This is a genomic window from Pseudogemmobacter sp. TB195, assembly GCF_058313095.1.
The window spans coordinates 1-113,427 of sequence record NZ_JBZEGG010000004.1 but is presented as its reverse complement, the minus strand read 5'-3'; the positions used below and the strand labels follow the sequence as shown (position 1 = coordinate 113,427).

General features: G+C 62.7%; 107 protein-coding genes, 1 tRNA gene and 3 pseudogenes (1 of these 111 only partly in view). 64 read left to right on the top strand and 47 right to left on the bottom strand.

The window, feature by feature from the left end:
* On the bottom strand, positions 1-537 hold the start of the coding sequence (locus AC4FS3_RS06290; RefSeq protein WP_491019801.1) for an ABC transporter ATP-binding protein/permease. It extends 1,137 nt beyond the left edge of the window; only the first 537 of its 1,674 coding nucleotides appear in the window; its start codon is at positions 535-537; its stop codon lies off the left edge, out of view.
* A gap of 306 nt (positions 538-843) precedes the next feature.
* Between AC4FS3_RS06290 and AC4FS3_RS06285 the strand changes: the two genes are divergently transcribed.
* Entirely contained in the window at positions 844-1,605 is a 762-nt protein-coding gene (locus AC4FS3_RS06285) for a HugZ family pyridoxamine 5'-phosphate oxidase (RefSeq protein ID WP_491019800.1), read from the top strand.
* Between the two features lie 87 nt (positions 1,606-1,692).
* On the opposite strand, the gene AC4FS3_RS06280 is transcribed toward AC4FS3_RS06285, so the two are convergent.
* Both AC4FS3_RS06280 and efp read right to left on the bottom strand, forming a co-directional pair.
* Entirely contained in the window at positions 1,693-2,490 is a 798-nt protein-coding gene (locus AC4FS3_RS06280; protein ID WP_491019799.1) for an alpha/beta hydrolase, read from the bottom strand.
* Positions 2,491-2,767: 277 nt separating this feature from the next.
* Positions 2,768-3,334, bottom strand: a complete 567-nt coding sequence (gene efp / locus AC4FS3_RS06275; protein WP_198836773.1) for an elongation factor P — start codon at positions 3,332-3,334, stop codon at positions 2,768-2,770.
* A 113-nt stretch (positions 3,335-3,447) separates the two neighbouring features.
* Between efp and epmA the strand changes: the two genes are divergently transcribed.
* The 5 genes from epmA to AC4FS3_RS06250 all read left to right on the top strand — a co-directional run bounded on the left by epmA (position 3,448) and on the right by AC4FS3_RS06250 (position 9,653).
* A complete protein-coding gene (gene epmA, locus AC4FS3_RS06270; RefSeq protein ID WP_491019798.1) occupies positions 3,448-4,506 on the top strand; it encodes an EF-P lysine aminoacylase EpmA in 1,059 nt (352 codons plus the stop codon).
* A 180-nt stretch (positions 4,507-4,686) separates the two neighbouring features.
* Complete coding sequence (obgE, locus tag AC4FS3_RS06265) at positions 4,687-5,712, top strand: GTPase ObgE (protein ID WP_198836774.1); 1,026 nt, start codon at positions 4,687-4,689, stop codon at positions 5,710-5,712.
* Positions 5,709-6,842, top strand: coding sequence for a glutamate 5-kinase (gene proB / locus AC4FS3_RS06260; RefSeq protein ID WP_491019900.1), 1,134 nt, complete (start codon positions 5,709-5,711; stop codon positions 6,840-6,842). Before obgE ends, proB begins: the two co-directional genes overlap by 4 nt.
* Before the next feature lie 101 nt (positions 6,843-6,943).
* A complete protein-coding gene (locus tag AC4FS3_RS06255) occupies positions 6,944-8,203 on the top strand; it encodes a glutamate-5-semialdehyde dehydrogenase (protein WP_491019797.1) in 1,260 nt (419 codons plus the stop codon).
* A gap of 157 nt (positions 8,204-8,360) precedes the next feature.
* Entirely contained in the window at positions 8,361-9,653 is a 1,293-nt protein-coding gene (locus AC4FS3_RS06250) for a DUF3422 family protein (RefSeq protein ID WP_283177982.1), read from the top strand.
* Positions 9,654-10,131: 478 nt separating this feature from the next.
* Here the strand turns inward: AC4FS3_RS06250 and AC4FS3_RS06245 are convergent.
* Positions 10,132-10,279 (bottom strand): annotated as a pseudogene (locus tag AC4FS3_RS06245) (IS5/IS1182 family transposase); the annotation flags it as partial.
* Between the two features lie 428 nt (positions 10,280-10,707).
* Here AC4FS3_RS06245 and AC4FS3_RS06240 point away from each other — a divergent pair.
* The 3 genes from AC4FS3_RS06240 (at position 10,708) to msrA (ending at position 13,848) form a co-directional block, all read left to right on the top strand.
* Positions 10,708-12,051 carry an NAD(P)/FAD-dependent oxidoreductase gene (locus AC4FS3_RS06240; protein WP_491019796.1) on the top strand — a complete coding sequence of 448 codons (1,344 nt, stop codon included), beginning with the start codon at positions 10,708-10,710 and terminating at the stop codon, positions 12,049-12,051.
* A gap of 97 nt (positions 12,052-12,148) precedes the next feature.
* Complete coding sequence (locus tag AC4FS3_RS06235; protein ID WP_491019795.1) at positions 12,149-13,315, top strand: M20 aminoacylase family protein; 1,167 nt, start codon at positions 12,149-12,151, stop codon at positions 13,313-13,315.
* A 26-nt stretch (positions 13,316-13,341) separates the two neighbouring features.
* Entirely contained in the window at positions 13,342-13,848 is a 507-nt protein-coding gene (gene msrA / locus AC4FS3_RS06230) for a peptide-methionine (S)-S-oxide reductase MsrA (protein ID WP_283177979.1), read from the top strand.
* A gap of 12 nt (positions 13,849-13,860) precedes the next feature.
* Here the strand turns inward: msrA and AC4FS3_RS06225 are convergent, their stop codons facing one another.
* Positions 13,861-14,628 carry an RES family NAD+ phosphorylase gene (locus tag AC4FS3_RS06225; RefSeq protein WP_283177978.1) on the bottom strand — a complete coding sequence of 256 codons (768 nt, stop codon included), beginning with the start codon at positions 14,626-14,628 and terminating at the stop codon, positions 13,861-13,863.
* Positions 14,588-14,971: an antitoxin Xre/MbcA/ParS toxin-binding domain-containing protein gene (locus AC4FS3_RS06220; RefSeq protein WP_283177977.1), complete on the bottom strand. Its 384-nt coding sequence runs from the start codon at positions 14,969-14,971 to the stop codon at positions 14,588-14,590. The genes AC4FS3_RS06225 and AC4FS3_RS06220 overlap by 41 nt, the downstream gene beginning before the upstream one ends.
* 142 nt (positions 14,972-15,113) lie before the next feature.
* On the opposite strand from AC4FS3_RS06220, the gene AC4FS3_RS06215 reads away from it, so the two are divergent.
* The 8 genes from AC4FS3_RS06215 (at position 15,114) to AC4FS3_RS06180 (ending at position 20,100) form a co-directional block, all read left to right on the top strand.
* Entirely contained in the window at positions 15,114-15,596 is a 483-nt protein-coding gene (locus AC4FS3_RS06215; RefSeq protein WP_283177976.1) for a MerR family transcriptional regulator, read from the top strand.
* 206 nt (positions 15,597-15,802) lie between these two features.
* Complete coding sequence (locus AC4FS3_RS06210; protein WP_491019794.1) at positions 15,803-16,429, top strand: RBBP9/YdeN family alpha/beta hydrolase; 627 nt, start codon at positions 15,803-15,805, stop codon at positions 16,427-16,429.
* Positions 16,426-16,614 carry a hypothetical protein gene (locus AC4FS3_RS06205; RefSeq protein ID WP_491019793.1) on the top strand — a complete coding sequence of 63 codons (189 nt, stop codon included), beginning with the start codon at positions 16,426-16,428 and terminating at the stop codon, positions 16,612-16,614. The genes AC4FS3_RS06210 and AC4FS3_RS06205 overlap by 4 nt, the downstream gene beginning before the upstream one ends.
* Positions 16,615-16,749: 135 nt before the next feature.
* Positions 16,750-16,959, top strand: a complete 210-nt coding sequence (locus AC4FS3_RS06200) for a hypothetical protein (RefSeq protein ID WP_491019792.1) — start codon at positions 16,750-16,752, stop codon at positions 16,957-16,959.
* A 354-nt stretch (positions 16,960-17,313) separates the two neighbouring features.
* Positions 17,314-18,144, top strand: coding sequence for a L,D-transpeptidase (locus AC4FS3_RS06195; RefSeq protein ID WP_491019791.1), 831 nt, complete (start codon positions 17,314-17,316; stop codon positions 18,142-18,144).
* Between the two features lie 7 nt (positions 18,145-18,151).
* Positions 18,152-18,346 carry a hypothetical protein gene (locus tag AC4FS3_RS06190; protein WP_491019790.1) on the top strand — a complete coding sequence of 65 codons (195 nt, stop codon included), beginning with the start codon at positions 18,152-18,154 and terminating at the stop codon, positions 18,344-18,346.
* Positions 18,347-18,391: 45 nt separating this feature from the next.
* Entirely contained in the window at positions 18,392-18,784 is a 393-nt protein-coding gene (locus AC4FS3_RS06185; protein WP_491019789.1) for a thioredoxin domain-containing protein, read from the top strand.
* Positions 18,785-19,026: 242 nt separating this feature from the next.
* The gene (locus AC4FS3_RS06180) at positions 19,027-20,100 is read left to right on the top strand and encodes an AbrB family transcriptional regulator (protein ID WP_491019788.1); all 1,074 of its coding nucleotides are present in this window, start codon (positions 19,027-19,029) and stop codon (positions 20,098-20,100) included.
* Positions 20,101-20,106: 6 nt separating this feature from the next.
* Here AC4FS3_RS06180 and AC4FS3_RS06175 read toward each other — a convergent pair whose 3' ends face one another.
* Entirely contained in the window at positions 20,107-21,150 is a 1,044-nt protein-coding gene (locus AC4FS3_RS06175) for a cytochrome-c peroxidase (protein ID WP_491019787.1), read from the bottom strand.
* 383 nt (positions 21,151-21,533) lie between these two features.
* Here AC4FS3_RS06175 and AC4FS3_RS06170 point away from each other — a divergent pair, with 383 nt between their 5' ends.
* The 6 genes from AC4FS3_RS06170 to AC4FS3_RS06145 all read left to right on the top strand — a co-directional run bounded on the left by AC4FS3_RS06170 (position 21,534) and on the right by AC4FS3_RS06145 (position 27,669).
* Positions 21,534-22,601, top strand: coding sequence for an ABC transporter ATP-binding protein (locus tag AC4FS3_RS06170; RefSeq protein WP_491019786.1), 1,068 nt, complete (start codon positions 21,534-21,536; stop codon positions 22,599-22,601).
* A 3-nt stretch (positions 22,602-22,604) separates the two neighbouring features.
* Positions 22,605-23,537: an ABC transporter permease gene (locus tag AC4FS3_RS06165; protein WP_491019785.1), complete on the top strand. Its 933-nt coding sequence runs from the start codon at positions 22,605-22,607 to the stop codon at positions 23,535-23,537.
* Positions 23,530-24,333, top strand: coding sequence for an ABC transporter permease (locus tag AC4FS3_RS06160; RefSeq protein WP_283177967.1), 804 nt, complete (start codon positions 23,530-23,532; stop codon positions 24,331-24,333). The genes AC4FS3_RS06165 and AC4FS3_RS06160 overlap by 8 nt, the downstream gene beginning before the upstream one ends.
* A 40-nt stretch (positions 24,334-24,373) precedes the next feature.
* The gene (locus tag AC4FS3_RS06155) at positions 24,374-25,402 is read left to right on the top strand and encodes an extracellular solute-binding protein (protein WP_491019784.1); all 1,029 of its coding nucleotides are present in this window, start codon (positions 24,374-24,376) and stop codon (positions 25,400-25,402) included.
* Positions 25,403-25,474: 72 nt separating this feature from the next.
* Positions 25,475-27,145 (top strand): amidohydrolase, encoded by a 1,671-nt coding sequence (locus AC4FS3_RS06150; RefSeq protein WP_491019783.1) that lies wholly within the window; start codon positions 25,475-25,477, stop codon positions 27,143-27,145.
* A 209-nt stretch (positions 27,146-27,354) separates the two neighbouring features.
* Entirely contained in the window at positions 27,355-27,669 is a 315-nt protein-coding gene (locus AC4FS3_RS06145; RefSeq protein ID WP_491019782.1) for an antifreeze protein, read from the top strand.
* A 24-nt stretch (positions 27,670-27,693) separates the two neighbouring features.
* On the opposite strand, the gene AC4FS3_RS06140 is transcribed toward AC4FS3_RS06145, so the two are convergent.
* The 6 genes from AC4FS3_RS06140 to miaA form a co-directional block, all read right to left on the bottom strand.
* Positions 27,694-29,787 (bottom strand): dipeptide ABC transporter ATP-binding protein, encoded by a 2,094-nt coding sequence (locus tag AC4FS3_RS06140; RefSeq protein WP_491019781.1) that lies wholly within the window; start codon positions 29,785-29,787, stop codon positions 27,694-27,696.
* A 67-nt stretch (positions 29,788-29,854) separates the two neighbouring features.
* Positions 29,855-31,018 (bottom strand): ABC transporter permease, encoded by a 1,164-nt coding sequence (locus AC4FS3_RS06135; protein WP_491019780.1) that lies wholly within the window; start codon positions 31,016-31,018, stop codon positions 29,855-29,857.
* Between the two features lie 10 nt (positions 31,019-31,028).
* On the bottom strand, positions 31,029-32,114 hold the full coding sequence (locus AC4FS3_RS06130; RefSeq protein ID WP_491019779.1) for an ABC transporter permease: 1,086 nt from the start codon (positions 32,112-32,114) through the stop codon (positions 31,029-31,031).
* Positions 32,115-32,216: 102 nt separating this feature from the next.
* Positions 32,217-33,860: an ABC transporter substrate-binding protein gene (locus AC4FS3_RS06125; RefSeq protein ID WP_491019778.1), complete on the bottom strand. Its 1,644-nt coding sequence runs from the start codon at positions 33,858-33,860 to the stop codon at positions 32,217-32,219.
* Positions 33,861-34,295: 435 nt separating this feature from the next.
* Entirely contained in the window at positions 34,296-35,093 is a 798-nt protein-coding gene (locus AC4FS3_RS06120; protein ID WP_491019777.1) for a helix-turn-helix domain-containing protein, read from the bottom strand.
* Positions 35,094-35,280: 187 nt separating this feature from the next.
* Entirely contained in the window at positions 35,281-36,147 is an 867-nt protein-coding gene (gene miaA, locus AC4FS3_RS06115) for a tRNA (adenosine(37)-N6)-dimethylallyltransferase MiaA (RefSeq protein ID WP_491019776.1), read from the bottom strand.
* Positions 36,148-36,328: 181 nt separating this feature from the next.
* Between miaA and pyrH the strand changes: the two genes are divergently transcribed.
* The 13 genes from pyrH (at position 36,329) to lpxB (ending at position 49,517) form a co-directional block, all read left to right on the top strand.
* Positions 36,329-37,087 (top strand): UMP kinase, encoded by a 759-nt coding sequence (pyrH, locus tag AC4FS3_RS06110; protein ID WP_092897685.1) that lies wholly within the window; start codon positions 36,329-36,331, stop codon positions 37,085-37,087.
* Between the two features lie 375 nt (positions 37,088-37,462).
* Positions 37,463-38,032, top strand: coding sequence for a ribosome recycling factor (gene frr / locus AC4FS3_RS06105; RefSeq protein WP_198836802.1), 570 nt, complete (start codon positions 37,463-37,465; stop codon positions 38,030-38,032).
* A 20-nt stretch (positions 38,033-38,052) separates the two neighbouring features.
* On the top strand, positions 38,053-38,895 hold the full coding sequence (gene uppS / locus AC4FS3_RS06100) for a polyprenyl diphosphate synthase (protein WP_491019775.1): 843 nt from the start codon (positions 38,053-38,055) through the stop codon (positions 38,893-38,895).
* Entirely contained in the window at positions 38,892-39,743 is an 852-nt protein-coding gene (locus AC4FS3_RS06095) for a phosphatidate cytidylyltransferase (RefSeq protein WP_491019774.1), read from the top strand. Before uppS ends, AC4FS3_RS06095 begins: the two co-directional genes overlap by 4 nt.
* A 4-nt stretch (positions 39,744-39,747) precedes the next feature.
* Positions 39,748-40,929 carry a 1-deoxy-D-xylulose-5-phosphate reductoisomerase gene (dxr, locus tag AC4FS3_RS06090; RefSeq protein ID WP_491019773.1) on the top strand — a complete coding sequence of 394 codons (1,182 nt, stop codon included), beginning with the start codon at positions 39,748-39,750 and terminating at the stop codon, positions 40,927-40,929.
* Positions 40,930-41,001: 72 nt separating this feature from the next.
* The gene (gene rseP, locus AC4FS3_RS06085) at positions 41,002-42,333 is read left to right on the top strand and encodes an RIP metalloprotease RseP (protein ID WP_491019772.1); all 1,332 of its coding nucleotides are present in this window, start codon (positions 41,002-41,004) and stop codon (positions 42,331-42,333) included.
* 113 nt (positions 42,334-42,446) lie between these two features.
* Positions 42,447-42,611 carry a hypothetical protein gene (locus AC4FS3_RS06080; RefSeq protein ID WP_283177954.1) on the top strand — a complete coding sequence of 55 codons (165 nt, stop codon included), beginning with the start codon at positions 42,447-42,449 and terminating at the stop codon, positions 42,609-42,611.
* 387 nt (positions 42,612-42,998) lie between these two features.
* Positions 42,999-45,398 (top strand): outer membrane protein assembly factor BamA, encoded by a 2,400-nt coding sequence (gene bamA / locus AC4FS3_RS06075; RefSeq protein WP_491019771.1) that lies wholly within the window; start codon positions 42,999-43,001, stop codon positions 45,396-45,398.
* Positions 45,399-45,423: 25 nt separating this feature from the next.
* On the top strand, positions 45,424-46,104 hold the full coding sequence (locus AC4FS3_RS06070; RefSeq protein ID WP_491019770.1) for an OmpH family outer membrane protein: 681 nt from the start codon (positions 45,424-45,426) through the stop codon (positions 46,102-46,104).
* Positions 46,105-46,252: 148 nt separating this feature from the next.
* Complete coding sequence (gene fabZ / locus AC4FS3_RS06065) at positions 46,253-46,726, top strand: 3-hydroxyacyl-ACP dehydratase FabZ (RefSeq protein ID WP_092901673.1); 474 nt, start codon at positions 46,253-46,255, stop codon at positions 46,724-46,726.
* A 3-nt stretch (positions 46,727-46,729) separates the two neighbouring features.
* The gene (lpxA, locus tag AC4FS3_RS06060; RefSeq protein WP_092897669.1) at positions 46,730-47,536 is read left to right on the top strand and encodes an acyl-ACP--UDP-N-acetylglucosamine O-acyltransferase; all 807 of its coding nucleotides are present in this window, start codon (positions 46,730-46,732) and stop codon (positions 47,534-47,536) included.
* Complete coding sequence (locus AC4FS3_RS06055; protein ID WP_491019769.1) at positions 47,533-48,354, top strand: LpxI family protein; 822 nt, start codon at positions 47,533-47,535, stop codon at positions 48,352-48,354. The genes lpxA and AC4FS3_RS06055 overlap by 4 nt, the downstream gene beginning before the upstream one ends.
* Complete coding sequence (lpxB, locus tag AC4FS3_RS06050; RefSeq protein WP_491019768.1) at positions 48,351-49,517, top strand: lipid-A-disaccharide synthase; 1,167 nt, start codon at positions 48,351-48,353, stop codon at positions 49,515-49,517. The genes AC4FS3_RS06055 and lpxB overlap by 4 nt, the downstream gene beginning before the upstream one ends.
* 122 nt (positions 49,518-49,639) lie before the next feature.
* On the opposite strand, the gene mnmA is transcribed toward lpxB, so the two are convergent.
* The gene (mnmA, locus tag AC4FS3_RS06045) at positions 49,640-50,779 is read right to left on the bottom strand and encodes a tRNA 2-thiouridine(34) synthase MnmA (RefSeq protein ID WP_491019767.1); all 1,140 of its coding nucleotides are present in this window, start codon (positions 50,777-50,779) and stop codon (positions 49,640-49,642) included.
* 155 nt (positions 50,780-50,934) lie between these two features.
* Between mnmA and sciP the strand changes: the two genes are divergently transcribed.
* The 5 genes from sciP (at position 50,935) to AC4FS3_RS06020 (ending at position 56,834) form a co-directional block, all read left to right on the top strand.
* On the top strand, positions 50,935-51,213 hold the full coding sequence (gene sciP, locus AC4FS3_RS06040) for a CtrA inhibitor SciP (protein WP_092897661.1): 279 nt from the start codon (positions 50,935-50,937) through the stop codon (positions 51,211-51,213).
* A gap of 111 nt (positions 51,214-51,324) precedes the next feature.
* Positions 51,325-52,038: a response regulator transcription factor CtrA gene (gene ctrA, locus AC4FS3_RS06035; RefSeq protein ID WP_283177949.1), complete on the top strand. Its 714-nt coding sequence runs from the start codon at positions 51,325-51,327 to the stop codon at positions 52,036-52,038.
* A gap of 153 nt (positions 52,039-52,191) precedes the next feature.
* Positions 52,192-54,474 carry an NAD-dependent DNA ligase LigA gene (ligA, locus tag AC4FS3_RS06030; protein WP_491019766.1) on the top strand — a complete coding sequence of 761 codons (2,283 nt, stop codon included), beginning with the start codon at positions 52,192-52,194 and terminating at the stop codon, positions 54,472-54,474.
* Entirely contained in the window at positions 54,471-56,561 is a 2,091-nt protein-coding gene (gene recG / locus AC4FS3_RS06025; protein WP_491019765.1) for an ATP-dependent DNA helicase RecG, read from the top strand. Before ligA ends, recG begins: the two co-directional genes overlap by 4 nt.
* Positions 56,562-56,711: 150 nt before the next feature.
* Positions 56,712-56,834, top strand: coding sequence for a hypothetical protein (locus AC4FS3_RS06020; protein ID WP_283177946.1), 123 nt, complete (start codon positions 56,712-56,714; stop codon positions 56,832-56,834).
* A gap of 160 nt (positions 56,835-56,994) precedes the next feature.
* Here the strand turns inward: AC4FS3_RS06020 and AC4FS3_RS06015 are convergent, their stop codons facing one another.
* A complete protein-coding gene (locus AC4FS3_RS06015) occupies positions 56,995-57,435 on the bottom strand; it encodes an iron-sulfur cluster assembly scaffold protein (protein ID WP_491019764.1) in 441 nt (146 codons plus the stop codon).
* 91 nt (positions 57,436-57,526) lie between these two features.
* Between AC4FS3_RS06015 and hisI the strand changes: the two genes are divergently transcribed.
* Positions 57,527-57,886, top strand: a complete 360-nt coding sequence (gene hisI / locus AC4FS3_RS06010; RefSeq protein ID WP_491019763.1) for a phosphoribosyl-AMP cyclohydrolase — start codon at positions 57,527-57,529, stop codon at positions 57,884-57,886.
* 29 nt (positions 57,887-57,915) lie between these two features.
* Here hisI and gluQRS read toward each other — a convergent pair whose 3' ends face one another.
* The 4 genes from gluQRS to gyrA all read right to left on the bottom strand — a co-directional run bounded on the left by gluQRS (position 57,916) and on the right by gyrA (position 63,348).
* Positions 57,916-58,749 (bottom strand): tRNA glutamyl-Q(34) synthetase GluQRS, encoded by an 834-nt coding sequence (gene gluQRS, locus AC4FS3_RS06005; protein WP_491019762.1) that lies wholly within the window; start codon positions 58,747-58,749, stop codon positions 57,916-57,918.
* On the bottom strand, positions 58,737-60,065 hold the full coding sequence (trmFO, locus tag AC4FS3_RS06000) for a methylenetetrahydrofolate--tRNA-(uracil(54)-C(5))-methyltransferase (FADH(2)-oxidizing) TrmFO (RefSeq protein ID WP_491019761.1): 1,329 nt from the start codon (positions 60,063-60,065) through the stop codon (positions 58,737-58,739). Before trmFO ends, gluQRS begins: the two co-directional genes overlap by 13 nt.
* A 40-nt stretch (positions 60,066-60,105) precedes the next feature.
* Positions 60,106-60,456: a DUF6614 family protein gene (locus AC4FS3_RS05995; protein WP_283177941.1), complete on the bottom strand. Its 351-nt coding sequence runs from the start codon at positions 60,454-60,456 to the stop codon at positions 60,106-60,108.
* A gap of 99 nt (positions 60,457-60,555) precedes the next feature.
* Positions 60,556-63,348: a DNA gyrase subunit A gene (gene gyrA / locus AC4FS3_RS05990; protein ID WP_491019760.1), complete on the bottom strand. Its 2,793-nt coding sequence runs from the start codon at positions 63,346-63,348 to the stop codon at positions 60,556-60,558.
* A 369-nt stretch (positions 63,349-63,717) separates the two neighbouring features.
* On the opposite strand from gyrA, the gene AC4FS3_RS05985 reads away from it, so the two are divergent.
* The 3 genes from AC4FS3_RS05985 to AC4FS3_RS05975 all read left to right on the top strand — a co-directional run bounded on the left by AC4FS3_RS05985 (position 63,718) and on the right by AC4FS3_RS05975 (position 65,484).
* Positions 63,718-63,963, top strand: coding sequence for an usg protein (locus AC4FS3_RS05985; protein WP_491019899.1), 246 nt, complete (start codon positions 63,718-63,720; stop codon positions 63,961-63,963).
* 45 nt (positions 63,964-64,008) lie between these two features.
* Positions 64,009-65,061 carry a lysine-2,3-aminomutase-like protein gene (locus AC4FS3_RS05980; protein WP_491019759.1) on the top strand — a complete coding sequence of 351 codons (1,053 nt, stop codon included), beginning with the start codon at positions 64,009-64,011 and terminating at the stop codon, positions 65,059-65,061.
* 225 nt (positions 65,062-65,286) lie between these two features.
* Positions 65,287-65,484 carry a hypothetical protein gene (locus tag AC4FS3_RS05975; protein WP_491019758.1) on the top strand — a complete coding sequence of 66 codons (198 nt, stop codon included), beginning with the start codon at positions 65,287-65,289 and terminating at the stop codon, positions 65,482-65,484.
* Between the two features lie 370 nt (positions 65,485-65,854).
* On the opposite strand, the gene AC4FS3_RS05970 is transcribed toward AC4FS3_RS05975, so the two are convergent.
* Both AC4FS3_RS05970 and ypfJ read right to left on the bottom strand, forming a co-directional pair.
* Complete coding sequence (locus AC4FS3_RS05970; protein WP_255532626.1) at positions 65,855-65,986, bottom strand: hypothetical protein; 132 nt, start codon at positions 65,984-65,986, stop codon at positions 65,855-65,857.
* A gap of 567 nt (positions 65,987-66,553) precedes the next feature.
* Positions 66,554-67,423, bottom strand: coding sequence for a KPN_02809 family neutral zinc metallopeptidase (gene ypfJ / locus AC4FS3_RS05965; RefSeq protein ID WP_491019757.1), 870 nt, complete (start codon positions 67,421-67,423; stop codon positions 66,554-66,556).
* Between the two features lie 226 nt (positions 67,424-67,649).
* On the opposite strand from ypfJ, the gene AC4FS3_RS05960 reads away from it, so the two are divergent.
* Positions 67,650-68,117: a disulfide bond formation protein B gene (locus tag AC4FS3_RS05960; protein WP_491019756.1), complete on the top strand. Its 468-nt coding sequence runs from the start codon at positions 67,650-67,652 to the stop codon at positions 68,115-68,117.
* 105 nt (positions 68,118-68,222) lie between these two features.
* Here AC4FS3_RS05960 and AC4FS3_RS05955 read toward each other — a convergent pair whose 3' ends face one another.
* Positions 68,223-69,422 (bottom strand): deoxyguanosinetriphosphate triphosphohydrolase, encoded by a 1,200-nt coding sequence (locus tag AC4FS3_RS05955; protein ID WP_491019898.1) that lies wholly within the window; start codon positions 69,420-69,422, stop codon positions 68,223-68,225.
* 92 nt (positions 69,423-69,514) lie between these two features.
* Between AC4FS3_RS05955 and AC4FS3_RS05950 the strand changes: the two genes are divergently transcribed.
* The 4 genes from AC4FS3_RS05950 (at position 69,515) to rarD (ending at position 72,074) form a co-directional block, all read left to right on the top strand.
* A complete protein-coding gene (locus AC4FS3_RS05950; RefSeq protein WP_491019755.1) occupies positions 69,515-69,877 on the top strand; it encodes a HesB/IscA family protein in 363 nt (120 codons plus the stop codon).
* A gap of 179 nt (positions 69,878-70,056) precedes the next feature.
* Positions 70,057-70,602, top strand: a complete 546-nt coding sequence (locus AC4FS3_RS05945; RefSeq protein ID WP_491019897.1) for a pseudouridine synthase — start codon at positions 70,057-70,059, stop codon at positions 70,600-70,602.
* 10 nt (positions 70,603-70,612) lie between these two features.
* Positions 70,613-71,047 carry a cupin domain-containing protein gene (locus AC4FS3_RS05940; protein WP_491019754.1) on the top strand — a complete coding sequence of 145 codons (435 nt, stop codon included), beginning with the start codon at positions 70,613-70,615 and terminating at the stop codon, positions 71,045-71,047.
* A gap of 94 nt (positions 71,048-71,141) precedes the next feature.
* Positions 71,142-72,074, top strand: a complete 933-nt coding sequence (gene rarD / locus AC4FS3_RS05935; RefSeq protein WP_491019753.1) for an EamA family transporter RarD — start codon at positions 71,142-71,144, stop codon at positions 72,072-72,074.
* Positions 72,075-72,151: 77 nt separating this feature from the next.
* Here the strand turns inward: rarD and AC4FS3_RS05930 are convergent, their stop codons facing one another.
* Positions 72,152-73,123 (bottom strand): DUF808 domain-containing protein, encoded by a 972-nt coding sequence (locus tag AC4FS3_RS05930; protein WP_491019752.1) that lies wholly within the window; start codon positions 73,121-73,123, stop codon positions 72,152-72,154.
* Positions 73,124-73,371: 248 nt separating this feature from the next.
* On the opposite strand from AC4FS3_RS05930, the gene gap (AC4FS3_RS05925) reads away from it, so the two are divergent.
* The 3 genes from gap (AC4FS3_RS05925) (at position 73,372) to gap (AC4FS3_RS05915) (ending at position 75,689) form a co-directional block, all read left to right on the top strand.
* On the top strand, positions 73,372-74,373 hold the full coding sequence (gene gap / locus AC4FS3_RS05925) for a type I glyceraldehyde-3-phosphate dehydrogenase (protein WP_198838739.1): 1,002 nt from the start codon (positions 73,372-73,374) through the stop codon (positions 74,371-74,373).
* Between the two features lie 38 nt (positions 74,374-74,411).
* A complete protein-coding gene (locus AC4FS3_RS05920) occupies positions 74,412-74,555 on the top strand; it encodes a hypothetical protein (RefSeq protein ID WP_092897589.1) in 144 nt (47 codons plus the stop codon).
* A 132-nt stretch (positions 74,556-74,687) separates the two neighbouring features.
* Positions 74,688-75,689, top strand: a complete 1,002-nt coding sequence (gap, locus tag AC4FS3_RS05915; RefSeq protein WP_491019751.1) for a type I glyceraldehyde-3-phosphate dehydrogenase — start codon at positions 74,688-74,690, stop codon at positions 75,687-75,689.
* A gap of 87 nt (positions 75,690-75,776) precedes the next feature.
* On the opposite strand, the gene coaD is transcribed toward gap (AC4FS3_RS05915), so the two are convergent.
* The 3 genes from coaD to AC4FS3_RS05900 all read right to left on the bottom strand — a co-directional run bounded on the left by coaD (position 75,777) and on the right by AC4FS3_RS05900 (position 77,798).
* Positions 75,777-76,268: a pantetheine-phosphate adenylyltransferase gene (gene coaD, locus AC4FS3_RS05910; protein ID WP_283177928.1), complete on the bottom strand. Its 492-nt coding sequence runs from the start codon at positions 76,266-76,268 to the stop codon at positions 75,777-75,779.
* A 114-nt stretch (positions 76,269-76,382) separates the two neighbouring features.
* Positions 76,383-76,814, bottom strand: a complete 432-nt coding sequence (locus AC4FS3_RS05905) for a CBS domain-containing protein (protein WP_283177927.1) — start codon at positions 76,812-76,814, stop codon at positions 76,383-76,385.
* Between the two features lie 60 nt (positions 76,815-76,874).
* Positions 76,875-77,798 carry a LysR family transcriptional regulator gene (locus AC4FS3_RS05900; protein ID WP_491019750.1) on the bottom strand — a complete coding sequence of 308 codons (924 nt, stop codon included), beginning with the start codon at positions 77,796-77,798 and terminating at the stop codon, positions 76,875-76,877.
* A gap of 123 nt (positions 77,799-77,921) precedes the next feature.
* On the opposite strand from AC4FS3_RS05900, the gene AC4FS3_RS05895 reads away from it, so the two are divergent.
* On the top strand, positions 77,922-79,424 hold the full coding sequence (locus AC4FS3_RS05895) for a CoA-acylating methylmalonate-semialdehyde dehydrogenase (protein WP_491019749.1): 1,503 nt from the start codon (positions 77,922-77,924) through the stop codon (positions 79,422-79,424).
* Between the two features lie 96 nt (positions 79,425-79,520).
* On the opposite strand, the gene AC4FS3_RS05890 is transcribed toward AC4FS3_RS05895, so the two are convergent.
* The 3 genes from AC4FS3_RS05890 to alaS form a co-directional block, all read right to left on the bottom strand.
* Positions 79,521-80,315 (bottom strand): class II glutamine amidotransferase, encoded by a 795-nt coding sequence (locus tag AC4FS3_RS05890; RefSeq protein WP_491019748.1) that lies wholly within the window; start codon positions 80,313-80,315, stop codon positions 79,521-79,523.
* A gap of 141 nt (positions 80,316-80,456) precedes the next feature.
* On the bottom strand, positions 80,457-80,747 hold the full coding sequence (locus tag AC4FS3_RS05885) for a DUF1330 domain-containing protein (protein WP_283177923.1): 291 nt from the start codon (positions 80,745-80,747) through the stop codon (positions 80,457-80,459).
* Positions 80,748-80,750: 3 nt separating this feature from the next.
* The gene (gene alaS / locus AC4FS3_RS05880) at positions 80,751-83,408 is read right to left on the bottom strand and encodes an alanine--tRNA ligase (RefSeq protein WP_491019747.1); all 2,658 of its coding nucleotides are present in this window, start codon (positions 83,406-83,408) and stop codon (positions 80,751-80,753) included.
* Positions 83,409-83,855: 447 nt separating this feature from the next.
* On the opposite strand from alaS, the gene AC4FS3_RS05875 reads away from it, so the two are divergent.
* From AC4FS3_RS05875 to AC4FS3_RS05865, 3 genes and pseudogenes are all read left to right on the top strand, one after another.
* A complete protein-coding gene (locus AC4FS3_RS05875; RefSeq protein ID WP_491019746.1) occupies positions 83,856-84,071 on the top strand; it encodes a hypothetical protein in 216 nt (71 codons plus the stop codon).
* 36 nt (positions 84,072-84,107) lie between these two features.
* Positions 84,108-85,147, top strand: a pseudogene (locus AC4FS3_RS05870) (IS481 family transposase); the annotation flags it as partial.
* Between the two features lie 658 nt (positions 85,148-85,805).
* Positions 85,806-86,027 carry a hypothetical protein gene (locus tag AC4FS3_RS05865; protein ID WP_491019745.1) on the top strand — a complete coding sequence of 74 codons (222 nt, stop codon included), beginning with the start codon at positions 85,806-85,808 and terminating at the stop codon, positions 86,025-86,027.
* Positions 86,028-86,984: 957 nt separating this feature from the next.
* On the opposite strand, the gene recA is transcribed toward AC4FS3_RS05865, so the two are convergent.
* Complete coding sequence (recA, locus tag AC4FS3_RS05860; RefSeq protein ID WP_198838730.1) at positions 86,985-88,055, bottom strand: recombinase RecA; 1,071 nt, start codon at positions 88,053-88,055, stop codon at positions 86,985-86,987.
* 246 nt (positions 88,056-88,301) lie between these two features.
* On the opposite strand from recA, the gene AC4FS3_RS05855 reads away from it, so the two are divergent.
* A complete protein-coding gene (locus AC4FS3_RS05855; protein WP_491019744.1) occupies positions 88,302-88,907 on the top strand; it encodes a hypothetical protein in 606 nt (201 codons plus the stop codon).
* Between the two features lie 36 nt (positions 88,908-88,943).
* On the opposite strand, the gene AC4FS3_RS05850 is transcribed toward AC4FS3_RS05855, so the two are convergent.
* From AC4FS3_RS05850 to guaB, 5 genes and pseudogenes are all read right to left on the bottom strand, one after another.
* Positions 88,944-91,292, bottom strand: a complete 2,349-nt coding sequence (locus AC4FS3_RS05850) for a hybrid sensor histidine kinase/response regulator (RefSeq protein ID WP_491019743.1) — start codon at positions 91,290-91,292, stop codon at positions 88,944-88,946.
* A gap of 135 nt (positions 91,293-91,427) precedes the next feature.
* Positions 91,428-92,609, bottom strand: coding sequence for an RsmB/NOP family class I SAM-dependent RNA methyltransferase (locus AC4FS3_RS05845; RefSeq protein ID WP_491019742.1), 1,182 nt, complete (start codon positions 92,607-92,609; stop codon positions 91,428-91,430).
* 46 nt (positions 92,610-92,655) lie between these two features.
* Positions 92,656-92,910, bottom strand: a complete 255-nt coding sequence (locus AC4FS3_RS05840) for a hypothetical protein (protein ID WP_491019741.1) — start codon at positions 92,908-92,910, stop codon at positions 92,656-92,658.
* Positions 92,911-93,469: 559 nt separating this feature from the next.
* Positions 93,470-94,415, bottom strand: a pseudogene (locus AC4FS3_RS05835) (IS3 family transposase).
* Between the two features lie 315 nt (positions 94,416-94,730).
* Positions 94,731-96,179, bottom strand: a complete 1,449-nt coding sequence (guaB, locus tag AC4FS3_RS05830) for an IMP dehydrogenase (protein WP_491019740.1) — start codon at positions 96,177-96,179, stop codon at positions 94,731-94,733.
* A 187-nt stretch (positions 96,180-96,366) separates the two neighbouring features.
* Between guaB and AC4FS3_RS05825 the strand changes: the two genes are divergently transcribed.
* The gene (locus AC4FS3_RS05825; protein ID WP_491019739.1) at positions 96,367-97,062 is read left to right on the top strand and encodes a type 1 glutamine amidotransferase; all 696 of its coding nucleotides are present in this window, start codon (positions 96,367-96,369) and stop codon (positions 97,060-97,062) included.
* A gap of 4 nt (positions 97,063-97,066) precedes the next feature.
* Here AC4FS3_RS05825 and AC4FS3_RS05820 read toward each other — a convergent pair whose 3' ends face one another.
* Positions 97,067-98,077 carry a hypothetical protein gene (locus AC4FS3_RS05820; RefSeq protein ID WP_491019738.1) on the bottom strand — a complete coding sequence of 337 codons (1,011 nt, stop codon included), beginning with the start codon at positions 98,075-98,077 and terminating at the stop codon, positions 97,067-97,069.
* 122 nt (positions 98,078-98,199) lie between these two features.
* Here AC4FS3_RS05820 and speB point away from each other — a divergent pair, with 122 nt between their 5' ends.
* Positions 98,200-99,162: an agmatinase gene (speB, locus tag AC4FS3_RS05815; protein WP_283177914.1), complete on the top strand. Its 963-nt coding sequence runs from the start codon at positions 98,200-98,202 to the stop codon at positions 99,160-99,162.
* Positions 99,163-99,261: 99 nt separating this feature from the next.
* The gene (locus AC4FS3_RS05810) at positions 99,262-100,242 is read left to right on the top strand and encodes a glucokinase (protein WP_491019737.1); all 981 of its coding nucleotides are present in this window, start codon (positions 99,262-99,264) and stop codon (positions 100,240-100,242) included.
* A gap of 149 nt (positions 100,243-100,391) precedes the next feature.
* Here AC4FS3_RS05810 and AC4FS3_RS05805 read toward each other — a convergent pair whose 3' ends face one another.
* Positions 100,392-101,051 carry an alpha/beta hydrolase gene (locus tag AC4FS3_RS05805; RefSeq protein ID WP_491019736.1) on the bottom strand — a complete coding sequence of 220 codons (660 nt, stop codon included), beginning with the start codon at positions 101,049-101,051 and terminating at the stop codon, positions 100,392-100,394.
* On the bottom strand, positions 101,048-101,683 hold the full coding sequence (locus tag AC4FS3_RS05800) for a DNA-3-methyladenine glycosylase family protein (protein ID WP_491019735.1): 636 nt from the start codon (positions 101,681-101,683) through the stop codon (positions 101,048-101,050). The genes AC4FS3_RS05805 and AC4FS3_RS05800 overlap by 4 nt, the downstream gene beginning before the upstream one ends.
* Before the next feature lie 103 nt (positions 101,684-101,786).
* On the opposite strand from AC4FS3_RS05800, the gene AC4FS3_RS05795 reads away from it, so the two are divergent.
* The gene (locus tag AC4FS3_RS05795; protein ID WP_491019734.1) at positions 101,787-103,004 is read left to right on the top strand and encodes an MFS transporter; all 1,218 of its coding nucleotides are present in this window, start codon (positions 101,787-101,789) and stop codon (positions 103,002-103,004) included.
* On the opposite strand, the gene AC4FS3_RS05790 is transcribed toward AC4FS3_RS05795, so the two are convergent.
* From AC4FS3_RS05790 to AC4FS3_RS05770, 5 genes are all read right to left on the bottom strand, one after another.
* Complete coding sequence (locus AC4FS3_RS05790) at positions 103,005-103,772, bottom strand: squalene/phytoene synthase family protein (RefSeq protein ID WP_491019733.1); 768 nt, start codon at positions 103,770-103,772, stop codon at positions 103,005-103,007.
* Positions 103,769-105,388, bottom strand: a complete 1,620-nt coding sequence (gene cimA, locus AC4FS3_RS05785) for a citramalate synthase (protein WP_491019732.1) — start codon at positions 105,386-105,388, stop codon at positions 103,769-103,771. Before cimA ends, AC4FS3_RS05790 begins: the two co-directional genes overlap by 4 nt.
* A gap of 79 nt (positions 105,389-105,467) precedes the next feature.
* Positions 105,468-106,829, bottom strand: coding sequence for a cysteine--tRNA ligase (gene cysS, locus AC4FS3_RS05780; protein WP_491019731.1), 1,362 nt, complete (start codon positions 106,827-106,829; stop codon positions 105,468-105,470).
* Positions 106,830-107,145: 316 nt separating this feature from the next.
* Positions 107,146-107,754, bottom strand: a complete 609-nt coding sequence (locus AC4FS3_RS05775) for an outer membrane protein (protein WP_283177908.1) — start codon at positions 107,752-107,754, stop codon at positions 107,146-107,148.
* A 343-nt stretch (positions 107,755-108,097) separates the two neighbouring features.
* Positions 108,098-109,918 (bottom strand): ABC-F family ATP-binding cassette domain-containing protein, encoded by a 1,821-nt coding sequence (locus tag AC4FS3_RS05770; protein ID WP_491019730.1) that lies wholly within the window; start codon positions 109,916-109,918, stop codon positions 108,098-108,100.
* Positions 109,919-110,147: 229 nt separating this feature from the next.
* Between AC4FS3_RS05770 and AC4FS3_RS05765 the strand changes: the two genes are divergently transcribed.
* Positions 110,148-112,184, top strand: coding sequence for an ASKHA domain-containing protein (locus AC4FS3_RS05765; protein ID WP_491019729.1), 2,037 nt, complete (start codon positions 110,148-110,150; stop codon positions 112,182-112,184).
* Positions 112,185-112,256: 72 nt separating this feature from the next.
* A tRNA-Gly gene (locus tag AC4FS3_RS05760) sits at positions 112,257-112,330 on the top strand.
* A gap of 157 nt (positions 112,331-112,487) precedes the next feature.
* Here the strand turns inward: AC4FS3_RS05760 and AC4FS3_RS05755 are convergent.
* The 4 genes from AC4FS3_RS05755 to AC4FS3_RS05740 form a co-directional block, all read right to left on the bottom strand.
* Positions 112,488-112,715, bottom strand: coding sequence for a glutaredoxin family protein (locus tag AC4FS3_RS05755; protein ID WP_491019728.1), 228 nt, complete (start codon positions 112,713-112,715; stop codon positions 112,488-112,490).
* A gap of 27 nt (positions 112,716-112,742) precedes the next feature.
* A complete protein-coding gene (locus AC4FS3_RS05750) occupies positions 112,743-112,916 on the bottom strand; it encodes a hypothetical protein (RefSeq protein WP_491019727.1) in 174 nt (57 codons plus the stop codon).
* A gap of 59 nt (positions 112,917-112,975) precedes the next feature.
* Complete coding sequence (locus tag AC4FS3_RS05745) at positions 112,976-113,197, bottom strand: hypothetical protein (protein ID WP_491019726.1); 222 nt, start codon at positions 113,195-113,197, stop codon at positions 112,976-112,978.
* Positions 113,185-113,427: hypothetical protein (locus tag AC4FS3_RS05740; RefSeq protein ID WP_491019725.1), on the bottom strand; the 243-nt coding region annotated here is incomplete at its 5' end. The genes AC4FS3_RS05745 and AC4FS3_RS05740, both read right to left, overlap by 13 nt.

The following is a 113,427-nucleotide window of genomic DNA, read 5'->3' as shown; positions in this document are numbered from 1 at the left end:
TCCCGCGATGCTGAAGCTGAGAGTGAAGTCTGAAAGCGTCCAGAGCAGGGTGACATAAGAGACCAGCGCCACGATATTCGAGATCAGATCGAGGGTCTCGATCAGCAGTTTCTCGGCGAAAATCCGGCAATCCTCGGCCACGCGCTGGTCAGGGTTGTCGACCGGCACTGCCGAAAACCCCGGCCTGAGATACCAATAGGCCCGGCGCCCGACCCAGAGGTCGAGGGCGCGCGCGGTCAGCCGGCTGCGCAGCCGCATCAAAAGCCGTTTGCGCAGCCATTCTCCGATAAGGAAAATCGCAACCGAAGTCATGGTGAGCGCGAAGAACACCCCGATCTGACGCATCGCCTCGGGGGCGTTCATCTGTTCGAGCGCGTCGAAAAAGGCCTTGTTCCAGGCAATGGTCCGGAGCGAGATCCAGACGCCGGCGAATTGCAGCCCCAGAACGATGGAATAGGTGAAAAGGGCAATCGATGTCCCCGGGCCGGAGAGCGCGATTTTGGTCAGCCGCCAGATGCGGCCTGCGAGCTTTCTCATATTTGTCCGCTTTATATGCGCGCCGCATGTCTCAACGTTGGCGCGGCAGGGCGTCAGCGCGAGAGGATGCGGATCTGTTGCAGGGGCCGCTCGGGGCTCGCGCTTATGTCACGGTCACGGGGCCTTCTTCTCAGGAAGGGCCCGCCCGGACCGGCTGGCGGCAAGGGACTGTCCCTGCGCTAGCAATTTGTCGCAGGGGTCGCAATATGGTCTTTCGCATGCAGGGCGGGCTGGCTATCGTCCGCCGCGCCGTAGCCCGAGTTCCAGCCAGCGGATTTGTGACCAAAGGCTATCCGGAGACCTCCCATGCCAAGCATAGACGCCGCCATCACTCCGCGTGATATCGAGATCAACCCGAGTGCAGCTGCGGAATTCGATCCGCGTGGGGCGGGCCAGGTGCTTTTGCACGAAAGCCGCAATGCCGCGCTCTCGACGCTGGATCCCGGCGGTTTTCCTTATGGTGTGGTGACCAATATCCTGCCCGATTACGATGGAAGCCCGGTGTTTTTCACCGCGCGGCTGGCGCTGCATGCAAGAAATATCGCAGCCGATGACCGGGTCTCGCTGGCGCTGGCAGGGTTTGACAGGCCGGACGCGCTGACGCAGCCGAGGATGACACTTGTGGGTCATGCAAAGCGGGTCGGGCCGGAGCGGATGGCGGCCTTGAGCGCGCGCTACGCGGCGCGGTTCCCGAAAGCAAAGCTCTATCTGCAACTCCCCGATGCGGCGCTGTTCCGGATCGAGGTTCTGGGCGTCACTGTCGGCGGCGGTCCAGGGCGCAATGCCTCGGATATCGGGTTCGACGCCTATCGCATTGATCTTGCCGGGGCAGAGGGGCTGATCGCGGCTGAGGGCGCGGTTCTGGCAGAGCTGAATGCCGCACCGGCACGACTGGGCGAGATGGCTGTTGGCGCCGGGGCGGCGGCGGGGCGCTGGAAGGCGATTGCGCTGGATCCGGCGGGGCTGGTTCTGGCCTCGGGCGAGCGGCTGTTGCGGCTCGACCTGCCGGAGCGGGTGGTGACGGCAGAGGGCTTTATGGCCGCAGCCGCGCGGATGGCCGGCGTCTGACCGGCGGGGCAGATCGAGGGTGAGGGGGGGGGCTGCTTCCTGACCCCAGGCCCCCTGACCCCGGGAGTGTTCAGATCAGCAGGAAGATCACAGCGCGAGAAGGGTATTCGTGAGCGCGGATTCCGGATCGGCGAGGGCGTCGGACACGTTCAGGTGGTGTTTGCCCGGGGCAGCGGACCAGGGGCAGGACCATTCCTCCGAGAGGATACGGGCCTGTGCGAGGAAGGCGGGGCGCTCCTCTGCGCCGACATGGATATGGGCGGAGATGCCGGGGGCGAGCCTCAGGCGCGCGGGGCTTTCGCGGGCGGCCTCATCCGCGGTGATCCGCAGCGTTTCGTTCATTTTCGTGGCCATCAGGGGGCCAAGTTCGCTGAGGGGCGAGATCGGGACGGTGCGGGCGATGGGCAAGGCAAGATCGGTGCAGGCAAGACGTGCGGCCAGGTGTCCGCCTGCGGAATGACCGGTTGCGATGATCGGGCCGGGATGGTCTTGCACGATCAGCCGGGTGAGATGGGCCATCTCCTGCACCATCTGCGTGAGGCTTGCATCGGGGGCGAGGCTGTAGGACGGCATGACGACACGCCAGCCATGCGCGAGCGGGCCGGCGGCGAGATGCGACCAGCTCTCGCGGCCAAAGGCCATCCAGTACCCGCCATGAATGAAGAGGACGCTCCCCCGGGCCGTGCCTTCCGGTTCGAAGAGATCATAGACCTGGCGTGGCCCGGTGCCATAGGGCAGATCAGGGCGCGCACGGGTGCCGAGGCTGTCCCGGAAGGCACGGGCCATTTCTGTCCAGCGGGCGGGGAAGAGCGCGGCATCTGCGATAAAGGCGCCATTGGCATAGTCACGGTCAGGATCAGGCCAGGCATAGGGCGGGCGCGTCATTCAGCTCATCCTCTCTGGGTCTCTGCCCGTAAACGGGCGAATGGCCCTTCCTGAGGTATAGACCGGCTCGCGCAGCAGGAACAGGAGATCGTCGGGTCCATGGTCCCGCTGACAAAGGGCCTTATGGCCTGACGCGTCGAGGCCGGGTCGCCCGTCCGGTCGGGGGTGCCGGCAGCCCGGCTCTGCTTCGCGGCGGGGCGGATGAGAAAAGGGGCAGGGCGTCCGGCCCTGCCCCTTTTGGCTGTGGTGTCACTGATGCTCTGGCGCAAGTCCGCGATCAGTCTTTCGCGCGTTCCACATAGGAATTGTCATCGGTATTGATGACGATGCGGGTCTCGGCGCCGATATGGGCCGGCACCATCACCCGCAGCCCCGAGGTGGTCATCGCGGGCTTATAGGAGGAGGAGGCGGTCTGGCCTTTGACGACCGGCTCGGTCTCGGCGATTTCGACGGTGATCTTTTGCGGCACTTCGATGGCGATCGGCGCGCCTTCATAGGTCTTGACGTAGCAACGCATGCCTTCGGTCAGATAGACCTTGCTGTCGCCCATGACGTCGGCGGTGACGACGACCTGGTCATAGCTTTCGGGCTGCATGAAATGGAAGCCCTCGCCATCCTCATAGAGGAAGTCGTAATCGCGTTCGTCCACGGTGGCCTTTTCGACCTGGTCGGTGGTTTTCCAGCGTTCCGAGACCTTCACCCCGTCCGAGATGCGGCGCATATCGACGGAGGTCGTGGGGGTGCCTTTGCCGGGACGATAGGTTTCGGCCGAAAGGACGGCGTAGAGTTTGCCGTCCACCTCAACCACATTGCCCTTGCGAAGCGATGACGCGATGACTTTCACGGGTGAATATCCTTTGATATGCGGATGCGCGACCGGGAAGGCTGAAGGCTCCGGCCAGCGATTGCGCTCCGGTTAGCGTATGATGTGTCAGATTTCCAGCAGGAATGGCGAAGATGAGCGGCAGAGACGGTGAAATGCGTGATCCGGGCCAGGGTCAGTGGTGGCAGCCGTCGCGCCATGCGGACCGGCGCCCGGCCTTGCTGGAGCGCAACCGCATCCAGGCGCGGATCAGGTCATGGCTGGCGGAAGAGGGGTTTACCGAGGTTGATCCGGCAGGACTGCAGGTCAGCCCGGGCAATGAGGCGCATCTGCACGCCTTCCGCACCACGGCCATCGGCAATGATGGCGGCGCGCGCGAAATGTATCTGCATACCTCGCCGGAATTTGCGATGAAGCGGCTGCTGGCGGCTGGTGAGACCCGCATTCACGCCTTTTCGCATGTCTGGCGCAATCGCGAGCGCGGGGTTTTGCACGAGCCGGAATTCACGATGCTGGAATGGTACCGGGTGGGCGAGGATTACACCCGGCTTATGGAGGATATAGCGGCCTGGCTGCGGCTTGCGCAGCCGGACGGGGTTTTGCGGTTTCGCGACCGGGTCTGTGATCCGGGCCTGCCCTTTGAGCGGCTGAGCGTCGCGGAGGCGTTTTCGCGCCATGCCGGGATTGATCTCATGGCGACGATGGATGCGGCGGGCGTCACCGATGCGCCGGCGCTGGCGGCGCAGATGGACCATGCGGGGATCCGCCATATGGCGGGCGAGACCTGGTCGGATCTTTTCAGCCGGGTGCTTTCGGAGCGGGTCGAGCCGCATCTGGGGCTGGGGCGGCTGACGGTGCTCGATCATTATCCGGCCTGCGAGGCGGCGCTGGCACGGCGCGTGCCGGGGGAGGCGCGGCTGGCTGAACGCTTCGAGGTCTATGCCTGCGGGGTGGAGCTGGCCAATGGCTTTGGCGAATTGACCGATCCGGTGGAGCAGCGCGCGCGGTTTGAGGAGGAAATGGCGATCAAGGCGCGGCTTTACGGCGAGACCTATCCGATTGATGAGGATTTTCTGGCAGCGCTGGCATTGATGCCGCCGGCGGCGGGCTGCGCGCTTGGGTTTGACCGGCTGGTGATGCTGGCCCTGGGGGCGCCGCGGATCGCGGATGTAATATGGGTTCCGGCGGGGTGATCCCGGGCTGGCCGGGTCAGGGGGCGCTGCCCCCGTCTGCCTGCGGCAGCCCCCCGGGATATTTTTGGACAGATGAAAGCGGCAGTTGGCGCGTGAAGGGGCCGCGTCGCTTGAGGTGGGGGCGCTTCTCCTGTATCGGCGGAGGGAAAGTGCCATACGCCCGTTCGGAAAGATGCCCAGATGAAATTCCTTGATCTTGCCAAAGTCTATATCCGCTCGGGCGGCGGTGGCGCGGGCTGTGTCTCGTTCCGGCGCGAGAAGTTCATCGAATTCGGCGGACCGGATGGTGGCGATGGCGGGCGTGGCGGTTCGGTCTGGGCGGTTGCGGTCGAGGGGCTGAACACGCTGATCGACTATCGCTACCAGCAGCATTTCTTTGCCAAAAATGGCCAGCATGGCATGGGCAGCCAGAAGACCGGCAAATCGGGCGATGATATTATCCTGAAAGTGCCGCTGGGGACCGAGATCCTTGATGAGGATGAGGAAACCGTGCTGGCGGATCTGACCGAGCCGGGGCAGCGCGTGCTGCTGGCCCAGGGCGGCAATGGCGGCTGGGGCAATCTGCAGTTCAAATCCTCGACCAACCGCTCGCCCAACCGGGCCAATCCGGGGATTCCCGGGGTGGAGCGGACGATCTGGCTCAGGCTGAAGCTGATCGCCGATGCGGGGCTGGTCGGGCTGCCGAATGCCGGCAAGTCGACATTCCTCGCGGCCGTGTCGAATGCGCGGCCAAAAATCGCGGATTACCCGTTCACGACTTTGGTGCCGAACCTTGGTGTGGTCGGCATTGACGGGCGTGAATTCGTGATGGCCGATATTCCGGGGCTGATCGAGGGGGCGTCTGAGGGGCGCGGCCTTGGCACGCAGTTCCTCGCCCATGTCGAGCGTTGCAAGGTGTTGCTGCATCTGGTGGACGGGACGTCTTCGACCATCACCAAAGATTACCGCACGATTGTGACGGAGCTGGAGGCCTATTCCGAAATCTTAGGCGACAAGCCCCGCATTCTGGCGCTGAACAAGACCGATGCGATGGATGCGAAGCAGATCTCGGATCGCAGGCGGGCGCTGGAAAAAGCGAGCGGCGGCCCGGTCTATGTGATTTCGGGCGCAGCACAGAAGGGGATCACCGAAGTGTTGCGGGCATTGATGGCAGAGATCCGGATGACCGGAGTCGAAGAAGAGGAAAGCGGGCCGTGGCAGCCCTGAGCGACAGAGTGAGCGTTTTGCAGGCGCCCGATATCCGGGCCGCGCGTCGTCTTGTGGTGAAGATCGGCTCGGCCTTGCTGGTCGACCGCGCAAAGGGGCTGCGCCAGGCCTGGCTTTCTGCGCTGGCGCTGGATGTGGCAGAGGCGCGGGTTCGCGGCACCCAGGTGGTGCTGGTGTCTTCGGGCTCGATCGCTTTGGGGCGGATGGTTCTGGGGCTGCCGGCCTCGGGCGAGCTGTCTTTGGAACAGGCCCAGGCGGCGGCGGCGGTCGGGCAGATCCGGCTGGCGCGCGCCTATGAAGAGGTGCTGGCGCCGCATGGCATCACCACGGCGCAGATCCTTGTAACACTGGAGGATACCGCCGACCGGCGCCGTTATCTGAATAGCCGCGCGACGATGGAGACGCTGCTGGGGCTTGGCGTTGTGCCGATCGTCAATGAAAATGACACAGTCGCGACCGATGAGATCCGCTTTGGCGACAATGACCGGCTGGCAGCGCAGATCGCGGTGACGGCGGGGGCGGATCAGCTGGTGCTTTTGTCGGATGTGGATGGATTCTATTCCGCCAATCCGAAGGAAGATCCGACGGCGGTGAGGTTCGACCTGGTGGATCACATCACGCCCGCGATCGAGGCGATGGCCGGGGATCCGATCTCCGGGCTCTCGAAGGGGGGCATGAAGACCAAGCTGATGGCGGCGAAGACGGCCGTTGCCGGGGGCTGCGCCATGGCGATCATGGAGGGCTCGCCCTTGCGGCCGCTGAAAGCGCTGGCCGAAGGGGCGAACCGGACCTGGTTCGTGGCAGAGGCCGATCCGCAGGCGGCGCGCAAACGCTGGATCAATGCGATGAAGGAAAAGGGCCGGGTCCGGGTGGATGAGGGCGCGGTAAAGGCGCTGCGTCAGGGCAAGAGCCTGCTCCCCGCCGGAGTGGTCGCAGTTGAAGGGCGGTTCGGGCGCGGCGAGCCGGTGGGGATCATCGGGCCCTCGGGCGAAGCGCTTGGCAAGGGCCTGATCCGCTATACATCTGACGAGGCACGGGCGATTGCCGGGCATCGCTCGGGCGAGATCGAAGCAATACTGGGCTATCAGGGCCGGGCGGCTTTGGTGCATCGTGATGACATGGTGATGTGAAACCGAGCGGGGATACGGGCGGGTCTGACAGCCGGGGGCCAGCCCCCGGACGCCCGGAGTATGTAATCAAGAGGAAGGCCTGAAAAGGAAGAGGTGAAGCTATGGATGGTCAGTTTCTGGATCTGATGACACAGATTGGATCGGCTGCGCGTGAGGCGGCGGCGGAACTGGCTTTTGCACCACCAGAGCAGAAGACGGCGGCTTTGTTTGCGGCGGCCGATGCGATTGACTCAAGTGTTGATCTGATCCTTGACGCCAATGCGAAGGATATGGATTTCGCTCGCGCGAAAGGGATCTCGCCCGCCATGCTGGACCGGCTGCGGCTGGACGGGGACCGTATCGCAGGGATTGCCGCTGCGCTGCGCGAGGTGGCGCGCCAGCCTGATCCGGTGGGCCGTGTGCTTGAGGAATGGGACCGGCCCAACGGGCTGCAGATCCGGCGGGTGGCGACGCCTCTGGGTGTGGTCGGCGTGATCTATGAAAGCCGGCCCAATGTCACGGCGGATGCCGGGGCCCTGTGTCTCAAGGCCGGCAATGCCGTCATTTTGCGCGGCGGCTCGGAGAGCTTCCATTCCTCGGGCGCGATCCATGGTTGTATGGTTCTGGGGCTGAAAAAGGCCGGGCTGCCGGAGGCCGCGATCCAGCTGGTTCCGGTCAGGGACCGCGATATGGTCTCGGCCATGCTCACGGCGGTGAATTACATCGACGTGATCGTGCCGCGGGGCGGCAAGGGGCTGGTGGGCCTGGTGCAGCGCGAAGCGCGGGTGCCGGTTTTCGCGCATCTGGAAGGCATTTGCCATGTCTATGCCGATGGCGCGGCGGATCTGGAAAAGGCGCGGCGGGTGGTGCTGAACGCCAAGACCAGGCGCACGGGCATCTGTGGATCTGCTGAATGCCTGCTGATTGACCGGGCGTTTTATGCGAAACACGGTGCGGTGCTGATCGAGGATCTGGTGAAGGCCGGGGTCGAGGTCAGAACCGAGGGTGACTTGCTGCAGGTCTCTGGCACGGTCGAGGCGCAACCAGATGATTTCGGGCGCGAATTCCTGGATATGATCATCGCAGCCAGACTGGTTGACGGGGTGGACGGCGCGATTGCCCATATTCGCCGCTACGGCTCCAACCACACGGAAGCGGTGCTGACCGAGGATGATGCAGTGGCGGCGCGCTTCTTCCAGCGGCTCGATTCGGCGATTTTGATGCGCAATGCCTCGACCCAGTTTGCCGATGGTGGTGAGTTCGGGATGGGCGGCGAGATCGGTATTGCCACCGGCAAGATGCATGCGCGCGGGCCGGTCGGTGCCGCACAATTGTGCAGCTTTAAATATCTTGTGACCGGCGACGGCACCATTCGCGGCTGAACGGCACGCGACGGGCGCCGAATGGGCGTCAGACTGCCGGAAGGGCCTTGTCTTTACGGCAACATATTGCCCGCATACCCCGGTATGCGGGCTTTGTGCTGGCGGTATCTGTTCCCCCGGGCGTAACCCGGCCTGATCTCAACTTATGAGCGAAGATATGCCTCCTGTGACCGACCATCCGCTCCGCTATGCCACGGTGAATGAGCTCCATGCCCGGCCATTCCCGGCGCTGGATCTGCCCTGCACCGCTGTGATGATGGCGTTCAAGGAGCCGGTGGATGCTGCAGGTCGCGACCGGACCCGCGACCGCGATCATCTGATCGATCTGATAGACCGCAATGGCGGCGCCCATCCGCAACCCGATGCCACGCATTTTTCGGGTCCGATTGGCCGGACCGAGCTGAAATGGGAAAGCCATACCGAATTCGTGACCTATTCGGCCTTTACGCCGGGTGTCTCGTCGCGCCCCTTTGATCCGGCCGAGACGGAAGTATTCCCCGAGGATTGGGTGCAGGCGGCGCCGGGCGGGCGGATTGCCTCGGTGCTGATCCGCATCGAGCATATGCCTGCGAGCATGGGTGAGCTTTTCGCCCGCTGCGAGGACTGGTTCGTGCCCGAAAGCCTCGCTTTGTCGAAAGTGGTTGACGGGGCGGCGGTGATCGCCGGAGATTTCCGCATTGATCCGGCGGGCAATATGCGTTTCGCGGTCTTCATCCGCCCCGGCACCGGGCGTCGGCGCATCGGGCGGATCGTGCAGCGCCTGTGCGAGATCGAGGTCTACCGCGCCATGTCGATGCTGGGGCTTTTGCGGGCGCGCGATCTGTCGGGCAAGCTCAACCAGCTGGACCCGCGGCTTTCGGCGCTGGTTTCGGGGCTGGATACCACAGGGGGCAAGGGGCCGGCGCCCGAGGCAGCTTTGCATGATCTGTTGTCGATTTCCTCCGAGCTTGAGCGGCTGGCGGTGCGGGTCTCGTTCCGTTTTGGCGCCACGGCGGCCTATGAGGCGATCCTGAACCAGCGCATCCAGGTCTTGCGCGAGGAACGGCTTGAAGGGCGGCAGACCTTTGGCGAGTTTATGATGCGTCGCTATGATCCGGCGATGCGGACAGTGAAATCGGCCCAGGCGCGGCTGGAAACGCTGTCGACCCGGGCAGAGCGCGCCGCAGAGCTTTTGCGCACCCGCGTCGATGTCGACCGCTCGGCGCAGAACCAGCGGCTGTTGGAAAGCATGGACCGCCGCGCGGATCTGGCGCTCCGGTTGCAACATACGGTCGAGGGGCTTTCGGTGGTGGCGATCAGCTATTACGCGGTGAGCCTTGCGTCTTACGCGCTATATCCGCTGGGGAAACTCGCGGGGCTGTCGAAAGAGATGATGACGGCGGTGCTGGTTGTGCCGGTGCTTGCGCTGGTCTGGCTGGGCCTGCGCCGGATCCGGAAGAGCTTTCACTGAAACCAGGCTGGCCCGGATAAAGGCAGCCATCCCGGGGGCGCGCCTGAAATCAGTGATGAGGTGGGGTCACGCCGTCCATTTTCCGGAACATGAACCTGGCGGAGCCAGTAACATCGCAGATCGTGTCATTCCCGGCGGTGCAGATCACCGCTTCCAATGCACAGATGTTGACCAGGTCACGTTCCGTGGATTTGGTTCGGCCGCCAGGTAAATCGATCCACAGATCGCTGGTGAAGGTCGCCCTGGTGATGGCATCAAAATCGACATAATCGGGGCCCGAGACGCAGGGGGCCGATGATGGCGGTGACCTGACGCCTGTCTGCTGGAGCGATCAGGATGACGGCATCGGCGTTATGACCGCGCCTGAACATCGAGGTTTCGCCTGAACCGAGGGTCACGGTGTCATTACCGCGCCCGGTGTCTGTGGCGCCGAGCCACGCGGTGTTGTTCCCGACCCGCTCATTGCTCTGTCTTTCTATGCGCCTCTGAACCGGGTGCCATCATAGCCCCGGTCAACAAGCGACAATTCCGCCTTCGATAAATTGCCGACGAGCGCAGCAGCTCCCGTATAGTCGCTGAGCCTTTCCAGCGATCATGAAGAGGCGGGCAGGGCGGATATCGGCATCAACGGCTTCGGAACCGCCGCACTGGACTTCCGAGCGTGCATCATCGAGAAAATACACTTTTCTCGCTCCATCGCTGCCAGCAAGTGCAGAGGGGCCCAGGTCCGTCACTGTGAGGGAGTTCTGAAAACCAGAACGCCCCCTTTCCTGGTATCGAAAATGCGGTCCTGTGGATTAGGTCCGGGGTCAGTTTCAGACGCCTTGCACAAAAACGATCAGACAGGGATGAATTCGTCTGGTGCTGCCGGAGGAATTGAAATCTTGTGCGATTCTGAGGATCGATTGCCGGACCTGCAGATCCGGAATAAAGGCGCATCGCATTTCTCGTCATTTCTGTGGCCGGCGGATAGGCGGTGCAGAACTCCGGCCCGGGCATTGCCGCAAAGGCGCCCGCCGGAACACCTGGGTCTGGACGTTTGCGGAGAAGCAGAATGAGTTTTCCCATCCACGAAAACAGCCCCCTCCGGCATCGGGGCCGGTTGCCTGTGGTCTGTGATACGGTGGTGATCGGAGGCGGTATCATCGGGGTGATGACCGCGTGGGCGCTGGCGAAAAAGGGCCAGCGGGTGGTTCTGTGTGAAAAGGGGCTGATCGCGGGCGAGCAGTCCAGCCGCAACTGGGGCTGGATCCGCCAGCAGGGGCGCGATCCGGCGGAACTGCCGATCATGATGGAAAGCCTCGCGCTGTGGCGCGAGCTTGCGGCCGGGACGGGCGGGCGGCTCGGGTTCCGGCAAACCGGTGTTCTGTATCTCGCCAATAAAGAAGGCGACATGGCGGGGTTCCGGTCATGGCTCGATTCGGTCGCGGGCTCTGGGGTGGACAGCCGGATGCTGAGCGCGCGCGAGGTGGCGGATCTGGTCCCGACGGCCAAAGCGGGCTGGACGGGCGGTCTCTGGACGGCATCAGATGCGCGGGCCGAGCCATGGGTTGCGGTGCCGGTGCTGGCAGATCTGGCGGCCGAGGCGGGGGTGGTGATCGTTGAGCATTGCGCGGTGCGCTGCCTTGATCTTTCGGCGGGCCGGGTCGCGGGCGTGGTGACCGAGGCCGGGCGCATCGCCTGTGATCAGGTCGTGGTTGCCGCTGGTGCCTGGTCGCGGCTTTTCCTTGGCGCGCATGGCGTCAGGATCCCGCAGCTTTCCGTCCGCGCGACCGTGGCGGCGACCGAACCGCTTCCGGATCTTTTCCCGGGCGCCGCGGTGGACAGCCATTTCGCCTTTCGCCGCCGCGAGGATGGCGGCTATACGCTCGCCCCCGGTGACCACCAGAATTTCTGGATCGGCCCCGATGCCTTCCGCGAATTCGGCACCTATTGGCCTTTGCTGAAGCGCACCTTCGGCCAGACCAGCCTGCAACCGATGGCGCCGAAGGGCTATCCCGATGCCTGGTCGACGCCGCGCTGGCTGAAGGGCGATGTCGAAACCCCGTTCGAGCGGATGCGGATCCTGAACCCCGCGCCTGATCGCAAGGCGCTGGAGCGGCTCCGGACCCGCTTTGCCGAAGCCTTCCCGCAGATCGGCAAGCCGCGCCTGACCGCCAGCTGGGCCGGTATGATCGAGACCATGCCCGATGTCGTCCCGGTGATTGACCGCACCGAAAAGCTGCCGGGCGTTGTGATCGCGACCGGGCTTTGCGGTCATGGTTTCGGCATCGGGCCGGGCATGGGCCGGGTGATCGCCAGCATGATCCTGGGGGAAGACATAGGTCATGACATGAGCCGCTTCCGGCTGTCGCGTTTCACCGACGGATCAAAACTGGTGCCGGGGCCGAGCCTTTAGGCCCGGGCTCCGGTTTTGAGGAACGGCTCCCGCCGCTGCGGCGGGGGCTTGCCCTTCCGCGCGCCGGAGATCAGACTCCGCGCCGAAGGAGACGCCCATGCCCGTCAAGAACCGTTTCGCCGAACTCGCCCCCGAGATCAAAGCCTGGCGCCAGGATTTCCATCGGCACCCCGAGCTGAATTATGACCTGCCGCGCACCGCCGGGCGCGTGGCGGAACTGTGCCGGGCCTTTGGCTGCGACGAGGTGACGGAAGGGGTCGGACGTTCGGGCGTGGTCGCGGTGATCCGGGGGCGCTCGGACAGCGCGGGCCGGGTGGTGGGCTTACGCGCCGATATGGATGCGCTGCCGATCCATGAGAAAACCGGCCTCGATTACGCCTCCGGCACACCCGGGATCATGCATGCCTGCGGCCATGACGGCCATACCGCCATGCTGCTCGGCGCCGCGAAATACCTCGCCGAGACGCGGAATTTCGATGGGTCGGTGGTCTGTATCTTCCAGCCGGCCGAAGAGGGCGGCGGCGGCGGTCTTGCCATGGTCAAAGACGGGCTGATGGAGCGCTGGAACATCCAGGAGGTTTACGGCCTTCATAATATGCCGGGGATCCCGGTTGGCCGTTTCGCGATCCGCCCGGGTGCGATCATGGCGGCGTCGGATGAATTCTCGCTGACCCTGACCGGGCGCGGCGGCCATGCGGCAAAACCGCAGGAGGCGATTGATACCACCGTGGTCGCATCGCATCTGGTGCTGGCACTGCAAAGCATCGTGTCCAGGAACACCGATCCGCTGCAATCGGCGGTGGTCTCGGTCGCGACGATCCACAGCGATTCGACCGCCTATAACGTGCTGGCCGAAGAGGTGGTGATGAAGGGCACCGTGCGCACCCTGGACGAGGGGGTCCGCGCGATGATCGAAGCGCGGTTGCGCCAGATCTGCGAGGGCGTGGCCGCGACCTATGGTGCGACGGTCGATGTCCATTTTCGCCGTGGCTATCCGGTGACGGTGAACCATGAGGATGGCACCGCCCATGCGGCGGCTGTGGCGCGGGCGATCTCACCCGAAGTTGATGCCGAAACCGCGCCTTTGATGGCGGCAGAAGACTTCTCCTATATGCTGCAGGAGCGCCCGGGTGCCTATATCTTCCTTGGCAATGGCAATAGCGCGCCACTGCACCAGGCCGGGTATAATTTCGACGACGAGGCCGCACCCTTCGGCGCAAGCTGGCTTGCCGGCATGGCCGAGGCGCGGATGCCGGTCGCGTGAAATACAGCGCGTGAAAGGAGACAGAGATGACTGAGGAACGTGCGGTTCTGGCCGGGGGCTGTTTTTGGGGGATGCAGCAGCTGCTCCGCCGTCTGCCGGGGGTGGTGAACACCCGTGTCGGCTATACCGGCGGCGAGGTGCCCAATGCCACCTACCGCAATCATGGCCGCCATGCCGAGGCGATCGAGGTGGTTTTCGACCCCGCCCGGATCAGCTACCGCCAGATCCTTGAGGCATTTTTCCAGATCCATGACCCGACCACCCGCGACCGTCAGGGCAATGACCTTGGCCCGAGCTACCGCTCGGCAATTTATTGGGTGACCGAGGATCAGCGCGAGGTGGCGCTTGAGACGATCAAAGATGTCGATGCCTCCGGCCTCTGGCCTGGCCCGGTGGTGACCGAGGTGGAGCGGGTTTCCGATTTCTGGGAGGCCGAGCCCGAACATCAGGATTATCTGGAGCGTCAGCCGAACGGCTATACCTGTCATTTCCCGCGCCCCGGCTGGGTCTTGCCAAAACGCGCGGCGGAGTGATCGGCGCGGCCTTTACCTGGCGCGGGGGCGGTCCCAGACCATGGCGCTCAGCCGCGGATCGGTGAAGCTTTCCCTCGGAAAATCAATCCCCTGGCGCGGATGTTCGCGCAAGGCCATCGCGCCGGTGGGGCTGAGACGGATGCGCCAGGTCTGGCGGTCCTGGATCCCGGTTGCGGCAAAGGCGCCGCAGCTGAGCACCGCCAGATTGGCGCCGCCCTTCGGGTCGCGCACCGATGTGTAGCGGATGATCTCTGCCCCGGCCTCGCGGGCCGCCTCAGCCAGGCTCTGGCAGGGCGCGTAATCGGTCGGATGGCTCCAGGCCGGGTCGGCCATCGGCGGCGCTGTCAGATCAACCGCCCGCGCGGTCGCGAGTTTGGCCGCAAATGCGGTATATTCCGCCGGTCCGTCGGGAAAGGGCGTCGCCGGGCTCTCGGCGTAAAACAGGAAACGGTAGAACACCATTTCCGCAAGCGCGGTCTGCACTTTTTCGGCGCCATACCAGACGCCCGGCGTCAGCCCGGCGCGACGAAAGCGCGACCCATGCGGGTAGGGGCGATAACGAAAGGGCGTGGCCAGCAGGTAATCAAGCCCCTGACAGGCGGCAGGCATCGGCGGTTTGGTGGTTTCCAGAATCTCTTCCAGCAGCGCCTGTTCCGCAAGGCTGTCCACCAGTTTCAGGGTCGAGACCAGGTGCTGCGCTTCGACCAGCCGCCAGCCGCGCCCCTGAAAGGGCCTGCATTCAGAGCCGAGCGCGGCGGCTGTCCAGATAGGCGCAGACATCAACAAGTCCCTGAACTGAGGTGATCTTTTCCACCGGTGCGGCGCCCAGCGCCTCGTTCGGGGCCGAAATCCAGGCCCGCGCCACCGCCTCATCGCCACCGGTAATCGCATCGAGCGAGCGGTAAAGCCGCACAAGCATCGCTGCGAGTTCAAAGGTCTTGCTGCCTTCCTCGATCCCGGCAGTGCCGCGTTTCAGCCGCGACACACCCGGTTCCGAGAGGCCGGTCACCCGGGCGAATTGCCGCGCCGAAAGACCAAGACGTTCGGCTGCACGCAGGGCGGCTTTGCCAAGCACCTGGCCAGGCGAGGGCTGATCCAGTGCGATATTGGGGAAAGAGATCATCTGAAGGCTCCTTTCAAGTGAAAATATAGGCGCATTTGGTTTCATATGAAAGGGGGTAACCGGCATGTGGTATCGAAACATCGGTCGCAGTTGAAGCAAAGAAAGACAATACCTAAAGTTTATAGAGATATTGGAGGCGCAAATGCTCACAATCGGCAAGCTCGGGGACCGCACCGGCGTCAAGGTGCCCACGATCCGCTATTACGAACAGATCGGCCTCTTGCCCGAGGCGGAACGTTCTTCCGGCAATCAGCGCCTCTACAGCCGGGTCGCCGAAGAGCGGCTGCGCTTTATCCGCCATGCGCGCGATCTGGGTTTCCCGCTCGAGGCGATCCGCGATCTGCTTTCGCTTTCCGACCAGCCGGATCAGCCCTGTGCCGCCGCAGACAGTATCGCGCGCACCCAGCTCGGGGCGGTGCGTGAGCGCATTTCGCGGCTGAAAGCGCTGGAACATGAGCTGGAGCGGATGGTCGTTCAATGCGCCCATGGCACGATCAGCGATTGCCGGGTGATCGAGGTTCTGGGCGATCACAGCCTGTGCAACCACGATCACCCCGCGGCGGCGGGAGAGACAGGGCCAGGACCGCGTGAGACGGCTGTCACCGGAAAAATAGCCGGTTTCTAAACGCCTTAGCCAGGAGGTGCGCTTGCCTGTCTAAGGTCTTGCAGGGCCGAAGCACCTGGCCGCTGCCGCTTGAGGGGCAAGGGGGAGGGCCTGCAACCGCACTGACAGAAAGGGAATCCTCTTCCTTTCCTGGAGGCATCTTTAGAATTCTTAATCACGATAAATCATGTAGTCTTTTCCTGTGACCTAGGGAAAGGACCATGGTAATGATCAACACGCTTATCGTTCCAGGCCTTGACGGGTCGGCTGCACCCCATTGGCAACATTGGTGGGCGGCCAGTGACCCTCATGCGCTGATGGTGGATCTCTCGGACCCGCATCGCCCTGTGGCGGCGGTCTGGGAGGTGGAGCTGGCCTCGATGATCCTCGCGCATCCCGACTGCGTTCTGGTTGGTCATTCCCTGGGGGCGATTTTGATCGCGCGGCTTTTGACGCAATGGCCGCATCTGCGGGTGGCGGGCGCCTTGCTGGTTGCCCCGGCCGAGACCGCTGGCGCCGACCGTATCGGCCATTTCGGCCCGATCCCGGAAGAGGTGCTTGACCTGCCGGTGATCGTCGCCGCCAGCCGCAACGACCCATGGATGGGCTTTTCGCGCGCGGCGCAACTTTCCCGCGCCTGGGGGGCAGAGCTGGTCGATCTCGGCTTCGCGGGCCATGTGAATGCCGATGCGGGCTTTGGCCCCTGGGAAGAAGGCCGCGTCCTGCGCAACCGTCTTCTGGCGGGGGCGCTGGATGACACCACCGCGCCGTCGCGATTTCGCGCAGCATATGGCTACGGGACGCCGGACGCGCAGCTGAGTAGAGCCCGGACCAGGACAGGAGGGGCGCTGTGAGCGCGCGGGACACTTCGCGCGTTACGCCAAGCCGGGGGCAGGAAAGGGCGGCGGTCCTGCTGGCAAGCCTCGCGATGGCGGCTGTGCTGGCGCTGACCGTCACGCCAAAAAATGCGCTCGGGTTCCTCTCCGCCACACCGGCCCAGGCCAATGATGGCCGGCTGGTCGAGGAGCCCGCCCGCTGAGGCAGGGCACTGGTCGCGGGGGCGCGACACACAACCGGAATGCTGCGGCGATGCGGCTGCCCGAATATCAGCCGTGATCCGGCCTCGGATACGGGCATCCGGCGAACCACGGGCATCCAGAGAACGGAGAGACAGATGATCTATAATGGCTTTGATCCGGGCGTGCTGGCGATACTGGCAGGCGAAGACACGGTCGTGCAGGGCGCAGTGGTGACAGGCGGGGCAGCACAGGAGAGTGACGAAAACGCGCAGGCGACCGCGGACCCCGGCGACGGCATTCTGATCTGTGTCGCCGCGACGGTCTTGCTGGCAGCGGCGATTCTTCTCAGTGGAATCGGGGCCTGAACAGCGATCCCGACCGCCGTGCACACCAGCGCGGGTCCGGGTATACATGATCTGGATCTGCGGCCCGACCCTAGGTTAAGCGGCTCCCGGGACCTGGATCGCGCGACGGTTCAACGCGGAATCGGCGCAAGCCATGCCAGTCTTTGGCGGTATTTCACTTTCTCGCGCAGCTGTGTGACGGCGGGGCTTGACCAGGCCCTTCGGATCATGGCGCATGGCCGGATTGGTTCCTCGTGGGCGGTGCTCCGGCATCGCGCCACGGCGGAGGTGTGCAAAGCCGGCGGCAAGCATCCCGCGATCCTGCCAGATCCGGGGCGTGTCTGCTCCTTCCCGCCGGCGGGAAAGGACAGTTTTATGAGCGTTGTGGTCAGTCGTCGTGCGGCTCTTCTGATGACCCTTTCGGGGCTGGTTTCGGCCTGTGCGCCAAAGGTGCCCGACTCCGGGTCGCAACCTGATCCTGCCGCCAATGTCCCTCCGGAAATCCTCGCGATGTATGGCGAGCTCGAGGATAACGGGTTCCATATCCCGGCCGTAAACCCGCGCTATCTGATTGCCGAAAACACCCGCACCGAGGTGGATCTTGCGATCACCGAATCCCCCGGCGCGATCATCGTCGATCCCTGGCAGCGCTATCTTTATCTGATCCGGGGCGGCAATCGCGCGCTGCGCTACCGTGTGGCGGTGGGCGATCAGGGCCGGTCCTTCGAGGGCGCGGCGGTCGCGCAATATGACCGGGTCTGGCCGAGCTGGCGGCCGACCGACAATATGATCCGCGAGCGCCCGGATATGTATGCCGCCTATGCCGACGGGTTGCCGGGCGGGCCGCAAAATCCGTTGGGCGCGCGGGCGATCTATCTCTTCCGGGGCGGGCGCGACACCTATTACCGCATCCATGGCACCAATGAGGTCGCCTCGATCGGCCATGCCACATCGGCGGGCTGTATCCGCATGTACAACCAGGATGCCATTCATCTGGCGGCGAACTATGTCAAAGGCGGCAAGGTGCTTGTCCTGAGCCCCGAACAAAGCGCCGGTGCCTTCGGATCCTTTGTGCCCGCAACCACGCCCTATAGTGGCGCCTCGTTCAACCAGCCGGCGGCAGTGCCGGAGGTTGCGGCCGCCGATCCGGCCTATGGCTACCCGACCGGCTTCCCTGAAAGCCCCTATACCAGCAGCCTGAACTGAGACAGTGATGAAAAGACGCGATCTGATCAGGGGCTCTCTCGGGAGCTCGCTTGGCGCAATGATGCTGGCTGGGGCGGCATTTCCCGTCCGGGCCGAAGAGATGCTGCCGGGTGCGGCCCCGCGCGAGCTGACGCATGACCCTGATCAGCCGGTGCTGGGCAATCCCGATGGCTCGGTGACCATCGTGGAATACTTTGATTAACAGTGCCCTTTCTGCCGCGACTCGCATCCGGCCCTGCTGGATTATGTGCGCTCTGACGGCGATATCCGTCTGGTGATGAAAGACTGGCCGATCTTTGGCGAGGCCTCCGTGCGCGGTGTGCAGCTTGGCCTCGGCTCGGTGGCACTTGGCCGCTATGCGGAGGTGAATGCCGCGCTGATGGCCGGAAAAGGACGCCGGGTCGATGCATTGCGGATGGATGCGGCGGTACGCGACGCCGGTCTGGATCCGGAGGCCGCCATCGCGAGCTTTGAGCGCGAACGCGACAAATGGGTTGCGCTGATTGACCGTACCATGGCCGAGGCTGATTTCTTCGGCCTTCCCGGCACACCGGCCTATCTGGTCGGGCTGAACCTCTTTCCACGCGTTACCGAAATCGCGGAACTGCGCGACGCCGTCGCGGCGGTCCGCCGGGGGTAAGCGCTGCGGGAGACCGGCGGGCCGGGGCAGCGCCCCGGCCAGGGTCGGCCAGACGAGGCCGTCAGGACAACACCGGCGCGACAACACCGGCGCGACAACACGGGCGAGGCAGGCCGCGCGCCCCGTTTTGTCACGACCGCTCTCGACACTGGCGGCGGGATCGGCAAAATGGGCGGGCGCCCGGCACCTGTGATGCGGCGATGCCGCCGGGCCGCAACCTGCTCTGATTTCGGACCTGATCCTTGACGTCCCTCCTGTCCTATCTGCCCGCGCTCGGTCTCGGTACTGCCGGAGGCCTGGTCGCCTGGGGGCTTGGCCTCCCGCTGCCCTGGATGCTTGGCGCGCTTTTTGCCACCATGATCGCCTCGGTCGCCGGGCTGCGGATCCAGGGGCCCAATGCCATCCGCCCTGCGGTCGTGGCGGTGATCGGCGTGCTGCTGGGCTCGCGTTTTGCCCCCGAGGTGCTGGGCCATATGGTCACCTGGATCGGGACGCTGTCGCTTTTGCTGGTCTATCTGCTGGTCGTCGGCCTGATCATTGTGCCCTGGTATCGCTATGCCGGCGGCTATGACTGGCGCACCTCTTTCTTTGCCGGGATGCCGGGGGGACTGGCCGAGATGATCGAGCTTGCCGAGGCCAAAGGCGGCAAGCCGGAGCCCGTCATTCTTGCCCACAGTCTCAGGATCGTCGTGACCATCTCGCTGATCGCGTTGTGGTTTCGGGTCATCATGGGCCATGATGTCGGTGCGGGGGCGGCAAGTGGCGCGGCTCTGCCGGAATGGCGGGAGGCGGGGCTTTTGCTGGCCGCCGCCATATTCGGGAGCCTGACCGGACGCGCCCTGAACTGGCCGGCGCCGACCTTTCTCGGGCCGATGGCGCTTTCGGCGGCGCTGCATCTGAGCGGCATATCCGAAGCCGCGCCGCCTGCGGTTCTGGTCAATGCGGCCCAGGTGATCCTCGGCACCGTGCTGGGCTGCCGTTTTCGCGGCGTGCCACTTTCGGAATTGCGCAAGGCGGGGGCGCTCAGCATCGGATCGACCGTGCTGGTCCTCGGTGTTGCCTTTGCCTTCAGCCATCTGATGCGCATCCTGACCGGCACCAGCCCGGAACAGGCCATGCTCGCGCTTGCCCCGGGCGGGCTGACCGAGATGGGGCTGATCGCGCTGGCGATCCATGCCGATGTCGCCTTTGTCGCGCTGCATCACGTGGTCAGGATCATCGCGATCATTGTCGCGGCCCCGGTGGTTTTCGCCCTGTTCGAGCGCCGTCTCGCGCCGGGGGGGGCCGGGAAGGGCGGATCCGGGGATCCGCCCTGATCTGTCTTATGGCAGGATCGCCGTCACCGGATGCGGCGTGGTTGCGGTTTCCTCCGGCAGGACCGGCAGCACCACATGGGGCATGGTGCCGGTCAGACTGTCGAGAAAGGCCACGATCTGCGTGGTCTCCTCGGGGTGCAGCGCTTCGCCAAGCTGGCTTTCGGCCATGATCTCGACCGCCACGCGCAGATCCCAGACCTTGCCGGAATGGAAATAGGGCGCGGTCAAAGCGATGTTGCGCAAAGGCGCGGCGCGGAAGACATATTCGTCATCCACCGTCGCAGTGACCGCGAAGCGTCCCTTGTCATCGGGGGGCAGGATTTCGGCGCCGGGCTTTTCGATCAGGCCGAACGGGTAATAGCCATGCCCGCCGACATTGACGCCCGAATGGCAGGACGCGCAGCCCTTCTCCATGAAAAGCTGCAAGCCGGCCAGCTGATCCGCCGTCATCGCCGCATCATCGCCATTGAGCCAGGCATCAAAGGGCGCGGGCGTGATCAGGGTCGCCTCGAAGACCTCGATCGCTTTGGCCATATTGTCAAAGCTCAGCGGTTCGGCATCGTCGGGAAAGGCCGCGTCGAACCAGGTCACATATTGCGGCATGGATCCCAGCGTGGCGATGACATTGGCGGGCGTATTGGCCATCTCGACGCCGGCCTGGACCGGCCCCTTGGCCTGGGCCGCGAGGTCATCGGCACGCCCGTCCCAGAACTGCGCCTCATTGAGCACCGCATTCAGCACCGTGGGCGCATTGCGCGGCCCTTTTTGCCAGCCATGACCGACCGAGGTTTCCATATTGTCATCCCCGCCGGTGGTCAGGTTGTGGCAGCTGTAGCAACTGAACACGCCCGAGGCCGAGAGACGCGGATCGAAAAACAGCGCTTTGCCCAGATCGAGCTTCGCCGGGGTCGAGGGGTTACCCGCGATGGCGGGAACCGTCGAAGGCAGGGCTCTGAAGGTTTCCAGCGCGAGATCGCGCAAGGTATCTGCAGAAGCCGCCGTCCCGGACAAAATCGCCGGGACGAGGAGGGAGAGGAGGATTGGTTTCATGCTTGCTCCTGAAGGTTGAGCTGGCGTTCGCGCAGGGCCAGTCTGGGGCCAGGCGCGGGCAGGGCGCCATGATCGGGATCAAAGCCGGAAGCAGCGCTGGATTAATTTAAATAAGTATATGAAAATAATATATTATTCTTCAGGCGCACGGATCCACTTTACCCGGGTTGTGGGGGCGGAGCCTTTCTGAGCGACCGCTCCCCGGAAGAGATCAGTTTCGAATTGTGCTATTGCCCGATTTTCAGACAGCTCTGGTCTTTGATCATGCGGCGGAAAGATGAAATTGCAGCAGGGGCGGCGATTTCTCTTGCTCAATCGTATTGGGTACCCGCAATATGATCAAAATATAATAAGACTGAAAACCACACCACAGGGGTGATCTTTTGGCTGTTACTGCTGCCATTATGGCGAAAGATGTGACCAAGGCGTTCGGTCAGGGCGAAACCGTGGTCAGGGCGCTGGACAATGTGTCCTGCGAAATCAGAACCGGCGAATTCTTTACGCTTCTCGGGCCATCGGGCTGTGGCAAGACCACGCTTTTGCGCCTGATCGCGGGGTTTGAGATGCCAAGCGCCGGGCAGATCCTGATCGATGGCCAGGATGTGACCGGCCAGCCCCCAAACAAGCGGGCGGTGAATACGGTCTTCCAGTCCTATGCTCTGTTCCCGCATCTGAGCGTGGCCGAAAATATCGGCTTCGGGCTGAAGATGAAGGGCATCGCAAAATCCGAGATCGACCGGACGGTCCAGGAAATGTTGGCGCTGGTCCGGCTCGAGGCGATGGCGGGGCGCAAGACCAGCCAGCTCTCGGGGGGCCAGCAGCAGCGGGTGGCGCTGGCGCGGGCACTGGCGCCGCGGCCCAAGGTTCTGCTTCTTGATGAGCCGCTTTCGGCGCTTGACCTTAAGTTGCGCAAGGAAATGCAGGTCGAGCTGAAACGGCTCCAGACCGAGACCGGCATCACCTTTGTCTTCGTCACCCATGACCAGGAAGAAGCGCTGACCATGTCGGACCGCATCGCGGTCATGTCGGCGGGCAGGATCCAGCAGCTTGGCGCCCCGCGCGAGATCTACACAAAACCCCGTAACCGCTTTGTCGCCTCCTTCATCGGCGAGACGAATTTCCTGACCGCAACCGGCGTGCCGGGCGGAGCAAAGCTTGCTTCGGGTGAGGTGATTGCGGTCGATACCGGCGGCAAGGGCGGGCAGATCACGCTTGCGGTGCGGCCCGAACATGTTGAGATCACCCCGCCGGAGGCGCAGGGCGCGATCCCGGCCGAGGTGCGGGGCTCGGTCTATTTCGGCACTGATATGAATTACCAGATCGTGCTGCCCGACGGGACCGGGATCGAGGCCTGTGTGCAATCGGGCGTCACCGGCGAGGCGCTGATCGGGCAGGGGGCGAAGGTGGGGATCCGGTTCGCGCCGGGCTCTGTTCTCATGCTGGAGGATTGAGCGATGGCCCGGACACATGGCGCGAGCGAGGCCGAGCGCCTTCAGGCCGCAAGCTCGACCCGCAATGCCTGGGCGCTTTCGGCCCCGGCGCTGATCCTTTTGTTCTGCGCGGCGGCAGGGCCCCTGCTGATCGTGCTGATCTATTCCTTCCTCACGGCTGGCCCGACCGGCGGCGTGGTATGGGACTTCTCGACCGAGGCCTGGGTTGGGGTTCTTTACACCCGCGACATCTTTGATGATGGCAATCTGGTGCTCGCCGATGCGCATCTGACGATCTTCTGGCGTTCGGTGAAAATCTCGATCCTGACCACGCTGATCACCTTTGCCCTTGGCTTCCCCACTGCCTGGTTCATCGCCACACGCCCGCTGAAAGAGCGCGCGCTCTGGCTGTTCCTGATCACCATTCCCTTCTGGACCAATCTGCTGATCCGCACCTTCGCGATCACCGAAATCATCCGCAATGAGGGGCTTCTGAACAAGATCCTGCTGGGGATCGGGGTGATTTCCGAACCGATCCGCATCATGAACACCGATACCGCCGTGCTGATCGGCATGGCCTATGTCTATCTGCCGCTGATGGTGCTGCCGCTGTTTGCGGCCATCGACCGCTTCGATATGCGGCTTCTGGAAGCGGGATATGACCTTTACGCCTCGCGGCTTCAGGTGCTGCGTCATGTGGTATTGCCGATCGTGAAGCCTGGCATCATCGCAGGCTCGATCCTTGTCTTCATCCCCTCGCTTGGCGCCTATGTCACGCCGCGCGTGCTGGGGGGCGGCAAGAATATGATGATCGGCAATTTCATCGAGCTGCAATTCGGCCAGGGCCGGAACTGGCCGCTCGGCGCGGCACTTTCCATGACGCTTTTGCTGATCGTGATGCTGGCGATGATCTTCTATGTCCGCGCCGCGACCAAAGGGGGCAAGAGCCATGGCTGATAAAAGCTTTGAAGTCTCGCGCCTGCCCGGTTTCGCCACTGTCGCCATCCTGGTCTTTATCGCGCTCTATCTGCCGATCTGCACGCTGGTCTTCTATTCCTTCAATGCCGGCACCACGCTTTCGGTCTGGCAGGGCTTTTCCTGGCGCTGGTATATCGAGGCCTGGGAGAATGATGTCGTACAGGCCGCCGCGCTGCGCTCGCTGCAGATTGCGGTTTCGGCCAGTTTCATCGCGACGGTCGTGGCGACCATGGCCGCCCTCGCAACCACCAGGCGCCGCGCGTTTCGTGGCCAGACGGCGATCTATGCCTTTATCAACCAGCCGCTGATGGTGCCCGAGATCGTGACCGCAGTGGCGCTTTTGATCGTCTTCGGGGTGATCAAGGCCTGGACCGGCTATCAGGGCCTCTGGTATCTGATCCTCGCGCATTCGGCCTTTTGTGTGCCCTTTGCCTATCTGCCGATCCGGGCAAGGCTGGAAGGGATGGATCTCTCGCTGGAATCGGCGGCGGCGGATCTTTACGCCAATCCCTGGCAGACCTTCCGCTTTGTCACGCTGCCGCTTCTGTCCCCCGGGATCGCCGCCGGCGCGATGCTTGCCTTCGTCATCAGCCTCGATGATGTAGTGATTACCGAGTTTGTGAAATCCGCAGGCCAGGATACGCTGCCGACCTATATGCTCGGCCAGCTGCGCCGGACGCTGACGCCCGAGGTCAATGCGATCTCGACCGGGCTTCTGGTGCTGACGGTGCTGCTGCTGGTCGGGTTCTCACTTATCAACCGCAAGAAAAACTGAACCGAATGGTTCTTGTCCAAAGTTTCACAGGGAGACGGATATGAAGAAATTCCTCAGCACGGTGGCCATTCTCTGCGCCACTGCCGCCATGGCCAGCACCGATGACAAAGTGCTGCAGCTTTACAACTGGGGCGATTATACCAGTGCCGAGCTGCTGCGGAAGTTCGAGGCAGAGACCGGCATCAAGGTTATCGTCACCGATTACGATTCAAACGACACCGCCCTGGCAAAGATCCGCGCCGGCGGCCATGGCTTCGACATGGTGGTGCCTTCGGCCAATTACGTGCCGATTTTCGTCGAAGAGGGGCTGGTGGCGGAGCTTGACCATTCGAAACTGCCCAATATCGGCAATATCGCCCCGGAATGGCGCGATGTGTCCTGGGATCCGGGCCGCGCCCATACCATTCCCTGGCAGTGGGGATCGACCGGGATCATGGTCAACAAATCGGTCTATAGCGGCGACATCAACACTTCGGCGATCTGGCTGGATGTGCCGGATGAGCTGAAGGGCAAGATCAATGTGACGCCGGAGATGAACGATATCGTCTATATGGCGGTGTGGTATGTCGGCGGCGAACCCTGCACCGAAGACACCGAAGTGCTGAAAAAGGCCCGTGACGCGCTGATCGCAGCCAAGCCCGACTGGATTTCGATGGATTATGGCGCCACCGAGAAGATGTCGAGCAATGACTGGGCGGCGACCGTTTACTGGAACGGGGCGGCCCTGCGCTCGCGCATCAATAACCCCGATGTGCATTTCGGTTACCCGAAAGAAGGCTATCCGCTGTTCATGGATTCGGTGGCGATCCTCTCGGATGCCAAAAACCCAGAAGGTGCGTATAAGTTCCTGAACTTCATCATGGAGCCGGAAAACGCCGCGCTGATCTCGACCCATGCCAAATATGCCAATGGCATCACCGGCTCTGAGCCGTTCATGCCCGAAGAGATGAAGGGCGCCCCGGAGATTGAGATCCCGGAAGCCTCGAAAGCCGCCGGTCACTTCCTGCAACGCTGCCCGCCCAAGGCGCAGGAATATATGACCGCGATCTGGACCGAGCTGATGAAATAAGCGGCAGCGCCGCTTTGTAAGATCCAGGGCGGCCCGCTTCGGGCCGCCTTTCTGCCGAATGGAGCCTGAGATATGCCCGCCGACCTGATTTTCATCAATGCCAAGGCCCTGACCATGGATCCCGACATGCCCCGGGCCGAGGCCGTGGCGATTGCCGCGGGGCGTATCCTCGCCGTGGGCTCCAATGCCGATATCACCGCGCTGAAGGGGGCGGCCACGAAAGTGGTGGATGCGGGCGGGCGGATGCTCCTGCCGGGCTTTGTTGAAAGCCATCTGCATCTGGGGCTTGGCGGATCCGAGCTGAGCGATCTGCAACTGACCCATGTGCATGGCATAGACCAGCTGCGCGAGGCCTTTCTGGGCTATGCGGCGGCCAATCCGGATCTGCCCTTCCTCATGGCGCAGGGCGCCGATTATGGCCTTATCGAAGGCGGCGCCAACCGCCATATCCTCGACAGTATCATCGCCGACCGCCCGATCGCGATGACCTCGCATGACCATCACACGATCTGGGCCAATACCCTTGCGCTGGAACTTTCCGGCACGCTGAACGGGCTGGCCTGTTCGCCCGGCCATGAGGTGGTGATGGGGGCGGACGGGCTGGCGACCGGAGAGCTGCTGGAATTCGAAGCCTTTGGCCGGGTCGTTGATCTTGCCGGGCGCGGGCGGCTTAATCTGGGCATCGCGACCGGTGGCGAGCCGGTCAATCCGAGCCAGGCCGAGCGCGATCTGGACAAGGATATGTTCGAGCGCGGCCAGATCCATTGCGCGCAATATGGCATCACCTCGATGGTGATGATGGATGGCAACCGCTACACGCTGGAATGCCTGCGCGAATTGCAGGAAGAAGGCCGGCTGCTGGCGCGGGTCAAGGTGCCCTTCCATTACAAACCCAGTATGGACCATTCCGAGCTGGACCGTGCCGTCGAGATGACCGAGAGCTTCAATGATGAATGGCTCAGCTCGGGCTTTGTGAAAATGTTCATGGATGGTGTGCTCGACAGTTATACCGCCTTCATGCTGAACGATTATCCGACAAAGCCCGGCCATAGATCGGTCGCGCTTTTCCCGCCGGATCAGTTCAACCCGCTGGCAGCCGAGATCGACCGCCGCGGCCTGCAGATCGCGGTTCATGCCATCGGTGACGGGGCCGTGCGGACCACGATTGATGGCTATGAAACCGCGCAGATCCAGAATGGCAAGCGCGACTCGCGTCACCGGATCGAACATATTGAACTGATCGACCGCGCCGATGTGCCGCGTGTCGGTGCGCTTGGGATTGTTGCGAGCCTGCAGCCCTCGCATCCGCCGGGCGCAATGGATTTCGGGATGGAGCCGACGCTGACCAATATCGGGCAAGCGCGCTGGCCGGATGCCTATCTGCACAAAACGCTGGCCGATCATGGCGCGCCCGTTGCCTATGCCTCGGACTGGGCGGTGACCGATGTGGCGGTCTTGCGTTCGGTCCAGGCGGCGGTGACGCGGGTGCCTTACAGCGATTCCTGCACCGATGAGCGCCTCAGCCTTGAGGAAAGCCTTTACGCCTATACGGCGGGCGGCGCCTGGGCGGCGCATACCGATCATATCACCGGTCGGCTGAAACCCGGCCTCGCGGCGGATCTGGTGCTTTTGCAGGAAGATCTGGAACAGGTCGCACCCGATCAGATCGGCAAGGTCCAGGTCGCACTGACAATCTGCGGCGGGCGGGTGACCTATGCGGCTGAAGGCCAGGCCATCGGATAAGGCCATCTGATCGCAGGGCTGATTTCAGGGTCAAAAGACGGTGACGTTACGGCACCTGAAGCAAAACTGAGACAGTCGCCGGCGGGGCTTGCCTGAATCCCGCCGGCGTTGTCATTTGTTAACTTGCCTGTGGAAATCTTTCGCCTAAGTTGCCCCTCTTCGAGAAGACAGTTCATCTCCGCCCGGCGGGCGCGTCAAAGGTCTCAGTCATGTTTCCATTCCTGCCCCCCAGCGCGGCCCAGCTCATGCGCCTTGGCCTGCGATCTTCGGTCATGATGGCCGAGGCACAGGCGGTGATCGCGATGCGAATGGCCGGGATGATGGGGATGTGGCCGGTTTCACCGGGCGAGAATGCGCGGATGGTGTCGGAAAAGATCGCAGCCCTGCAAGAAGCGCAGATCGCGGTGATGAAGGCCGCGATGAAGGGGGCCTCGCCCGCGACGATGGCCGAGGCCGCTTTGCGCCCGGTGCGCCGCCGCACAAAAGCCAATGCCGAACGGCTGGCGCGGGACGTCACCCGTTAAGCCACCCGTTAAGCCACTGGCGGATCACTGGGCCGCGATGCGGATCACCGGCTCCATCGCGGCAAATTGCGCCGGCGAAAGGTGGCATTTGATCTGATGCCCGCCGGCCAGCTGAACAACCGGCGGCATCACGCGATCACAGAGCCCGCCCCCGACCTGGGATTTCCAGCGGCAGCGCGTCTGGAACGGACAGCCCGGCGGCGGGTTCATCGCAGAGGGGATCTCGCCGTCCAGCACGATATGTTTGCGCGTCACCGTCGGATCGGCGATCGGGACTGCGGATAAAAGCGCCTCGGTATAGGGGTGATAGGGCGGGGCAAAAACCTGTTCAGTCGTGCCCATCTCGACCACATGCCCAAGATACATCACCATCACCCGGTCGCTGAGATAGCGCACGATGGAAAGATCATGGCTGATGAACAAAAGCGTCGTGCCATTCTCGCGCTGGATATCCATCAGCAGATCGGTGACCGCCGCCTGGACCGAGACATCCAGCGCCGAGACCGGCTCATCCGCGACCACCACTTTCGCGCCACCCGCGAAGGCGCGCGCAATGCCGACGCGCTGTTTTTGTCCGCCCGACAGCTGGCGCGGCATCCGTTCGGCAAAGGCGCGCGGCAGTTTCACAAGGTCAAGAAGCTCGAGCATCCGGGCCTGACGCGCGGCGTCACTGTCGCCGTAGCGGAAGACCTCCAGCGCGCGGATGATCTGGCGCCCGACCGTCATCGAGGGGTTCAGCGTGTCGAACGGGTTCTGGAACACCATCTGCAACTTTGACACCGTATCCGCGCCGCGTTTCTGGATCGGCGTGGATTGCACGTTTTCATCAAACAGCATGATCTTGCCCGAAGTTGCGGTCTCCAGCCCCATCAGAACCCTGGCGAAGGTGGATTTGCCGCAACCCGATTCCCCAACGATTGCAAGGGTCTCGCCTTTCCGGGCCTCGAAGCTCAGCGTCTCATTGGCCTTGACGACTTTGGTCAGGCCGCCGCCGAAGGCCCCCGAGGAAACCTGGTAATATTTCCTCAGATCATCCATTTTCAGAACGATCTCGCCCGGCGGCAGTTTTTCGCGGGCTTTGGCCGCCCTGGGCGGCGCGTGCCAGTCGATTTCCTGCCATTTCAGGCAACGCGTCGCGTGGCGCTCGCCGCCGGGAACCGGCGCCATCGCGATGTCGCCGGCATTGCAGCGCCCGGCTTCGAAATACACGCAGCGCGGGCCGAAATTGCAGCCCTGGGGGCGTTCATGCGGCAACGGAAAATTCCCGGGGATCGAGATCAGCGGGCGGGCGTTTTTGTCTGCGCCGGGCAACGGGATCGCCCGGAAGAGAGCCTGGGTATAGGGATGGCGCATTTCGGTGAAGACCTCGGTGACATTGCCGGTCTCGACCGCCTCGCCGGAATACATCACGCAAAGCCGGTCGCAGACATCGAGGATCAGGCCGAGATTATGCGAGATGAACAGCATCGAAGTGCCGTATTTCTCGCCCAGTTCCTTTACCAGGGCGACAATGCCGGCCTCGACGGTGACATCAAGCGCAGTGGTCGGTTCATCGAGGATCAGGAGCGCGGGTTTCGCCATCAGCGCCATGGCGATGACGATGCGCTGCTGCTGGCCGCCCGAAAGCTGATGCGGATAGGAATTCAGCATCCGGTCCGGATCGGGCAGCCTTACATCGGCAACGATCTGACGGGCAAGCGCCCAGGCTTCAGATCGCGACATGCCACGATGGATCATCGGGACTTCGGCAAGTTGTGCGCCGATCTTCATCGCGGGGTTGAGCGAGGCCATTGGCTCCTGGTAGATCATTGCGATCTCAGAGCCACGTATGCGGCGCAATTGCTCCTCGCCCATGGTGGTGAGGTCCTGGCCCTTGAAAAGGATGCGCCCGGCGGTGATTTTGCCGTTCTTCCCGAGATCGCGCATCACAGCCAGCGCGACGGTGGATTTGCCGCAACCAGATTCGCCGACGAGGCCCATGGATTCGCCCGCCATCACCTTGCAGGAGAAATCCATCACCGCCGGGATCTGTCGGAGCCGGGTGAAGAAGGTGATCGAGAGGTTTTCGATCTCGAGAATTGGCTGTGTGGGATCCCAGGTGCTCGGCTTCGCGGTCATATGGGTTTCCTTTGGCTGGTGGCCAGGGCGCTGCCCCGGACCCCGGGATATTTAAGGACAGATGAAATCAGTCTTTCAGGCTTTCTTCGCGAAGGCCGTCGGCGAGGAGGTTGAGGCCGAGGACGAGGCTCATCAGGGCAATGGCGGGGACGAGGGCGGCATGGGGGAAGATCGCGAGGAGGCGGCGGCCATCGTCGATGGTGGAGCCCCAGTCGGGGCTTTCGGGCGAGACGCCGAGGCCGAAGAAGCCGAGCGTGCCGAGGAGGATGGTGGTATAGCCGATCCTGAGGCAGAAATCGACAATCAGGGGGCCGCGCGCATTGGGCAGGATCTCCCACAGCATGATATACCAGGGGCCCTCGCCGCGGGTCTGGCCGGCGGCGACATAGTCGCGGGCTTTGATGTCCATGGTGAGACCACGGACGATGCGAAAGACACCGGGCGAGTTTACGAAAACCACAGAGACAAAGACATTGAGCATATTGGGGCTCATCGAGAAGAGGCCGGTCGGGTCTTTGTTGAAGGCAAGCCCCGCCCAGGCCCAGAGCCCGATGATCAGCGTCAGGCCGACATAGAGGTTGCGGCGCGCAGGCAGAATATGGAAGCGCGAATTGAAGAGGATGGTGAAAAAGATCACCGGGAAGAGAAAGAGCGCTGCGGCAAAGTAAATCGGGATGCCGGTCTCGATGATCTCGGGCGTGACCAGCAGGTAGAAGAGCAGGATCACCGGGAAAGCCAGCACGAGATTGGCGATGAAGGAGAGGAATGTGTCGAACTTGCCCGCAAAATAACCGGCGGGCAGGCCCAGCGTGATCCCGACCATGAAGGCAAAGACCGTGGCGGCGGGGGCGATTTTCAGCACCTCGCGCGCGCCCATCACCATGCGCGAAAACACGTCACGGGCAAGGTTGTCGCCGCCGAGCAGATACCAAGGATAGACCCCTTCGGCCGCAGTGGCCAGCGCCGTGCCGGGGAGTTTGTTTTTCATCCCCGAGAGCTGCACGAGCGGATCATGCGTGATGATCAGATCGGCAAAAAGCGCGGTGAAGATCCAGAACATCACCACGGCAAAGCCAATCATGCCCGCGGTGGAATCGAAGAGCTTGCCGTAAAGGCCAAGGCGGCGGCGGTACCGGATCGACAGGATGAATGTGGCGATCAGGGCGATCCAGACCGGGGCGAATGCCAGGGCGGATTTCAGGGCGATCTGGAGCCAGGAGAGGTCTTGCATCTGTCTCTCCTCAACTCAGCCGGATGCGGGGGTTGAGGAAGACATAACCGATGTCCGAGATCAGCTGCGTGATAAGCACCAGCACCACCGCGACAACGGAACAGCCCAGCAGAAGCGGGATGTCGTTATTCCCCGCCGCCTGCACCAGCGTCCAGCCGAAGCCTTTGTAATTGAACAGGGTTTCGACAATCACCACGCCGTTCAACAGCCAGGGGAATTGCAGCATGATCACAGTGAACGGCGCGATCAGGGCGTTTCTCAGCGCGTGTTTCATCACCACCTGGGAAAAGCTGACGCCCTTGAGGCGCGCGGTGCGGATATATTGCTGGCTCATCACCTCGGTCATCGAGGCGCGGGTCATGCGGGCGATATACCCGATGCCGTAAAGCGCGATGGTCATCACCGGCAGGGCGAAATTCCAGAAAGTTATCCTGTCCATGGCGCTGGTGGCGGTGCCCTGGAAGAGGGTCTTGCCCTCGATCCAGCCCATTTCGGCCAGCACGGGTGAGATGCCGACCGTGGCCGAGGCTAAGACCACGATGAAGATCACGCCCGAAACATATTCCGGCGTCGCCGTCGTCACGATGGCAAAGCCCGAGAGGATGCGGTCGGTCCAGGAGCCTTCGCGCATCCCCGAGAGCACGCCAAGGGTCAGCGCGGTCGGCACCATCACGATCATCACCCAGAGCATCAGCCAGGAGGTCATCGACAGCGCGCGTTTGATCACATCGGCCACCGGCTGTTTGAACACGGTGGAAAAGCCCCACTGGCCCTGGAGAAGGCCGCAGCGGGTGGGGATATCGTCAAGGGTCGCCACCGTCCCGGTGATGCAGCGGCCGGTGAAGCGGCCCTCTTCTTCGCGTGTCCAGCCCGGCACGACACCAAGCCATTGCCCATAGCGATGCAGCGTCGGGGTGCCATAGCCGTTGCGGTCGAGCCAGCTTGCGACTTCGGCATCACTCATCCGCACCGAAGCCTCGGATTTCGCGAGCTTTTCCAGGTTGGGTGGCAGATTGGTCAGCCAAAAGACAATGAAGGTCAGCGCAAGGACAGTCAGGAGCATCACGCCGGTACGGCGCAGGACAAAGGCGAACATGGCTTCTCCTCTTCCGGGTCAGGGAAGGCGGCGGCTTGTTGGCTGGGGGCCCGGGGGGCGGGGCGGAAACGGGGCAGGGCGGCGCCTGCCCCGGGAACCGCATCAGGCGGCGATCCACCATTTGTAATGATGGTGTTCAAAGGTTGCGTGGATGCCGCAATCCTTCACCTTCGGATCAGTATGACGATAGAGCGAGCGCCAGTAGGATTGCACGAGCACACCCTGCTCCTGCAGGATTTCCTCGACCCGTTTCATGACCTTGCTGCGCTCGGTCGCATCATTGATCGCCAGCGCCTTGCCGAGTTCAGCATCGAATTCCGCATTCGAGAAGGCGGATTCGTTCCAGGCCTCGCCAGAGCGATAGGCGACTGACAGAACCTGGACGCCGAGCGGACGCATATTCCACTCGGTGGCCGAGAAAGGGTATTTGGTCCAGTCATTCCAGAAGGTCGAACCCGGCAACACCGTCCGTTTTATTTTGAGACCGGCATCGCGGATCTGGGCCGCAATGGCGTCACAGGTCGCAGCCTGCCAGGCATCATCAAGCGAGATCAGCTCGAATTCGAAATCACCATAACCGGCCTCGGTGACCAGCGCCTTGCCGGCGACCGGATCGGTGACCACTGGCGGCAATTCGTAATATTCCGGGTGGATCGGGCAGACATGGTGATTTTCCGCGACGGTCCCGAGGCCGGAATAGCCCAGCTCCAGCACCACGGCATTGTCGACGCATTTGATCAGGCCGGTGCGGGTTCTGACATCCTTATATTCCTCGGCCAGCTGGTTGAACCGGACCGCCAGCGTCGCAGAAGTCACCGCCTCCGATTTATCCCAGCCCATCGCGTCGAGCACTTCGATGAATTCGCCAACCGACTGATATGTGGCATCAATTTCGCCGGATCCAGCCGCCGCAACCTCGGCTGCCGGGTCGGTGCCAAGATCGTAATATTCGATCCGGTCGAGATAGGGCCCGCCGTAAACCTCGCTGCCCCACCAGGGCTGATCCGATTTCACCAGCGAGGCACGCACACCGGTTTCGAAATTATCATATTTGAACGGGCCGGTGCCCGGCGTCTGGGTCGGATCACCATTCTCATAGCTTTTATGAACGACCATGCCGGGATAATCGGCCAAAGCCGCGATCAGGGCGATATCGGGGGCGCTCAGCACCAGTTTCACGGTTGAGCCATCGACCACGGTGACCGCACCGTCGCGCATCTTGCCGCCCTCGCTGCCGTCCCGCAGACCGACACAGCGCGCCGCCATCGAATTGCCTTCGACCGAGCCATCGCACCAGCGCGCAAAATTATGCGCGACGTCCTCGGCGGTGAAATCGTCGCCATTCGACCATTTTACGCCCTGACGCACCTTCAGCGTGTATTCGGTCGCGTCGTCATTGGCCTCCCAGCTTTCCAGCAACATGCCGCGGATCGAGCCGTCATTGTTGTATTCGACCAGATATTCCAGCCAGCCGCGCATGAAATTGGCGATCTGGCTCCAGTCAGAGGTGCGCGGGTCTTTCAGCGCTTTCAGCTCCATCGACATCCTGAGCGTGCCGCCGGGCGTCGGGGTGCCTTCGGCATAGGCCGGGGTTTCCAGCCCCAGCAGCCCCCAGGCGACCGGCGCCGCCACGCCAAGCGCGGTGGTGCGGGTCAGGAATTCGCGGCGGCTGAGCTGGCCCGCACGATGCTCTTCGGCATACATGGTTGCGGCGGGGTGCAGACGGGTATCGGTATTCCGGGTCATTCATCATCTCCCTGTCAGGCTCGGGCGCGAGGCAGAAAGCGTCGCGCAAACGAGGTCCGGGACGTGCCGTTCTCTCCCGGCTGCAGTGCCCTGCCGGCGCCTGTCCGGGCTGATACCGGAACGGCCGGAACTGTCTGGCCACGCAGGAACCGCGCCGCGAAACAGGCTGTTGGGATCTGCGGTGCGGGCCGGATTTTTTCCGCCGGCTTCATTCCCTGGTCCGTCCATTGCGCATGTTTTCCGCTTTCGCGTCAATGCTTTTGACAGACCATTCTCAGGGCTTTTGCGATATCGAGGTCATGGAATTGCGCCAGACGCATTGCAGGTTCAGCAGCTGGCGCATGGCAGCTGCCGGCCACTAGGGACGCCCGATACGGTGCGCCGGCTGACCGCGCCGGCGCCCAGTCGGCCCCCAGTCGGTCCGTGGTAGCAGGCTCAGCCGGTGCGGCGGAATGCCGTCGGCGACTTGCCGGTCATATGGTGGAAGGCGCGGGTGAAATAGGCCGGCGAGGCAAAGCCAAGGCTCGCCGCGATATGACCCACCGGGATCTTGGTCTCACTCAACAGGCGCTGCGCCTCAAAGATACGGCGGTCCTGCAACAGGACCGAAGCCGGTTTGCCGCAGGACTGTTTGCAGCAGCGCGAAAGATGGGTGGGCGTGACATTCAGCTTTGCGGCGAAATCCGAGACGCCAAGACCCGAGCGATATTCCTTTTCCAGCAGACTGGAATAGCGCGCCGCCAGCCGGCGGCTGGCATCGGGGCGGGTGGCTTCCGGCTCGGCCCGGGCGGCCTGGCGCTCCAGCCAGACCCCGAGCAGCCCCAGATAATGGCCGGTGGCCCGATCATGGGCCGGCACATCCGAACTCATCTCGCGCGTAATCGAATCAAGCAAGACGTTGATTTCCTGCTGCGCATGGACCTCGCGGATCCGCAGATGCTGCGGTGATGCGGGCAAAGGCAGCCCGCAATTGCGCCCGAAAAACACCGCCGTGCCGAAAACCGAAGGGCCGGCATCAAAGCCATGCATAACGCCCGGCGGAATGAAAACCACATTATGTGCGGTGTAGCCGCGCGTCTGCCCCTGGACCGTGATACGGCCCTGGCCTTTGGTGAACCACAAAAGGCAGGATTCAGACAGCGAGCGCATCGCTTCGATACGCCAGCGGCCGGCGGCGGCGAGACGTGGAATGGCGAGGACACGGAGGTTTGAAATCGCGGTAAAGTCTTGCATTGTCTTCTTATCTTTTCTGCCGATGGGCGAAAGGTAAGCGGCAAGTCTGCAAAAATGAAACCAAAAAAATGACATTTCAGTCAAGTTATCCACAGCCCTAACGGAAAGCTGTGGGTAAATATGTGGACGTTTTGCAAGCCGCTGGCAAGCCACGCCAGCCGCGACATTGGAAGGGGCAGGGCGCGCCTCAGGGCAGCGCCAGCGTCTGCCAGTCGCGCATCCGGCTGCGAAACCAGGTCCGCTGGCGTTTCGCATATTGATGGCTGGCGATTTTTGCCGCAGTGATCGCTTCGGCAAGGCTCGCCTCGCCACGAAGATAAGCAACAAGCTCCGGCGCCCCGATCGCTTTGGCCCAGGGGCGCGCGGCGTCCCAGTGCGGCAGCGCGGCGCGCGCCTCCTCCAGCGCCCCGTTCCCGATCATCTGATCAAAACGCCGGTCGATGCGGTGGTTCAGCCAATCAGTCCCGGGCTGCATCACAAGGGCCTCGCTACGCGCGCGCGGCAAAAGTGCCGGGCCCGTCTGCGCCTGCCAGAAGGCCAGCCCGCGCCCGGTGGCCCGCAAAACCTCCCAGGCGCGCTGCACCCGGGCGGGGTTGCGCAGGTCGATCCGCGCGGCGGTCTCGGGGTCAAGTCCCGCCAGCATCGCAGGATAGTCCACCAGCCGCAGCCGGTCCGCCTCCGCCCGCACCCCGGGCGGCACCGGAGGCACCGCAGCCAGACCTTCCGTCAGCGCCATGAAATATAGCCCGGTCCCCCCGACGATCACCACCGGGCGCGCCAGCAAAGCCGTGACCTCGCGCAGCCAGTGGCCGACCGAATATTCCGCATCGCGCCCGATATGGCCGTAAAGCAGATGCGGCGCCGCCGCCGCCTCGGCCAGAGTGGGCCGCGCCGACAGGACCCGCCAGCAGTCATAGACCTGAAGCGCATCGGCATTCACCACCGCCCGCCCGTCCCGTGCCGCCAGTTCCAGCGCGAGCGCCGATTTTCCGCTCGCCGTCGGTCCGGCGATCAGCACAGGCAGCTCTCTTGAAACTGCAGAGAGATCCGGCATCGAATTTCCTCTTGATCCAGATATTCCGGGGGAACCCCGACGTTGCCGGGATGGGGGCCGCGCCCCCTTTCGCGCTCTCTTTCGCGCCTGTGCGGATCCGCCGCAACCCCGGTTGATCCCGGCCCGCTTTTGGACCATTTTGCGCGCAACTTCAAAATCAGAACAAGACCAGGGGATTCCCATGTCCAGCGCAAGCACAAAGCCAGGGCCAGTCACGGCCTCGGCGGTGAAATATTCCCGCGTGATGCTCAAAATCTCGGGGGAGGCGCTGATGGGCGACCAGGGCTTCGGCCTCAATCCGCCCACGGTTGCGCGTATCGCCCAGGAAGTCAAAGCGGTGCAGGAGCTTGGCGTCGAGATCTGTATGGTGATCGGCGGCGGCAATATCTTCCGCGGCCTTGCCGGTTCGGCGCAGGGGATGGAACGCACCACCGCCGATTACATGGGCATGCTTGCCACAGTGATGAATGCGCTCGCGATGCAATCGGCGCTGGAACAGATCGGCGTCTTCACCCGGGTGATTTCAGCCATCCCGATGGACCAGGTCTGCGAGCCCTATATCCGCCGCCGCGCCGTCCGCCACCTCGAGAAAAAACGCGTCTGCATCTTCGCCGCTGGCACCGGAAACCCCTATTTCACCACCGACACGGCTGCGACTTTGCGGGCCAATGAAATGGGCTGCGAGGCGGTGTTCAAAGGCACCAAGGTGGATGGCGTCTATGACAAAGACCCCAAAAAACACGAGGATGCCAAACGCTACGAGACCGTCTCTTATGACGAGGCGCTGGAAAAACATCTCGGTGTGATGGATGCGACCGCCATCGCGCTTGCCCGCGACAATGACCTGCCGATCATCGTCTTCTCGCTTGATGAGCCGGGCGGATTCCGCACAATCCTCGCAGGCGAGGGCACTTATACGCTGGTGAATGCAAAGGGCTGAGATATCTCAGTCGTCGCATAAATTTATCCGGGGCGGTCCTTTTATTTCGACGTGAATGTCAGGGGCCGCCCGTTTCCTGGCCGGTTATTCAGCCGGGTCCGGGCCTTCAGACGCATTGTTTCAGCGCCACCGTGACCGACGCTCTGCATGTCGGCTGGCTGTACTGGCGCATCAGGCCGGGACAGGCCGCAGCGCATCAGGACAGAGGGCGCAGAGAAACCGCCCACGCCATAGCGGTGCAGAGGGAATTTCCGCGCAGCTCCCCGTCGCGGGCGGCATTCCATGCCACAAGCTTCTATACCCCGGGTCATCTTTGTCCTATAGGAAACCAGATTTCCCCGCATCTCTCGCGGGCCAGCCTGAGGAATATGCCAGATGTCGAACGAAGAGTTCATGCTCGACACCGATGATCTCATTCGCCGCATGGAAGGGGCGATCGCCTCTCTGCGGGTCGAATTTGCCAGCCTGCGCACCGGCCGTGCCTCCGGCGCGATGCTGGAGCCGATCATGGTGGATGCTTACGGCCAGATGACGCCGATCAACCAGCTTGGCACCGTCAACGTCCCCGAGCCGCGCATGGTCACGATCAACGTCTGGGACAAGGGCATGATCAATAAGGTGGAAAAGGCGATCCGCGAATCCGGTCTGGGCATCAATCCCCAGACCAACGGCCCGATCATCATGCTGCCGATCCCCGAGCTGAACGAGGAACGCCGCCGCGAACTGACGAAAGTCGCCGGCTCCTATGCCGAACATGCCAAGGTTGCGATCCGCAACCTGCGCCGTGACGGTATGGATCAGATCAAGAAAGCCAAAACGAAGAACTCGCTCTCGGAAGACGACCAGAAATTCTGGGAAGACGAGGTCCAGGAGCTGACCGACAAGCATATCAAGCTGATTGACCAGACGCTTGAGACCAAACAGGCGGAGATCATGCAGGTCTGATCCTTCGGGAGGAGCCGCGCATGGTCGCCGCTAAAACCCCCGATGCTGCAGGGTCCCGCATTTCGGGGTCTGGCATTTCCGGATCTGGCATTTCCGGATCTGGCACCGCCATATCTGGCCCCGATGCAGCCGCGCAGGCGCATCTGGCGCAGGCAGGTGCGGGGGCGGCGCGCCATGTTGCGATCATCATGGACGGCAATGGCCGCTGGGCGACCAATCGCGGCTGGCCGCGACTGGTCGGGCATCGCCGGGGCGCGGAACGGGTGCGTGAAATCGTTCGCGCCGCGCCGGATATGGGGCTGCGCTGGCTGACGCTTTACGCATTCTCGACGGAGAACTGGAAACGATCGACCGAGGAAGTCCTTGGTCTGATGGGGATCTTCGCGCATTTCATCCAGCGCGAGGCGGCAGCCCTTGCGCGCGAAGGCGTGCGGTTGCGCTTTATCGGCGACCGCTCGCGTCTGGCGCCAAAGCTGCAGCGCCTTATGGCGGGTATCGAGGCCAAGACCGCGCATCTCACGCGACTGAACCTGATCGTTGCGATCAATTACGGCGGTCGTGACGAGATCCTGCGCGCCGCGCGCCGGATCGCGACCGAGGCGGCCGAGGGGCGGTTCAACCCCGCCGACCTGACCGATGCCGCGTTTTCTCATGCGCTGGACACCGGCGATGTGCCCGATCCGGATCTGGTGATCCGCACCTCGGGCGAGACCCGCACCTCGAATTTTCTCGTCTGGCAGGCGGCCTATTCGGAATATGAATTCACCGAAACGCTCTGGCCCGATTTCACGCCGGACGAACTGGCCTCGATTCTTTCGCGTTTCGGCAATCGGGAGCGCCGGTTCGGCGGAGCAAAACCATGACCTCAAAATCCGCAGGTGAAAAATCGGCAAGATGGGGGGATCTGGCGCCGCGTATCCTTTCGGCCATTGTTATGCTGGCGGTCGGAGGGCTTGCGATCTGGCTTGGCGGGATCTGGTTTCTCGCGCTTGCGGTGATCTCTTCGGCGCTGATGATGTGGGAACTGGCGCGAATGACGCGCGGGCAGGGGTTTGATGCCTCGATCCTGCTCGGGGCCCTCACGGCTGTGGTTCTGGTCATGGGGATCACCCTGCCCTGGGCGCTGCCGTTTCTGCTGCTGCCCTCGCTGATCGGGGTGTTGACGCCGCGCCGCGATATTCTGGCTTTCGGCCCCTATGCGCTGGTGATCGTGGTGACGGCGATGGCGCTGATCATCCTGCGCAGCGACACGCATGGGGTGGTGGCGATTGCCTGGCTCCTGTCGGTGGTGGTTGCTTCGGATGTGCTGGGCTATTTCGCGGGGCGTATCTTCGGCGGGCCGAAATTCTGGCCGAAGATCAGCCCGAAAAAGACCTGGTCCGGCACGGTGGCGGGCTGGATCGGGGCGGCGCTGGTGGGCTTTGGCTTCTGGCACTATGCGGGCTTTGGCGCGGCTGTTCTGTGGGTCTCGCCTCTGATCGCTTTCGCGGGCCAGCTGGGCGATATCGCGGAATCGGCGATCAAGCGACGGGCAGGGGTCAAGGATGCCTCGAACCTGATCCCGGGTCATGGCGGTTTGCTGGACCGGTTCGATGCGCTGGCTTTTGCCGCGGTTCTGGCGGTGATCCTCAATCTCGGGCTGCATTTCCTGCCGACGCCCGGCGATGTTGCGATTATGGCGGACAGCCTGCCGCTTGACGTGACGGAGTAAGGTCTTGCGCAAAATATCCATCCTTGGTGCGACCGGCTCGGTCGGCACCCAGACCATTGACCTTGTGGCCCGTGCGGGCGAGGGCACATTCGCCGTCACCGCGCTGACCGGCGGGCGCAATATCGCGCTGCTGGCCGAACAGGCGCGGGCGCTCAGGCCCGATATTGTGGTGACATCCGAACCCGGGCTGCTGCGGGATCTGCGCGAGGCACTTGCCGGCAGCGGGATCGCGACCGCCGCCGGGCCGGAGGCGATCCGCGAGGCCGCCGCGCGTCCCGTCAGCCTGACGCTGAATGCGATCATCGGGGCGGCGGGGCTGGTTCCGGGCCTTACCGCGCTTGAGGCCGGTGCCACGCTGGCACTTGCGAATAAGGAAAGCCTGGTCGCGGCAGGCCCGCTTATGATGCGGCGGATGCGCGAGACCGGCGGGCATATCCTGCCGGTCGACAGCGAACATTCGGCGATTTTTCAGGCCCTTGCCGGTGAAAAGACCGACACGATTGACCGCATCATCCTGACCGCTTCGGGGGGCGCTTTGCGTGACTGGCCACTGGCGCGGCTGGAGAGCGCGACCGTGGCCGAGGCGCTGGCGCATCCCAACTGGTCGATGGGGCAGCGGATCACCATCGATTCCGCTTCGATGTTCAACAAGGCGCTTGAGGTGATCGAGGCGCGCGAGCTGTTCGGCGTCCGGCCCGATCAGATCGAGGTGATCATCCATCGCGAAAGCATCATCCATTCGATGGTCGGCTTTCAGGACGGCGCGGTTATGGCGCATCTGGGCGTGCCGGATATGCGCCACCCGATCGGCTATGCGCTGAACTGGCCCGCGCGTGCGGCGCTGCCGGTGGCGCGGCTGGACCTTGCGCGCCTTGCAAAGCTGAGCTTCGAGGCCCCCGATGAAACCCGCTTTCCGGCCCTGCGGCTGGCGCGCGAGGTGATGGAGACCCGCGGCCTTGCCGGGGCCGCCTTTAATGCCGCAAAAGAGATCGCGCTGGATCTTTTCCTCGCGGGTAAGATCGGGTTCATGGAGATGGCGCGGCTGGTCGAGGCGACTTTGACCAGGCTTTCGTCAGATTCCGGCCTTCACAAAGACGCAGGCTCTCTTGAGGATGTGCTCGCGATGGACCATCTCGCAAGGATCCGCGCGGCAGAGATCGCCGCTGCGCCCGCGCGCGCGGTCTGAAATACGCGGTCTGAAGAAAAAGCAGACAAACAGACTAAAAGCAGACGAACAGGCATAAGGAACGGCTGATTTATGGATATCCTCGGATTGCTCACGGGGGCCGCCTGGTCGGTCGTCTTCTTCATTGTTGCGCTTTCGATCATCGTGGCGATCCATGAATATGGCCATTACATAATCGGACGCTGGTCGGGGATTCATGCCGAGGTCTTCTCGCTGGGCTTCGGGCCGGTGCTGCTGTCGCGGGTGGATAAGCGCGGCACGCGCTGGCAGGTCGCAGCGATTCCCTTTGGCGGCTATGTGAAATTCCTCGGTGATGCCGATGCGGCCTCTGTCCGGTCCGAAGTGCCCACGGGGCTGAGCGCGTCTGAACGCCGCCATACGATGGCGGGTGCACCGCTCTGGGCGCGGGCTTCGACCGTGCTGGCGGGGCCGGTGGCGAATTTCATTCTGACCTTCGCGATCCTGCTGGGCACGGTGTTGTTCAACGGCATATCGCTGGACCGGCCTATCGTGGGCAGGCTGGTGCCGGTGCCCGGGGTGCAGACGCTGCAGGAGGGCGATGTCATTCTCGCGCTTGGCGGGCGGGCTACACCGGACAATAAAAGCTTTGGCGAAGCGATGCGGGCCTTGCCGCGCACAGCCGAGGTGGAATTCCGCGTCGAGCGGGACGGTCAGGAACTGACGCTGATGGCGCCGCATCCGCAGCCCGGCCTGATGGGCGGCGTCCAGGTGAAATCGGCCGCGATTGATGCTGGTCTTCAGGCCGGGGACGTGGTGGTCAGGGCAGATGGCAAGGAGATCAATGCGTTTGAGGATCTGGCGGATATCGTGCGCGGCTCGAATGGCCGCACCCTGCCGCTGACGGTCTGGCGCGACGGTCGTACCTTCGATCTGGAACTGACGCCGCGTTCGCGCGATGTGCCGCGCGCGGCGGCTGACGGCGGCGGTTTCGAGAGCCGCTGGCTGCTTGGTGCTTTTTCCGGCATGACTTTTGAACCCGCGAGCCGCCCGGCCGGCGTCTGGGAGGCGGTCACAACCGCCGCCAGCGCGATGTGGAATATGACCACAACGACCTTCTCGGGCCTGTGGCATATGATCGTCGGGCAGATTTCGACCTGCAATATGTCGGGCGTGATCGGCATGGCCGAAACCATGGGAGACGCGGCGAAAACCGGGACCATGGGCTTTTTGAGCATGCTCGCGGTGCTGTCGCTGGGGGTCGGGATCCTGAACCTGCTGCCGATTCCGGTGCTCGATGGCGGCCATCTTGTGTTTCACGCCTTTGAGGCAGTGACGGGCAAACCGCCCTCGGACGGGGCGCTGCGGGTTCTGATGACGGTGGGGCTGACACTGCTTCTGTCGCTGATGGCCTTTGCCCTGTGGAATGACGTCACCTGCGTGTGACATTGACGGCGGTGGCCGGGGCGGTTTTCCCGGCACCGCCGGATCTTGCGCGATTTGCGCCATAGTCTCGCCAGATTCACGACCTATCCCTCTGCCTAACAAGAGGTGATGCTATGCAGATGGTTGAACGCACTTTCCCGGGTCTTGTCCTGCTCGCCAGGATCAATTTCGACCGTATTTTCACCATGGGAACGATTGTCGTGGGCCTTCTTGCCGGCGCGTTTCTTGGATCCGCCATTCTGGGCTATTACGCGGCGCCCTTGCAAATTACGCCCTGAGCCGGTGCAATTGGTGAGGCCAGGCAGATTTCCGCCGCTTGCTGACTGCTCTGTGTTTTAGCGCCATCGGCGAGAAATGATCTGAACCCGGCTCTTTTGCGCCGGGTTTTCGCTTTTTCGGCGATCAGGCAGCGGGGATGGCGGCGGGAATCCCCCGGTCCGGGCGCGCATTTCTGCCGATTTCTCAGCATATCGGTGCATTCGATCTGGCTGCAGCTTCCTGGGGGTTGTGCTGCCCTTAAGTTGCCTGCCTCGTCTGCGGCGATCAGCGGGGCGACATACTATATCTGCCAGACTTATCCACAAGGACCGCAGGCTTTTGACAAGGGCCAGCTTTGTCGTTAGTCAGACACAGGGAAATTTCTACTGCGGAGCGCGTGGCAGGTCATGGTGAAAAGCTCGATCCGGAAACAGCAGCGCGCCAGTGGTATTGCCGGTGGCCGCAAACGGGTTGCCGGGGTCACGCTTGTGACTGCGGTTCTGCTCGGATCGGTGGCCTCGACGCCGGTCTGGCTGAAGCCCGCCTTCGCCCAGGTTTTCGCCTTCTCAGCGGTGAAGGTCGAAGGAAATGAGCGCGTCGATGCCTCTACCATCCTGTCTTATGCAGGGATCAGCCGGGGCCAGGAGGTTTCGGCCGGGGCGCTGAATGACGCCTATCAGCGGATCAATGGCTCGGGCCTTTTTGAGACGGTCGAGATCGTCCCGCAGGGCAATACGCTCGTGATCAGGGTGAAGGAATATCCCTTCATCAATGTGATCAGCTTTGAGGGCAATAAGCGCATCAAGGACGATGACCTCGCGAAACTGGTCAAGTCGCAGACGCGTCACGTCTTCTCGCCCTCGACGGCCGAAGCCGATGCCGCAACCCTGGCCGAGGTTTACCGCCAGCGGGGCCGTATCGCCGCGACCATCAACCCCAAGGTCATCCGTCGCGATGGCAACCGGGTCGATCTGGTGTTCGAGATCACCGAGGGCAAAGTCGTCGAGATCGAGCAGCTTTCCTTTGTCGGGAACCGCGCCTTCTCGGACCGCCGGCTGCGCCAGGTCCTGCAGACCAAACAGGCGGGGCTTTTGCGCCAGATCATCCAGCGCGACACCTATGTCTCGGAACGGATCGATGTCGATAAGCAGCTTCTGACCGAATTCTACCGCTCGCGCGGCTATATCGATTTCCAGGTGCTTGACGCCTCGGCCGAAGTCTCGCGCGAACGCGATGCAAGCTTCGTGACCTTCACCATTCGGGAAGGTCAGCAATATTCCATCGGCGCGATCTCTACCGTGTCCGAGGTCGAAGGCGTTGCTGCCGACGATTTCGCGGCGGTGCAGAAGATCCGGGCGGGCCAGACCTGGAGCCCGGCGCTGATCGACAACAACATCGCCCGGATGGAAAACCTCGCCCTGAAGAAAGGGCTGAATTTCGTTCGCGTCGAACCCCGTATCACCCGGGATGACCGCAACCAGCGCGTCAATATCGAATTCGCGGTGGTGCGTGGCGAAAAGATTTTCGTCGAACGTATCGATATCGAAGGCAATGCCACCACGCTGGACGAAGTCGTCCGCCGTCAGTTCCGCAGCGTTGAAGGCGACCCCTTCAACGCGCGCGAGATCCGTCAGTCGGCGGAGCGTATCCGCGCGCTCGGCTTCTTCTCGGATGCACGGGTCAATGCGGAACCGGGCTCGGCGCCGGACCAGGTGGTCGTGAATGTCGATGTCGATGAACAGCCGACCGGCTCGCTTGGCTTTGGTCTGAGCTATTCGGTCGAATCCGGTGCCGGGATCTCGGTCAATTTCTCGGAATCGAACTTCCTTGGGCGCGGACAGTCGATTGCGGCCAGCGTCGCAACCACGTCGGATAATCAGAGCTCGTCCTTCTCCTTCACCGAGCCGTCGCTGTTCGGCCGGGATCTGAGCCTTTCCTTCGGCCTGTTCTACCGTACGACCGATTCGGATTATGCGCTTTACAACACCCGCAGTGCCGGCTTCTCGCTTTCGCTTGGCTTCCCGCTTGGCGAACAGTCGCGTCTCAGCCTGCGTTACCGGCTCAGCCGGGACGATATCTTCGATCTCGACCCGGATGAATACGACACCAGCACCACGCCGCCGACACCGATCTCGCTGCGTTCGCCGATTCTGAAGGATGAAGTCAGCCGCGGCGCGCTGACCTCGTCGTCCATCGGCTATACCTATGAATATGACAGCCGCATCACCGGGCTTGATCCGACGCGCGGCCTGTTGTTCCGCTTTGGCCAGGATATCGGCGGGCTTGGCGGCGACACCAAATTCCTCACCACATCGCTTTTCGCCATGGGCGAGCAGAAGATCTGGAACGAAGAAGTCACGATTCGGGCGATCTTCGAAGCAGGGCATCTTCAGGATCTTGGCGATACCGGCACCCGCGTGACCGACCGCTTCTTCCTGCGCGGCAAGATGCGTGGCTTTGAACCCAACGGAATCGGCCCGCGTGATGGCACCGATCTCGAAGATGCACTCGGCGGCAATGTCTTTGCGGTGGCGCGGTTCGAATCGGAATTCCCGATTGGCCTGCCCGAGGAATATGGCATCATGGGTGCTGCCTTCCTCGATATCGGCTCGGTCTGGAGCCTTACAGACAAAGCCGGCCTTGCCGGGCCCATCGATGACAGTTTCAAGCCGCGTGTTGCGGTCGGCGTCTCGGTTCTCTGGGATACGCCGGTGGGGCCGCTGCGCTTCAACTTTGCCAAGGCGCTCAAGAAGGAAGACTACGATAAAACGCAGTCCTTCGACCTGACCGTTTCGACCAAGTTCTGAGATGGCGGCGCCGGCGCTCCGGGGGATGATGCTGGCAGGTCTGGCACTGCTGCCGGTCTGGGCTGGCGTGGCTTTTGCGCAAGACGCCGAAGCCCTTTCGGCACCCGGTGGGGCAGAGACCGTCCCCGATACGGCAGCGGGCGAGACTTTCGCACTTTTGACCCTGAACCAGGCGGAGCTCTTTGAAAAATCCGCCTGGGGGATGGCCGCAACGAAGGCGGCGGAACAGGCTGCTGCCGAAGTCAGCGCTGAGAACCGCGCCATCGAGGCCGCGCTGGAACAGGAAGAGCGTGATCTGACGGCGAAACGCGCCGGCATGACAGCCGAGGCATTCTCGGTTCTGGCGCGCGATTTCGACACCAGGGTCGAGGACTTCCGCCAGTCGCAGGATGCGAAAGTGCGCGCGATCAACCGGAAGCTGGACGAGGACCGCAAGGTATTTCTCGATCGCTCGGTGCCGCTGATGGTTGAATTGCTGGATGAATATGGCGCAGTGGCGATCATTGGCGATGATGTACTGATTCTTTCGCGTTCCTCGGCGGATGTGACGCAGCGCGCGATTGCCCTGATGGATCAGCGTCTGCCGGCGCCCGACGCCGCTCCGGCGGATGGAAAGGGCGAAGGGCAGGGCGCAGAGGGCGGTTCAGACCCCGTGCCTGCGCCGGTTCAGGATCCGGCAGCCGGGACACCTGCGCCTGCACCCTGAAAGCCGATCCGGGGCGGGCGTCCTGGGCGCTCTTTGCCGGCGCTGTTCGCCGGAACTTGCCCCGCAGCTATCAACTTGGTAGCAGTCGGAAAACCGCGCGAAACCGCTGCGGATATCAGCCCTATGTGACAGGAGGAGGATGCGCCAGATGGATGCCAATACGGAAGCCAGGGCCGTCACCAATGCCGATCTGGATCTGATCCAGCGGATTATCCCGCATCGTTACCCGTTTCTGCTGATCGACAAGGTCCGCGATGTGGTGATCAACGAATCCTGCGTCGGCGTGAAATGCGTCACCTATAATGAGCCGCAATTCACCGGCCATTTCCCGGGTATGCCGATTTTCCCCGGTGTGATGATCATCGAGGCGATGGCACAGACCTCGGGCGTGCTGGTGGGGCTGTCGATGGATCTGGTCGACAAGAATGCGAAAGTGTTCTTCATGGGCGTCGACGGTGTGAAATTCCGCCGCAAAGTGGTGCCCGGCGATGTGCTGGAACTGCATGTGAAAGCGCTGCGTGGCGGCGGCAAAGTGTGGAAATTCTCGGGCCGCGCCACGGTCGATGGTGAACTGGCCTGTGAGGCTGAATTCACCGCAATGTTCGACCTGCCAAAGGCCTGATCCATGTCCATTCACGGAACCGCCGTCATCCACCCTTCTGCCGTGATCGATGACGGCGCCGTGATTGGCCCTGATTGCTTTATCGGCCCGTTTTGCGTGGTCGGCCCCGAGGTCACATTGCAGCGCGGGGTCGAGCTGAAATCCCATGCCGTAGTTACAGGCTGGACCGATATCGGCGAAGAAACCACGATCTGGCCCTTCGCATCCGTGGGCGAAGTGCCGCAGGATCTGAAATTCAGGGGCGAGCGCACCCGGCTGGAAGTCGGCGCCCGTTGCCGCATCCGCGAAGGCGCCACGCTGAACACCGGCACCGAGGGCGGTGGCGGGGTGACCCGCGTCGGCGATGATTGCCTGCTGATGACCGGCGTTCATATCGGTCATGATGCGATTGTCGGCAATCGGGTGGTGATGGCGAATAATGTCGCCATCGCCGGCCATTGCCATATCGGCGATGATGTGGTGATCGGCGGCCTTTCCGGCATCCATCAGTTTGTTCGCATCGGGCGCGGTGCGATCATCGGCGCGGTCACCATGGTCACCAATGACGTGATCCCCTATGGCCTCGTCCAGGCCCCGCGCGGCGAGCTGGACGGGCTGAACCTTGTCGGGCTGAAACGGCGCGGCGTGACCCGGGCCGAAATCACCCAGCTGCGCGCCGCCTTCCAGATGCTGGCCCAGGGCGAGGGTACCTTCCATGACCGCGCCGAGCGTCTCGCGGAAGATTTCGACGCCGTCCATGTGCGCGAGATCAGCGAGTTCATCCTCTCGGCCAGCGACCGGTCGTTCCTGACGCCGAAAGGCGCGAAATGAGCGTCGCGATCATTGCCGGGCGTGGCGCGCTGCCTGCCGCGCTGGCGCAGGCGGCGCCGATACGCCCCTTTCTGGCCGCGCTGGATGGGTTCCCCCCCGAAGGGCTGGTGCCCGATCTGACCTTCCGGATCGAACGCCTCTACCCGTTCTTTGCCGCTTTGCATGAGGCGGGGGTCACCGCCGTCTGTTTCGCCGGTGCCGTGCAGCGCCCGCGGCTTGACCCGGCGCTGTTTGACCCGATCACCGCGGGTATCGTGCCGCGTCTGATGGCCTCCCTGGCCCAGGGCGATGACGCGACGTTGCGCGAGGTGATCGCACTCTTCGAGGAAGACGGGTTTTCGGTGATCGGCGCCTCCGATCTTGCGCCCGCCCTGGTGCCGCAAGCCGCGTTTTATGCCGGCGACGTTCAGCCCCGCGACCGTCAGGATGCGGCGCGCGCCGCGCTGATCGCCGAGGCGCTTGGCCGGGTCGATGTTGGCCAGGGCTGTGTCGTGCAACAGGGGCTCTGCCTCGCGACCGAGACACTGGCCGGGACCGACGCGATGCTCGCAGGCGTGGCTGCCTTGCCTGCCGGGCTGCGACCCGAGGCCCCGCGCGGGCGCGGGCTGCTCTATAAGGCGCCAAAACCGCTGCAGGACCGCCGTATCGATCTGCCGGCGCTTGGGCCGGTCACCGTGGCTCAGGTCGCTCAGGCCGGTCTGGGCGGCATTGTCTGGGAGGCCGGCGGCGTGATCTGTCTCGACCTGCCCGCAATGCAGGCGGCGGCGCGGGAGGCAGGGCTTTTCCTCTGGGCCCGTCAGCCCGGAGAACCCGCGTGAAATTCATCCTGATCGCCGGAGAGCCCTCGGGCGACCGGCTCGGGGCCGCGCTGATGGCAGGGCTGAAGGCGCTGCTGCCTGAAGCGCGGTTCGAAGGGGTCGGTGGCCCGGCCATGCAGGCCGAGGGGCTGGAAAGCGCCTTTCCGATGGAAGAGCTCTCGGTCATGGGCATTGCCGAGATATTGCCGAAATATTTTCACCTCAAACGGCGGATCCGCCAATGCGCCGATCTGGTGCTGGCTGAGCGACCGGCGGCCCTGATCACCATCGACAGCCCGGATTTCTGCCTGCGCGTGGCGCGGATCGTGAAAGAGGCCGCGCCGGAAATCCCCACGATCCATTATGTCGCGCCCTCGGTCTGGGCCTGGCGCCCGGGCCGCGCCGCCAAGATGGCGGGGGTGATCGACCATGTGCTGGCGCTTTTACCCTTTGAGCCGCCCTGTATGGAAGCCGCCGGGATGAGCTGCGATTTCGTGGGCCATCCGGTGGTCTCTGAGCCGGTTGCCAGCACGGCGGAGGCGGTGGCCTTCCGTGCTGCGCATGGCATTGCCCCTGACGCGCCGCTGCTTGCCGTTCTGCCCGGATCGCGCCGGGGCGAGGTCAGCCGGCTTCTGCCGCCATTTGGTGAAACGGTGGCGGGGCTTGCTGCATCCTGTGCTGGCCTGCGGGTGATCCTGCCAACGCCGACCCATCTGATGCCGGTTGTCTCGGAGGCGGTAGCGCATTGGGCCGCTGCGCCGGTCATCCTCAGGTCCCCCGATGTCGCGACCCGCACTGCTGCCTTCGCCGCAGCAGATGCCGCACTGGCCGCATCCGGCACGGTAAGCCTGGAACTGGCAGCGCAGGATTGCCCGATGGTGATCGCCTATGACATGGCGCCGCTGACGCTCTGGCTGATGCGGCGGATGATCCGGATCGATACCGTGACCCTCGTCAATCTCGTTTCCGGGACCCGGACAGTGCCCGAATTCATCGGCCGCGAGTGCCGTGCGCTAAAGCTCGTCCCGGCGCTGGCCGCACTTCTTTCGGGAAAATCAAAGGGACAGGAAGTGGCAATGCGCCTGACAATGGAGCGGCTCGGCCGTGGCGGCGAAGGCCCCGGGTTGCGCGCCGCGCGCTCGGTTCTGACCTTTTTGCAGGTTGATACCGCGCAACTGCGCTGACGCGCATGCCTCCGGCGAGGATATTTAAGGACAGATGAAAAGGGTAACCTCTTTCATCTGTCTCTAAATATCCCGGGGGTGAGGCTCCTTCAGGAGCCGAGGGGGCAGCGCCCCCTCTCTGTTTAACGCCCGCGCCAGATCCAGCCGCCGCCATAAATGCGGCTTCCCTCATTCGCGTAGAACACGCAGGCCTGGCCGGGGCTGACACCATCTTCCGGTTCAATCAGCTCCACTTCGGCTTCTGTTGCCGTGATCGGACGGATGATTGCCGGGCGCGGCGCGCGGGTCGAACGCACCCTGGTCAGCACGTGCCATTCCGGCTGGCTCTCAAAGGGTGCATCGCCCAGCCAGTTGATTTCCCGCACCGGAATCACCCGGGTCGAGAGCGCCTCTTTCGGCCCGACGATAACCCGGCGGTTTTCCGCATCAAGCTTCACCACATAAAGCGGCTCGCCGAGCCCCCCGATCCCCAGACCTTTGCGCTGGCCGATCGTGTAATGGATCACGCCACGATGCGCGCCCAATACCTGGCCCGAGAGATCGACGATCTCGCCGGGCGAGGCCGCATCGGGCCGCAGCTTCTCGATCACGCTGGCATAATTGCCGTTCGGGACAAAACAGATGTCCTGGCTGTCGGGCTTGTCGGCCACCGGCAGACCGTATTTTGCCGCCAGGGCCCGGGTCTCTGCCTTGGAATGCAGGTGGCCCAGCGGGAAGCGCAGGTAAGAGAGCTGCTCCGGCGTGGTTGAGAACAGGAAATAGCTCTGATCGCGGTTCGGATCGGCGGCCGAATGCAGCTCTGGCCCGGCACCGCCCAGTTTGCGCTGGATGTAATGGCCGGTCGCCATGCAATCGGCCTCCAGCTCTTTCGCAGTGGCGAGCAGGTCCTTGAACTTCACCCTCTCATTGCAGCGGATGCAAGGCACAGGGGTCGCGCCAGCCAGGTAGGCCTCGGCAAATTCCTCGATCACCGCCTCGCGGAAGGTGTTCTCGTAATCCAGCACATAATGCGGGAAGCCCATCGTCTCGGCCACGCGCCGCGCGTCATGGATGTCACGACCGGCACAGCAGGCGCCTTTCTTTGCCAGCGCGGCCCCGTGGTCATAGAGCTGCAGCGTCACGCCGACGACATCATAGCCCTCTTCCTTGAGCATCGCCGCAACGACAGAGCTGTCGACACCGCCCGACATGGCGACGACCACGCGGGTATCTTGTGGGGCCCGGTCAAAGCCGAGCGAGTTGAGCCTGGTATCAAAGGGCATGGCAGTGTCGGGGCATGGGAGGGTCGCCGATGGGGAAAGGTTCCGGATTAGCCCGGAATATATGAAAATCTTTCCTACTCTCAAGGTGCGGGTTCAGCAATGTTTAAGCGTAACTGGTCAAATCTGCCTGAACCAGACAGCGAACGGAAACCGCGATGTATCTCAGACGAGTTGACGGCCCGAGGCAGGTGACCTTGCCGGATGGCTCCATTCTGACCCGGGCGGATCTGCCCGCGCCAGAGACGCGACGCTGGGTTGCCAGCCGCAAGGCGACGGTTGTGCGGGCTGTAGCACATGGGCTGATCACGGCCGAAGAGGCGCGCGAGCGGTATTCCCTGTCAGAAGAGGAATTCCGGCTTTGGTGTGACGCTGTTGAAAAACACGGAGAGAAGGCGCTGAAAGTCACGTCTATTCAAAAATTCAGACAACTTTAGATTGTATTGGAATTTCTCTCTGGCAAGCTGTGCGTGGTAACCATGCATTAACCAGGGGATGCGAGTGTCGTTAACGAAAATGACCTGACAGCCCGGACCGGAGATTTCCATATGCGTATTTTACTTGTCGAAGATGATCCAACAACATCGCGCAGTATCGAACTGATGTTGACCCATGCCAACCTGAATGTCTATTGCACCGATATGGGTGAGGATGGGATAGATCTCGCCCGACTTTATGACTACGATCTGATCCTGCTTGATCTCAATCTGCCCGATATGAGCGGGCATGAGGTTCTTCGCCAGATCAGGCTCGCGCGCGTAGAAACGCCTATCCTGATCCTGTCCGGATCGGACGACACCGAGAGCAAACTCAGGGGGTTTGGCTTTGGCGCCGATGACTATCTGACCAAACCTTTCCATCGCGAAGAACTGGTGGCGCGGATCCATGCGATCATCCGCCGCTCAAAAGGACATAGCCAGTCCACAATCCGGACCGGGCTGATCACGGTTAATCTCGATGCCAAAACCGTTGAGTCCGAAGGCAAGGCCGTTCATCTGACCGGCAAGGAATATCAGATGCTTGAGCTGCTTTCGCTGCGCAAGGGAACCACTCTGACAAAAGAGATGTTTCTTAATCATCTTTACGGCGGCATGGATGAGCCGGAGCTTAAAATCATTGATGTGTTTATTTGCAAATTGCGTAAGAAACTGAGCGAAGCCACCGGCGGCGAAAGCTATATCGAGACCGTCTGGGGGCGCGGATATGTGCTGCGCGATCCGGAAGGGGACCGCAGCGGCGGACGGCTCGCGGCAACGGCCTGATCGGGCACGCACCAGATTTGCCCGGGTAAGGCCGCTGTTCTGCGCTCGCGGAGTGACAGGGATCGGCACGGCTGAGCCGATGCCGGGCGCGTGAGGTGCTTTACCTCCTGATGGTCCGGTCCTAGGTTCGGGCCGAACCGGGCGGAGGGGGCAATGGAAGCCAGAGCAGTCGAAGATCTCAGTGAAGCAGAGGCCCGGGCCGAGCTGAATATGCTGGCGCAGAAACTTGCCGGCGCGAATCATGCCTATCACTCCGAAGATGCTCCGGTGATCAGCGATGCGGAATATGATCAGCTGAAGCGCCGCAATGCGGCGATTGAGGCGCGCTTTCCCGCGATGAAGCGGGCTGACAGTGCCAGTGATCAGATTGGCGCGGCGCCGGTGGAGGGGTTCGGCAAGGTTGCGCATCGGGTCGCAATGCTCAGTCTCGAAAATGCGTTTGATGACAGCGATGTCTCGGATTTCGACGACCGGGTGCGGTCTTTCCTCAACCATTCCGGTGGGGTGAACTATACTGCAGAGCCAAAGATCGACGGGCTTTCGCTTTCCTTGCGCTACGAATCGGGTCGGCTGGTCCAGGCCGCGACGAGGGGCGATGGCGCGACGGGAGAGAATGTGACCGCGAATGCCCTGACGATTGCCGATATCCCGCATCTGGTTTCCGGGGCCCCCGAAATTATGGAGGTGCGGGGTGAGGTCTATATGTCCCATGCCGATTTCGCGGCGCTGAACAGCCGCCAGGCAGAACTGGGGGAAAAAACCTTCGCCAATCCGCGCAATGCGGCCGCTGGCAGTCTGCGCCAGCTCGATGCGCGGATCACCGCGAGCCGCCCGCTCAAATTCTTCGCCTATGCCTGGGGGGAGGTGTCGGCGCCCCTCGCCAACAGCCAGTCGGGCGCGATCCGGCGCCTTGCGGAACTGGGGTTCCAGACCAATCCCCTGACGCGGCTTTGTGCGGGGCCAGAGGACATGCTGGCGCAGTATCGCCATATCGGTGAATTGCGGGCCGGGCTTGGCTATGACATCGACGGCGTGGTCTATAAGGTTGACGATCTGGCGCTGCAGGCGCGGCTGGGGTTTCGCTCCACCACGCCCCGCTGGGCGATTGCGCATAAATTCCCGGCCGAACTCGCCTGGACCTGGCTTGAGGCCATCGACATTCAGGTCGGCCGCACCGGCGCACTCTCGCCGGTTGCACGGCTGGTGCCGGTGACGGTGGGCGGTGTGGTGGTCTCGAACGCCACGCTGCATAATGAGGATTACATCCATGGCCGCAACTCGGCCGGCGAAGAGATCCGCGGCGGCAAGGATATCCGGATCGGCGATTTCGTCCAGGTCTACCGCGCCGGTGATGTGATCCCGAAGATCGCGGATGTCGATCTTACGAAACGGCCCGAAGGCGCGATCCCCTATGCCTTCCCCGAGACCTGTCCGCAATGCGGCAGCCCGGCGATCCGTGCCCCCGAAGACTCCGTGCGTCGCTGCACTGGCGGACTGATCTGTCCCGCGCAAGGTGTCGAAAGGCTGAAACATTTTGTCAGCCGCAACGCGTTTGACATCGAGGGCCTCGGCGCGAAACAGGTAGAGCTGTTCTATCTCGATGATCTTTTGCCGGTGAAAACGCCGGCTGATATCTTTACGCTTGAGGCTCGCGACACTGCTAACCCGCTGCAAAAGCTGAAGAACCGCGACGGTTTTGGCGAGACCTCGGTCAGGAAGCTCTGGGCCGCGATCGACGAACGCCGGACGATCGGATTTGAACGCTTCCTCTTCGCGCTTGGCATCCGCGATGTCGGTGAGGTGGCGGCGCGGGATCTGGCGCGGCATTACCACTCCTGGACCAGCCTGGCATCGGCCATCGACATCGCCCATCCGGCCGCTTTGCGCCAGATCGCGGCGGACGAGGCCGAGGCGGAAGAGCGTATCGCCGCCCGTGACGCGGGGCGTCGGGCGCAGCCGGCAAAGGCCCGTGCGGTGATCTGGGATCAGGATCCGCTGGACCCGGCGACGCTTGCCGCCTGGCAGGAGCTTTTGTCAATCGACGGGATCGGCGCGGTTCTGGCGGTCTCGCTGGTGACCGCGCTGGCGCCAGGCGGGCATGAGCGCCAGGCGGTCGATGATCTCGTGGCTCAGCTTAAAGAGATCACGCCGCCTGCGAAACGTGCGACCGAAAGCCCGGTGGCGGGCCTGACCGTCGTTTTCACCGGCTCGCTGGAGAAAATGACCCGGGCCGAGGCCAAGGCCCGCGCCGAATCGCTCGGGGCGAAGGTTGCGGGTTCGGTTTCAGCCAAAACCGATCTTCTGGTGGCCGGGCCCGGCGCCGGCTCCAAGCTGAAGGAAGCGGCAAAGCTGAACATCCGCACGCTCGACGAAGATGGCTGGCTCGTGTTGATCGGTGATCTGGCGGCTGGTCAGCCAGGAGATACCGGCGCATGAGCCGTCCTGAGGCGCTCTTTCCGCTTTTCGCGAATCTGGAGACGCTGGACGGCGTCGGTGCGAAAAGCGCGAAGGCGTTTGAGGGGCTGGCGGTCAGCCGCCCGAAGGATCTTTTGTACCTGCTGCCTTACAGCGGCATCGACCGCAGTCTGCGCGCCGGCATTCGCGACTATATTTTGCCCACAACAGTGACCATCGCGGTCGAGGTGCTGCGCCATCAGCCGGGGCGCACCCGCTCGGCGCCGACAGTGGTACATTGCCGCGACGATGAGGGCGCGGCGCTGGAACTGGTCTTCTTTCACGCACGTGGCGACTACTTGCAGCGCATCCTGCCGGAGGGCGCACGCCGGGTGATTTCCGGCAAGGCCGAGGCCACTGATTTTGCGATCCGCATCGTGCATCCTGATCACATGCTGGCGCCGGAAGAGGCGGGAAACCTGCCGGGATGGGAGCCGGTCTATCCGCTGACGGCAGGTATCACGCAGAAAACAGTGCAAAAAGCGATGGTGTCAGCGCTGGCGCGGCTGCCGGATCTGGCGGAGTGGATCGACCCCGGGCTGATGGCGCGCGAGGGCTGGCCCGCCTGGTCTGCCGCGATCGCGCAGGCCCATCGTCCCGCAAGCGCGCAGGATCTGGCGGCGGAAGATCCGGCCCGGGCAAGGCTCGCCTATGATGAACTTTTCGCGCATCAGCTGACGCTGTCGCTTGCGCGGGCGCGGATGCGGCGCGGGCGTGGGATGCAGAGCCGGGGCGATGGAGGCCTGCGCGCGCGGCTTTTAGACGGCTTTCCCTATCGGCCCACAGCCGCGCAGGAGCGTGCGGTGACCGAGATCGCCGCAGACATGGCCGCGCCGTTACGGATGAACCGGCTGTTGCAGGGCGATGTTGGCGCCGGGAAAACGCTCGTGGCGCTGATGGCGCTGGCGGTTGCGGTCGAGGCGGGCGGGCAGGGTGTGCTGATGGCCCCGACCGAGATCCTCGCGCGCCAGCATTATGAGGGGCTGGCGGATCTTGCAGGCCAGGCCGGCATCCGGATGGAACTTCTGACCGGACGCGACCGGGGCAGTGAGCGGGCGGCCAAACTGGCGGCGCTCGCGGCGGGAGAGATCCAGATCCTGGTCGGCACCCATGCTGTTTTCCAGAAAGACGTGGTTTTTCATAATCTTCGTCTCGCGGTGATCGATGAACAGCATCGGTTTGGCGTGGCGCAGCGGATGGAATTGGGCGCCAAGGGCGAGGCAGCGGATGTGCTGGTGATGACCGCGACCCCGATCCCGCGCAGCCTCGCTTTGGCCTCTTACGGCGATATGGATGTCTCGGTGCTGGATGAAAAACCGCCGGGCCGCAAACCGGTCAGGACGGTGCTGGTGACCACAAGCCGGATTGACGAGGTGGTGGCCCATCTGTCCCAGGCGGTGGCGGGCGGGCGTCAGGCCTATTGGGTCTGCCCGCTGGTCGAGGAAAGCGAGCTCGTTGATCTGGCCTCGGCCGAGGAGCGGTTTGCCCATCTGCGCACCGCTTTGGGTGAGGGGCGGGTCGGGCTGGTCCATGGCCAGATGCCGCCCGCGGCCAAGGATGCCGCGATGGCGCGGTTTGTTGCTGGCGAGACCGGCGTTCTGGTGGCGACAACGGTAATCGAGGTGGGGGTGAATGTGCCCAATGCCTCGATCATGGTGATCGAACGCGCCGAGACCTTTGGACTTGCGCAGTTGCATCAGCTCCGGGGGCGGGTCGGCCGGGGAGCGGCGGAATCGACTTGCCTGATGATGTATCAGCCGCCGCTGAGCGAAAGCGGCGAGCGCCGTCTCAAGACCCTGCGCGATACCGAAGACGGCTTCCGCATCGCCGAGGAAGATCTCGCGATGCGCGGTGCCGGGGATCTGATCGGCACCGCGCAATCGGGCCTGCCCAGATTTCGCGTCGCCGATCTGGAACGGCAATCGGCGCTGATGGTGGTGGCGCAAACGGATGCGCGCAAGCTTTTGCACGATGATCCGACGCTCGACAGCCCGCGCGGTAAAGCGGCACGACATCTCTTGTGGCTGCTGGATCAGGATCGGGCGATCCGGCTTTTGACGGTCGGCTGAACCCGTATTCGGGGGCGTGGAGGCAGCCTCTGCATAAGGTGCAATACCTGAAACCTGTTATGTTCGCGAATGTTCCACTTTAGTTCTTTACAACTCATGAATCATATGAGAACAATAGGGCAACAAAACAGAGAGCAGGAGGAAGTGAAGATGATCGCCCGACTGAAAGCCGTTCGCCGCAGCGCAGATATCCGCGCGGCCGAGGATATTCTTGGCGTCTTCGCTCTCTTCGCACTTTTGTTTGTTGCCCTCGCGCTGCCCGTCGCCGGTTAAGCGCATCCGAGTTTCTGCCTGCGGTCTGACCTCTGACATGCACCGGCCTTCTCTGTCCCGATCCGAAGGCCCCTGATCTGCACCTGTCCCGCAGATCCCTGCATGTCCCAGACACGCTTGACTTCCGCCGCCGTCGTATCCCGACGCGCGGCGGTTTTTTTTAGGCCTGCCGGGCTTTGTCGACGGCTTCGCAGGCAGCGTCGAGCACCAGCAGGATCGAGGCATGACGATTGCGGAACTCCCGCGCCGGGGTCAGCACCGCGTAAAGATCGAAAGGCGCGGGCGGCGGTTCGGCGCCGTCTTTCAGCATGGCAGCAACGGCGTCGCGGGCCTGATGGAGCTCCTGAGCGCTGCGCCCGATCACGGCACGGCCAAAAATCGCGGCAGAGGCCTGACCGAGGGCGCAGGCCCGCACCTCTTGCGCATAATCCGCAACCCTTCCGTCCTGCAGCGTCAGATCGACCGTCACTGTCGAGCCGCAGGTGGGAGAGCGCTTTTTCGCGCTGCCCTGTGGCGCATCAAGCCGCCCGGCCAGCGGGATATTCGCAGCCAGGTCGAGAATCTTACCGGAATATAGCGAGATCAGATCGCTGTCGCTCATCGCTGTCGCCTTTGCCGATAGGCTGCCCTTGTGGCCTGCCTTGCCTGACGTCTATGTAATCGGACAGAGCGCCCGCGCCAAGGAGAAGACCATGAGCTTTGATCCCGCCAGTCTGAAATTCGATGCCAATGGGCTGGTGGCCTGCATCGCCCAGCAGCATGACACAGGCGAGGTGCTGATGCTGGCCTGGATGAACGCGGCGGCCGTAGCGAAGACGCTGGAGACGGGCAGGGTGACCTATTGGTCGCGCTCGCGTCAGGCGTTCTGGATCAAGGGGGAAAGCTCGGGCCATGTGCAGCGGCTGGTCGGGCTGCGGGTGGATTGTGATCGTGACTGTCTGCTGGCGCTCGTGGATCAGACCGGACCGGCCTGCCATACCAACCGGCGGTCCTGTTTTTATACCGGGGTGGAGACCGGGGATGAGGTTGAGCTGATGCAGCCGGTCAGCTGAGGCTGGTCTGCGCCTCCGGCAGACATATTTCAGTCAAGGGGAACGGTCAGGCCGAGCATCACGCGGATATCACCGGGCGTGGCACCGTCCTCGCGGTATTTTACCAGCGCCCGGGCGTCATCGCGCTTGGCGAGCCGTTTGCCGCTGTCGTCACGGATCAGGCGGTGATGATGCCAGAGTGGTTGTGGCAGGCCGAGCAGGCGGATCAGGAGCGCATGGATGAAGGTGGCCTCGAACAGGTCTTCGCCACGTGTGATTTCGGTGATGCCCTGGGCAGCATCATCGGTCACGACGGCAATGTGATAAGAGGTTCCGATGTCGCGACGCGCCAGAACAATATCGCCGATCTCAGCGACCATCTGCGCAGCATTGCGGCAATGAAGGCCCGGCCGGCGACCGCTATCGGTGAAGGTGACGTCGCCAGTACGCGCCATGGCTTTCGCCATATCAAGGCGGATCGCGCCGCCTTTATGACCGGCATGGCGGCAGGTGCCGGGATAGACCGGTCCATCCGGCCCGGTTACAGGCGCGCCTTCCTGTGGCGCCGACAGAGAGGCGCGTATATCACCCCTGGTGCAGATGCAATGATAGGTCAGGCCGGTTTCTGTCAGCTTATCAACGGCTTGACGGTACAGGTTGAGGCGCTCTGACTGCCGCAGGACCGGGGTTTCCCAATGCAGTCCCAGCCAGCGAAGATCTTCATAAACGGCGGCCTCATAATCGGGCCGCGCGCGGGCGGTGTCGATATCCTCGATCCTGAGAAGAAAGCGATCTCCGCGCGCGGCGGCGGTCAGCGCGGCGAAAGCATGGCCCAGATGGAGCGGCCCGGTTGGCGACGGCGCGAAGCGGGTTACCCGAGCCATTTTGTGAAAGCGTCTTTCGCGCGATCGGTATAGGCCTTGTAGCGATCCTTGCGACCCCGGCGCCCGCCTTTGGCGTCAATCGGGGGGAAGAGGCCGAAATTGACATTCATTGGCTGGAATGTCTTTGCCTCGGCACCACCGGTGATATGGGTGATAAGCGCGCCCATCGCAGTGTCCGCAGGCGGTGGCGGCAGATCCTGACCCTTGATTTCCGCTGCTGCCATACGGCCGGCGAGCAGGCCCATTGCCGAGGATTCGACATAACCCTCGACCCCGGTGATCTGGCCGGCGAAACGGATATGCGGCCGCGATTTCAGTCGCATCCGGTCGTCCAGAAGCGTGGGAGAGTTGATGAATGTATTGCGATGGATGCCGCCAAGACGGGCAAATGAAGCGTTTTCAAGACCGGGAATCATTTTGAAAACAGCGGCTTGCGCGCCGTATTTCATCTTGGTCTGGAAGCCCACGATATTATAGAGCGTCCCGAGCGCATTGTCGCGGCGCAGCTGAACCACCGCATAGGCTTTGGTTTCGGGATCATGTTCATTGGTCAGGCCGACCGGCTTCATCGGGCCAAAGCGCAGCGTTTCGCGCCCGCGTTCGGCCATGACCTCGATCGGCAGGCAGCCATCGAAATAGCCCGCCGTTTCGCCTTCATGGAATTCGGTTTTCTCGGCGGCGAGCAGCGCGTCGATGAAAGCCTCATATTGCTCCCGCGTCATCGGGCAATTGAGATAGGCCTTTTGTTCCTCTTCGGTCTCGCCCTTGTCATAGCGCGACTGGCGCCAGGCGACCGACATATCGACCGATTCCGCGTAGACGATAGGCGCGATGGCGTCGAAAAAGGCGAGGCTGTCTGCTCCGGTCTCGGCGCGGATTGCTTCTGCCAGGGCGCCGGAGGTCAGCGGGCCGGTCGCGATGATCCAGTGACCATCTTCGGGAAGGGCACGGATCTCACCGGGGTCGAATGAAATCATCGGATGCGCGCGCAGCCGTTCTGTCACCGAAGCCGAAAAGGCGTCGCGGTCAACAGCAAGTGCGCCACCTGCCGGCAGGCGGTGACGGCGGGCCATTTCCATGATCAACCCGCCCGCCGCCTGCATTTCCCAATGCAGCAGGCCGACGGCATTCCGTTCATCATCATCCGAGCGGAAGGAGTTCGAGCAGACCATTTCGGCGAAGTCGCCGGTGCGATGCGCGAAAGTGCCCACAGAGGGGCGCATTTCGTGCAGGACGACCGGGACGCCGGCCTCGGCCGCCTGCCAGGCGGCCTCGGATCCGGCCATGCCGCCGCCGATGATGTGGAGCTTTTCCATGGCTCGCGATGTAGCCCTGCCAGGGCGACAGTTCAACTCCTCAGATCAGGGCGACCCGTTCGCGTTGCGCAGGATCGGGCCAGGGCCGGTAGAGACCGATATCGGCATGGGCGATCATGCCATGCATCTGGTCGTAGCGGCGCAGCGCCTCATCATCGCTGGCAGCGAGACCGGCGAAAGCTGTGTCGAGGCCGGCAAGGCCAGGCAGCTCAATCTCCAGCAGGAAATCGGTATGCTGCCCCGAGGCCAGTCCCAGTTTGCGACGCAGAAGCCGCCAGTCGCTCACCAGGCCCTTGCCACGCAGATGATCCATCCAGGCGGCGACGGCAGCCGCGAATGCCAGGGCCCGTGCCTCTGGCCGCAGCTCGATCAGGCAATGGTAAAGATGCACCGCTTCCTCCCTCGGGCCATCCGCCCGCATCGAGTGAAACAGCGAAGATTTACCATCGGGTTAAAATGAAACGGCCCGCCACAGGGGCGGGCTGTCACATCATTCCGGAGCGGTCTCGGGCGGCACGTCAGGGGCCGGCGTGTCGGAGGATGGCGTATCTGGAACCGTCGTGTCCGCCGCGCCGACGCTTTCCTGCTCGGCGATGCGGGCGACCGAGACGACCTCTTCCTCGCCGCCGGTATTCAGCACCTTCACGCCCCCAGCCGACCGCGAGCGGAAAGAAATCTGGTCCACCGGCACCCGGATCGACTGTCCGGACGAGGTCGCGAGCATGATCTGGTCGGAAAGATCGACCGGGAAGGAGGCCACCAGCGGCCCGCCGGGCATGGATTTGGCGAAAGCGGTCACGCCCTGGCCGCCACGTCCGCGCACCGGGTAGTCATGGCTGGACGAGAGCTTGCCGAGACCGCGCGCGGTGATGGTGAGGATCAGATCCTCGGCCGCTGACATTTCAGCATAACGCTCGGTCGAAAGCTGGCCCACTGCGGCCTCTTCCTCGTCATCCGCCTCGATCTCTTCAGTCACACCGGCGACAAGGCGGCGCTGCTTCAGATAGGCGGCGCGCTCGGCCGGATCTGCCTCGAAATGGCGGATGATCGACATCGAGACGACCTTATCCTCGCCATTCAGGCGGATCCCGCGCACACCGGTCGAGCCGCGCGATTTGAAGACGCGGATTTCCTGGGTCGAGAAGCGGATGGCGCGGCCCGAAGCCGTCACCAGCATGACATCGTCATTCTCATCGGCGATGGCTGCGTTCACAAGTGTAACGTTTTCAGGCAGTTTCATCGCGATCTTGCCATTGCGCATCACATTGGTGAAGTCCGACAGATCATTCTGCCGCACATCGCCATCCGAGGTCGCGAAGACAATCTGCAGCTTGTCCCACTCATCTTCCGGCACATCGACCGGCATCAGCGCGGCGATGGAAACGCCGGGTTCGATCGGCAGGATATTGACCAGTGCCTTACCTTTGGCATTGCGGCCCGCCACCGGAAGCCGCCAGGTCTTGAGCTTGTAGACCATGCCGGAAGTTGTAAAGAACAAGAGCCAGGTATGTGTATTTGCTACGAAAAGCGTTGTGACGACGTCATCTTCCTTGGTCTGCATGGAAGACAAACCCTTGCCGCCGCGGTTCTGCTGGCGGAACTCTGCCAGCGGCGTGCGCTTGATGTAACCGCCCGAGGTGATGGTCACGACCATATCCTCGCGCTCGATCAGATCCTCGTCATCCATATCGCCTTCCCAATCGGCGATCTGGGTGCGGCGCGGCACAGCAAAGAGCGAGCGAACCTCGGTCAACTCATCGGAAATGATCCCCATGATCCGATCCCGAGACGAGAGAATATCGAGGAAATCCTTGATCTTACCGGCAAGTTCTTCCAGCTCGTCGGTGACTTCCTTGACCCCGAGCGCGGTCAGACGCTGCAGGCGCAGCTCAAGGATCGCCCGGGCCTGGGTCTCCGAGAGATTATAGGTTCCATCCTCGTTCATCTTATGACCGGGATCGTCGATCAGCCGGATATAGGCCGCGATATCATGCGCGGGCCAGTTGCGGGTCATCAGCCGCTCGCGCGCCTCGGCCGGATCGGCAGAGGAGCGGATCGTCGCCACAACCTCATCGACATTCGATACCGCGACCGCGAGACCGCAAAGGATATGGCTGCGCTCGCGCGCTTTCCGCAGCTCGAAAGCGGTGCGGCGTGCGACAACTTCTTCGCGGAACACAAGGAAATGGCTGAGGAAATCCCGAAGCGTCAGGGTCTCGGGCTTGCCGCCCACCAGCGCCAGCATATTGCAGCCGAAATGCACCTGCATCGGCGAGAACCGCCAGAGCTGGTTCAGCACGACATCGGGTGTGGCATCGCGTTTCAGCTCGATCACCACCCGCACGCCGACACGGTCCGACTCGTCGGCGATCGAGGAGATCCCGTCGATCCGCTTGTCGCGCACCGCTTCGGCGATTTTCTCGATCATCGAGGCCTTGTTGACCTGATAGGGGATCTCGTCGACGATGATTGCCCAGCGGTCTTTGCGCAGCTCTTCGACATGGGTTTTCGCCCGGATGATCACCGAGCCGCGCCCTTCGAGATAGGCCTTGCGCGCGCCCGAACGACCAAGGATCAGACCCCCGGTCGGAAAATCGGGCGCCGGAAGCATTTCCATGAGCGATTCCATGGAGATATCCGGGTTTTCTATCATCGCCAGCGTGGCGTCGATAACCTCGCCGAGGTTGTGCGGCGGGATCCGCGTCGCCATGCCGACCGCGATACCTTCGGTGCCGTTGACCAGCATGTTCGGGTAGCGGGAGGGAAGCACCGTCGGCTCGCGGTCCTTGCCGTCGTAATTGTCCTGGAAATCGACCGTATCTTTGTCGATATCGGCCAGCAGAAAGGCGGCGGGCTTGTCCATCCGCACTTCGGTATAGCGCATCGCCGCCGGCGGATCGCCATCCATCGAGCCGAAATTCCCTTGCCCATCAAGGAGTTTCAGCGACATACTGAAGGGCTGCGCCATCCGCACCAGCGCGTCGTAAATCGAGCTGTCGCCATGCGGGTGGTATTTCCCCATCGTATCGCCGACCGGACGGGCCGATTTGCGATAGGCCTTGTCATGGGTGTTGTTGCTTTCGTGCATTGCAAACAGCACGCGGCGGTGAACCGGCTTCAGCCCGTCGCGCAGATCGGGGATCGCGCGGCTGACAATGACCGACATCGCATAGTCGAGATAGGCGGTCCGCATCTCCTGGGTGATATCGACCTGCGGGCCGTGATAGACCGGCTTCTCAGGAGTTTCACCTGCGTTTTCAATATCTTCCGGAGTGTCTGACACGGTACGCCTTCTTTGTCACGGCCGGGCCTTTCGGGGACATGTCCCCTGGCCCGCATTTAGTTGGGCAGAAGTTACACCATACCAGCCATTGGGTGCAATGGTGGGAGCAATGGTCGGTGAAATGGTCGGGGCGGTCTTCTGTCATCTCTGTTGTCATCACAGGGGCGAGGTGAGTGACAGATCGTTGATTTTATTGACCTTATATTCATCTCTGTCATGCTTTCCTGAACGGGAGGACGAACGGAGGCACAGGAAATGAAAGAAGGCGACAGGCGGATCGGCGACGGGCGGATCGGCTACGGGCGGGCAGGTGAGGGACGTGCCGGTGAGGGGCGGGCGGGTGAGCGTCAGCACAGCGAAACCAGCCTCATGCTGCAAGGCTACGGACTCACCACGGCCGAGATCTTCTACGGGATGCCGGATTACCGGTCGGTGCTCAACACGTTCATCTGGCAGGCCTATGATCTGGCGCCGGACTACCCGGAACTGTTTCGCTTCATTGAATACTGGCAGTCGAACATCGAAGGGCCGCTGCATTCGGTGCGCTTCACCCATCGCCGGCAGATCGGGCCGGCGGAATGGCGCAAGGTGACGGCGGAACTGAGGCTGCACTAAAGCGCGCGCTTGCCGTGAGGCGCGGGTGAGGCTATTGCCCGCGCCATGAATGACCAGTCTCCCCCCGGCAAGGCGCAGGCTCAGGGCGCGCTGACCAATGTTGACGGGCTGATCCGCCAGGGTCTGAGCCCAGCTGTCCAACGGGCAGAACTTGAACAGGTCGCGGCGGAATTCCGGGTGCGGCTGAGCCCCGGGATGCGGCAGATCGGATCTGACGCAGTCCTGGCGCAATTTCTCCCTGATCCGCGCGAGCTGACCATCCTCCCGGAAGAGCTGATCGACCCGATCGGGGATGACGTGCATCGCCCGGTGCCCGGCCTGACGCATCGCTATCCGGACCGCGTGATCCTGCACACGACCCAGATCTGCGAGGTCTATTGCCGCTTTTGCTTCCGACGCGAGGCGGTGGGGGAAAACGGTCAGCTCGAGGAGGCGGAATTCATCCGCGTACTAGACTATCTGCGCGACCATCCGCAGATCTGGGAGGTGATCCTGACCGGCGGCGACCCGCTGACCCTGTCCGCGCGGCGCCTGAAGGATATGCTGGCCCGACTGGCAGAGATCCCAAGCGTCGAGGTGATCCGCATCCATACCCGCATCCCTGTCGTGGCGCCGGAGAAGATCACCGACGACCTGACGCGGGCGATGCAGGTCCGCCCGGTGGTCTGGCTCGTGCTGCATACGAACCATGCCGACGAAATTACCCCTGCCGCCAGCGCGGCACTCGCACGGCTGACCCGGGCGGGCGTGCCGCTCCTGTCGCAGACGGTGCTGCTGAAGGGGATCAATGCCGATCCCGACACGCTGGAGCAGTTGTTCCGTACTTTGATCCGCAACCGGGTGAAGCCCTATTACCTGCATCACCCCGATCTCGCGAAAGGCACCGGCCATTTCCGTCTAAGCCTGCACGAGGGGCAGGAAATCATGGCCGATTTGCGCGGACGAATCTCCGGCACGGCGCTGCCGACCTATGTCCTGGATATTCCCGGCGGCTTTGGAAAGGTTCCGGTTGGGCCTGGCTATCTGCAACACCATGGAGATGGCAGCTGGACCGTTACCGATCCGCAGGGGCGAGCGCATTCCTACCGGGATCTCTGACTTCGGGGCTACGAACGCCCTTGGCGGGGGCAGATTCAGTCCCGCCTGGTTGGGTTATGGAGTCAGTGGGATGGATCGACCACACACCCCGTGGTGACGCACCGCCGGGTCACATCTGCGTCGTCAGATCATTTGGAACAGGCGGCCTAATTCTGAAGCGAAGGGCAGTGGCTGATTGGCTTCAAGTAATGCTGCCTGGCGCTCGCCGCGTTCTTCGCAGGACTGGTGTCGGATGGGGCCGGGAGCGCGCGCTATGGCGGGCAGGGGGCGAGCATCGTGTGTCGACATGTGGGGACGCATTCGCGATCCCTCCTGCGCTACCATCGTGAATTGCGGGACGATGAACCCATTTCAGCTTTGGGCGGCATCCCTGCTTGCAGGCTATCAACGAGCGCTTCTGCAGCCGCAAGCGTTCTGCGATAGCCTCTTTCGTCATCGTCGGATCCTGGAATGGCACGTGCAGGATGGGGAGTCGCAGCGCATCACGCCAGCCAGCGACTTGCGACATAATGTTGTCGCGTGGAGACGGGTTTTTTTATCCGGCCAAAAATGCCGGAAAGCCCACCAATGACGCTACCAACGGCAGAAATCATTGCTGGATCCATCAGTGGCGAACCTTCATCAGGTTTTGAATATCGCGCTGCACATCACTGATTTATTTGAAAAAAAAGATCGGCGGTGAATACGATCATCGCATCAAGAATGTAATCGTCACCAGTGCAGCCCGAGAGGTCAGCGCGCTGGCATTCGCGCTTGATCCAGCGGAGAGCATCACCATAAACAGGAGCCGATATCAGACGACCCGCGAGCAAAGTGCGGTGATTTCCGAGGGATAGACCCCGACGAGAAAACCGCCAAAGGCGGTAAGAGCGGGGATCAACATCTTGCGCACGAGCGGCAAGACGAGCTTGAAGGCTTTCAGCATATACTTATCCCATTATATAAAGTGGTTAAGCATGACTTTGTCGTATAATCAGTATTATGTAACAAACATAGTAGAGCCGTGCCGGTTTCACTAAAGGAACTGTTGTGACTTCAAACAGCATTTATGCCTTTATCTACTTGTTTTGCCACTTTTTCACAAACGAGAATGCCGCTCTGCGAACCTGGCCCAACGGGTAATGATCTTAGGCATAAATGGTCATGACATACTGTTGTCCACCCGCCAATCGGTGTCGACGTTCTGAACGAGGCCACTCACCGCTTCGGCGCGCCGGGTATTACGAACTGGCAACATGGTTGCGCCATCGGTTGGAGCAGCCATGCGACGTCAAGGCAGCCCGTTTACATCATTCGTCTGAACCGACCGGATGGTTTACAGAGCGCTGCAATCTGTCTTGCGGCATATTCGCGATCGCGGCAGTCTCCGACTGCCCCGCATCGAGGGATTTTCAGATACCGCTCAATCCAGGGGAGTTCCCGATCCTTTGGCCAATGCCTGTGAAACAGGATCGAGAGAATTTCATTTGAAATCAGCCTGTTATATCAAGACTCACAAAACCTGATCTGTCAGTTTAAGGCATTCGCCGATCTTGCCGCCGCGCAGCCCGGTGTTGAACCACTGAGCACGCTGGGCCGAACTGCCATGGGTGAAGGTATGCGGCATCGGGCGCTGGCCGGCATTCTTTTGCAGCGTATCATCCCCGATCTGGCGCGCGGCGTTCAGTGCCTCGTCGAAGTCGCCGCGCTCGACGGTGCCAAGCGTCGCCGCAGCCTCATGCGCCCAGACGCCGGAGAGACAATCGGCCTGGAGCTCGATCAGCACCGAGACCTGGTTCGAGTCGGTCGTACTCAGCTGGCTGCGCAGCGTATTGGCCCGGCCGAGAATGCCGAGCTCGTTCTGGACATGGTGGCCGACCTCATGCGCCACGACATAGGCTGCAGCGAAATCGCCTTTCGCGCCAAGCTGTTTTTCGAGTGTTACGAAGAAACCGGTATCGAGATAGACCTTGCGATCGGCCGGGCAATAGAACGGCCCGGTGGCCTCGGAGGCGCCGCCACAGGGCGACTGGGTGCCTCCCTTAAACAGCACCAGCGTCGCGGGTTTATAGGTTTTGTTCAGCTGGCTGCGGAACAGATCGGCCCAGATCACCTCGGTATCAGCCAAAACGACCGAGACGAATTCGCCGGCCTCCTGGTCCTGGGCGGTCAGTGGCTCAGCTGCGCGGCCGCTGTCCTGGCCTGCATCCAGCCCGACCTGGTTCAGCAACTGGCCTGGATCGACGCCCAGCACCAGCGCGATCACGAAGACCGCAACAAGGCCAAGGCCCCCGACCCCGGCCGCGCCGCCCGTACGGATGCCACCGCCCTGGGCGCGGCGGTCTTCGATATTGTTGCTGCCGCGGCGGCCTTTCCATTGCATTGCGGACGCTCCCCTGTCCTGCGGCCCCGTCAGTGATGAAGCCTCGCACCCGTCGCAATCTACCCTGCCCCGCTGTGCCAGAAAAGCCCTGTCGAAAGGCCCAGGCGGCTGGACTGCACTGCGGCTGATCCTGGGCTGATCGTGGACGCGCGAAGGCGTTACTTTCCCTTTCGTCACACCGGGCCTAAACGTGACGCCGTATCGCCAGGGAATCGGAGCCCGCCCTATGATCCTGAAAACACCGGCAATCCTGATCGCGGGCCTCGGATCCGCCGCAATGCTGGCTGCGGCCTTTGGGTTTCAGCTGATTGGCGGCCTGGCGCCCTGCCATTTGTGCCTGCTGCAACGCTGGCCGCATGCGGCTGCGGTGCTGTTTCTGGCGCTCTGGCTGGCGACCGGCTGGCGGATTTGGCCCTGGCTGGGGGCTGCGGCGGCACTGAGCACTGCCGGGATCGGGCTTTTCCATGCGGGTGTCGAACTGGGCTGGTGGGAGTATATCTCGACCTGCACGCAAGGGTCGATCGCGGGACTGTCAGCGTCTGATCTGATGAACCCGGCTACGGCGACCCCTGCCCCGGTACGCTGCGATGCGATCCCATGGTCTTTGTTCGGGATCTCTATGGCGGGCTGGAATGCGATTGTCTCGCTGGTTCTGGCGCTGTTCTGGGGTTTTGGCGCCAGCCGCCGGGACTGAAGGAACGGGTGGGATAAACGGGGAGCGATCCGCGCCTTGCAGGGCGCGCATGCCTCCGGCGGGAGTATTTTGATCAGGGGAAATGGGGCCGGCCTGCGGGGGCGATCAGGCCCCGTCGGTTACCGGCGCGCAATTGAAGAGGCGCGCATGTTCCTGGATTGCGAAACGGTCGGTCATGCCTGCCACATAATCCGCTACAATGCGGGCAAGCGTGGTTTCATCCTGACCGGCTTCGCGAATGTCTTCCTGCCATTCAGCGGGCAAAAGCTCCGGCTGGTTCAGGAACAGCGGGAAGAGATCATCCATCACACCCGTCACCCGCGCCCGCACCTCCATCACCGAGGGCGCGCGATACATCCGGTGGAAGAGAAAGCTGCGCACCGCTTTCAGCTCCTGGTATAGCGGCTTTGAGAAGCGGATGATCGTGGTGCCCATATGGCGGATCTCGTGCACCGATTGCGGCTGTGCGGCATCAAGCCGGTTCTGCGCCACATGGATCACGTCTTCGACCATGCGGCCAAAGACGCGGCGCAGCGCTTCATGGCGGCGGCGCATACGGTCAAGGCCCGGGTAAAGCTCGTCGACCTTGCGGAAGGCGGGGCCGGCGACCGGCAGCTCCATCAGGTCATCTTCGGAGAAAAGCCCCGAGCGCAGCCCGTCATGCAGGTCGTGATGCGAATAGGCCACGTCATCGGCAATGGCCGCGACCTGGGCCTCGGCGCTGGCATGGGTGGAAAGCTCCAGATCCCAGGCGCGGTTCACCTCGTCCAGCGCATAGGGCAAGTGGTCGGGGTCATGCTTGTGTTTGTCATCGGCATTGGGGCCGATCACCGGGCCATTGTGTTTCGCAATGCCTTCCAGCGTCTCCCAGGTCAGGTTCAGGCCGTCAAAGCCCGCATAGTGACGTTCCAGCCGCGTCACGATGCGCAGCGCCTGGGCGTTATGGTCAAAGCCGCCATAGGGCTGCATCAGCCGCGCCAGCGCATCCTCGCCGGTATGGCCAAAGGGCGTATGACCCAGATCATGCGCCAGCGCGATGGCCTCGGCGAGATCGGTGTTCAGCCCCAGCACCGCCGAGATCGTGCGCGCCACCTGTGCGACCTCGATCGAATGGGTCAGGCGGGTGCGGTAGTAATCGCCCTCATGTTCGACAAAGACCTGTGTCTTGTGCTTGAGGCGGCGGAAAGCCGAGGAATGAATGATCCGGTCGCGATCCCGCTGAAAGGGCGAGCGGAATGTGCTCATTCCCTCATCGAACAGCCTCCCATGCGACTCTTCTGGCTGACAGGCAAAAGCGGCAAGCATCACGATCCGGTTCCCAATTCAGTGCGGCGGCTTGTTCGGCGCGGCCCTGCCCCCTATATTCCCGGAAAGCGCTGAAAGATACCGGAACAGCCATGGAACTTATGCTTCCCCCCGATGCCGCCCCTTTTGCCGATGCGCTGCCGCGCGTCACCGACCGCGCGTTCGCGCGGCTGGCCGAAATTGCCGAGATCACCGGCGCGCCACAGCCTTTGCGCGTGGGCGTGCTTGGCGGCGGCTGTTCGGGCTTTCAATATGAGATCGTGCTGGGCGAGGCCGGCCCCGAGGATCTGGTGTTCGAGAAAGACGGCCAGCGTGTGCTGGTTGATCCGGTCTCGCTTCCGTTCCTGCAAAATGCGGTAATCGACTTCACCGAAGAGGTGATCGGGGCGCGTTTTGTGATCGAGAACCCGAATGCGTCGAGCTCCTGCGGCTGCGGCACCTCATTCTCGATCTGACGCCTAAGGGCTGAAACGAACTGGCCGAGACGCGGGCAGGCAGTGGTTGCGAGCTTAGGTTGCAACAGGCCTGCTCCGGATAAGCCCGGCTGCCTCATATTCGCGTCAGTCCCACATCTCATCGCTGTGCGATGCAACAGCCGCTTTTCCGCGTCACGGCTGCATGGCACTATGGCGCCATGTCCCGCATCATCCTTCTGAACAAACCCTTCGATATGCTCTGCCAGTTCACCGATCTGAAGAGCCCTTCGCCCCGCCCGACCCTCTCGGCGGTGCTTAACCAGCCCGGCGTCTATCCGGCGGGCCGGCTGGATCGCGATTCCGAGGGGCTGGTGGTGCTGACCGATGACGGGCGGCTGCAGGCGCGGATCTCCGATCCAAAGCACAAGACCGAAAAGACCTATTACGCCCAGGTCGAGGGGGCGCCCGACGCAGCCGCGCTTGCGGCGCTGGAACAGGGTGTCATGCTCAATGACGGCCCTGCCCTGCCCGCCCGCGCCAGGCAGGTGACGGCGCCAGACTGGCTCTGGCCGCGCGAGCCACCGATCCGGGTCCGGAAATCGGTGCCCGATGCCTGGATCGAGCTGACCATCCGCGAGGGCCGCAACCGCCAGGTGCGCCGCATGACAGCGGCGGTCGGCCTGCCAACCCTGCGCCTGATCCGCTGGCGGGTGGGTGACTGGACACTGAAAGGCCTTGCGCCGGGACAATGGAGAGATTTGTGAGGAGGAGTTTGTGAACACTGCTGCACAAGAAATCATCGCCCATCTCGATCTGAGACCGCATCCCGAGGGCGGCTGGTATCGCGAGACCTGGCGCGGCCCGACCCGCGAGGGGCGCGCCAGCGGCACCTCGATCCTCTTCCTGCTTCAGGCGGGCGAGAGAAGCCACTGGCACCGGGTCGATGCCGATGAAATCTGGCACTGGCATGCGGGCGCGCCCCTCGATCTCGCAATGGGGGACCGCGCGGCGCGGCATTACACGCTCGGGCCAGATATCCTCGCGGGGCAGCACTGTCAGATGATCGTGCCCGCCGGCTGGTGGCAGGAAGCCGTGAGCACCGGCGACTGGACGCTTCTGTCCTGCACGGTCAGCCCGGGCTTTCGGTTCGAGGGCTATGAGCTGGCCCCGGCGGGCTGGAGCCTGCCTGTTGAGCCAGCCCGGACGTAAATTAGGCATCCCCCGCTGGCCGGTCATGGCAAATCTTGTATCCATTACAAGATGCGCCCTCGCCGCCAGGGGCGCCCCTGGATAAACCGGCCCCATGGAACACAGCCCCTCCCCCAAACCACAGCCCGCCGGTTCGCAGGAAGGGGACAGCCTCTCCGGGTTCCTCTACGCGCTTTCCGCCTATCTGCTCTGGGGCTTTTTGCCGCTTTATATGAAGGCGCTGGATCATGTCTCGCCGCTTGAAGTGGTGGCACATCGGGTGATCTGGGCGCTGCCGGTCGCGCTGCTGATCCTTGCCCTGACGCGCCGGACTGCAGATCTGAAGGCGGCTTTATGCAATCCGGCGATGCTCGGGATGACGCTGGTGACGGCAGGGCTGATCTCGGTCAACTGGGGGTTCTATGTCTATGCGATCACCTCCGGGCGGGCGCTGGATGCGGCGCTTGGTTATTACATCAACCCGCTCTTCTCGATCCTGCTGGGCGCCGTGTTGCTGGGCGAGCGGTTGCGCGGCGTGCAATGGCTCGCAATTCTTGCGGCCTTCATCGGGGTCGCGATTCTGACCCTCGAGGCCGGGCGTCTGCCAGTCCTCGCGCTGGCCCTGACGCTGACCTGGGGCTTTTACGCCTATTTTAAGAAGAGCCTGCCGATCGGTCCGAACCAGGGCTTCACCCTGGAGGTGATGGTGCTGTTGCTTCCGGCGCTGGCAGTGATCGGCTGGCTGGCCACATCGGATGAGATGCAGTTCCTGCACGGGCCGGGCTGGCAGAGCGCGATGTTGTTCCTGCTGGGGCTGGTGACCGCAGGGCCGCTGATCCTCTATGCCAATGGTGCCAAGAAGCTGCGGCTGACGACCATCGCGATCATGCAATATATCGCGCCGACGATGATCTTCCTGACCGCGGTTTTTGTCTTTGACGAGCCGTTCAGCCGGCAAAAACTGATCGCTTTCGGCTTCATCTGGCTGGGGCTGGTGATCTATTCTCTCTCGATGCTCCGCCGGACAGGCGCAAAGCCGGAGTTTTGAAAACTCCGGCCCGGAGCCTTTCCAAGGCTCCGGCGCGAAATCTGTGCAGATTTCGCCAGCGCCCGGTTGTCGAAGTCTCAAGGAGCAGATCCCTCCTTGCCGCTGACAAGGCGCCAGAGCGGCGCGATCCCCCTTGTCGCCACCGGGATCAGCAGCGTCCCGACAATCAGGCCGACCACGCCATCAAGCGCCGCCGTCACCAGCCATTCCACCAGCCCTGCCGCCCGGGAAACAGCTGATGCCGCAGAGGCTGCAATATGGTGGATGGTCTCATAGGGCCAGGCCCAGAGATGCGTCACCTCGAGCCCATGCACGACGATATTGCCCCCGACCCAGAGCATCGCGGCCGTTCCCACCACTGAAAGCACCCCAAGCAGTACCGGCATTCCCTTGACCAGCCCGCGCCCAAAGGCCCTGGTCACGCCAATCCGCCCGGTCGCCGCCAGATGCAGCCCGATATCATCCATCTTCACGATCAGCGCCACCGCGCCGTAAACCGCCACCGTAATCAGCGCGCCCACCACTGCAAGAACCACAGCCTTCATCCAGAAATCCGGGCTGTCGATCACCGAAAGCGCGATGGTCATGATCTCGGCCGAAAGGATGAAATCGGTCTTGATCGCCCCTGCGACCTTCGCCTCCTCAAGCTGCGTCTCATTCCCTGCCGCGTGATCAGCTTCCGCCGCATCCCCATGCGGGAACAGCGCATGGAACAGTTTTTCCGCCCCTTCAAAACACAGATAGGCGCCCCCCAGCATCAGCAGCGGCGTGATCGCCACGGGCAGGAACGCCTCCAGCGCCAGCAGGACCGGCAACAGGACCAGCAGTTTGTTGCGCATCGATCCGAGCGCGATCCGCCAGATGATCGGAAGCTCGCGTTCCGGCCTGAACCCGGTCACATATTTCGGCGTCACCGCGGCATCGTCGATCACCACGCCTGCGGCTTTGGCCCCTGCCTTAGCGGCCGCCGCCGTAATATCGTCGACCGATGCAGCCGCCACTTTGGCAATCGCCGCGACATCATCCAGCAAAGCCAGCAAACCACTCATGTCTCACCCGTATCAGCGCCTCTCTGCACAATGACAGGGAATCACCCGGCCAAAGCAAGGGGGAGTTATGCCGGCCCTGGCGCCTTCTTGCTGCCCGGGCCCGCAACTGTTACCGCAAGCGCTAGCGCAAACAGTCTGGGTTTGCGCTAACACAATGAAAATACGTATCTTTTATGCTTTGAAAAGCTGCGGGGCAGCGCTAACCAGCCTGAGACCCGGGATAAATTCGTGCAGCGGAGACACAGGATATGACCATCACAGTCGGTATCAACGGATTTGGCCGCATCGGCCGCTGCACCCTCGCCCATATCGCGGAATCGAACCGCAATGATGTGCAGGTCGTGGCAATCAATGCGACCGGGCCCATCGAGACCAATGCGCATCTCCTGAAATACGACTCGGTTCATGGGCGTTTCCCCGGCACTGTTAAGGTTGAGGGGGGCGCGCTGGATCTCGGGCGCGGGCCGATCCGCGTGATGTCGACCTACAACCCGGAAGAGCTCGACTGGGAGGGCGTTGACGTCGTTCTGGAATGCACCGGCAATTTCAATGACCGCAGTAAGGCCGCCGTCCATCTCGGGCGCGGCGCGAAACGGGTGCTGATCTCGGCGCCGGCCAAGAACGCCGATCTGACGGTTGTTTACGGCGTCAATCACCGGTCGCTGCTCCCGGAGCATCTGGTCGTTTCGAACGGGTCCTGCACCACGAACTGTCTTGCGCCGCTGGCCAAGGTGCTGAATGACACGATCGGGATTGAATCGGGCATCATGACCACGATCCATTCCTATACCGGCGATCAGCCGACGCTGGACCGCCGCCATTCCGACCTCTACCGCGCACGCTCGGCAGCGATGGCGATGATCCCGACCTCGACCGGCGCCGCGAAAGCACTTGGCGAAGTCCTGCCCGAGCTGAAAGGCAAGCTCGATGGCTCGGCCATTCGGGTGCCGACCCCGAATGTCTCGGCGGTGGATCTGACCTTCATCGCCGCGAAATCGGTCACCGCGGACGAGGTGAACCAGATCGTGCGCGAGGCCGCCAATGGCTATATGGGCATGGTCATGGCCTATGACCCCGAGCCCAAGGTCTCGATCGACTTCAACCATACCCCGCAATCGTCGATCTTCGCACCGGATCAGACGCGAGTGGTTGGCCGTTCCGTCCGCGTTCTGGCATGGTATGACAATGAATGGGGCTTCTCCTGCCGCATGGCCGATGTGGCCGGCGCTATGGGGCGGCTCGCAGGCTGAGACCGGGCGCTCTCCCCGGCCAAACCCGGGGATTTCGCGTGACGGATCGTGTCGCTCTCTACATCGCTTTGACGCTTGCTGTGGCAATCGGGCTGGATCTGCTCCTCACTCAGGGGCAGATCCTGATGTTTCTGGCGAAAAAATTCCTCCATCTTGTCGACTGGGTTCAATTCTGGCGCTGATGCTGGCAGGATTCGATTGCATTTCCGCGCGTTCTGCGGTTGTTAGCGCTAGCAGTCCGGCACCATCGCGCCGGCATGAGGGCGCTCTCAGCTTTGAAAGCGCAAAAGACACCGCAGCACCGGAGGAAGGTCATGGCTGTCAAGGTTGCAATCAATGGGTTCGGTCGTATCGGGCGCAATATCCTGCGCGCGATCATCGAATCGGGACGTACCGACATCGAAGTCGTGGCGCTGAACGATCTCGGCCCTGTCGAGACCAATGCGCATCTGCTGCGCTTCGACTCGGTTCATGGCCGTTTCCCGGCCGAAGTGACCACCGGTCCGGACTGGATCGATGTCGGTCGCGGCCCCATCAGGGTGACCGCACTGCGCAATCCGGCCGAACTGCCCTGGTCGGATGTCGATGTCGTGCTGGAATGCACCGGCATCTTCACCTCGAAAGAGAAATGCCAGGCCCATCTGGAAAACGGATCAAAACGTGTGCTGATCTCGGCCCCGGGCGAGAATGCTGACAAGACCATCGTCTTCGGCGTGAATGACAATACGCTGACTGCCGAAGACCTGATCGTCTCGAACGCGAGCTGCACCACCAACTGCCTCTCGCCGGTCGCAAAAGTGCTGCATGACGCCATCGGCATCGAAAAAGGCATGATGACGACGATCCACTCCTATACCGGCGACCAGCCGACGCTGGACACGATGCATAAGGATCTCTACCGAGCCCGCGCGGCAGCGCTCTCGATGATCCCGACCTCGACCGGTGCGGCAAAGGCCGTGGGTCTGGTGCTGCCCGAGCTGAAGGGCAAGCTTGATGGCTTCGCGATCCGCGTGCCGACCCCGAATGTCTCGGTCGTGGATCTGAAATTCATCGCGAAGCGCGCAACTACGGTGGAAGAGATCAATGATGCAATCATCGCGGCCGCAGACGGCCCGCTGAAAGGCATCCTGGGCTATACGAAGTTCAAGAATGTCTCGTCAGACTTCAACCATGACCCCCATTCGTCGATCTTCCATATCGACCAGACCAAGGTAATGGACGGAACCATGGTTTCGGTCCTGAGCTGGTATGACAATGAATGGGGCTTCTCGAACCGGATGGCCGATACCGCCGTCGTGATGGGTAAGCTGATCTGATCCCTGACTGGGCAGAGCGACCTCGACCAGGGGCGCGGATTTTTCAAAAAATCCGCGCCGATTTCTTTGAAGAAATCGGCCCCTTGTTCAGCCGTATTTCGCTTTCAGGGCCGTGGCGACCGGGGCCGGCACGAAGCGGCTCACATCGCCGCCCAGTCTTGCGATTTCTTTCACCAGTTTTGAAGCAATCGCCTGGCGGCGCGCATCGGCCATCAGGAAGACCGTCTCGACAGAATCGTCGAGCGCCCGGTTCATCCCGACCATCTGGAATTCATATTCGAAATCCGCCACTGCCCTGAGCCCGCGCACGATCACATTCGCCCCCACGTCGCGGGCGCAGTCGATCAGCAGATTCTCGAACGGGTGCACCAGAATCTCACCGCCGGTGATCTCAGTGATCGCGGCACATTCAGCGCGCAGCATCGCAACCCGGTCATCAAGGCTGAACAAGGGGCCCTTGTCCCGGTTGATCGCCACGCCAATCACCAGCCGGTCAACCAGCACCATAGCCCGCCGGATAATATCGGTATGCCCAAGCGTTACCGGATCAAAGGTGCCCGGATAAAGGCCGATGCGCATGGGTAAATCCTCCCTGATCCCTCCGCTGCAGGCGCACGCAACAATATTGCCTGCGCCTGCGCAAGATCAAAACCGCCGCAGCGCAGCAAAAGCCGGCGCAGTCGACACTGCCGGTCAATGACCCATGATCATGCCTTCAAGGGCATCCTTCTCGGCGCTCAGCTCCTGCAACCGTGCCTTCACCACATCGCCCAGGGTGATGATCGCCAGCATTTCGCCATTTTCGATCACCGGCATATGGCGGAACCGGCCATCGGTCATGGTTTTCAGGATATCCATATTCAGATCGCCGCTGGTGCAGGAGACGAGCTTTGACGTCATCAGCTCGGTGACCTTTGCCGAAAGGCAGGTCACGCCGGTGCGCCCGAGCTCGCGGACGATATCGCGCTCGGAGAGAATCCCGAGGGCCGTCTTGCCGTCGGATGAGACGATGATCGCCCCGATCCGTTTCTCGGACAGCAATGCGGCAGCTTCGGCAACAGTGGCCTCGGGGGCAATCGTGATCACCCCTGCCGGTTTTGTCTTAAGGATCTGGCTGACAAGCATGGGCTGTTCCTCACTTTCCCGCGTCTGTCAGAGGAAGGGTCTTTGAGCCCAGGGATTCTGTCAAGCCCCGTGGCCGTAACCACCGGGCGGAACAGTCTTTTCATGCCTGGCCATCTCGACCTTTGTCTCGCGCACAAGGCTTTGCGCAAAGCGGTTCAACCGCTGAACCCGCCCGTCATCGGCGTGACGGATCAGCCAGAACGACCGGGTCAGCCCTACCTTATCGGGCAGGAGCTGCCTGAGTTCAGGCGCGGCCGGCAGGGCGAAATCATGAACAATGCCGATTCCCACCCCCTGTCGCAAAAAATTCAGCTGCACCGAGACCGAGTTAGATGAAATAGCCACCTGGGGCGCACCAAGCTCGGCCAGGTAGTCCAGTTCCTTGTCGAAAATCAGATCCGGGATATAGCCGACGAATCGCAGATCGCGCAGATCGGCCAGATCCTGCGGCTCGGGGTTGCGCGCGAGCCAGGCGTCAGAGGCCGCCAGCACCAGCCGGTAATCGGTCAGCTTCTGTACCGTGAGCCGCCCGGTTTCAGGCCGCGAGACGCCGATCGCCATATCGGCCTCTCGCTTCGAAAGGTTAAAGACGCGCGGCAGCGCCACCAGCTGCACCTCAAGCCCCGGATTCTGGTCGCAGATCCGCGCGATCACCGGCGGCAAGAGGTAATTGGCGCAGCCATCGGGGGCGCCAAGCCGGATCAGCCCGGTCAGCCCCTGCCCCGGCCGGTCACCGCTCAGCGCCTCGCCTGCCGCCAGCATCGCGGCCTCGGCACGTTCGGCCGCCGGCAAAAGACGCTCACCTGCCGGGCTCAGCTGATAGCCCTGGGGGCTGCGGGCAAACAGCCGCTGGCCAAGCGCCTCTTCAAAGCGCTGCACCCGCCGCCCGACCGTCGCCGCATCGATCTTAAGCCGCTTGCCCGCGCCCGACAGGCTTTCATGGCGCGCAACTTCCAGAAAAATCCGCAGATCGTCCCAATCCATTCCGTCCCCGCCTAGCCGCACCCTTTTGCGAAAATGCAAAACGCCTTTGGTCTATTGGCGCTTTGATCCGCGAATTCGCAAGGGTAAAAGCGGTATATGCAATTCCATATGGGAGGTTCTGCCATGGTCGCTGAGATTGGTCACTGGATCGACGGCAAGCTGGTGAAGGGCACGTCGGGCCGCTTCACTGATGTCTTCAACCCCGCCACCGGCGAAGTCCAGGCGCGCCTTGCGCTGGCCACGCCGGCAGAGCTTGACGCCGCCATCCAGTCGGCGGCTGCAGCGCAGCTGAAATGGCAGGCGGTCAACCCGCAGCGCCGCGCCCGTGTGATGATGGCCTTTGCGGCGCTCATCAACCGCGACATGGAAAAGCTCGCAGAGCTGGTGTCACGCGAGCATGGCAAGACCATTCCTGATGCGAAAGGCGATGTGCAGCGCGGTCTGGAAGTCGTCGAGGTCTGCATGGGCGCGCCTGCGCTTCTGAAGGGCGAATATACCGACAGTGCCGGCCCGGGGATCGATATTTATTCGATGCGTCAGGCGCTTGGCGTTGTCGCAGGCATCACGCCTTTCAACTTCCCCGCGATGATCCCGCTGTGGAAAATGGCTCCGGCGCTGGTCGCGGGCAATGCGATGATCCTGAAACCGTCCGAGCGCTGCCCCTCGACCGCGCTCTATCTTGCGGAACTGTTGAAAGAAGCAGGCCTGCCGGATGGCGTGTTGCAGGTGGTGAACGGTGACAAGGAAATCGTCGATGCTATCCTTGATCACGAGGTGATCCAGGCGGTCGGCTTCGTTGGTTCGACCCCGATCGCGCAATATATCTATGGCCGGGCTGCCACCAACGGGAAACGCGCGCAGTGCTTTGGCGGCGCGAAGAACCATATGGTCATCATGCCGGATGCCGATCTCGACAAGGCGGCAGATGCCCTGATCGGGGCTGGTTTCGGCGCGGCGGGCGAACGCTGCATGGCGATCTCGGTCGCGGTGCCGGTGGGCAAGGAAACCGCCGATGCGCTGATCGAAAAGCTGGTGCCGCGCATCGAAAAGCTGAAAGTCGGCCCCTATACCGCCGGTGATGATGTTGATTTCGGACCGGTGATCACCTCGGCCTCGGCGCAGCGGATCCGTGGCCTGATCGATTCCGGTGTTGAACAGGGCGCGAAACTGGTCGTCGATGGCCGGAATTTCAGCTTGCAGGGCTATGAGAACGGCTTCTTCGTCGGACCATCGCTCTTTGACCATGCGACCCGCGATATGGAGATCTACAAGCAGGAGATCTTCGGGCCGGTGCTGACCCAGGTGCGCGCCGAGACCTATGAGGACGCGCTGCAACTGGTAATCGACAATGAATATGGCAATGGCACGGCGATCTTTACCGCCGATGGCGACACGGCGCGTGACTTTGCAAGCCGGGTCAATGTCGGGATGGTGGGCGTGAACTTCCCGATCCCGGTGCCGCTGAGCTACTACACCTTTGGCGGCTGGAAGAAGTCGTCCTTCGGTGACCTGAACCAATATGGCCCGGATGCACTGCGCTTTTACACCAAGACGAAGACGGTGACGGCGCGCTGGTTCTCGGGGATCAAGGAAGGTGCCTCGCTGAACTTCAGGGCGCTGGACTGATCAGGCTGGCGGCGGAGGTGGGGGTTTCACACCCCCACGCCCCCGTGGCGTATTTCTGTCAGGAGGAAATGGGCACCTGTTCCGGGTGCCCTTTTTCTATGCAGCCTCTTTGAGACTGCAGGGCATGAAGGACTGAGTTCTGACATCGACCGCACTGAAGGTGCAGAAGGAATTGGCCGGCACTTCGGTCCAGTCACCCTCTCCGGCCTCGAGCGGCTCGGAGACCACGGCCATGCCTTTGCGGCTGTCGGACCAGCGATACCAGAGCGAGGGCGCCATGTCGTCGCTGGCATAGCGCACCGCATAAAGCGTTTCGCCATCTGACAGCGCGGCGGTCATCCTGAGAAAGGGCGCTGCGCCTTTGCGACGGGCGAGGGAAATGAACCGGGCGCAGGCGCGTTCAAGGGCTGTGCGCGGATCGGTTTCGAGGCCATCGGCAAGGGCGACGAGGAAGAGCGCCTCGCTGTCGGTTGCGCCTTTGCGCTGCGCGTAAAGCGTGTCGGGGATCAGCATTTCAGCATCGCGGCGAAAGGCGTCATAACCGCCGACCTGGCCGTTATGCATGAAGCTCCACCGCCCGGCGGTGAAGGGGTGGCAATTGTTGCGGCTGGTGGCGGTGCCGGTCGAGGCGCGGACATGGGCAAGGAAAAGGCCCGATTTCACCTGGGCGGTGAGGCTTTTCAGGTTCGGATCCGACCAGGCGGGCATGACATCGCGGTAAAGCCCGGGTTCAGGCCGATCCCCATACCAGGCGATCCCGAACCCGTCGGCATTTATCGCGGTGCGGCATTGGGTGGCGCCATGGCTTTGATGGATCAGCGAATGACCAGGGCGTGAAACGATATCTTCCAGGAAAATCGGCTCGCCCGTATAGGCCGCCCAACGACACATGATCACTGTCCTCTGCCCGATCGCGGGTTATTGCCCCACGCTGCCATTTTTAGCCAGAATAGCGAAAGGCCCGGGGCATGATAAGCCCCGGGCCGTTCACGAAAGATTACCAAAGCAAAGAATTGCCTGGAGATGCTGCGGCTACTCTGCCGCTTCAACCACGACGAGATCACGGACCGCAGCACCACGGGCATGATCCAGCGCGGCCTGATATTCGGGCGAATTGTAGCAGGCGACCGCCGTTTCGAGATCGGGGAAGCGCGCCAGCACATTGCGCGAACGGTCATTGCCTTCGAGCTGCACATAGCGCCCCCCCCGTGCGAGGAAGCTGCCGCCATGCGCCTCGATGGCTATGGTCGCGCCTTTGGCATAGCGCGCATAGGCTTCGGCATCGGTCACATGGACATGGGCGATCCAATAGGCTGCTGGCATGGCTCAGCTCCCCAGCACGGCTTCGGCCGCCCTGATCGCAGCCTCGGCACCGGCGATATCATTGCCGCCGGCCTGCGCCATATCCGGGCGACCGCCGCCGCCTTTGCCGCCAAGCGCCGCTGCCGCCGCCTTGACGAGGTCCACCGCCGAGACTTTGCCGGTCAGATCCTGGGTCACGCCCGCCGCCACCGCCGGTTTCGCGCCGGTATCGGCGATCAGCAGCACCGCGCCAGAACCGATCCGGGCTTTCATCTCATCGATCAGCGCCGGAAGATCCTTGCCGGAAACGCCTTTCAGCACCTGAGCAATCAGCTTCACACCGTTGATTTCTTTGGCCTCTGGCCCGGCACTGCCGCCGCCACCCATCGCAAGCTCGCGCCGCAGGGTGGCGATTTCATTCGCAAGGGTCCTGCGCTCTTCGGCCAGCGCGCGCACTCTTTCCACCACCTCAGCGACCGGTGCTTTCAGAACCGAGGCGACCTCTGCGAGGCGCTGCTCCTGGGCGCGCAGATGTTGCAGTGCTGCTTCGCCGGTCAGCGCTTCGATCCGGCGCACACCAGCCGAAGACGCGGAATCGCCAAGCAGTACGAAGGCGCCGATATCGCCGGTGCGTTTGACATGCGTACCGCCGCAAAGCTCGAGGCTATAGGTCGCCCCATCAGCCCCCTTGCCTGAGGCTGGAAGCTGGCCCATCGAAACGACGCGGACCTCATCGCCATATTTTTCGCCAAAGAGCGCCTGGGCCCCGATGCCGCGCGCGTCATCCGGCGTCATGATCCGGGTTTCAACGGCGCTGTTCTGGCGGATATAGTCATTCACCTCGGCCTCGACCTGCGCCAGTTCGGCAGCGGTCAGACCCTGGCCATGCGAAAAGTCAAACCGCAGCCGGTCGGGCGCATTGAGCGAGCCCTTCTGCGCCACGTGATCGCCAAGGGCCGCGCGCAGCGCCTCATGCAGCAGGTGAGTTGCGGAATGGTTGGCGCGGATCGCCGAACGGCGGATATGCGAAACCTCCAGCCGCGCAGGCTGCCCCCGCGAGATGCCGCCCTCGACCACCTTGCCGATATGAATGAAGATGCCGGCGGCCTTTTTGGTATCCGTCACCTCGACCACACCGGTATCGGTGCGGATGAAGCCGGTATCGCCGACCTGGCCGCCGCTTTCAGCGTAAAACGGGGTCTGGTTGACGACGACCTGCACGCTTTCACCGGTTTGTGCCGCGCCGATCTCGGCGCCATCGCGCACCAGCGCCTGAACGACAGCTTCGGCGGCCTCGGTCTCATAGCCGAGAAACTCGGTTACGCCTTTCGATTCAGCGAGTTCGAACCAGATCTTCGCATCCTTGGCCTCGCCGGTGCCGGACCAGGCGGCGCGCGCTTTCTGGCGCTGTTCGGCCATGGCGGCCTCGAAACCGGCGACATCGACATTGCGCCCCATCTCGCGCAGCGCGTCCTGGGTCAGGTCAAGCGGGAAGCCATAGGTGTCGTAAAGCTTAAACGCGGCGCCCCCGGGCAGATCCGCGCCTTCGGGGATGCGGCCGAGTTCTTCGTCCAGCAGCTTCAGGCCGCGATCCAGGGTCTGGCCGAATTTGGTCTCTTCCAGCTTCAGCGTTTCCTCGATCAGGCTCTGGGCGCGGGTCAGTTCCGGATAGGCCGCCCCCATTTGCCGCACGAGCGCCGGCACGAGGCGATGCATCACCGGATCCTTGGCGCCCAGCATATGCGCATGACGCGCCGCGCGTCGCAGGATACGGCGCAGCACATAGCCGCGGCCCTCATTCGACGGCATAACACCATCGGCGATCAGGAAGGAGACCGAGCGCAGGTGGTCTGCGATCACCCGGTGATGTACCTTGCCGGTGCCATCGGGATCCGACGAAGTCACATGCGCCGAAGCCTCGATCAGCGAGCGCATCAGATCGGTGTCATAATTGTCGTGCTTGCCCTGCAACAGCGCGCCGATCCGTTCCAGCCCCATGCCGGTATCGATCGACTGCATGTCGAGCGGACGCATCGTGCCATCCTCGAACTGCTCGTTTTGCATGAAAACGTTGTTCCAGATCTCGATGAAACGATCGCCATCCTCATCGGCCGAGCCGGGCGGTCCACCCCAGATCGAGGGGCCATGGTCGTAGAAAATCTCGGTGCAGGGGCCGCAGGGGCCGGTTGGCCCCATGCGCCAGAAATTATCATCCGACGCGATGCGGATGATGCGGTCATCCGACAGGCCCGAGACCTTCTTCCAGATCGTCGCAGCTTCGTCATCGGTATGGTAGATCGTGACCAGCAACTTGTCTTTCGCGAGGCCGAAATCTTTGGTCAGCAGCTCCCAGGCGAAGGCAATGGCCTGATCCTTGAAATAATCGCCAAAGGAGAAATTCCCCAGCATTTCAAAGAAGGTATGGTGGCGCGCGGTATAGCCGACATTGTCGAGATCATTGTGTTTCCCGCCGGCGCGCACGCATTTCTGCGCGGTGGTGGCGCGCTTGTAATCGCGATGTTCGGTGCCGGTGAACAGGTTTTTGAACTGCACCATGCCCGAATTGGTGAACATCAGCGTCGGGTCGTTGCGCGGCACCAGCGGCGAGCTTTCCACAACGCGGTGCCCGTTCTTCTTAAAGAAGTCGAGATAGGTGGTGCGGATGTCATTCAGCGACGCCATAGCCGGGCCTCTTCATGGAGGATGATCAGTTTTCGGCCTTCCATGTAACGGCGCCTTCCCCCCCTGTCCACGGTGGGATGCGTCGGGACCGAAAAAAGGCCGGAAGTGAGCAGGCGCCGGTGTCCTGGACATCAGGTTAAGCTGGCATATCAGGGGCCTTATACTCCCTCGCACCGGGGCGACCGGCCCGGATGTCGTCTGCGCGGTTTGCCGATGCGTACAACGATTTAGCAGTTTTGAGCACGCGCTTCCTTGCGGGTTTGTCAGAGCCTGCTGGCCGCCCATTCAGTCTTCAGCGTTGCGAAGAAGCTCTTCAATGCCGTGTCAGCCAAGGGTACGCGGGGCAGCGGAAAGCTCGTGGCCCGTTCGAAGAGGTTTCCCGCGCGTCCCATCTGGCTGATGATCCCGCTCTCGCAAATCAGCCGCTGAACCTCGCCGTTTAACCTCATGGCTCGTAAATTCGGCGGGCTTACCCCGCCGTCGCAACAGCCGGGCTTTGGCTGGCAGGATGATGAGGGGACGGCGCAGATCGGATCCGTCCTGTCGGTAAAACCTGTGCGGTCCATGTGGGCCGCCTGTCTTGAGGCCAGACTGGCCGCTTATCAGTCTGCGTTCGACCCTATGCCGGTTCTGTCGCGGTATCTGTTTGATCCCACGGTTTGATGGTGCGATTCTTTCGCTGGAATGGAAGGACGCCCTATGGGACAAATTCGTCATGGCAGCGCCACGACCACGCACGCCGTCAGAGCAGCAATACAGCGATCGCAAGTCGAAGACCTGCCCGCCATGGGTTCAAGGGCGGGTCTGAGGGCTCGCGCAGTTGAGCCGTGAGTTGGGCATCAATCCCAAGACCGTTGCGAAGGGGCGCAAGCGGGCGAGCGTCGAGGATATGAAGACGGGGCCTTCGGAGCCACGATCCACTGTCCTAACCGAGGCGGAAGAAGCAATGGCCGTAGCATTCCGGCGCCATACGCTGCTGCCATTGGATGACTGCCTTTACGCCCTGCAGCCATCCATTCCCCATCCGATCAGATCCGATCCGCGCTGCGCCGCTGCCTGCAGCGCCACGGCATCTCGCGCCTGCCTGATATGGAGGGCGACAAGCCGAAGCAGTCGAAGTTCAAACGCTACCCGATCGGCTTCTTCCACATCGACATCGCTGAGGTGCAGACCGCTGAAGTATGAGGAGGGTCAGAAAACGCTCCAGTGGAGCGTTTTACCTACGAATGGCTATATTTGTTCGTCGGCATCGACCGCACGAGCAAGTTCGCCGTGACCCAACCCGTCGATAAAGCTGACAGGAAGACAGCCTGGGAATTCCTTCAGCACATGCTCGAAGCCGTGCCTTATCAGGTTCACACCATTCTCACCGACAGCGGCATTCAGTTCGCAGAGCAGCCTCGCAACCGGAACACCATCTATTCCCGGCCGATGCGCTTCGACATGATTTGTGAGGCAAACGGGATTGAGCACAGGCTGACCAAGCCCAACCACCCATGGACCAACGGACAAGTCGAACGGATGAACCGCACGATCAAGGAGGCCACCGTGAAGCGTTTTACTACGACAGCCATGACCAGCTGCGAGCACATCTGACGGACTTCATGGCAGCCTACAACTTCGCTCGAAGGCCAAAGACACTCAGCGGCCTCACCCCATTCGAATACATCAGCAAGATCTGGACATCAGAGCCTGACAGATTCATCCTAAACCCGATCCACCAGATGCCGGGACTGAACAACTTGAGATCTGGCATCAGCGCAAGGTCGTTTCACACCTGGGAAAAGCAATTCTCGCGGCCTGCGACGGTTATCCGACAGCTCGATGCGCAAGCAGATGCGATCCGCCGGCGCAAATGAGATCTGGCGCGGATCACGGAGGAGCAGGATAGTCCGGCGAAAGCCAAGGTGGGTTCGACCGGTCAGAGCAAGATAACGCGTCTTCTGATGCTCTGGCGCGGTGGATCGATGGCGCGGCCAGTATGTCGGGGAATATGGATCAAACAGACTGTCGTGCTGTGGCAGCGGTGGAAGGCCGGTGAGACCCTCACCGATATCGGGTGCGCACCTGGCAAGCCTGCCGTGTCGGGTTTCGGGGGCCGGGTCGCCTAAGGAGGGATTTCCCCCGCAGCCCGGATCCGGTGGGCCTGCTTGCCAGACATCGCCGAAACGGGAGGAGATCGCAGGCGTTATGGCGATCGGCACCCCGTTGCGACGCCGCCAGGGATCCATGAACGGGGACCGACGGCGGTATCGGCCGCCCCCGGCCTCGGGCGCGGATCGCAAGAGCCCCCGGCGCCCGAGGCCCGAGGCCCTGTCTGTTCGTGACTGAGCCCGCCCTCTTCGGCATCGTCACAGCCAGGCTCGCGAGCCGCTGGTCCCTGCAGCAGGCCAAGAGTTGGCTGAGGGGGTCACGTATCCCGGCAGGAGCGATCTGCATCTGCCTCACAAGGCCATCTGCCGAAGCCTCGCCGTCGAGGCCGGCGGTGCGCTGAAGACGGAGCTTCTTGCGCCTCTGCGCAGCCACAGTGTCATGTGCAGGGGCAAGATTGCCAGTAACTCGGGGAAAATCAGAGGACAGATCCGGGAGGAAATCATCGGCGCGGTGTCGATCCGGTAATGAGCGGCCAGAATTGCGGGCCGTGCCGTGCCAGGTTACCGAGAGGGCGACCTGCGCAGTGGCGCGCGCTGCAGCGACTTCGCCACGCGGGTCGAGCTCCCGTCCCGCTTTGTCATGCTTGTGCGGGTCAGCAGTACGGTCCCAGGCAGTGTCGTCGAGGCACTGGTGCGCCAGGTCGGTCGCTTGCCACAGGGATTGATGGCGTCCCTGATCTCGGAAAGCCGAGCAGGGGTGGCATTCCTCCGTCGCTTAATCTCAACCTCGCTTCTGGCAACAGATGTTGGAGCCTGTTTCTGCGACCCGCAAACTCCCTGTCAGTGCGGCAGCAACGAGACCATCAGCGGCCCCTTCGGCAATATTTACGGAGGGGCGGCATGGGCCTTTCAGGCCTGCCCCGCGACGATCCCTGTGCAGTGGCTCTGAGCCTGAAGACACAGCCCCGAAAGATCCCAGGCTACAAGACACCGGCTGATACCACGGGCGGAGCTGTTGCCCTGACCGGTGGAACCCAACCCGCATTCTTTCGAGGCGTGTCAAATTCCCCACGCAGCCGGGCCATCGCATATCTGCCCGTATCAATGGCGCAGCCAGACTTCAGAACCCAATTCCTGGCCAGATTTTCCCGCAACCGCCCGTTTCCGGAAAATGCTGCATCAGACCTCGCTGCCAGCACTTTCCTCCACTGCTGCCGCGCGCTCATATCGAGGGCGGGCCCGGTCTGAGCCTCAGCGATACCGCCCGCTGTGCCAGCCTGACCGCGCCGATCCTGAGCTCAAGACCTGACTTCCGGCTCGTCATAAGCACGCTGCGGTTTGCCGGTCACGATCTTGTCTTCGTGTCCGGCAAACCGGCAGCAGCTGAGAAGCGGAGCTTCCGGCAATGTACTTATGACCAGGTCCGGACCCGATCTGCGGCCGCCATCTCAGGCCCAGATCTCAAATCCAGGCAGGTGCCGGATCAGGCGTCGTCCTCGACAACGCTTTCCTCGGGGGACATGTGAAAATCAAGCCCATTGGCCGCCCGGATCTTTTCTTCAATCGCATGGGCGGTGGCCGGATTGTTCTTCAGGAAGGTTTTGGCATTTTCACGCCCCTGGCCGATCCGCTCATCGCCGTAAGAATACCAGGCGCCCGACTTCTCGACCACGCCGGCCTTGACGCCGATATCCACCAGCTCACCGGTTTTCGAGATCCCTTCGCCATACATGATGTCGAATTCGACCTGCTTGAACGGCGGCGCGACCTTGTTCTTGACCACTTTCACGCGGGTCGAGTTGCCAACCACCTCTTCGCGGTCCTTGATCGCGCCGATGCGGCGGATGTCGAGCCGGACAGAAGCGTAGAATTTCAGCGCATTGCCGCCGGTGGTGGTCTCGGGCGAGCCGAACATCACGCCAATCTTCATGCGGATCTGGTTGATGAAAATCACCATGCAGTTCGATTTGCCGATCGAGGCGGTGAGTTTGCGCATCGCCTGGCTCATCAGGCGGGCCTGGGCGCCGACGGTCGCATCGCCCATATCGCCCTCAAGCTCTGCCTTCGGCGTCAGCGCGGCGACCGAGTCGACCACGATCATCGAAACCGCGCCCGAGCGCACCAGGGTATCAACAATTTCAAGCGCCTGCTCGCCGGTATCGGGCTGCGAGATCAGGAGTTCATCAAGATTGACGCCAAGCTTTTTGGCATAGCTCGGGTCCAGCGCGTGTTCGGCGTCCACAAAGGCACAGACGCCGCCCTTTTTCTGCTCTTCCGCAACCGCATGCAGGGTCAGCGTAGTCTTGCCCGAGCTTTCCGGCCCGTAGATCTCGACGATCCGCCCTTTCGGCAGCCCACCGATCCCAAGCGCGATATCCAGCCCCAGCGAGCCGGTCGAGGTCGCCTCGATCTCCATCGCCGGGCTGTCGGCGCCGAGCTTCATGATCGAGCCCTTGCCGAATTGCCGCTCGATCTGCTGGAGGGCGCTTTCCAGCGCCTTTTGCTTATCCATGTCTTTCTTGCTCCCGAAGTCCAGCAGACTGGCTGTCGCCATGGCTTTTTTCCTTTATTTCACAGCCGCGCCGGAGCGGCAATCCCGAGGCATGTTTATTATTTGTTCTTGTCGCTTATGAGAACAAACAGGGAAAATATCAACACATTTCTTTAAACGATCCTGATCGCGTAAAGCTTAATGTCCGGTTTACAACGGAAGGGGAATTTTGCCCCGCGAGGCTGTTTTCAGCGCCCCAATCCGCGCTAGAAGCGAAAAAGCCGCCAAAAACCGAAGAGGTATCCGCAGGTGCTGGTATTCTGGGACCAAAAGCTCGTTCTGCTCGCCACGCCAAAGACCGGCTCGACCTCGCTTGCAACGGCGCTCGAATCGCTTGCCTCGGTCTCGGTCCAGCGCCCGCCGGTGCTGAAACATACCACCGTCCATCGCTATCGCCGCTTTGTCGGCCCCTATCTCGAGGCCACATCAAAGACCGGCTGGACGGTTGTGGCGCTGATGCGCGAGCCGAGGGACTGGCTGAATTCCTGGTACCGGTTCCGATCGCGCGAGGATCAGACCGATCCGGTGAAATCGACCAAAGGCATGAGCTTCGACGATTTCGTGCGGGCCTGGTGCTGCGATCCTCGCCCCGCCTTTGCCGATGTCGGCGCGCAGGAGAAATTCCTGCGCCCGCGTCAGGGTCAGGGTGTCGACCGGCTGTTCCGCTATGATGAAATTGATGTCTTTATCGATTTTCTCGAAGACCGCCTTGGCTGTGAAATCATCTTGCCGCATGTGAATGTTTCTCCTCCCGGGGAAACCCATCTGACGCCGGAAACCGAAGCGCTGCTGCATCGGGTCGCCAGCGCCGATTTTGCGCTTTATGAGACGCTGAAACATCCCGAACAGGCCTGACCCCTGCACCGGGCCATTGATCCGGTCCGGCCAGTGTCAATGCAGCTGCCCCTGTACCGTTGCCGTCAGATCATTGAGCGAGAACGGTTTCGGCAGGAAAACCGAGTTCGGGATCTGTGACTGATCGGCCGCGAGGTGATCTTCGGTATAGCCCGAAACGAAGACCACCCTCGCATCGGGGCGGTCCTCCAGCGCGCGCTTCACCCAGGTCGGGCCGTCGAGGCCAGGCATCACCACATCGGTCACGAAAATATCGACGACCAGAGAAGGATCCTGCAAAAGATCCAGCGCTTCTTCGGCATTGGCAGCCTCGATAACGGTATAGCCGCGCAGCTTCAGCGCACGACTAGCGAAAGCGCGTACCGCCGCCTCATCCTCGACCAGCAGCACAACACCGGCGCCATTGCGCAGCATCAGCGGGCGCACGGGTTCCTCGGCCTGGATTTCCCCGGCGGTCTGGCCCTCGCGGACGGGGAACAGAATCTCGAATGTGGTGCCCTGATCCGGCGCGCTGTCGACAAAGACATAGCCGCCGGATTGTTTGACGATGCCGTAAACCGTCGAGAGGCCGAGCCCGGTGCCCTCGCCCGGGCGTTTGGTGGTGAAGAAGGGCTCAAAAATCTTGCCGATCCGGTCGGGCGGGATGCCGCAGCCGCTGTCTGTGACCCGGATCACCGCCCAGCGACCTGCCGGAACCGTCGCGCCGTCACGGCTGACCGGCTGCGAGAGGCTGATATCTTCGGTCTCGATCAGGATCGTGCCCTTGCCGGACATCGCATCGCGCGCATTGACGACGAGGTTCATGAGCACCTGTTCCAGCCGCCGCCTGTCGGCCCGCACCTCACCCAGATCGGGGTCGTTTTTCAGGCTCAGCGTGATGCGCTCGCCGACCAGCCGGTTCAGGAGATGCGCGACCTCACTCAGCACATCCGAAAGGTCGAGCCGCTCTGGCTTCAGCGTCTGTTTGCGCGAAAAGGCCAGCAGCTGGCTGACGAGTGCCGCGGCGCGATTGGCATTCTGGCGGATCTGTTCCAGGTCCGAGAAATCGGTGTCCTCATGGCCGTGGCGGAGCAAAAGCAGATCGCAATGGCCGGAGATCGCAGTCAGTAAATTGTTGAAATCATGCGCAATACCGCCGGTGAGCTGGCCGATCGCCTGCATTTTCTGGCTTTGATCAAACTGTGCCTCCATCTTCTTCAGCGCCGTCACATCCGAGAGGATCGCGAGCGCCTGCGCCCTGCCCTTTTCAACGAACCGGCTCAGCTGGACCTGAACGAAATTTTCTTCGTCCCCGGCGCCCGATGAGCTGCCTGAACTGCCGCGCAGCCGCAACATCTCGGCCCCGGCCGGCAGTCGCTGTTCGATCACATCGGCCAGCCAGTCATTCACAGGACGGCCGAGATCCTCGAACAAATCATGCAGGGTCATCGTCTCGACCGAGCGTTCGCCAAGGAGATCGCGCGCCGCCCGGTTCGCCAGCCGCAGCCCCCCGTCAAGGCCGAATTTCATCAGCGCGACCGGCACGTTCTCGAAATCGACCTGCACCGTGTCTTCTTCGCGCTGCGCGGGCGCGGGAAGCAGGAATATCTCGCGCCGGTCTCCCGGCCCGTCCAGCTCGGCCACGATGGCACGCATCGAGCCGGTGGCCGTTGCAACCTCGACCTCTTCGCCGCTGGTCACCTTCGGTTGCAGGAAGATACGGTCCAGCCGTTTGGGGCGCTCGCCCAGCACCCGGCGCATCGCCTCGTTGGAAAACAGCACCACTCCGGCGCGGTTTGCGACCACCATCGGCAGGCTCAGCCCCTCGGCACCGCGCCCGGCGGGGCTGCGATCTTCGAATTCCTCGATCCGCCACAGGAATTTATCACTGGCAATCCGATGGACCGAGAGCCGCAAATGCCCCCGCCGGGTCACGATATCCTCATGCACGCCGCCATGTTGGGCTGCCCGCGATTGCAGCCGGTACATGACCGCCGAAGGCGAGGCGATCTGTTCATGCAGGTGTGCCGCGAGGGTCGCCGGGGTCTGTTCGCCGAAACGCGCAATCGCGGCGCTGTTGCGAAACAGGATCTGCCCCATGATATCAGTGGAAAAACAGGGGGCTACATCCTCGCCGATCAGCAGGGACAGCCGTGCATTCATCTGCTCTTCCTCGCGCCGCGCGATCCGCGCCATCGCCCAGAGCACGCAGGTCAGCAGCAAAAGCGCCAGCCCTGTCACCGCGAGCGTAAAGCGGAAGCCGCTTTCCCCCACCAAGATCGCCAGTGCAAGGCACACGGCGGCGACCGCAACCAGCCAGCCGGCACGAACCGCAAGGCTGCGTGCGCCGTTCAGGATCCCGCCGCCTTCATACCCCGGAGATTGCACCCATTCCTCCGCTTCCACGCCATTGCACCTGGCGAGCAAAGACCGGAATTCGTTAACGTCGTCTTAACCTCGATGACGCGCGCGCCACTTTCCGGGCAGGTTGCCACCCTGGCACCACCTTTTCAGGCGGGCAAAAATGACCGAAGCGGCGGATCAGGCCCGCGACAACAGCGCCGAGAAGAACCCGTCGCCCCCCTCAAGCGGGCCATAGCGGCGACTGGAGGCCAGGGTCCAGCCGGCATGGCGGGCCAGAAAAGCCTCGACCTGGTCCTCGTTTTCCGCGCGCAGGAAAGAACAGGTCGCATAAGCGAGCCAGCCACCGGGCGCGGTCATCGCCGCCGCACGGTCAAGAATTTCCGCCTGGAGGCCGGTCAGCGCGCCCAGTCGCTCCGGCGTGAGCTGCCATTTCCCTTCCGGGTCGCGCCGCCAGCTGCCCGAGCCGGAACAGGGCACATCGGTCAGCACCAGATCATAGGGCGCGGCCTCCTCGGGCCTTGCGCTGAGCCGGACCTGCAGGCCCGCACGGGCGGCACGGGTTTTCAGATCTTCCATCCGGCGCGGGCTGGCGTCATGGGCGGTCAGCGCCAGCCGCGCCATCGCCCCCATCGCCAGGGTTTTGCCGCCGCCGCCGGCACAAAGATCCAGAACCTTCATCCCGTCTTTCAGGGGCAGCCCCAGCACCACCGCCTGCGAGGCGGCATCCTGCAATTCGACCAGCCCATCGGCAAAGACCCTGCCCGATGCGATCAGCCGCTGGCCGGAGCGCGCCTCCAATGCGGTTGCGGCAAGCGGATGCGGCACGGTCTCGATCCCTTCCGCCGCAAGCGCCGCGATGGCGGCCTCGCGGCTGATCCGGGCGGCGTTAACGCGCAGGATCACCGGGGCACGCAACCGCATCGCCGCCATGACCGGCACGAAATCGGCCCCGAGCGCCTCGCGCAACGGGGGCTCAAGCCAGTCGGGAATGTCGAAGGCCTCGGCCCCTTCGGCGGAACGCGGCGTCTCGGACTCGCTCAGAGGCGCCGGCGCGTGGTCGGAACCGTCAAACCAGAGTCCGATATCCTCGCCCCTGAGCCGCAAAACGCCCAGCACAAGTGCCCGGCCGCTGGCCGCCGCCGCATCGGGTCCTGCACGCCCCCCCGCTCCTGCCATGGCAAGCGCCGAACGCCGCTGGCGCAGCGCATCGAAGACGAGATCACGCACCGCCGCGCGGTCTTTCGAGCCGGCAAAGCGCGAGGCCCTGCCCCAGGCAATCAGCGCCTTTTCGGCCGGGGCTCCGGCCAGGATCTGATCGAGGATCTCGATTGCTGCGGCGGCGCGGCCCGGGGAACGCATGTCGGTTTCCTTCCTGTGATCGACGGCCCTCTGACAGGGGATCACGTCATAAGACTGGCCTGGCCCTGATCGGATGAAACCGCGCCCAAGGCAAGACCATCGCCTTAAATGGATCACCCTGCCGCGCGACAGCCTTGATGCGGCGGGGCGTTGTGGTCAGATCCGATACCGGTTCAGGCCTGCCCAGCCAGGCATCAAACGCCGCCTTCAGCCTGCTGCGGCAGCCTCTGATCCGGATAGTGCCGCCGCTGTTGATCATGCCGGTAGTGATTAACGCGATGTCGCTGTAACGCAGGTTCATCCCCCGAGCCCGGGCCATGTTTGCGGTTTCGCCAGCACATCCTTTCAGATTTGAGATGCACGGCGCAGCTGGTTGATCGCCACATCCTGGGCCTGCGCAGCACTCCGACCGGTGATCCCCTGAACCAAAAACGAAATCCGACACAGCAAAGGCCAGCGGCAGGCCTGCAAGATCTGCGTCGCCGCCCCAGGTGCAGTGCCTTCAGACCGCAAGGAAGGGTCATCCTGCATTTTCAGGCTGAGGCCACATTGTGAGTGGGGCGCTCATATCGGTGGCCCCGGAAAAGAAGACGCGCCACGACATCGCTCCCCGATGTTCCGGCTGGACTGTTGCGGTTAAGACCCCCTGTGCCAGGGCTTGTCTGGAGCTGAGCTGTAAACGATCCAGAAATCGAGATGCACTGTTGGTTGCAACGGTCCGCACCTCATCACGCGCCGTATCAAAGCGCAGAGTCTGGGTTTCGGGGCCGGCGTTGCCCTGGCGACAGAGGCACGGAAAAGGATGACGATCACATAATCGCGAAGGTGCTGCCCCCATCTTCTGAATGTCCCCGAGTTTCTTAGACGCGTTCACGTCTCATCTTCTGCTGCCGTTCGAACTCGGGGGGCGACAGCATCCCGTTCCTCGCATGTTTGCGCTTTGGATTGTAGAACATCTCGATGTAATCGAACACGTCCTGCCTTGCGCCTCTTCGCGGGTCCGGTAGGTCCTGAGCCTGATCCGCTCGCTTGAGGAGGTTGAAGAAACTCTCGGCGACGGCGTTGTCGTGGCAGTTGCCGCGGCGGCTCATCGAATGCTCAAGATTATGGGCGCGTGAGGCAACGCAGCCCAATCCATGCAGGTCGAACTGGCTGCCCTGATCTGAGTGGATCAGCACCTTTCCCTTCGGTTTGCGCCGCCAGACAGCCATGAGCAGGGCCTGCAGAACGATATCCGTTGTCTGCCTGCTTTGCATCGACCAACCAATCACGCGCCGGGAATAGAGGTCGATGACCACAGCGAGACAGGCGAAGCCCTCCAGGGTCCGGATGTAGGTGATGTCCGTCACCCAAACCCTGTCCGGGGCCTCGACGTCGAACTGCCGGTCGAGGCCTCGCCGGTTCTCTCGAACCGGTGGCGTTCACCGGCTCGATATCGACCACGACTTATGGCTTGCCGCCATAGCTGCCGGGGCGGCGTTTATAGCCTGTCTGAGCCTTGATCCCCGCAAGCTGGGCCAGCCGGGCGACCCGGTTCGGACAGATGCTTTCGCCCTGTTCAACCAGATCGTCATGCAGCTTGCGATATCCGTAGACTTTCCCACTCTCCGCCCAGGCGCTCCGCAGCAGTTCAGTCTGGCGCCTGTCTTCCTGGGCTCGAGCACTCATCGGAGCCTGTAGCCAGGCATAGAGCGAGTGCTTGCTCACCCCGAGCCGTTCAGAAACCTCGCTGACCGGGTAGCCCCGCTCCGTGATCTGAGCGACCGCATCGCGCTTGAAGTCGTCGCTGAAAGTGGTTGTGCCCATCATGGCCTCCTTGCCTCAAAATTAGCAAAGAAGGCGTCCACGAAACATGGGGCTATTCAGTCCGACCTTCATTGCGTCCGCAACCAGACCCTGGCGCTCGATAAACGCGGTTGGAGAGAGCCAGTCCCGTTCCTCTCGCTTCAGGTTTGCTTCTCGCAGGTGGATCGGGAGCCATCTTCCTGAGGATGATAAAACACTGGTTAAGATACAATAACTTGCCAAAGCACACCCAGGGCGCCTGGAGGCTGGCCTGATCCATGGATGTGAAAAAGGCGGCCCCGCGGGACCGCCTTTTTTCAGTTGTCTGTCTTGGGCTCAGCCGACGCGGTAATTCGGGCTCTCGCGGGTGATCTGCACATCATGGACATGGCTTTCCTTAAGCCCTGCCCCGGTGATGCGGACAAATTCGCAGCCATTGCGCATATCGGCCACCGTAGCATTGCCAGTATAGCCCATCGCGGCGCGCAGGCCGCCCACCATCTGATGCAGCACCGTTGCAACCGGCCCCTTATAGGGCACCTGGCCTTCGATCCCTTCCGGGACCAGCTTGTCCGAGGCCGCATCCTTCTGGAAATAACGATCCGCCGAGCCGCGCGCCATGGCACCAAGGCTGCCCATGCCACGATAGCTTTTATACGAGCGGCCGTTCCACAGGATCACTTCGCCGGGGCTCTCATCCGTGCCCGCAATGGCCGATCCGACCATGGCGCAGCTGGCGCCCGCCGCGATGGCTTTCGCGAAATCGCCCGAGAATTTGATGCCGCCATCGGCGATCACCGGCACGTCTCCGGCAGCGGCTGCCGATTCAATGATCGCGGTCAGCTGCGGCACACCCACACCCGCGACAATCCGGGTGGTGCAGATCGAGCCCGGGCCGATCCCCACTTTGACCGCATCCGCCCCTGCCCTGATCAGCGCAGCGGTCGCCTTGCCGGTCGCCACATTGCCCGCGACCACCTGGACCGAGTTCGAGAAATTCTTGATCCGCTCGACTGCAATCGCCACGCCTTCCGAATGGCCATGCGCGGTGTCGATCACCACCATATCCACCCCGGCCTCGATCAGAGCTTTCGAGCGGGCAAAGCCTTCTTCGCCAACGGTCGACGCCGCAGCAACACGCAGCCGCCCGAGATCATCCTTACAGGCCTGCGGGTTCAGGACCGATTGCTCGGTGTCTTTCAGGGTCAGAAGGCCAGTCAGCTTGCCCGTTCCGTCGGTCACCAGCAATTTCTCGATGCGGCGCGCCTTCATCAGACTGATCGCGGCATCACGGTCGACCGGCTCGTGCAGCAGCGCGAGATTGTCCGACGACATCATCACCGAGACCGGCGTTTTGTCATCCGAGGCAAAGCGCATATCGCGGTTGGTCACGATGCCAACGACGCGGTTATCGCCGTCCACCACCGGGAAGCCGGTGATGTTGTAGCGCTCCATCAGCTCTTTGGCATCTGCCAGCGTCTGATCGGCGCGCAGCGTGATCGGCGCATAGACCACGCCGGATTCGAACCGCTTCACCCGGCGCACTTCGCGGGCCTGGGTCTCGATATCGAGATTGCGGTGGATCACCCCGATGCCACCGGACTGGGCCATGGCAATCGCCATTCGCCCCTCGGTCACCGTATCCATCGCGCTGGACAGAAGCGGGATGTTCATCCGGATGGATTTCGTCACAAAGGTCGAGGTATCTGCCGTGTTTGGCAGAACCGAGCTTGCTGCGGGAACAAGCAGGACATCGTCGAAGGTGAGAGCCTCGCGAATCTCCATAGGAATCTCCTCAGGGATCGTCGTTTGGCGGTTCCCCTTTTCACTTCCCCGCCGGTTGCGCAAGGGGGTCTGCCCGGCTTTTGTGAAACAGATCCGTGAAATACGTCTTTCACCCGCTTTGCCCCCTTGCCTGTTCGCGGGCGCCCTGACGATATGGCAGGAATAATTCTTTCCCAGGGACCGGCCCATGCGCGTCACTATCGTCGAAAACACCCCCAGCACCCAGCACGGCCAGGTCGGCATCGCGCTGCATGAGGCGGGCGCCGCGATCAACCTGATCAAGCCGCGGAATGGCGAGGCTCTGCCGCTTTCGCCCGATACCGATGCGCTGGTGGTATTTGGCGGCGAACAATATGCCGATGATGTGGAGACGCATCCCTATCTCGACCCGCTGGCCGATCTGATGCGCGCCTATAGCCTGGGCGATAAGCCGGTTCTGGGGATCTGCCTCGGCTCGCAGATCCTTGCGCGCGCCTTTGGCGGGCAGAACCTGCGCGGCGTCGCGGTCGAGGCCGGCTGGTGCGAGGTCACGCCCTTGCCCGAGGCGGCGGAGGACGCGGTGATGCAGGCAGCGACCGGGCCATTCCGCATCTATCAGATGCATACCGACACCTTTACGCTGCCTGAAAATGCGGTGCGTCTGGCCAGTTCTCCGGTCGCAGAGAACCAGTGTTTCCGTATCGGCCGCGCCACTTACGGCATGCAGTTCCATTTCGAAGCGAACCGCAACGTCGCCGCCGCATGGAACCGCGAATTCCCCGATGTAATCGAAGGCACCCGCAAAGGATGGGTTCAGGACATGCCGGCCGAGGCCGAAAAATGGGGCGCGGCTGCCGATGAAACCGGCCTCGCCCTGGCCCGCGCCTGGGTCGCCCTGATCTGAGCGGTCAGGCCTCGCCGGTATTGGTCATATCGGCGAGCCTTCCCTTTGGCCAAAGCCTGAAAATCCGCCAGCAAACCACTGCTGCAAATACAGAAACGGCCAGCAAGACGGCAGCGGATGTCCCTGTGGCGCCACCCTGTACCAGGCTGTCTGCCACCAGAACAACCGGCCAGATCGCACTGCCCCAGATCGGTGTGAATCCCGCCCGTCCCAGCCAGCCGGCTGCTGCGACAATCACGAACAGCATAATATGAGCGGCCAGTCCCAGAACCGCAGCCAGGGTTTCCTGACCAAAACTAAGCGCGACAATGGCGCAAAGTGCAACCGGCGCCAGATGCAGCACCAGCATTGGCCGCAGAGGTGCCGGAGTCTGCTCGCGCAACAGCCCGATCAGCCCGGCCAGCAAAGCAAGACCTGCTGGCACCAGACAAATCACGCTCAGACCAAGGGCTGCGCCGGTCCAGCCTTGCCCAATCAGTGCAGGCACCGCAACCAATGGCCCTGCGTAAATCAACTGCATCCCCGGATCTCGCCAGACCCATGAATGAGACCCGGCTTCGCGCCACTTGCGCCATGCCAGGGTGAAAAAGACCAGGGCCAGACCCAGATGTGACACCAGCGCGACCAGGGTCAGCCCCAATGAGATCGCAGGCCACAGAGACCGGATCAGCCGGCCCGCAATCATCCCAGAAATCATCGCCGAAAACAGCCCGTTGCGGGAAACGATAACCCGAAAATCATCTGTAATTACAGAAGGTCGCCGAACGATCCTCGCAATCAACGCGAAGATACAGAACAGCCAGAACGCCAGTAAGATCCCCGCCGCCATTTCTGCCGCCGCCACCGGCAGATCGGTGGCAATCAGCACCTCGCGCAGAACCAGAGGCACCGACATCAGCCCGGCCAGCGCGGTAAAAATCACCGGCGGCGTCCGGGCAAAAATCCGGGTCTGGTGCGGCGGAAATTCCGGCGCCGGAAAGCGTTTGGGGCGGAACTCTGCAGGATCCTGGGACATGGTCACCTCCTCTGCGCAGCAAAGCCGGGAATTGCGGTCGCCTCAAGGCGATCTGATGTCGCGGCCGGGCTTGCCATTCTGCAACGTCAGCACCAATGTCGCGCGAAACGGGGAGAGACCTTATGACTTCGAACACCACAAAGCCCGCCCGGCTGAACCTGCCCTTCGTGGGAATTTCCACTTTCGGCAAAAACGCTTACCAGCCTGACTGGGACAAGATTGACGCCGATGTGGCGGTGATGGGCGCGCCTTTCGACTTTGGAACCCAGTTCCGCGCCGGCGCCCGTTTCGGGCCGCGCGCGATCCGCGAAGCCTCGACGCTGTTTTCCTTCGGTCTGGGCGGCGCCTATGATCACGAGGATGACGCGACCTATCTGGCCGAGGATGTGCGGATCGTCGATATCGGCGATGCGGATATCGTCCATACCGATACCGAAACCAGCCACGCCAATATCGAGGCCGGCGTGCGCGCCATGCTCGATGCCGGCGCGCTTCCGGTGGTGCTGGGCGGAGATCATTCGATCAATATCCCCTGTATCCGCGCCTTTGAGGGCCGTGGCCCGATTCATATCCTGCAAATCGACGCGCATCTCGATTTCGTCGATATCCGGCATGGCGTGCGTCACGGCCATGGCAACCCGATGCGCCGCGCCGCCGAAAAGGACTATGTCACCGGGATCACCGCTCTCGGGATCCGCAATGTGTCCTCAACCGCGAAAGACGGCTATGACGCGGCGCGCAAGATGGGCGATGACATCATCTCGGTGCGCCAGGCCCGCAAACTGGGCACCGAGGGCGTCCTGGCGCGCATCCCGGCAGATGCCCGCGTCTATGTGACGATCGACATTGACGGCTTCTGCCCCTCGATCGCGCCGGGCACCGGCACGCCCTCGCATGGCGGCTTCCTCTATTATGAAGTGCTCGAAGTGCTGCAGGCCGTCGCCAACCGCCATGAGGTGGTCGGCATGGACCTGGTCGAGGTGGCGCCGGACTATGATCACTCCGGCTCGACGCAGATCCTTGCGGCCCAGGTGCTGCTGAATTTCCTCGGTTTCATCTTCCATGCGCGCGGGAAACGCGGCTGAGGCTTGCCGTGACCGGGTCTGACCCGGTATCAATCGGCAGATGATAGCGATAACGGCAGCGGGAACATCCCGCTGTCCGGTCTTGTGATGGAGTGACCTATGGCCCTGGCGATCCTTGCCGATATCGGCGGCACCAATACGCGGGTCGCCCTGGCTGATGGGGCGCAGGTGGTCGAAGGCTCGATCCGGCGCTTTCCGAATGCGGAATACAAGGCGCGCGGCCAGGACATTGCCGCGATCCTGCGCGACTATCTCGCGGATGCCGGCGCGATGGTTGAGGGCGTCTGTGTCGCCGCCGCCGGCCCGGTGCAGGACGGGGTCGCGACCATGACCAATCTCGATTGGGTAATGGATGAAGACAAATTGCGCGGCGCCACTGGCGCGCATCGGGTCTCGATCCTGAATGATCTCCAGGCCCAGGGCCACGCGCTTGGTCATATCGCGCCGGATTGCCTGCGGCCGCTGATCGACGGCGCGGCGGTTCCGGGCCAGACCATGCTGGTTGTGGGGCTCGGGACCGGGGTCAATGCCGCACCGGTCTATGGCCACGGGGCCGATCGCGTGGTGCCGCCCTCGGAAAGCGGCCATATGAACATGCCGGTCCGCAGTGAGGAGGACCTCGCGCTTCTGCGGTTCATCGAGTCTCTGTTGCAGGATCGCGGTGAGGTGGCGCATTGCGGGGTCGAGGAAGTGCTCGCCGGGCGCGGCCTTGCCAATCTCTACAGTTTCGCAAGCCATCAGGCCGGCAGCCAGGACGGGAAATCCTCGGCCGAAATCCTCGGGCTCCTGACGGCAGGAGACCCGGTCGCCACAGAAGCCGCGCGGCTCTACAGCCATATCCTGGCCGGTTTCCTCTCTGATCTGGCGCTGAGCTATCTGCCCTGGGGCGGCATCTACCTGATCGGCGGCATGGCCCGGGCGATGACGCCCTGGTTCGAACAGCATCACCTCGCCGCGCAGTTCCGCGAACCGCGCCGGGTCGATCTGCTGACCCATGCCTTCCGCGTCTCGGTTGTGGAAGACGATTACGCCGCCCTGACCGGCTGCGCCGCCTGGCTTGAAGCGCTGCGCCCGCATTGAAACGCTGCGCCTCCGGCTGATTGCGGAAGCCTCCGGCGGGGATATTTAGAGACAGATGAAATCAGCTGAGGAATTTCATCTGTCTCTAAATATCCCGGGGGAGTCCCGGAACGGGACGGGGGCAGCGCCCCCAGCCCGACCAGTGAAAATCAACCCGGCAGGCGTTCTTTCAGGAAGCCGAGCGCCGCGCCAAGGCCGTCGGGCGCGATACCGTGACCGGTTCCCTGCATCACATGCGCATAGGTCTCCAATCCGGCGCTGACCAGCGCGTCTCCTGCAAGGGACATATCCTCAAAGGGGACCACCGGATCCTGATCGCCATGGATCAGCAGCACCGGGGGCTTCACCTTCGCCTCGGCTGAGAGCAATTCCGGAGCGAGCAGCCGTCCGGAAATAGCGACAATACCCGCCAGTGGCAGGCTGCGGCGGGGGGCGACATGCAGGCTCATCATCGCGCCTTGTGAAAACCCGATCAGCGCAAGGGCAGATGGCTCCAGCCCCTCGTCTTTCAGCCTCGCATCCAGAAAGCCGTTCAGGTCTTCTGCCGCCGCAAGCAACCCCTGGCGCGCCGCCTCTTCGGACGAGCCGTCAAGCCATGGGATCGGGAACCACTGCCGCCCAAAGGGCGTGCCGGCGCAGGGTTCCGGCGCATCCGGTGCGACAAAAGCCGTATCCGGAAAATGCGGCGCCAGTGCATCGGCAAGGCCCAGAAGGTCATTTCCGTCGGCGCCATAACCATGCAGGAACACGATCAGCGATTTCGCCCGTCCCTGCGCTGCACCCTTGCGTCCGAATTTCAGCTCTCTCATCCCATGATCCCTTCACGGCCCCTGTCCACCCGGTAGTAGGACCACAAAAGCCGTGCCGCAACCGATCTCCAGGGCGCCCAGGCCAATGACATGGCGCGAAGATCCTTTTCCGAGGGGCGTTCGTCGAGGCCAAACAGCCGGCGCGCGGATTCCTGCAAGGCCAGATCGCCGGGCGCGAAGACATCGGCATGGCCAAGCGCGAACATCGCATAGATCTCGGCGGTCCAGCGCCCGATCCCGGGCAGCGCCACCAGCGTTGCAATCACCCCATCCGTCGGCGCCTGCCTGAGCCCTGCATAATCCAGCCGCGCCGCCGCCAGCGCCCTTGCATAGCGCGCCTTTTGTCGCGAAAGGCCGGCCGCGCGCAGATCCTCTTCGCTGGCCGCGTCAATGCGGTCCTCATCGAGATAGCCCGCCGCCGCCATCCGCGCCCGGATCGCTGTGGCCGATGCGACCGAGACCTGCTGCGAGATGATCGCATCCAGCAGCGCTTCGAATCCGTCGGCGCGCAGCCGCAAGGGCGGCATCCCGGTCAGCCCGGCGGCATGGGCAAAGCGCGGATCGAGGCGCGAGAGCCAGTCGATCCCTTCGGCGAGACAGGGCTCGCCCAGAATGATACGGGGCGTGGTCATGGGCGCATCCTGATCATGAGCCGCGGCCAATGGCAATCCGCCGCAGTGCCACGGTGCTGGCGGCCCCTTGACCCTGCCCCCCGGGAAGCTCTTACCTCAGGCCATGACCGCGACTCATCTCTCTCCCGCTTCCGACGCGCTGGCCAGGCGCAATGTGATGATCCTGATCATCGCCCAGGCACTCCTGGGCGCACAGATGCCGCTGATCTTCACCGTGGCGGGGCTGGCGGGGCAAAGCCTTGCCTCAAACATCTGCTGGGCGACGCTTCCGGTCACGCTCACGGTGCTGGGTTCGATGCTGAGCGCCACGCCGATCTCGGCCTTCATGCAGCGCTACGGGCGGGCGGCGGGGTTTATCCTCGGTGCGCTTGGCGGCGCGCTCGGCGGGGTCTTCGGCGCCTGGGGCCTGTGGGTGGGCAGTTTCACCCTCTTTTGCGTCGGAGCCTTCTTTTCCGGCATCTATATGAGCGCGCAGGGGTTCTACCGTTTCGCCGCGGCGGATACCGCATCAGACAGCTTCCGCCCACGCGCCATTTCCTGGGTCATGGGGGGCGGGCTGCTTTCCGCGATGCTGGCGCCGCTGATCTTCCGCGCAACCTCGGATGCACTGGTCATCACCTTTACCGGCAGCTATCTCGCCATTATCGCAATCAACCTGATCGGCCTTTTCCTGTTCTTTGCGCTGAAGATCCCGCGCCCTGTTGCACGTGTCGACACCGGCCAGGGCCGCAGCCGGGGCGAGCTGATCCGCACCCCCGTGATCGCAGTTGCAATGATCTGCGCCACGGTCTCTTACGCGCTGATGAACCTCGTCATGACCTCGTCGCCGCTGGCCGTGGTGGGCTGCGGCTTTGAAAAATCCGATGCCTCGAACATCGTCTCGGCCCATGTGCTGGCCATGTATCTGCCAAGCTTCTTCACCGGCCATCTGATCGCCCGTTTCGGGGTCGAGAAAATCATTGCCATCGGGCTGATGATCCTCGCCGGCGCCGGAGCGGTCGCGATGACCGGCGTCCAGCTTGAGCATTTTTACGCCGCGCTGATCCTGCTGGGTATTGGCTGGAATTTCGGCTTCATCGGCGCGACCACGATGCTGACCGCCGCACAACGCCCGGAAGAGCGTGGCCGCCTGCAGGGGCTGAATGATCTGGTCGTGTTCGGGGGCGTAACGCTGGCGTCGCTGTCCTCGGGCGGGCTGATGAACTGCTCGGGGGGATCGCCCCAGACCGGCTGGCAGATGGTCAATCTTGCGATGCTGCCCTTCCTCGTGCTGGCTGGCGGGGCGCTGATCTGGCTCTGGCTGCGCCCGAAAGAGGCTTGATCAGAACCGCCCGCTGAGCGCCTGCCATAACAACCCGCCGCGCCGGCTGAATTCCGCAAGTGTCAGCCGGCCCTCGGCTATTGCCGCCGGATCAGTCAAAGCGCGCGCCAGAACCGCCCCCGCCTGCCAGCCCGGCAAAAGTGCCGCCCTTGCCGCCCGCGGGATGCTGCGTCGCCCTGCCCTTGCGGCCTTCAGCCACCCGAGCCCTTCATGCGCCAGCACCTCCGGCGCGGCCTCGGGCAAGGGGTGACGACCGCGCGCGGTCAGTTCCGGCACCGCGAGGAAATAGCCCGCCATCGCCGAGGCCCGGCCATAAAGCCGCACCGGCTCCTCTGCCGCAGGCCCTGCCCCAAGCGCCAGCGCCGAAAGCCACATCAGCCCGCCGCCGGTCGCGCCCAGATAGTCATAAAAGGCGGTCTCCGAGGTGAAAACCCCGCCCCAGGCGTCATGGCGGCGCGCCTCGATCATCTGGTCAAAGGCCTCGAACGGAAGTGATTTTTCGCGGATCAGCGCGTTCAGCGGCCCCGCCACCTCATGCGCACGCGCGGGCTCTCCGGCAATCGCGGCCTCGACCACCTCGCGCCACCATTGCAGCCGCATCTCGGCAATCATCGGCTCTTTCGTGGCCCAGGGGATGCGTGCAAGCTCCAGATTGAACGCGTAAAGCGGCAAAAGAACAGCCCGCGCCTGAACCGGCGCCGCCATCAGCGCCTGCCAGCGGTCGGGGTCCCTGCGCGCAACCAGCGCGGCACAGGCGTCAAGGCTCACGTCGCCGCCTCCGTATCGCGGGTCAGCTTCCAGCGCACCGCATCGAGCAGCGCCTCGAATGACGCATCGACAATGTTGGGCGAGACGCCGACCGTCGACCAGCGCCGTCCCTTGCCATCCTCGCTGTCGATGATGACGCGGGTGACGGCTTCTGTGCCGCCCTGCGTGATCCTGACCTTGAAATCCACGAGCCGCATATCCCCGATCAGCGCCTGCCAGGGGCCAAGATCTTTCGCCAGTGCTTTCCACAAGGCATTGACCGGGCCGCGGTCATTCCCCGCCCCGTCCTGGCTTTCCGAAACCGAGAGCATCCGCTCGCCCCCGGCATCGACCACCACCACGGCTTCCGAGAGGGTCCGGCGGCTGCCATCGGGTTCATCGCGCCGCTCGACCGTCACCCGGTAGCGCAGCACTTCGAAAAAATGCGCAGCCAGCCCCAGTTCGCGCCGCGCCACCATCTCGAACGAGGCCTGGGCGCCATCATAGGCATAGCCCTGATCTTCACGCCGTTTCACCTCTTCAAGGATCAGCGCAAGGCGCGGGTCTTTCGGATCGACCATGATCCCCGCTGCCGCCAGCTGCGCCCGCAGGTTTGACTGCCCGGCCTGGTTCGACATCGGGATCTGCCGGGTATTGCCGACAAGCCCCGGATCCATATGCTCATAGGTCGAGGGATCCTTGAGGATCGCGCTGGCATGCAGCCCCGCCTTGTGCGCGAATGCCGAGGCCCCCACATAGGGCGCCGAGCGCAACGGCACCCGGTTCAGGATATCGTCCAGCATCCGGCTGGTCTTCACCAGCGTGGCCATCGCCTGATCGGAAACCCCGGTTTCAAGCGCCTCCACAAAGGGCGCTTTCAACTTCAGTGTCGGGATCAGCGTCACCAGATTGGCATTGCCGCAGCGCTCGCCCAGCCCATTCAGAGTGCCCTGGATCTGACGGCACCCCGCCTCGACCGCCGCCAGCGAATTGGCGACCGCATTGCCGGTATCGTCATGGCAATGGATGCCAAGCCTCGCCCCCGGAATGCCCGCCGAGATCACCTCGCGCACCACCTGCCCGACCTCACCTGGAAGTGTTCCGCCATTGGTGTCGCAAAGCACGATCCAGCGCGCGCCCGCCGCCTCGGCTGCGCGCAGACAATCCAGCGCGTAGCCTGGATTGGCGCGGTAACCATCAAAGAAATGCTCGGCATCAAACAAAGCCTCGCGCCCTTTCGCCACGACATGGCGCAAAGACGCTGAAATCGCATCGAGGTTTTCCTCCAGCGTCACACCAAGCGCGGTGGTGACATGAAACTCATGCGTCTTGCCCACCAGGCAAACCGCAGGCGTTCCCGCATCCAGCACCGCCGCCAGCACATCGTCATTCTCTGCCGAACGCCCGACCCGCTTTGTCATGCCAAAAGCGGTCATCACCGCCCTGGTCTGCGGCGCCTCGCGGAAAAAATCGCTGTCGGTCGGGTTCGCCCCTGGCCAGCCGCCCTCAATATAGTCCACCCCAAGCCGGTCCAGCGCCCGCGCAATCGCCACTTTCTCTGCGGCCGAGAATTGCACGCCCTGGGTCTGCTGCCCGTCACGCAAAGTGGTATCAAAGAGATAGAGACGTTCTTTCATTCCGGCGCCCCTTCTTCTTGAAGCAAATATTCCCGGGGGGTGTGGGGAGCAGAAAGCCCCCCGCTGCCTGCCGCATCCATCAGTCCAGCGCCTCCAGCTTTGCCGCATCGAAACCGGGGCCCGGCATCAGCTCGACCCCCGCTTTCGACATCCGCACCTCAACGCCAGCCGCCAGCAGGTTTGCTTTCATCGCATCAACCGGCGCAAAATCTTTCGACAGCATCGCCGCTTCGCGCAAGGACGCCAGCCGCGCCGCCCAGGGGGCGAGGTCAACGCCAGCCTCTGTCCAGGACCCCATGTGATCCTCCAGAAGACCCAACATCCCGGCCGAAGCCTTCAGCCCCGCCGCATCGCCCTCGCGGGCCAGATCATGCAAGACCGCAATCGCGCCCGCCGTGTTCAGATCATCTGACAGCGCCTCGACCACCCGGGGTGCAGGCGTACCCGGCGACACGCCTTCCACCAGCTGACGCCATTTGCGCAATGTCCCCTCGGCCTGGATCGCCTTTTCATGCGTCCAGTCCATCGGCTTGCCGTAATGGGTGCCCAGATAGACCATCCGGATCACCTCGCCCGGATAGCCCTGATCCAGCAGATCGCGCACAGTGAAGAAATTGCCGAGGGATTTGGACATCTTCTTGCCTTCGACCTGGAGCATCTCATTATGCATCCAGACACGTGCGAAAGACCCATGCGGATGGGCGCAGCAGCTTTGCGCGATCTCATTCTCATGATGCGGGAATTGCAGATCGAGCCCACCGCCGTGAATGTCGAAGCTCTCGCCAAGCAATTCATAGGACATTGCCGAGCATTCGATATGCCAGCCGGGCCGCCCATAGCCCCAGGGGCTTTCCCAGCCGGGGACGCCTTCGTCCGAAGGCTTCCAGAGCACGAAATCCATCGGGTCTTCCTTATAGGGTGCGACCTCGACCCGGGCGCCGGCGATCATATCATCGACCGAACGCCCCGACAGCGCGCCGTAATCCTGATAGCTGCGCACCCGGAACAGAGCATGACCCGAGGCGGCATAGGCATGGCCGCTTTCGATCAGCCCCTCGATCATCGTGATCATCGCACCGATATATTCGGTCGCGCGCGGCTCATGCGTCGGGCGCAGCGCGCCAAGCGCATCCATATCCTCGTGATACCAGCGGATGGTTTCATCGGTGATGTCGCGGATCGGGCGGCCGGTTTCGGCGGCGCGGGCGTTGATCTTATCATCAACATCCGTGAAGTTTCGCGCGTAAACCACTGAATCAGCGCCATAAACATGCCGCATCAACCGGAACAGCGTGTCGAACACAACCACCGGGCGGGCATTACCGATATGGGCGCGGTCATAGACGGTCGGGCCACAGACATAAATCCGCACCCGATCCCTGTTGATCGGCTCAAACACTTCCTTGCGACGCGTCTTCGTATTGGTCAGCCGGATGGTCACCCGTTATGCTCCTCGCGCGATGCTTCTCCCCCGCGCGGGGCTTACCGGTTCTGTCTGGGATAAGACGAAGCCGCCCGCGCGATCCTGGATCAGCGGGTAATGCAGCAGATGAAGGTCATGCGCAATCTTGTCATTCGACCGGCCCCTTCACTTTGGGGTCCTGCGCCCCATTTCACTATTTGTCGTCGTGTTGCTCTGTGCCATGGCTGTGCGGCGAGTCCAAGACCTTTCCTGCGCCCTGAGCCACGACGTCAGAAAAAAAAGGCGCCGCCAATGGCTGGCGGCGCCCGGATTGCAGATGGGTCAGTGCCCTGGATCAGAAGCGGTAGTTCGCCCGGATCGCGAAAGTGCTGCCGTCAAGATCGACACCGGAATTGTCGAAATTGTCGTATTTGTTGTAGAGGTATTCGGCACCTACGACCCAGTTATTGCCGAGGTCATAGTCATAGCCGAGACCGGCGACCCAGCCATTATCCGAGTAATTGGTGCCTGCGATGCTGGCCTTGGCCCAGGACGCACCGGCGGTCGCGTAGATCAGCGACTGGCCGAGATCATAGCCGAGCTGCAGCTTGAGGTCGGTTTTGTTCTTCAGCTTGGCGTCGACCGCATCATCCTTGATGTTCGAGCCCGCGAAAGCCCCTTCAACACCGATCACGGTATTGCCGAGGTCCCAGCGATAGCCGAGCTGCACGCCGCCGATTGCGCCGTCGCCATCCAGCACTTTCACGCCGGCGGTTTCGCCGTCGAAGTTGCCATAACCAAGGCTTGCACCACCGTAAAAGCCAGCCCAGTTGCCTTGCGGGGCCGAGACCACGACCGGCGCCGGGGCGATCACCACTGGCTCATCCACCACGACGGCCGGGCCGCCGGCAAAAGCAGGGGCTGCCAGTGCACTGAAAGCGAGGATCGCTGCGATACGTTTCATTCGTTAACTCCTTTGTTCCGCATCCCCCCGATCGGGCTCCGGACAGTGCCTTCAGAGAAAAGCGCCGCGCTGATCCATGAGGAGCAGGAGCGCCATTCCCTCGTCACTTGCCAGACAGCATCCGGATTACCGGAAGCCGCCTCCGCCGGGGATGTGCTGCGCCAGACATCGGAGCCTTTGAGCCGCTGCGCAACCCGACCTCACCAGGGCGTGAGCAATTCGCGATCAATTGTGAACAGATCGGTTTACCTCTGGCCAAAAGTCGCCTGGGCCAGATTGAATATCGGCTGCATTCCGCCCGTGTTTCCGGGCGAAATGCCTGTCAGAGCAGGTTGGAGAGCGTTCAGCCCTGGCCTTCGGCCCGTTCCGCGAGGCCGAGCCATTCCGCTTCCGCCGCAGCCAGTGCGGCCTCACGTTCGGCCAGCATCTCACTGGCCTTGCGGAACTTGACTGGTTCGCGCTCGAAAAGATCCGCCTGGGCAAGAAGGTCACTGAGGCGGTTGATCTCTGCCCCCAGCTTTTCCAACTGCGACGGCAGGTCCGCGAGCCGCTTTTTTTCTGTGAAAGACAGAGCGGAACCATTTGAAGTGGCTGCGGTTTCTTTCTCGACGACTTTTGGCGCGGCCTTTGGGGCTGCGATCATTTGCGCCTGCCGGTCAGGCCGCTGGCGCACATAATCCGACCAGCCGCCGGGATAGGCCGTCACCTGGCCATCCCCCTCCATCGCCACGGTCGCGGTCGCCACCCGGTCGATGAAATCGCGGTCATGGCTGACCAGCAGCACCGTGCCGTCAAATTCGCCCAGGATATCCTGCAGCAGATCAAGCGTTTCGACATCAAGGTCATTGGTCGGCTCGTCCAGGATCAGAAGATTGGACGGCAAGGCCATAATTTTAGCCAGCAAAAGCCGCGCCTTCTCGCCGCCCGACAACGAGCGCACCGGCGCCCGCGCCTGTCCCTCATCAAAGAGGAAATCCTTCAAATAGCCGACCACATGTTTCGGTATACCCCGCACCATGACCTGGTCCGACGCTCCCGAAACTGCCATCAGCGGGTCACCGGTCAGGTTTTCCCAAAGGCTCGCATCCGGATCGAGGCGCGAACGCGTCTGGTCGAAAACCGCGATCTCAAGACTGGTCCCAAGCGTGACCGTCCCGGCATCGGGGGCAATCTCGCCGGTCAGCAGTTTCAGCAGCGTGGTCTTGCCAACCCCGTTCGGGCCGACAAAAGCCACCCGGTCACCGCGTTGCACCCGCAGGTCAAAATCCCTGACAATCGTCTTGTCGCCAAAGCCTTTGGTCAGCCCGACCGCCTCGATCACCCGTTTGCCCGAGACCGGCCCGCTTTCCAGCGCCATCGCCGCCGTGCCCTGGCGGCGGATCTGCGAGGACCGCTCCTCGCGCAAAGCCGCGAGCGCCCGGACCCGGCCCTGATTGCGCTTGCGGCGGGCAGAAATGCCCTCGACCGCCCATTTCGCCTCAGCCTTGATCTTGCGATCCAGCTTGTGGCGCGCCTCGTCTTCTTCGGCCCAGATGGTCTCGCGCCAGTCCTCGAAACCGTCGAACCCGGATTCGCGCCGCCGCACCTCGCCGCGATCTATCCACAAAGTGGCGCGTGTCAGGGCCTTCAGAAACGCGCGGTCATGGCTGATCAGCACGAAAGCCGCCCGCGTGTCGCGCAGCTCGTTTTCCAGCCATTCAATGGCCTGGATGTCCAGATGGTTGGTCGGCTCATCGAGGAGCATGAGTTCCGGTGCCTCGGCAAGCAATTTCGCCAGAGCCGCCCGGCGTTTCTCGCCACCGGACGCCGTCGCCACTGGCACATCCGGGTCAAATTTCAGCCCATCCGCCACGGTCGAGAGCCGCCATGCCTCATCCTCGGGCAATTTCGAGGCCGCGAATTCACCTAGAGTCGCAAAGCCGGACAGATCCGGATCCTGCTCCATATAACCGACCGTGACGCCGGCGGGCACCACGACCTGGCCCTTATCCGCCTCAACAAGGCCGGCCATCACTTTCATAAGTGTGGATTTTCCGGTGCCATTGCGCCCGACCAGCGCCACCCGGTCACCCGGCTGAACGGTCAGCGAAAGATCATCGAATACCGGATTGCCGCCGAAAGTCAGCGAAATCCCCGAAAGCTGAAGAAGAGGTGCGCGTGCCATGCGCCTCCGCTAAGCGCAGCCTTGCATGCCGTCAACTCCTCCTTTTCCTCCTGATAAAAATACTCCGGGGGTTCGGGGGCTGGCCCCCGACTGCGCCCTTGCCCCCACGCCGCACCGTTCCTGTCGCGATCACGCCGCGAACAGGTCGCAACCTGACGCTTCCCGCCCTTGCCCCGCCGCCCATTCCCGCTAGAACCAGGGCTGCGCGAGAGGACCAGAGGCCAAACCCATGTCAGAAGACGCACTCGTCATTTTCACCCCATCGGGCAAACGCGGACGTTTCGCGCATGGCACCCCGGTCCTCCAGGCCGCGCGCAGTCTCGGCGTCGATCTCGATTCTGTATGCGGCGGCCGCGGCATCTGTTCGAAATGCCAGATCACCCCGGGCTATGGCGAATTCCCGAAACATGGCGTCACGGTCGAGCCTGGCGCGCTCTCCGAATGGAACGCGGTCGAGGACCGCTACAACCGCATCCGCGGCCTGAAAGAGGGCCGCCGGCTTGGCTGCCAGGCCAAAGTCATGGGCGATATCGTCATCGACGTGCCGCCCGAAAGCCAGGTTCATAAACAGGTCATCCGTAAATCCGCGACAGAGCGCGACATCGCGATGGATCCCGCCACCCGCAGTTTCTATGTCGAGGTGGAAGAGCCCGACATGCATATCCCCACCGGCGATTTCGAACGCCTGAAGCGATCTCTGAAAGACCAGTGGAATATCAAAGAAGTAACGGCTGATCTTACCATATTGCGCAAACTCCAGACCGTGCTGCGCAAGGGGGAATGGAAGGTCACCGCGATCCTGAACCAGGGCAATCACGACGAGGCGTATCGCATTCTCGACCTCTTCCCCGGCTATTCTGACGCGCCGCTTTTCGGCCTTGCGGTCGATCTCGGCTCCACCACCATCGCGGCGCATCTTTGCGACCTTTCGACCGGCAAGGTGCTGGCCTCCTCTGGCCTGATGAACCCGCAGATCCGCTTTGGCGAAGACCTGATGAGCCGGGTCTCCTACGCGATGATGAACCCGGGCGGCGATGTCGAGATGACCAGAGCCGTGCGCGAGGCGGTCAACAATCTGGTGCTGTCGATCTCGGAAGAAGCCGGCATTTCGCCTTCGCAGATCTATGAAATGGTGATTGTTTTCAATCCTGTGATGCATCACCTCTTCCTCGGGATCGATCCGGTGGAACTTGGCCAGGCGCCGTTCGCTCTGGCGACCTCGGATTCGCTCTCGCTCGACGCGCGCGCGCTGGATCTGACAGCGATGAACCACAATGCCCGGGTCTATGTCCTGCCCTGTATCGCAGGCCATGTCGGCGCCGATGCTGCAGCCGTGGCACTTTCAGAAGAGCCCAATAAATCCAAAGACATGGTGCTCATTGTTGATGTTGGCACCAATGCCGAGATCCTGCTCGGGAATGAAAGCCGTGTCCTGGCCTGTTCCTCTCCCACCGGTCCCGCCTTTGAAGGGGCGCAGATTTCCTCCGGCCAGCGCGCCGCCCCTGGTGCGATCGAGCGCCTCACCATCGACCCGATCACGAAAGAGCCGCGCTTCCGGGTGATCGGATCCGAACTCTGGTCGGATGAGCCCGGGTTCACCGAAGCCACCGCAACAACCGGCATCACCGGCATCTGCGGCTCCGGCATCATCGAGGCCGTGGCCGAGATGCGGATGGCGGGCCTCGTCGATGCGAGCGGATTGATCGGCGGCCCTGACCAGACCGGCACACCGCGCGCCGAGCCGCATGGCCGTACCTTCTCTTATCTGATCCATGATGGCAGCGCGGAGGGTGGCCCCCGAATTACTGTAACACAAGGCGATATCCGCGCGATTCAACTGGCAAAATCGGCACTCTATGCCGGGGCCAAACTCCTGATGGATGCGATGGGCATCGATCACGTCGACCGCGTGACGCTGGCTGGCGCGTTTGGCGCGCATATCTCGCCGAAACACGCGATGGTGCTGGGGATGATCCCGGATGTGCCGCTGGATCATGTCACCTCGGCCGGCAATGCTGCCGGCACCGGCGCGCGGATCGCGCTCCTGAACCGAGCGGCGCGCGATCAGATCGAAGCGACCGTGCACGAGATTCACAAAGTCGAGACCGCGATCGAGCCGCGCTTCCAGGAGCATTTCGTCAATGCAAGCGCAATTCCCAATGCGGTCGATCTCTTCCCCGAACTCGCGAAAGTGGTCACCCTGCCCGAGGTCTCCTTCAACACCGGAGGATCAGGCGGAGGAGAAGGCCGCCGGCGCAGGCGCTGATACCCGAAAATCACAATCCGCCGCAGAGCCCCGCTTGACCTTACACCGCCACTCGCGTAGCTGAACAGCTATGCGGGTGTAGCTCAATGGCAGAGCAGCAGCTTCCCAAGCTGAATACGAGGGTTCGATTCCCTTCACCCGCTCCACCTTCACGACATAGAAGAATTCTGCATTTTATCGCAAAATCAAGCGATTGCCGCACTATCTTAAAGCGCATTGTATCGATCACTGCGCGCTAATCACGTGGATTTTGCAGACCATTTTGCGGACCATGTAGCACCGGTGAGGCGGCTTCGTCTTTTCTCAGGCGTGATCCAATCCTAGAATCAGATCGCTCCGAAACCCCGACCACACCTGATCTCCAGCCACCACCAGCGGCCCCTGCCGCGACCCGGCGATCCGTGCCAGCCGCTCGACCTCATCCGGCCAGTCAGCGCCTGCCCTCTCCTCATAGGCCAGCCCTGCCCGATCCAGCGCGCGTTTCGTCGCAACGCACGGGCCACAGCCCGGCGAGGTGTAGAGGATGATCATGGGTTTGTTCCGGATTGAGGAGGTGGATCAGAAGCCGGTGTAGCCAGCAGGCGTCATGACCGGCACGGGCGGCGCAACTTCAGGCGCCAGCATCTCGACGAGTGCGGGCGCGCCACGCTTGCCACAATGCAGGCATTTCATGATGGCGAGGGCCTCGGCGCGTATGATCGCGCCGCCCGCCTCGAGCCATTGGGGCGGCATATCGTCTGCCGCCAGGTGGCGCGACTGACCGCAAGAACATTTGAGGTGAAAGATCCGCTTCATGGTGAGAACATATAAAGAACACTTACCGATTCGAGAAGCCCGGAACCGGCCATATGCCATCTGCCCACCCCTCGGCCAACCCCTTCCAGAACCGGCGGATGATCCACGCCGCGCAGGACGGCATGATCATCACCTTGCGGTGCAATGGCTGCAGGCGGAGCGTTCATTTCTGGGCGTCGGATCTGGTGAAGGTCGTCGGAAATGATCACCAGCTGCATATGGCACCATGGCCTTGCGCGCGGTGCAAAAGTGCGGAGTGGATCAATGTCTCCTGGCGGGTTCCCTCACCCGACTTCCTGAACGGATTGACCATACGCCGCCCGGTCAGGCAGGTTGTGAAATGGCTATGGCGCAACGAGAAGGCCTGACGATGTGCTGGTGTGGACGGCTCCTCACCCACCTGCGCTATGGTCTTCCGGACCACGGTCAAAAACCTGAGGAGAGAGCG

Bases quoted from the DNA above. Each gene is read 5' to 3' on its own strand.
- gap (WP_491019751.1), top strand. From the start codon at position 74,688: ATGGCTGTCAAGGTTGCAATCAATGGGTTCGGTCGTATCGGGCGCAAT.
- AC4FS3_RS05900 (WP_491019750.1), bottom strand. From the start codon at position 77,798: ATGGATTGGGACGATCTGCGGATTTTTCTGGAAGTTGCGCGCCATGAA.
- rarD (WP_491019753.1), top strand. From the start codon at position 71,142: ATGGAACACAGCCCCTCCCCCAAACCACAGCCCGCCGGTTCGCAGGAA.
- AC4FS3_RS06150 (WP_491019783.1), top strand. From the start codon at position 25,475: ATGCCCGCCGACCTGATTTTCATCAATGCCAAGGCCCTGACCATGGAT.
- coaD (WP_283177928.1), bottom strand. From the start codon at position 76,268: ATGCGCATCGGCCTTTATCCGGGCACCTTTGATCCGGTAACGCTTGGG.
- ctrA (WP_283177949.1), top strand. From the start codon at position 51,325: ATGCGTATTTTACTTGTCGAAGATGATCCAACAACATCGCGCAGTATC.
- AC4FS3_RS05795 (WP_491019734.1), top strand. From the start codon at position 101,787: ATGACCGCGACTCATCTCTCTCCCGCTTCCGACGCGCTGGCCAGGCGC.
- AC4FS3_RS05955 (WP_491019898.1), bottom strand. From the start codon at position 69,422: ATGCTTGCCGCTTTTGCCTGTCAGCCAGAAGAGTCGCATGGGAGGCTG.
- AC4FS3_RS06095 (WP_491019774.1), top strand. From the start codon at position 38,892: ATGACCTCAAAATCCGCAGGTGAAAAATCGGCAAGATGGGGGGATCTG.
- lpxA (WP_092897669.1), top strand. From the start codon at position 46,730: ATGTCCATTCACGGAACCGCCGTCATCCACCCTTCTGCCGTGATCGAT.
- AC4FS3_RS05765 (WP_491019729.1), top strand. From the start codon at position 110,148: ATGTCAGAAGACGCACTCGTCATTTTCACCCCATCGGGCAAACGCGGA.
- obgE (WP_198836774.1), top strand. From the start codon at position 4,687: ATGAAATTCCTTGATCTTGCCAAAGTCTATATCCGCTCGGGCGGCGGT.
- AC4FS3_RS05895 (WP_491019749.1), top strand. From the start codon at position 77,922: ATGGTCGCTGAGATTGGTCACTGGATCGACGGCAAGCTGGTGAAGGGC.
- AC4FS3_RS05970 (WP_255532626.1), bottom strand. From the start codon at position 65,986: ATGCTGAAAGCCTTCAAGCTCGTCTTGCCGCTCGTGCGCAAGATGTTG.
- AC4FS3_RS05960 (WP_491019756.1), top strand. From the start codon at position 67,650: ATGATCCTGAAAACACCGGCAATCCTGATCGCGGGCCTCGGATCCGCC.
- AC4FS3_RS05930 (WP_491019752.1), bottom strand. From the start codon at position 73,123: ATGAGTGGTTTGCTGGCTTTGCTGGATGATGTCGCGGCGATTGCCAAA.
- sciP (WP_092897661.1), top strand. From the start codon at position 50,935: ATGTATCTCAGACGAGTTGACGGCCCGAGGCAGGTGACCTTGCCGGAT.
- AC4FS3_RS05775 (WP_283177908.1), bottom strand. From the start codon at position 107,754: ATGAAACGTATCGCAGCGATCCTCGCTTTCAGTGCACTGGCAGCCCCT.
- recA (WP_198838730.1), bottom strand. From the start codon at position 88,055: ATGGCGACAGCCAGTCTGCTGGACTTCGGGAGCAAGAAAGACATGGAT.
- epmA (WP_491019798.1), top strand. From the start codon at position 3,448: ATGAGCGGCAGAGACGGTGAAATGCGTGATCCGGGCCAGGGTCAGTGG.
- AC4FS3_RS05845 (WP_491019742.1), bottom strand. From the start codon at position 92,609: ATGCGTTCCCCGGGCCGCGCCGCCGCAGCAATCGAGATCCTCGATCAG.
- AC4FS3_RS05950 (WP_491019755.1), top strand. From the start codon at position 69,515: ATGGAACTTATGCTTCCCCCCGATGCCGCCCCTTTTGCCGATGCGCTG.
- AC4FS3_RS06140 (WP_491019781.1), bottom strand. From the start codon at position 29,787: ATGACCGCGAAGCCGAGCACCTGGGATCCCACACAGCCAATTCTCGAG.
- AC4FS3_RS06070 (WP_491019770.1), top strand. From the start codon at position 45,424: ATGATGCTGGCAGGTCTGGCACTGCTGCCGGTCTGGGCTGGCGTGGCT.
- AC4FS3_RS06210 (WP_491019794.1), top strand. From the start codon at position 15,803: ATGATCAACACGCTTATCGTTCCAGGCCTTGACGGGTCGGCTGCACCC.
- AC4FS3_RS05800 (WP_491019735.1), bottom strand. From the start codon at position 101,683: ATGACCACGCCCCGTATCATTCTGGGCGAGCCCTGTCTCGCCGAAGGG.
- AC4FS3_RS06015 (WP_491019764.1), bottom strand. From the start codon at position 57,435: ATGAGCGACAGCGATCTGATCTCGCTATATTCCGGTAAGATTCTCGAC.
- guaB (WP_491019740.1), bottom strand. From the start codon at position 96,179: ATGGAGATTCGCGAGGCTCTCACCTTCGACGATGTCCTGCTTGTTCCC.
- trmFO (WP_491019761.1), bottom strand. From the start codon at position 60,065: ATGGAAAAGCTCCACATCATCGGCGGCGGCATGGCCGGATCCGAGGCC.
- cimA (WP_491019732.1), bottom strand. From the start codon at position 105,388: ATGAAAGAACGTCTCTATCTCTTTGATACCACTTTGCGTGACGGGCAG.
- AC4FS3_RS06130 (WP_491019779.1), bottom strand. From the start codon at position 32,114: ATGTTCGCCTTTGTCCTGCGCCGTACCGGCGTGATGCTCCTGACTGTC.
- AC4FS3_RS05810 (WP_491019737.1), top strand. From the start codon at position 99,262: ATGGCCCTGGCGATCCTTGCCGATATCGGCGGCACCAATACGCGGGTC.
- AC4FS3_RS06255 (WP_491019797.1), top strand. From the start codon at position 6,944: ATGGATGGTCAGTTTCTGGATCTGATGACACAGATTGGATCGGCTGCG.
- AC4FS3_RS06145 (WP_491019782.1), top strand. From the start codon at position 27,355: ATGTTTCCATTCCTGCCCCCCAGCGCGGCCCAGCTCATGCGCCTTGGC.
- frr (WP_198836802.1), top strand. From the start codon at position 37,463: ATGTCGAACGAAGAGTTCATGCTCGACACCGATGATCTCATTCGCCGC.
- AC4FS3_RS06020 (WP_283177946.1), top strand. From the start codon at position 56,712: ATGATCGCCCGACTGAAAGCCGTTCGCCGCAGCGCAGATATCCGCGCG.
- miaA (WP_491019776.1), bottom strand. From the start codon at position 36,147: ATGCCGGATCTCTCTGCAGTTTCAAGAGAGCTGCCTGTGCTGATCGCC.
- AC4FS3_RS06135 (WP_491019780.1), bottom strand. From the start codon at position 31,018: ATGCAAGACCTCTCCTGGCTCCAGATCGCCCTGAAATCCGCCCTGGCA.
- AC4FS3_RS06160 (WP_283177967.1), top strand. From the start codon at position 23,530: ATGGCTGATAAAAGCTTTGAAGTCTCGCGCCTGCCCGGTTTCGCCACT.
- hisI (WP_491019763.1), top strand. From the start codon at position 57,527: ATGAGCTTTGATCCCGCCAGTCTGAAATTCGATGCCAATGGGCTGGTG.
- AC4FS3_RS06215 (WP_283177976.1), top strand. From the start codon at position 15,114: ATGCTCACAATCGGCAAGCTCGGGGACCGCACCGGCGTCAAGGTGCCC.
- ypfJ (WP_491019757.1), bottom strand. From the start codon at position 67,423: ATGCAATGGAAAGGCCGCCGCGGCAGCAACAATATCGAAGACCGCCGC.
- ligA (WP_491019766.1), top strand. From the start codon at position 52,192: ATGGAAGCCAGAGCAGTCGAAGATCTCAGTGAAGCAGAGGCCCGGGCC.
- AC4FS3_RS06280 (WP_491019799.1), bottom strand. From the start codon at position 2,490: ATGACGCGCCCGCCCTATGCCTGGCCTGATCCTGACCGTGACTATGCC.
- AC4FS3_RS05905 (WP_283177927.1), bottom strand. From the start codon at position 76,814: ATGCTTGTCAGCCAGATCCTTAAGACAAAACCGGCAGGGGTGATCACG.
- AC4FS3_RS05805 (WP_491019736.1), bottom strand. From the start codon at position 101,051: ATGAGAGAGCTGAAATTCGGACGCAAGGGTGCAGCGCAGGGACGGGCG.
- bamA (WP_491019771.1), top strand. From the start codon at position 42,999: ATGGTGAAAAGCTCGATCCGGAAACAGCAGCGCGCCAGTGGTATTGCC.
- AC4FS3_RS05875 (WP_491019746.1), top strand. From the start codon at position 83,856: ATGGCTCGTAAATTCGGCGGGCTTACCCCGCCGTCGCAACAGCCGGGC.
- AC4FS3_RS06285 (WP_491019800.1), top strand. From the start codon at position 844: ATGCCAAGCATAGACGCCGCCATCACTCCGCGTGATATCGAGATCAAC.
- AC4FS3_RS05980 (WP_491019759.1), top strand. From the start codon at position 64,009: ATGAATGACCAGTCTCCCCCCGGCAAGGCGCAGGCTCAGGGCGCGCTG.
- AC4FS3_RS05840 (WP_491019741.1), bottom strand. From the start codon at position 92,910: ATGAACCTGCGTTACAGCGACATCGCGTTAATCACTACCGGCATGATC.
- AC4FS3_RS06080 (WP_283177954.1), top strand. From the start codon at position 42,447: ATGCAGATGGTTGAACGCACTTTCCCGGGTCTTGTCCTGCTCGCCAGG.
- AC4FS3_RS05750 (WP_491019727.1), bottom strand. From the start codon at position 112,916: ATGCCGCCCCAATGGCTCGAGGCGGGCGGCGCGATCATACGCGCCGAG.
- uppS (WP_491019775.1), top strand. From the start codon at position 38,053: ATGGTCGCCGCTAAAACCCCCGATGCTGCAGGGTCCCGCATTTCGGGG.
- pyrH (WP_092897685.1), top strand. From the start codon at position 36,329: ATGTCCAGCGCAAGCACAAAGCCAGGGCCAGTCACGGCCTCGGCGGTG.
- AC4FS3_RS06055 (WP_491019769.1), top strand. From the start codon at position 47,533: ATGAGCGTCGCGATCATTGCCGGGCGTGGCGCGCTGCCTGCCGCGCTG.
- gap (WP_198838739.1), top strand. From the start codon at position 73,372: ATGACCATCACAGTCGGTATCAACGGATTTGGCCGCATCGGCCGCTGC.
- AC4FS3_RS06195 (WP_491019791.1), top strand. From the start codon at position 17,314: ATGAGCGTTGTGGTCAGTCGTCGTGCGGCTCTTCTGATGACCCTTTCG.
- AC4FS3_RS06155 (WP_491019784.1), top strand. From the start codon at position 24,374: ATGAAGAAATTCCTCAGCACGGTGGCCATTCTCTGCGCCACTGCCGCC.
- AC4FS3_RS06220 (WP_283177977.1), bottom strand. From the start codon at position 14,971: ATGATCTCTTTCCCCAATATCGCACTGGATCAGCCCTCGCCTGGCCAG.
- alaS (WP_491019747.1), bottom strand. From the start codon at position 83,408: ATGGCGTCGCTGAATGACATCCGCACCACCTATCTCGACTTCTTTAAG.
- AC4FS3_RS06200 (WP_491019792.1), top strand. From the start codon at position 16,750: ATGATCTATAATGGCTTTGATCCGGGCGTGCTGGCGATACTGGCAGGC.
- AC4FS3_RS06235 (WP_491019795.1), top strand. From the start codon at position 12,149: ATGCCCGTCAAGAACCGTTTCGCCGAACTCGCCCCCGAGATCAAAGCC.
- AC4FS3_RS05825 (WP_491019739.1), top strand. From the start codon at position 96,367: ATGCGCGTCACTATCGTCGAAAACACCCCCAGCACCCAGCACGGCCAG.
- rseP (WP_491019772.1), top strand. From the start codon at position 41,002: ATGGATATCCTCGGATTGCTCACGGGGGCCGCCTGGTCGGTCGTCTTC.
- AC4FS3_RS05770 (WP_491019730.1), bottom strand. From the start codon at position 109,918: ATGGCACGCGCACCTCTTCTTCAGCTTTCGGGGATTTCGCTGACTTTC.
- AC4FS3_RS05745 (WP_491019726.1), bottom strand. From the start codon at position 113,197: ATGCAGCTGGTGATCATTTCCGACGACCTTCACCAGATCCGACGCCCA.
- AC4FS3_RS06190 (WP_491019790.1), top strand. From the start codon at position 18,152: ATGAAAAGACGCGATCTGATCAGGGGCTCTCTCGGGAGCTCGCTTGGC.
- AC4FS3_RS05985 (WP_491019899.1), top strand. From the start codon at position 63,718: ATGCTGCAAGGCTACGGACTCACCACGGCCGAGATCTTCTACGGGATG.
- AC4FS3_RS05885 (WP_283177923.1), bottom strand. From the start codon at position 80,747: ATGCCAGCAGCCTATTGGATCGCCCATGTCCATGTGACCGATGCCGAA.
- AC4FS3_RS05820 (WP_491019738.1), bottom strand. From the start codon at position 98,077: ATGTCCCAGGATCCTGCAGAGTTCCGCCCCAAACGCTTTCCGGCGCCG.
- speB (WP_283177914.1), top strand. From the start codon at position 98,200: ATGACTTCGAACACCACAAAGCCCGCCCGGCTGAACCTGCCCTTCGTG.
- fabZ (WP_092901673.1), top strand. From the start codon at position 46,253: ATGGATGCCAATACGGAAGCCAGGGCCGTCACCAATGCCGATCTGGAT.
- AC4FS3_RS06225 (WP_283177978.1), bottom strand. From the start codon at position 14,628: ATGTCTGCGCCTATCTGGACAGCCGCCGCGCTCGGCTCTGAATGCAGG.
- AC4FS3_RS05945 (WP_491019897.1), top strand. From the start codon at position 70,057: ATGTCCCGCATCATCCTTCTGAACAAACCCTTCGATATGCTCTGCCAG.
- AC4FS3_RS06125 (WP_491019778.1), bottom strand. From the start codon at position 33,860: ATGACCCGGAATACCGATACCCGTCTGCACCCCGCCGCAACCATGTAT.
- gluQRS (WP_491019762.1), bottom strand. From the start codon at position 58,749: ATGGCTCGGGTAACCCGCTTCGCGCCGTCGCCAACCGGGCCGCTCCAT.
- AC4FS3_RS06120 (WP_491019777.1), bottom strand. From the start codon at position 35,093: ATGCAAGACTTTACCGCGATTTCAAACCTCCGTGTCCTCGCCATTCCA.
- AC4FS3_RS05890 (WP_491019748.1), bottom strand. From the start codon at position 80,315: ATGTGTCGTTGGGCGGCCTATACGGGCGAGCCGATTTTCCTGGAAGAT.
- recG (WP_491019765.1), top strand. From the start codon at position 54,471: ATGAGCCGTCCTGAGGCGCTCTTTCCGCTTTTCGCGAATCTGGAGACG.
- msrA (WP_283177979.1), top strand. From the start codon at position 13,342: ATGACTGAGGAACGTGCGGTTCTGGCCGGGGGCTGTTTTTGGGGGATG.
- AC4FS3_RS06240 (WP_491019796.1), top strand. From the start codon at position 10,708: ATGAGTTTTCCCATCCACGAAAACAGCCCCCTCCGGCATCGGGGCCGG.
- AC4FS3_RS05755 (WP_491019728.1), bottom strand. From the start codon at position 112,715: ATGATCATCCTCTACACCTCGCCGGGCTGTGGCCCGTGCGTTGCGACG.
- AC4FS3_RS06250 (WP_283177982.1), top strand. From the start codon at position 8,361: ATGCCTCCTGTGACCGACCATCCGCTCCGCTATGCCACGGTGAATGAG.
- AC4FS3_RS06175 (WP_491019787.1), bottom strand. From the start codon at position 21,150: ATGAAACCAATCCTCCTCTCCCTCCTCGTCCCGGCGATTTTGTCCGGG.
- AC4FS3_RS06165 (WP_491019785.1), top strand. From the start codon at position 22,605: ATGGCCCGGACACATGGCGCGAGCGAGGCCGAGCGCCTTCAGGCCGCA.
- mnmA (WP_491019767.1), bottom strand. From the start codon at position 50,779: ATGCCCTTTGATACCAGGCTCAACTCGCTCGGCTTTGACCGGGCCCCA.